Below are 115,343 nucleotides of genomic sequence, written 5' to 3' on the forward strand. Positions count from 1 at the left end.
GACTTTTATGCCATTTTCTGCTTTCTACTCCCATACTTCCGCATAGAAGGCGGCAAGCTCCGGCACTTTGATGAAGTAGCGGAAACGCTCCTTCTGCACCACGTTGTTCGTCACGTTGAACTCGAAGTCGGTCGTCTTCTTGGCAAAGATAGCCGCCCAAGCGTCAAAGCAACGAATATCCTGCCGTTCCAGTTCCTTAGGGCGAAGGTACTTGAAGAGCAGGTACAGCTCCGTCAGCGAGTTGCTGATGGTCGTACCGGACAGGAACGTAGCCCCCAAGTCCTTGCCCGTGCGTTCCTGTATGGTACGTATGGCAAAGAGCATGTTCAGGGCTTTCTGGCTTCCTTCCGAGTTTCCCAATCCCGCCACACGGTCGTGCCGCGTGTTGAAAGTCAGGTTCTTGAATTGATGGCTCTCGTCAATGAAGATATGGTCGATGCCCATCTGCTTGAAGTCCACCACATCATCCGTGCGCGATTGGATGGCATGTTCCACCTTCTCCAACTTCGCTTCAAGGTTGTGCTTGCGCTTTTCCAGCCCTTTCAGCATCGCCCTCGACACGTTCTTGCCCTGTTGCCGCAGGACTTCGAGATTTTCCTCCACCGTGTCAAGCTCCGCTTGCAGGATGCGCTGCTGCAACTCCGGCGACTGCGGAATCTTGCCGAACTGGTCGTGCGACATGATGACGCAATCGTAGTCGTTGTTCTTGATGTTGTTGAAGAAACGCACGCGGTTGGCGGTCGAGAAGTCCTTCTCCGAGGCATAGAGAATCCGCGCGTTGGGATATGCCGCCTGATAGGTGGCGGCAATCTCCGCGACATTGGCTTTCAGCCCGATAATCATCGGTTTGTGCGCCAAGTTCAGGCGCTTCATCTCATGCGCTGCAATACACATTATCAGCGTTTTACCGGTTCCCACCTCGTGGTCACAAATGCCACCGCCATTCTGTTTGAGCATCCAGACGCAATCCATCTGTGACGGATAGACGCTCTTGATACCCCGGCTTGCCAGCCCTTTGAGGTTGAGGTCGGGAAATGTCTGGTGAGAGCCGTCATACTTTGGGCGCACGAAACAGTTGAACTTGCGGTTGTACATCGTCGTCAGCCGTTCCTTGAACTGCGGCGACTGCTCTTCCAGCCATTCCGAGAACCCGTTGCGGATTTCATCAATCTTGGCGTTGGCGAGCTGTATGCCCTCGCTGTCACGCACCTTGATGTCATTGCCATGCTCGTCCTTACCGATGGATTTCATCATGTCCGGGCAGGTGTTGTGCAGGGCGTGTTTCAACAGGTGCATGCCGTCATAGTTCCGGTAATAGCCCTTCACTAAAAACTCGTCCGTGATTTTCATGGTGCGGCAGCCGCACGCCACCGAAAACTCATCCATGCTTGCGGAGTAGGCGATTTTCACGTCCGTGTCGAAAAGATGGCTCATATAGGCGGCATACACGCCCGTCGGAATCCAGCGTTCCCCGAAATTGAAGTCGAGGTCCTCAAAGGCGATGCGCGGCGGCTCGGCTTCTTTCAGAGCCTCCAACGCCTGCTTCACTTCCGGCATACGTCCGTTTTCGGGGTTGTCGCCCATCCATGCCTCGATGCGCTCCGCCTTTTCTATCACATTCCCGGCGATGAACCTGTCCTTTATCTCGTAACCGGTTACGAGCGGGTTGTAGAAGATGCGTCCTTTGAGGGCGTCAAGCAATCCCTCCTCCGTGCTGTCGGTTATCTCCCGCATATAGTCGAGATTGACCGTGCCGAACTTGTTGAGCGACGCGGAGAGTGCCTCTTCGGGAGAGCTTACGTTGGCATGGCTCTCCACAGAGAAGGAAACGGGACGCTCGAAAATGTCCGCCTTGACGAACCTGCCGTCCTCCGCCCGTTCCAGCGAAAGGATGTCGCGTCCGGCGACATCCATCATCAACAGTTTCACGTTATGCTTGGCATTGAGGTTGCCGTAGCGCATGACAAACTCATCGTAGCAGGTGTTCAACGCTCCGCGTTGCGCAGACCCTTCATCGTGATACTCCGCCTCGTAGCGGTAAAGCCGCTCGTATGCGTCACGGAGTGACACATACAACATCGCTTTCTCCTTCTGGTAGCCGGTCAGGTCAAGCGGTTGGAATGTCGCGCCGTAAGGCGTGAGGCCCTTCAAATAACCGAGATTGCGTGAAGCATCCAGTACCATAGAGCCGTCACGGTAGTGCGGCTCCAGCATACCGTTGAACGGACGGGGAGAAAGGTCGAGAGGTTCCTCCTTCGGCTTTTCCGTTTCAAATTCAGGGAAAAGGGAAGTTGTTGTCTCACTTGCGTTATTGTCCGTAACGGGAACGGTTGCGACTTCCGTCTGTGCTTCGGGGCGTTTTGTCGCTTCCTTTTCCGGCATGTCAATGGCGGGAGCGGCTTTCACCGCCGTCCCGTCCACCCGTTGCTTCTCCTGATGCTGTGCCGCCAGCCTGCGAAGTTCCTTGCGTCGCTCCGGCGTGAGGTCCATCATCATTTCATAGAAACCGTTGATGGGCGGATTGGTGTCCCAATCCAAAGAGGCGTAAATATCATCCAGATCGCCTTTGGCTGCGAAACTCACCGGCTTTGTTTCATGGCTGTCCCTCTTCTCCGTCAGTGGTGCAACAGACGGCTGTGGCGGTGCAGTCGTAACCTTCGGCGTAACCTGCGCCTGCGGTTTGGGAGGCATACGCCTTGCCGGGCTTTCCTTTTTCGCCGTCTTTTTCTTCTTGGCGGGGGCTTCCTGCTTGCGTACTTCCTCGGTCATGCCCCAGAGGTCGAGCAGGGAGAGCTGCACGCCCTCCGAATAATCGGGGCGGCGCGGCTCTATCTCCGACTTTTCTTCCTCCGGCTGCGGTGTTGCCGCTTCGGGCTTCGCTGCCATTTCATGACGTGGCTGTATCTCAGGAGTGACAACCGGTGTGGAAATGGTTTCTGTTACCGTGCTTTTCCCCTGTGCCGGATGCAGGCTGTGCATTTCATACAGCTTTTTGTCCAACTTATACAGCTCAATATCCATATGTTCCCGCAAATCCTCCGCCATTTGCCCGATGCCGTCCCGGTGCATGACTTTATAGGCTGGTTTCCCGTAAGGGTCTGTGCCGCTTATCAGATCCGAGTGGGGAATCATGCCGATGCTGCCGACATACCCGTTCTGGAAACTGCCTATCGGTGTCTTTTCCGTCTGCACGAACAACTCTTCATAATCGTACAGCTCCCGTTTCTTGCCGCTGTTCTTTTGCAGGATAATCAGGTCGCTGCCCACTTCCGTACCCGCGTTGTCCGTGAAGAGGTTGTTCGGCAGGCGTGCGACTCCCACCAGATTGGCATTACGCATCATATACTCGCGTATGGGCGCGTTGGACGGTGCGTCCAGTACCCCTTGAGAGGTGATGAACGCCACGATGCCGCCCTCACGCACCGCGTCAAGGCTTTTCAGGAAAAAGTAGTTGTGTATTGCCTTCGGTGCGGAACGCCTTGCCGGGTCTTGGCTTCCTGTAAATTCCGGGTCGAACACAGCCACGTCGCCGAACGGGATGTTCGAGATGGCAAGGTCGAAATAGTCCGTGCAGGGCTTCTCTATCTTCTCGAATCCCTGCACCCTTACCTTTTGGTCGGGATGCAGGTGTCCCAATATCTTGCCCGTCATCAGGTCTTTCTCGAAAGCCATGATGTCCGCGTCCGGCTTGTTTTCCAGCACGGCATCCACGAATGCGCCCACGCCCGCCGACGGCTCCAGCACACGGTCGGGACGTATGCCGTGTTCATGCAGAGCCTCCGCAATCGTGCCGGTTATCTCCGGCGGGGTGTAGAAAGCGGTCAGCACGGACTGCTTCATGGCATCCACGTACCGCTTGTACTCCGTATCGTCCTTGCTGTTTTCACGCACCAGCCTGTGCAGTTCTACCGTAGGGGTAAACAGTTCGAGGTCCGATTTCGCCCAATGCACGGCATCCGTCAGTTCCTTTGCAGGATTCAGTATGCACTTCAACCCGCCGAAACCGCAATACTTCCGAAGTATGGCTTGTTCCTCGGCGGTTGCCGTCCTCCGTTCCCTGTCAAGGATGAATGCCGTCCGTATCGCCTCGATGTTGTCCCGCAGCCGTTGTTTGCGGTTAAACGCCATATTCCCCGATATAAAGGACGGCGGCTCCCGTCAGCTCCGTGTAGAGCAGGTCGTATTCGGGCGACAGGGCGAAATTGTCGTCCGAAAGGTCATAGGCGGAGAATACGTTGCCGACCGGCGGCAGCAACTTTCGGATGAAGGCTTCGCGTTTCTTTCCCGGCACTTCGTCGGCAAACTCGTTTTCCACGACTTCGCGGAGGATGGCGTACTTGGAATAGCGAAGCCCCCGCAGGAGCGTGTCCATCGCCAACTCCTGCGCCCCTTCGGGCGGATAGCCTTCGAGCCGCGCACGCTCATACGTTTCGGCGGCACGGTCGGCACGCTCCCGGATGAAGGCATCGTCGGAAGCCTGTTCAAACCTGTTCGTGCGGAGGTAGTCCAGCAGGTACAGACCGTAATAGGAAAAGTCGGTCTGACCCTCGTTTTTCTTCTTGTTGTTCATTACTTTGGAATTTAGTGGATTGATAATGACGGGGATAGTCGTCTGAAAAGGAGAAAGAAAAGGCACTCGGTATCCCTCCGAGTGCCACCACTAAATCCAAAGTATGAGTGTAATCCGGTATCGAAGAACAATTCATTACTCTGAACAAGTGGCAAAGGTAGTGCAAATCGAAGACAATACGAAATAAACCCGTTTATTTCTATTGTTGAGGTGCAGCCTACTTTCTCAAAAGTTAATACTATTTCTTCCGTCCTGAAAATTTCCTGCTCGTGTTCCTTTCGGGGAACACGAAAGTCGTGTTATAGTCCCCGTCAAAGGCGACTATGGCGTCGAAGCTCTTGCCCTGCTTGCTCTTGAAGCCTTTGAGCAGCTTCGTATGCCCGTCGGTGAGCAGGTCTTTGATCTCGTCATCGGAAAGGGTGCGGTTCGCTTTCAGGCGGAACACGGGCAGCCCGCACTCCGCGTTGTCGCAGCGTACCACCTTGCCGTAGAACTGCATGCTGCCCGTCCCGCACTTGGGACACTTGCAGCCGGAATCCCTGCGGGCGAACAGTTTGTCGCACGAGAGCAGTTCGGAGGTGATTTCGCGTGTGTACGCCTCTATCTCCCTGCGGAAGGTTTCGGCGGGCATTTCCCCGCGCTCGATGCGTGCCAGATTCTTCTCCCATTCGCCCGTCATGGTTACGTCGGCGATGCGCATCGTCTTCACGACCGAATAGAGGGCAAGCCCTTTTTCAGTCGGCACAAGCGATTTCTTGCAGCGTTCCATGTAGCCGCGCTTGAAGAGCGTTTCGATAATCGCCGCACGGGTGGCGGGCGTGCCGATGCCGCAGTCCTTCAACGCCTGACGGAGTGCATCGTCCTCTATGTCCTTGCCCGCCGTTTCCATTGCCGACAACAGTGTCGCTTCTGTATGCAGCGGCTTGGGTTTGGTCTTTCCCTCCGTGATGGAGCAGCCTTTCAGCGTCAGCGTGTCGCCTTCCCGCCAATCGGGGATGGAGGTTTCTTCCTTGTCCTCCACGCTATAGACGGCACGCCATCCGGCTTGCCTGATGACGCTGCCTTTCACCGTGAACTCCACTCCGGCACACTCCGCCGTGACGGTGGCGGTGTCCTTGACGCATTTTTCGGAGAAAGCCTCGATCATGCGTCCGGCAACCATCTGATAGACGGTGCTGTCCTCTTTGGAGAGGAATAGTGGCTTCTCGCCCGTGACGAGCAGGGCGTGGTGGTCCGTCACCTTGCCGCCGTCCACGCTTCTGCGTGTCGGGACGCATTTCGGCTGCACCTTGCCTTTCCATTCGGGCAAAGCCCCGATGAAGGCGAGCAGCTTGGGGATTTCGGCGAACACGTCTTCGGGTATGTAGCGGCTTCCGGTTCGCGGATAGGTGATGAGCTTCTTCTCGTAAAGCTTCTGCGCGATTTCAAGCGTCTGTTCCGCCGTGAAGCCGTGCTTGGCGTTGGCTTCCTTCTGGAGCGTCGTCAGGTCGTACAGCAGCGGTGTTTCCTCCGTCTTCTCCTTGCGTTCGGCTTTCGTGACGGTGGCTGTGCCTGCCGACTTCACCTTATTATATAGTTCCGTCGCAGGCTCTTTCTCTTTCCACTTTTCGGAAGAGGAAAACTTCACCGTTCCTTCATCGCAGCCGTCCGTTGCGATATGGAGCTGCCAGAAGGCTTCGGGCGTGAAGCGGCGGTTCTCCCAATAGCGTGCGCACACCATCGCCAACGTGGGTGTCTGCACCCGCCCGATGGAGTACGTGCCGTGTCCGGCGGCGATGGAGAGTGCCTGCGTGCCGTTGATGCCCACGAGCCAGTCTGATTCGCTCCGCGCTTTGGCGGCAAGATAGAGGTTGTCGTATTTGCCGCCCGCTTCGAGGTTGCGCAGTCCCTCGCGGATAGCCTTGTCGGTAAGCGAGCTTATCCAGAGGCGGACGAACGGGGTGGTGCATCCGGTATAATGGTAGAGGTAGCGGAAGATAAGCTCACCCTCGCGCCCTGCATCGGTCGCCACGATGATCTGTTCGCTTTCCTTGAATAGCCGGGCAACGGTCTTGATCTGCGCCACCACGCCGCTGTCGGGCTTGTAGCCCTTCTCCGTCTTTACCTGACGGGGGACGAGCGTGAAGGTGTCGGGAATGACGGGCAGATTGTCACGGACGAAACCGCGTATGCCGTAGCCGTCGGGCATGGCAAGCTGCACAAGGTGTCCGAACGCCCAAGTCACGGCGTAGCCGCCTCCCTCGAAATATCCTTCCTCTCTCTTTGTCGCGCCCACGATACGGGCGATCTCACGTGCCACAGACGGCTTTTCTGCAATGATTGTCTTCATATTCTTCTGTCGTTTTGAATTTTACAAATGTTACTTCGGATTTAGTGGCGGACACGGGATTACATCTTCATGCCCTTGTTGTTTCTTTTCTGCTGCTGTTGCTGTGCGGTGTCCTTCGGGGCGGTCTGTCCCTTCCGCAACGGCTCTTTCAGGTTCTTGGTAGCCTCGTTGGTCTTGCCCTCGCTGTTCACCGCCACCTGCGTGCGGCTCTCGTTGGAAGGGGCGACCTTCTGCGCGTTGTCGGGGTTGGTGTCGTAGCGGTACGGGCGTCCCTTCTCCGGGTTGAACTTGATGTACATCGTGGCGTGGAAGCCCTGCTTGTCGGTCACGTTCTCTAATTTCACGGCTTTGCCAGCCACGTAGTCGGCTTTCTGCTGTTCGGTGAAGTCCACGCCGCTCCATTTGCTGATGGGGCGGATGCTGCCGTCGGCGTTCGTCCACGTGTTGCGGCGTTGCTCCTTGTTCGTGCCTCCGGCATTCTCCGTACCCTGCGCCTGTCCCTGTGCGGGGGTGTTCTTCGTTTCCTGCGTCCGGGCGGTACGGGGCGACCTGCCGGTTCCCGGCACGAACTCCACGCCGCGCTGCTCCACGTTCACTTGCAGGGTGGTGACGAACTTCCTGCCGTCCTTGCGCTCGATGAGCTTGTCGCGCACGGGCAGCCCGGCACGCAGCATGTCCTGCTCCTGCTTGGTGATTTCCGTCTTGCCGATGCGTTCCGGTATGCGCACCTTGTTCGTCGGGACATCCGTGATTTCGTTCGTCTTGCGGTCAATACTGACGAACGAGGGGATGATCTCGCCCGTTTCCCTGTCCACGAGGTCCACGACCCTGCCGAGGTTGCCTGTTTCGCGCAGGTTCTTCCGGTCGTCGTCGGAGAACTTGTGTTCCTTGTACTCGTCGAGCTTCTGCTCCTTGCGGATGAAGTGCGGCACAAGGCTGACATTGCCCTCGCCGTCCTTCTTGAAGGAGAGGCGGGCGTCCAGCTCGAAAGCCTCTCCGCCGAAATTGGGCGACACCCTCACCAAGTCGGACTTGCCGTAGTTGAGCATTCTGTTAAGGTCGCCCGACTTTTCAAGGTCGTCGCGCTTCACGCCCCATTTCTCCTCCAACTCCTGCCAGTTGATCTTGCTCTCGTCGATGGGCTGGTAGCCCCGGTTGCCCTGCGTCTGCTGCGGGCTTTCCTGATTCTGTTCGTTTTTCTGTTCCATCTCTTCCTGTTTTTTAGGTTCGTCATCTTGTTTCTGTTCCGGTTGTTCCTGCTTTTCGGCGGACTGCTCCTCCTGTACTTTCTTTTCGTAGCCGGAGGTGTCCACCTTGTGGGGCGCAAGCAGTTCCTTGTTGCCGTCGGGGTCTTTCAGCAAGTCCTTGATAACCTCCAGCAGCTTGTCGGCTTGGTCCGCCGCGACACGGTAGAAACCGAAGCGGCTGGGTTCCTTGCACTGCCGGAAGAAGTTCTTGAAGAAGTTGTCCAGCACGTCGCCGTGCCGGTCGAATTGCAGGAAACTCTGCGCGTTCTCCGCTTTCGCGGGGATGCGCTTGGGGGAGCCGTCGGCGTTCAGCCCGGCTACCACGCTGATTTCGCCCGTCTTCTCGTCACGGACAACCAGCACGTCCTTTTCGTCTTTTTTCTTTGCCATCTGAAAAATGTTTTAATGGTTATTTTTGAAAGAAATTATGGATACGGGCCTTGTAGAAGGCTATATCTTCCTTGCGGAAGTCCTTTACATGTTCGGAGAGGAACGTCAGCACGTCCGCCTCGCTGTAATAGGTCTTTTTGCCGAGCGTCTTGTAAGGCAGCGCGCCGATGCTGCGGTAGCGTTGCAGGGTGCGCTTGCTGATTTGGAGCAGCATGCACAGGTCTTGGTTGTCGAAAAGCCTGATCCCGTTCATCGGGTTCGGGGCTTTGCCGGACGGCTGCATGGAGAGCAGCATCTCGTCCTGACGGTCGAGCCGTTCCATCACCTTCTGCATCCAGTTCTCGAAATTGTTGCGGGTAAGCAGTTCCATGTCCTACGTCCTCCTTCCTTTGGGTCTGCCGCCCGTGCGCAGCGTGTGGTTGCGTTTCAGCTGTTCCGGTGTCGCGGCTTCGCCCGTGACGGTGCTGTCTTCGAGCAGGCGGTCTATTTCAGACTGCCGGTAGCGGCACTTGCCGCGCAGCACGACATAGGCGATGCGCTGTTCGCTGCGCATGCGCTGGAGGGTGCGGCAACTCACGTTCAGCAGGTGCGCCGCCTCGCGGGTGGTGAGCAGCCTGTCGGGGGATTCTTCCTTCCTACCGCCGGAAACGGCACGCACGTGTGCCGCTATCTCGGCTATCTGTTCCGTCAATGCGGTGAAGGCGGAACTTTCCATCGTTATCACTTTCATATTCAGTCCTTTCTTTTGGTTTATTTGCATGAACATAGGCTGCGCCTCGGCATACCGTTCAAGCGAGCTTGACGTGCTGCGCTCGGCTTGCGCTATGTTTCTGCGACAAAATTCGGCAATAAACCAAAGGGGCTTTAACAGCTCACTACGTGGCTCACGTAAGATTTTTACGGATAATGGCTCCGTAACCCGGACAGACGACGCAACAAGCTGCCTTTTAGTGGGAAACGGCACGTGTTCAAGGCGGCTTCGTTACCTTTGCGGCAAACTCTGAAATGTTTTGCTTATGGAAATAGTATCTATCGAGAAAAAGACCTTCGAGATGATGGTGGCGTCCTTCAACGCCCTCGCGGAGAAGGTAGCCGCCCTGAGGCGCAGGAGCGACGGCGGGCGGATGGAAAGGTGGCTCACGGGCGAGGAGGTCTGCGGGCAGTTGAGGATCAGCCCGCGCACGTTGCAGACCTTGCGTGACAGGCGGCTTATCGGCTACTCGCAGATTAACCGCAGGTTCTATTACAAGCCGGAGGAGGTCAAAAAGCTCATTCCGCTTGTCGGCACGCTCTATCCCTGCGGGAAATGATTTGATTTTTATTATTCACAACCCACTGAATCCGAAATGATGATGAACGAGAACAATGAAGTGTTTACAATGGAGGACGAGCCGCTTGCCTCCGTCGTGCAGAACATGCGCAAAGGCTCGAAATGGCTCTCCGCCTTTCTGGAAAGTTACCGCCCGCCGTTGGACGGGGAACGTTACCTGACGGACAGGGAGGTGGCGGAACTGCTCCGTGTCAGCCGCCGCACCTTGCAGGAGTACCGCAACAACAGGGTGCTGCCCTTTATCCTTTTGGGAGGGAAGGTGCTTTACCCCGAATCGGGGTTGCGTGAGCTGCTGGAGGCGAACTACCGCAAGCCGATGGAATAAGGCGGCTGCATGAAAAAAAAGGAAACGGGCAACTCCTTCACGGGGCTGTCCGTTTCCTTTTTATTCTTATTATTATATGTCTTCTGCGTTTTCAGCAATACCCGGCTTTTCCGTTCTGTATGAACATCACGTATGCCTGCCGCTTTTCCTTCGAGAGTGCTTTCTCTACCAGCCACGTGCGGAACACGTGTGCATGGTAGGTGTTCAGCCGGAAGGCAACGGGGATGATGATTTCAAGCGAGTAAACATCCGCGTGCAGCCCGTTTTCAAGCCGCATGTAGCGGCACACCTCGTAGTCGTTCAGCACGTCCGGCTTGCGGACGGCTCTGATGGCGGCGTTCACAGCCGGGACGCCCGTGTGGAACAGTCCGGCGATTTCTGTGGCGGTCATCCATATCTCGTTACCGGTTACGCTGACCGTGTTGTCCTCTATGATGATGGTTCCTCGTGTCATGGCTTCTCTGTTTTTAGATGGTGCAACATGAAAATTCCTCGATGCCGTTCAACCTTGCGGCAAGGTTCTCCATGTCTTGGTTGAGCTTCTCTTTGGTGATTTTCGCGTATATCTGCGTCGTCTTTATGCTCTTGTGTCCCAGCATGGAACTCACCGTTTCGATGGGTACGCCGTTGGAGAGGAACACCGTCGTGGCTGCCGTGTGGCGGCTCTGATGCCACGTGATATGCTTGGTGATACCGCAACGCTTGGCGACGGAACGGATTCCGGCAAGGCACGTGTTGTAGTGGGGAACGGGGAAAATCCTGCCGTTCCCGCACAGACCCCGGTATTTGTCGATGATGCGCTTTGCGATGTCGAGCAGGCGGATATTGGACACCACGCCCGTCTTCTGGCGGTTGATGTTTATCCACTCGTGTTCGTCGAAGTAGGTATGGATGTTCTCTTCCGTCAGGTTGCGCATGTCGGCGAACGACAAGCCCGTGAAGGCGCAGAACAGGTAGAGGTCGCGGTAAAGCTCCTGCTTGGCGTTTTTCAGCCTGCCCTCCATCAGCAGCCGGATTTCCTCTTTCGTCAGGAAACTGCGTGTCGTTTCCTCCTTCTTGATTTCATACTCCCGGAACGGGTCGCGTGTGAGCCACTCGTTGTTGATGGCGATGAACACCATCGTCCGCAAGGGGCAGACATACAGCCACACGGTATTGGTGCAGCAGTGCTTGTCCGTGCGTAGGAACATCTCGAAGTCGGAGATGAAAGCGGGCGTAAGCTCTTTCAGCGCGATGTCCTTCACGCGGTAGCGGATGGTGAGGAATTCTTGCAGGTGCTTGTAAACGGTCTTGTACTTCAGGAGCGTGCCTTTGGCTTTCATGCCAGCCTCCACCTGTTTCTCGTAGTCCTCGTTGTGCTGGCGGAACACCTGCATCAGCGTGTGGTAGCGGTGTTCCAGTCCGAGAAAGGCGTTCTTGACCTTCTCCGCCGTGACGAAATTGTCACGCTCCATGATTTCCTGATAATGTCTGTTGATGCGCACACGCATCTTGTCGAGCATGCGGTTCGTTTCGAGTGCCGCCGTGCTTCTGCCCGTGACACGTCCCCCTTTGGTGTCCCACAGCTTGGGATCGACGGTCAGTTTGCAACTGAACTGCGTCTGGCTGCCGTCCACCGTGATGCGTCCCATGACGGGTACTGTCCCGTCCTTTTTCACTACCTGACGTTTGAGGTAGTAGATTACTGAAAATGTACTCTTCATCGTCCTTAATTTTTTTAGGTTCAAAATTAGTCGGTGAAGAGTCCGTCGCCGGTACGCAAAACGGGGAGGAACGGCGCAATCTTTTTCCGTAACCGGATTTGTTGCGTGGGTTGTCAATAACTCACTAATCCTTAACGCCTTGTTTCGTTATCCGTGTCCGTTTGTCGCCTTTTCGGGCATGGTTACGGACAAGTAACGTAGCGGCGTCCTGATTTGGCTTTAGGGGTGATTGCGATGGCTTCACGAATAATCGGAAGCACAACTGAAACCCTTGTAACTCAATTCTATCACTATATCTTTCCGCATTTCACTTTTTTGTAGTAACTTTGTCTTCATAACTTAATTCTTTAAACCGTATAGATAAAATGAAAAGACTAGCATTACTCGCGTCTCTCTTACTGCCGCTATCCATGGCTTTCGCCCAACAGAACGTAGGATTCAAGACCGATAAGGTAGAACCTCTCGTGATCAACCCAGACAATAGCGTCACTTTCTATGTAGAAGCCCCAAAGGCGAAGTCTGTTTCCGTAAAAGGCGACTGGGAAGCCAGCGAGGGCAATGGCCAGATGACGAAAGGGAAAAACGGTACATGGAGCTATACGACTCCCCCACTGCCATCCGAAATGTACACCTATCGTTTAAATATAGATGGTATTTACAACATCGCCCCAAACAACCCATTCTCTTGCCGTGACGTAGGCACCTTGTTCAGCCTGTTCTATATCAACGGGGGAAATGGGGATTATTATCAAGTACGTGACGTACCTCATGGTAATGTTACAACCACTTGGTATCACTCGGATATCCTCGGGAGCGAACGAAGACTTAGCGTTTATACGCCTCCTTTTTACGATAAGAACATCCAGTCTTATCCCGTTCTGTACCTGTTACATGGCAGTGGCGGCGACGAGAACGCTTGGCTGGAGCTTGGCCGTACCGCCCGTATCATGGATAACTTGATTGCCGAAGGCAAGATACAGCCAATGCTTGTCGTTATGCCAAACGGTAATCCCAGCAAGCAGGCCGCTCCCGGCGAGACGCCCGATAACCTGAATTACAAGCCAGCCATGAGCAACAGCTTCCCCGGTTATAAGGATGGCTCGTACGAGAAGAGTTTCACCGAGATCATTCATTTCATCGATAACCGTTACCGTACGATCCCGGATAAGCGACACCGGGCCATAGCCGGACTTTCGATGGGTGGTTTCCATACATTATATATATCATTGAATTATCCGGACTATTTTAACTATATAGGACTTTTCTCCGCCGGACTCAGCGCCAATGGTGTAGACCCCAATAGCCCGATGTACACGAATCTCGACGAGAAGTTAGGAAACCTCAAGAGATCCGGTTATCAATTGTTCTGGATCGGTATCGGAAAGGACGATTTCCTGTACGACGCAAACCAGCAATTCCGCCAGCGAATGGATAGCCTAGGTATGAAATACCAGTACGTAGAATCCACCCGAGGGCATATCTGGGCCAATTGGCGGGCTTATCTCCTCCAATTCGCTCCTATGCTTTTCAAATAAAAAACATGAGCAGATGAATCATAATATACCGCAATACGACTTCTATAAACACAAATACGGCGATGAGCTACTTATCGACGTCGTTCCCTTGAACACGATCAAGAAGTATCTCAAGGAACAACCCGTACATATATTGACGTATTACGATATAACATTGATCACTAGCGGGGAGGGAGAATTCCTTATCGATCATCAAGCGAACCGGGTAAAGCCTCAAGATATTATCTTTACCCGGCCCGGCGAAATACGTAAATGGGACGATAAAACGATACAAGACGGATTCGCTCTTATCTTTGAGGAAGAGTTCCTGCTCTCTTTTTTCAATGATCCGGCATTTCTCCGGAACCTCTCTTATTTCCATACGGAAAGACGGTCTTCCAAGCTCAGTCTCGACAAGAAAGCCTATGGCCGCATCTCCGAGTTGATCTCGGAGATCGATAAAGAGATCAAGGACTATCAGTCGAAAGACAAACACTTGCTCCGGGCCTTGTTGTACGAGACATTAATGTTGCTCAACAGGCTATACGCTAGCTCGAACGCTTTACCTCCAGACACAAACGCCCGATCTAAAAGCATCTATGTAGACCGATTTATCGAGTTAGTAAACCATTCCTTCAAGCAAGATCATTCCATCCGGAGCTATGCCGATCGGCTTTGCATCACCCCGAACTATCTGAATGAGATCGTGAAAAACGCTACGGGTATCAGCGCAAAACAATATATCTTAAATAAAATACTGATCGAGAGTAAACGGCTATTGACTTATACAGACTTGCCTATATCCGCCATAACGGAAGCTCTAGGTTACGAGGATCCATCCTATTTCATCCGTCTATTTCGTTCCCAAACAAACATGACCCCGCTAAACTATCGCAGGAATACAAAACCGTAAAAAGTACTATTTCCTCCTTTATACGTATTATACGAACTCCATTCGGTATGTCTAATTTTGCCTCTATCAATAAATAAAGCATCATGAGACAATACAAATCATGGATAGCGGCTCTCATATTAGGAAGCACGTTATCCGCTAACGCACAACAAAAGAATATGGAGAACAAAACATTAAACGAGAACATCCCGGAGATAATCATCTCCCTTGAAAAAGAGGCCCTAGCCTCGACCGACCCGATGGCATTCGTAGAGCTTTCAGACACCGACGTGATTTACTTCGATCCTTCCCTAGAGACGAAAATAGAGGGATTGGAACAACTGCGCACTTATTATAAAGGTATGAAACTTCCTCCGGCGGATCATTTCGACATGATCCGCCCGATCGTACAAGTCACACAAAACATAGCGGTCCTCACGTTCAACCTTGATAGCTACTTATCCGACAAGGTAATAAAATGGAACTGCACCGAGGTTTACAGACGCAATCCCGACAACCAATGGAAGATCATACAAACCCACTGGTCTTACGTGAAACCGCTAGATTAAAGTTAAAACATTTGCCGCTTTCTGAACCAAAACGGTTCGCAAAATGTATTATATAGACTATTCACTAAACACAAATTATATGATACGGAATTTACTGAAAGCGGCAAATGCGCTTACATTTAGCACGATGTTCCTGTTACTCCTCGCCGGATGCAACAAGAACACGATTATTTTTGAGGATGGAACAACCCCAAACGGCTCTTCGGGAAACGAGGACCCGGGAAACAGTACGTTGGTGACCTTCAACGCCTCCGTGGAGGGCCGGAACCTATTACGCTCCATGTCTCCCATGAATAAAGGGATACAAAGCAGGGTTTATGTCTTCGACAGCAACGCCGGAACCAAGGGAAGCCCCGAGGCGTCAGGTCTTTACATAACCTCATCTCCCGGGGTGTTAACAGGAAGTGACGGATATAAAATGTTTCTCTCCAATGGCACTTATAATTTCTACGCCGTATCCGACAATTTCTCCACGATCCCCCCGACATTCACGAGTGGCGTATCCGAACCCCTCTTCAACGGTATCGATTATCTTTGGTGGAGCGCCATACAACAGGATGTAAATAGCTCCCAAATCAATATACCGATTGTTTATGGGCATGTGGCTACCCAAGTCGTAGTAGAATTAACCGGCGGTGAAGGCATCACGATCAACCAACTGGTCTCCGCCATGATCACTCCTCCTGTGGTTGGGGCTACCATGGATCTGGGCACAGGTGTCATCACTCCTGCTACCGCCTTCGGAAAAGCGGATAAGATGGGCATAAACGGATTAACCGCCCAATATATCATGTTGCCGATAAGACATACGGCTCCTATGACTCTCACGCTGGAAATATCCGCCGACAATGAAAACAGTACCCGCACCTATACCACCCAGATCCCTCTTCCGGATGGCGAGTTGAAAGCGGGAAACTCTTATTTATTTAAAGCGGTAATCAACGGTAATTCGGTCACTTTGGCCAGTGTCAACGTAAAAGACTGGACAGATGTGGACGAGACAGGAAAGCCCCTTTATCCGACCCAGAATTAAAGTCCGGTTCCTATTTTCCGTATCAATGAATATTGGTACGGAAAATATGCCTATATTTACCCCGTCACCTCTAAAAACAATACGAATATGATTGAGATTCCCGAATCCGCCACCATTGGCAAACAGGCTAGCGAAACGCTAAAGGGTAAACGGATAGCGCATGTTATCGAGTCGAACAGTCCTCACCGTTTCACGTTCTATAATGGCGATCCGGCGGAATACTCCAATAGGCTGGTAGGACGAACGGTCCTAGGCGCCCAAGGCTATGGCGCATTCGTGGACATCCTTATGGACGCAGATACCCACCTCTTGATCGGAGACGGAACCAATATGCGTTATTATACCTCCGCGGAAAAGGCCCCGAAGAAATATCAGCTTATGATCGTATTCGAGGACGACTCGTTCCTAGCTTTCACGGTTTCGATGTATGGTTCCATCTACGCTTTCAAAGGCGAGTTTGACAATCCCTATTACCAAGGTAGCATCCATAAGCTATGTCCGTTGGACGAGAGATTCGATAAAGCCTATTTTATCAGTCTCATCCGGAATCTCAAGAAAGATATATCCGCGAAGGCGTTACTCGCCACCGAGCAACGTATTCCGGGCCTAGGCAACGGAGTCTGCCAAGATATCTTGTTCAATGCCCGGATCTCCCCGAAACGAAAAATATCGACTTTATCAGAAGAGGATATAGACCGCCTCTTCAACACCGTGAAATCCACGCTGGAAGAGATGACTTGCCGAGGAGGCCGGGATACGGAGAAGGATCTATACGGCGCCTTAGGCAATTACCGCACGATCCTATCGAAGAACACCTACCATGACCCTTGCCCCATCTGCGGCGAACGGATACAGAAAGAGGCTTACCTCGGAGGCAGCATTTACTATTGCCCGCATTGCCAGCGAGAAAGATAAGTAATACGCTCAAATTGACAATATGACAATATGTAATCTGAAGCCCCGGAGAATCGTTTTTTCCGGGCAAAGGTACATACTGTTACCAAATACGAGAAAAAATATCAGCAATCAATTGTATTATAACACTTTGCTTAAATATACACTTTCATTCTAGCGAGATTAATTCATCCTATCTCATATTTATGCAGGAGAAAGGCGCTTTTCATACGGATGCGTCGCCCATTTCTATAGGTTGCGTACCCTATTCCTACCGTATGTATCGCCAAACACATACGGTAGCGTTGCCTAACACTGGCTTTCGCGTTACCTAATCCCATTACTTCCGTCTCCTAATAGAGATATTCATACAAAAAAACAGGATAAAATGGATAATTTGACCATAAAACACTCCCTATTTCTTCTATTAGCAAAAAGGCCCTGTCATCATAATCCCGGATTTTCAAACAAAACGTCAAGGTTATCGCATTTTCGCTTACAACATCATTGAAGCCAACCGCAAAACAGATTGCCGCCCCCTGCTTTTGCGAGTGTTTTACAAACATAGAGTTTTGCAGGTGAGCCGTCATTCTTGATAAGTAAGAAAAAAGAAAAAGCCCTGTAATCTTTAAATTACAGAGCTTTACTTTATTTTGCTTTCTTTGAAGCGGTCCGGACGGGACTCGAACCCGCGACCCCATGCGTGACAGGCATGTATTCTAACCAGCTGAACTACCGAACCATTTTATAATCAATAATAATTTTGAAAAAGAGGCGGTCCGGACGGGACTCGAACCCGCGACCCCATGCGTGACAGGCATGTATTCTAACCAGCTGAACTACCGAACCTCTTTTCTTTTATCGCTATCTCTCTCGATTGCGGTGCAAAGGTAAGTATTATTTTTAAACCTGCAATAGCTGACGCAAAAAAATATCATATTTGATAGCAAAAATATCTGGAGAGACCTCAGAAACCACATAATTATGCCGCCCCTATCCCCTTCCCGATCACACCAGTTTATCACAAATACATTTCATTTTGGAACTTTTCAATCGCCATTCATAATTATGTAATGATAATTTGTTACTTTTGCGACTCAATATAAATGCTTAACAACAATGGACGTTGCCATTATTAAATATAATGCCGGAAACATCTACTCGGTAGATTACGCTTTGAAGCGGTTGGGCGTTACCCCGATCATCACGGCTGATCCGGAATTATTAAATAAAGCGGATAAGGTTATCTTTCCCGGAGTAGGTGAAGCTTTCACGACCATGGAGTATTTAAGGGAGCATAAATTGGATCAGGTGATCTTGAACCTAAAGCAACCGGTACTCGGGATATGCCTCGGCATGCAATTGATGTGCATGCGTTCAGAGGAGGGAAACGCGGATTGCTTGGGGATCTTCCCTACGGAAGTAAAACGTTTCATTCCGCAAAAGCATGAGGACAAGGTTCCTCACATGGGTTGGAATACCTTGACAAACGTTAAAAGCGGCCTATTCAATGAGCGATTGGAGAACAAATTTGTTTACTTCGTACATAGTTATTATGTACCTGTAAATGAATATACGGCGGCTACGACCGATTACATCCTTCCGTTCAGCGCCGCTTTACATAAGGACAACTTCTACGCGACACAGTTCCATCCGGAAAAAAGTGGATCGGTAGGAGAGGTTATATTGAAAAACTTTTTAAAGATATGATTGAGCTTATTCCCGCTATAGATATAATAGATGGCAAATGCGTCCGGTTGACGCAAGGAGATTACGCGACCAAGAAGGTTTACAACGAAGATCCTCTGGAGGTGGCCAAGATGTTCGAGGGTAACGGCATCCGGCGTTTGCATGTGGTAGATTTGGATGGAGCCCGTGAAGGACGCATCATCAACTACCGTATCCTTGAGCGGATAGCGACCCGGACTTCCTTGATCATTGATTTCGGAGGGGGCTTGAAACAAGAGGATGATCTGGAGATCGCCTTCGAAAGCGGCGCCCAGATGGTAACCGGGGGTAGTATCGCCGTGAAGAACCCGGAAATGTTCACCTCTTGGATCAGCAAGTTCGGTAGCGAGAAGATCCTATTAGGGGCCGATGCCAAGGAAAAGAAGATCGCCATCAGCGGTTGGGAGGAAACAACCAGCCAAGAGTTGATTCCTTTTATCAAAGGATATTACGACAAGGGGATTACCAAGGTGATCTGCACGGATATCGCACGGGATGGTATGCTGCAAGGCCCGGCTATCGATTTATATAAAGAGATACGGGACGAGATCCCCTTCCTTTATATCATAGCGAGTGGTGGCGTAAGCTCGATCGAGGATATTGAGAAATTATCTGAGGCTGGGATTCCCGCTGTCATTTTCGGTAAGGCCATTTATGAGGGGAAGATCCAGTTGAAAGATTTACTTCGTTTTACTTGAAATAATAAAATAGATATATGCTAGCCAAGAGAATTGTTCCCTGTCTGGATATAAAGGATGGAAAGACCGTAAAAGGCATCAACTTCGTGAACTTTCGCGACGCTGGAGACCCCGTGGAGTTGGGCGCCCAGTACAGCCGTGAAGGGGCCGACGAATTAGTGTACTTGGATATTACCGCCTCACACGAGGGGCGAAAGACTTTCACCGAGTTGGTAAAACAAGTGGCGGCCCATATCAGCATCCCTTTTACCGTGGGTGGAGGTATCAACGAATTGAAGGACGTGGATCGTTTGCTTAGCGCTGGCGCCGATAAGGTCTCGATCAACTCGGCGGCTTTACGTAACCCGGCATTAATCGAGGAGATCGCCAAGAACTTTGGTAGTCAGGTATGCGTAGTCGCTATCGACGCTAATTTTGAGAACAATGACTGGCTATGCTATCTAAACGGAGGGCGTGTCCCGACGGATAAGTATTTGTTTCAATGGGCCTCGGAAGCGGAAAGCCGTGGCGCCGGCGAGATCCTTTTCACCAGTATGACGCACGATGGCGTAAAAGACGGATACGCGAACGACGCTCTGGCTACCTTGGCCGATACGTTGCATATCCCGGTTATCGCCTCCGGTGGAGCGGGAAAGATGGAACATTTCCGGGATACGTTTTCCAACGGGAAAGCGGACGCGGCTTTAGCGGCCAGCGTTTTCCATTTCGGCGAGATACGGATAGGTGACTTGAAGCAATACCTCAAGGACGAGGGGATCAATGTAAGGATATAACACATTATATATAAAGATGAAATTAGATTTCGAGAAAATGGGCGGATTAATTCCCGCTATCGTACAAGACAACAACACTAGTAAGGTATTAATGTTGGGCTTCATGAATCAAGAAGCTTATGATGAGACAGTAAGTACGGGTAAGGTTACATTCTTTAGCCGCACGAAAAACCGTTTGTGGATGAAGGGAGAGAGTAGCGGAAATACGTTGCAAGTGGTTAGCATCACGGCGGATTGCGACAACGATACATTATTGATCAAGGCGATTCCAGCCGGACCGGTTTGTCATACGGGAGCGGATACTTGTTTCGGCGAGAAGAACGTAGAGGATATCATGTTCTTGAAATACTTGCAGAACTTCATCGAGCGTCGCCGTCAAGAAATGCCGGAAGGTTCCTATACGACTACCTTATTCCAGAAAGGCGTGAATCGTATGGCCCAGAAAGTCGGCGAAGAAGCGGTAGAGACCGTTATCGAGGCGACCAACGGAACCGAAGACGGCTTCATCTATGAGGCATCCGACTTGGTTTACCACTTAATCGTATTATTGACAAGCAAGGGACTTCGTCTGGAAGACCTCGCCCGTGAATTAAAGAAAAGACATAAAGGTTGATAAATTCTATGGAAGAAGATATTCTACTCAAATTAGAGAACGTGGAGATATGCCGTGAGGAAAACAGGGTATTACACGACGCATGCCTCACGCTTCGTAACGGAGAGTTCGTATATGTGATCGGAAAGGTAGGCTCCGGTAAAAGCAGCCTGCTCAAGTCCTTGTATTGCGAGATACCGATCTTGCGAGGCGAGGCACGTATCATGGATTACAACCTCACCAAGATGAAGCGGAAGGATATCCCTTATTTGCGTAGGAAACTAGGTATCGTCTTCCAAGATTTTCAATTGTTGACCGACCGTTCCGTCTCCAAGAATCTGGAATTCGTGCTGAAAGCCACCGGATGGAAAAAGAAAAGCGAGATCAAGGAACGGATAGACAACGTGCTCCGTCAGGTAGGCATGCAAGACAAAGGCTATAAAATGCCGCATGAGCTATCCGGCGGGGAACAACAACGTATCGTTATTGCCCGTGCCCTTCTGAACAACCCCAAATTGATACTGGCGGATGAGCCGACCGGCAACTTGGACCCGGAGACGAGCGGACAAATCGTACAACTCTTACACGACATCTGCCAGCAGGGAACGGCGGTGATTATGACCACTCATAACTATACGATCGTGCATAATTATCCTGCCCGCATAGTAAAATGCGAGAATGCCTGTCTAAGTGATGTCAGAGAATAATTTTTTTGTAACTTTGCGGTCGCATTCGATTGAAAAAGAAAACAATTTAATATAGAACAAAAGAAGATGAAAGTTTTAAAGTTTGGCGGTACTTCTGTGGGATCTGCACAGAGAATGAAAGATGTAGCGAAACTGATCACGGGAGACCGTAAGATCGTTGTATTGTCAGCCATGTCGGGTACAACCAACTCGTTAGTCGAGATTTCCGACTACCTGTACAAAAAGAACCCAGACGGAGCGAATGAGATCATCAACAAGCTTGCCATGAAATATATGGGCCATGTTGAGGAACTATACAGCACCGAGGAATATAAACAGAAGGCCAAAGAACTGATAAAATCTCATTTCGAATATATCCGTACGTTCACGAAGGATCTGTTTACCTTGTTCGAGGAAAAGGTTGTCTTGGCACAAGGAGAGTTGATCTCTACGGGTATGATGAATCTTTATTTGAACGAATGCGGCGTGAAATCCGTATTGATCCCGGCTTTGGATTATATGCGTACGGATAAGAACGCGGAACCGGACCCTGTCTATATCAAAGAGAAATTGGTGAAATTACTCGCTGATAATAAGGATGCTGATCTATACATCACACAAGGTTATATCTGCCGCAACGCTTACGGCGAGATCGATAACCTACAACGAGGTGGTAGCGACTATAGCGCATCCTTAATCGGCGCAGCTATCGGTGCGGAAGAGATCCAGATCTGGACAGACATCGACGGTATGCACAATAACGACCCTCGTATCGTACAGGGAACGTCTCCAGTCCGTCAATTGCATTTCGAGGAAGCTGCCGAATTAGCTTATTTCGGAGCCAAGATCCTTCACCCGACTTGTATATTGCCGGCTAAATTGAACAACATCCCGGTTCGTTTGTTAAATACGATGCAGCCGGACGCTCCGGGTACATTGATCTCAAACGCTATCGAAAAAGGTAAGATCAAAGCGGTCGCCGCCAAAGACAATATTACCTCTATCAAGATCAAGAGCGGACGTATGTTGCTAGCTACAGGTTTCTTGCGTAAGGTATTCGAGACTTTCGAGAACTACCAGACTCCGATCGATATGGTTACAACCTCCGAAGTGGGTGTCTCCGTTACGATCGATAACCGCAAGCATCTGGAAGAGATCGTTGACGATTTGAAGAAGTACGGAACCGTGACCGTAGACGAGGATATGGTTATCGTTTGCGTGGTTGGCGACCTAGAATGGGATAACATCGGCTTCGAGGCTTGTATCGTACAAGCTATGAAGGATGTCCCGGTCCGTATGATCTCCTACGGAGGAAGCAACTACAACGTCTCCTTGCTGATCAAGGCCTCGGACAAGCAGAGAGCGCTGCAAGCTCTAAGCGATCATTTATTTAACAACAAATAAAAACAAACGAGGGCGGCCTTTTACAGACTGCCCTTATTTATCTTTATATAATTTCGTATAATATGCTCAAAGGAACATTTCCTGTAGAAAAGTTCAAGCAGCTTTCTACGCCTTTTTATTATTATGATGTCAAGCTATTGCAAGACACATTAGACGTAGTAAAAACCGAATCCGGGAAATATGGTTACCACGTGCATTATGCCGTGAAAGCGAATGCCAATCCCCGTATCCTTTCCATCATAGCGGCAAACGGCCTTGGCGCAGACTGCGTAAGTGGCGGCGAGGTACAGGCAGCTTTAGATGCCGGTTTTCCTGCCGATAAGATTGTCTTTGCCGGTGTTGGCAAAGCGGATTGGGAGATCAACCTAGGACTGGACAATGATATTTTCTGCTTTAACGTGGAATCTGCCGTTGAGCTGGAAATCATCAATGAGCTGGCGGCCGCTAAAAATAAAGTAGCCTCTATCGCCCTTCGTATCAACCCGGAAGTGGATGCCCATACGCATGCCAAGATCACGACGGGTATGAAAGAGAATAAATTCGGTATCAACCTTAGCCAATTAGGAGGTGTACTGGATAAATTAAAGGAGATGAAGAATGTGAAGTTGATCGGTATCCATAGCCATATCGGTTCACAGATCACGGATATGTCTAGCTTCCGCAATTTGGTAATTCGTTTCAACGAGATACAGGAAGAACTGGAAGCTCATGGGGTTACAGTGGAGAACCTAAACTTCGGAGGTGGACTAGGTATCGATTACTATCACCCGAATCATTTATCGATCCCGGCTTTCGATAACTATTTCGCAGCCATTCATAAACTGCTTCAAGTACGTCCGGGTCAACAGGTACATTTTGAGCCGGGACGTTCGATCGTCGCTCAATGCGGAACATTAATCTCTAAGGTATTATATGTCAAGGAAGGAGAGACGAAGAAATTCGCTATCCTTGATGCAGGTTTCACGGAATTGATCCGCCCGGCGATGTACGACGCTTATCACCGTATCGAGAACATCAGCAGCGATGAGGCAGTAGAGACTTACGATGTAGTGGGCCCGATCTGTGAGTCATCGGATGTATTCGGTAAGGATGTAGAGTTGAATAAGGCTCATCGTGGCGACTTGATCGCCCTTCGTTCCGCCGGCGCTTATGGCGAGGTCATGGCCTCCCAATACAACTGCCGCCATTTACCGAAAGCCTATTATTCCGATACGATAAAATAATGAGCCAATTGATCAATGTGCCAATGTAAATACCTTGAGTAGCTTATTGGCACATTGGCGTATTAATCATATTGGCTCATTAATGATATTGGCACATTGGCATATTAATCACATTGGCACATTATTATGTTTCTACTCAATAATACAGAGCTTTTCCTATTGGGAATCACCTTAATAGGGTTCGTTATCTTATCTCTTTATTATCTGATCGCTTATGCCCGCCTTTTACGTGCGTCAAGACGAACGGATGATACCTTAGAGGAAGGTAATAAACTCCCCGTATCCATCATCATATACGCTAAAAATGATTCTGAGAACCTCAAGAAACACCTTCCTGCGTTACTTACACAAGATTACCCGGAATATCAGGTAGTCGTTATCAACGATGGCTCGAGCGACGATACTGACGATACGCTAAAGTTCTTTCAAAATGAGTATAAACATTTGTATCATACTTACGTCCCCTCGGACGCTCGTTACCTAAGCCGCCGTAAACTGGCGTTTACCCTAGGCGTGAAAGCGGCCAAATACGATATTCTTCTATTCACGGAGGCGAATTGCCAACCGCTCAACGATCAATGGTTATCTGCCATGGTTGGTGGATACACACCCGAGACCAGTATTGTCTTGGGCTACTGCAAATACAGCAACTACAAGGGATTCTTTCATAAGTTGATCGCCTATGATAACTTATTGACGGGTTTACGTTATCTATCTTCCGCCCTCTCCCATCACCCATATACCGGAAACGGACGAAATTTATCTTATCGGAAAGAGTTATTCTTCAAGCATAAAGGTTACTACCAATCCTTGAACTTGCATGCGGGAGACGATGACTTATTCATCAACGAAGCCTCGACCAAGGAGAATACGAAAGTAATCTACACTCCGGACAGCCTAACGGAAATGGATCAAATCGAACGTTTTGGAATCTGGAAAGAGATGAAGGTTTCCCGTGCCGCCACTCAACGGTATTACAAAGGAAGCGCCTTGACATTCTATCATCTCGAATCCACTTGTTTCTTCCTTTTCCAAGTATCGGTTATCGCTACGGTTGTGATCGGATTACAGGGCAACTGGCTAATCTCCTTGATCGCCGTATTATTATATTTGATACGTTTTATAATCAAGGCAATCGTTTTCGGCAAATCGGCTCGAATGCTTCAACAAAGCCCTACTATCGGTTGGTTATTCCTGCTGGAGTTTATTCAACCCATATTCAATGGATATGTCCGTATTTACCGGCTTTTCAGAAGTAGGAAGGATTATACGTTCCGGTTGGAGAATTAATAATGATGAGCACTCTCATAGGATATCTCTTCTTCCGCCACTTTGGGAAGTTCTTCCTCCTCTAATAGCGGGTAGGCTGGGGTAAACTTCGCATGATAGGTAGATTCCACATACGTCTTTTCCAATAAACGGACGACATTTTCTAAAGTAGCTTGCCGTTCTTTGGGTTTAAGCTGGCATTCCCAAATCACCATCGTATTCCAGCCCATCGCTCGTAATTCCTCACGTACACGGGCATCCCGGGCTTTATTCCGGTTTAGTTTCTCGGTCCACCACTCTACCCGGGTACGGGGAGGACGAAATTCAGGGCAACCCTCGTGCCCATGCCAGAAACAGCCGTTCACGAAGATAGCGGTCTTATATTTACGCAATACGATATCAGGGGTACCGGGAAGGCGCTTTACATTCACACGAAAGCGAAAGCCACAATGGAACAGGTATTTACGGACTATAATCTCGGGCTTTGTATTCTTGCCCTTAATCATAGACATGATATAGCTACGCTTTTCTTTAGAGATAAGATCTGTCATATCAATCCGGCAAAACTAGAACGTATGCCAAAGATACGGCTTTTATTCAAAACGGATACTCTTGGCCGGATCAATCTTCGTAATCAAATAGGAAGGTCCTAACATCATCAACATGGAGGCGACCAATGTCCCTATATTCAAAAGGAACAGTGAAAATAGGCTCAGATCGATAGGCACGGCATCCAAATAATAAATAGAAGGATCTAATTGGATAATGTGGAAATGAGATTGAAGCAAACAAAGAGAGATACCGATGATATTCCCCCACAACATTCCTTTGCCGATCAAGAAGAAAGAGACATACAAGAAGATCTTGCGAATACTGTTATTATTTTGTCCCAAGGCTTTTAGGATTCCGATCATATTGGTACGCTCTAAGATTATGATCAATAATCCGGAGATCATGGTAAACCCTGCGACGGAAAGCATCAGCGCCAAGATAACCACCACATTGATGTCCAGCACATCCAGCCAATTAAAGATCATCGGGTTCAACTCCTTGATCGAGCGGGCGTAGAACGTATTGCCATTTCGGTCTTGCCGTTCCGTCAGATCGAAATAAACATCCTCGGCCACTTGGTCCAAACGATCATAGTCATCCACTTGCAACTCCAGTCCGCTTACTTGATCTTTATCCCAACCGTTCAAGCGGCGTATCTGCTTAATATCAGCGATTACGAACATCTTGTCATAATCAAGGAAACCCGTCTCATAAATCCCCGTGATCGTGAACTTACGGGCACGCACGTCATCTTGCACAAAATAAGTCAGGAAAGAATCCCCTACCTTTAGTCCTAGCAGATCTGATAAATACTTGGAAATAATAACATCTGTAGAGTTCTTATCCGGTTGGATCGTAAAGATCTCGCCTTCTTTTAAATTATCCTTGAAGAAAGTCCAGTCATAATCCGTGTCCACCCCTTTCAAGACAATTCCTTGAAAATCTTGGTCAGTCTTCAAGATGCCTAGCTTCGTCGCAAATTTCTCGACATGGCGAATACCGGGGAATGCATCGAGCGCATTCAATAAAGTATCGCTAACCGCTATCGGCTGCGACTCATAGGAAGAATTACTATCGAAATTCGTGATCTGGATATGCGAGCCGAAACCGATCACTTTGTTCCGGACCTCTTTCTTAAAGCCTATCACGATCGCCACCGAAAGAATCATCACCGCCAATCCCAAGGCGATCCCGATCATGGCAATACGAACAGCGGGAGGAGTAACCTCACGGTCCCCCTCCTTACTGAAATGTATCTTTTTGGCGATAAATAGCTCTAAATTCATTTATAACATTCTTCCCGGATAAGCTTCCAACGCCTTTGATAACACCGTCAAAGCTTTCGCCAGGTCTTCCTTTTTCAAAACATAGGCCATACGAACCTCATTCTTACCAAGTCCCGGTGTTGTGTAAAAACCCGACGCCGGTGCCATCATGACCGTCTGACCCTCGTATTCAAACTCTTCCAGACACCAAGCGCAGAACTTATCGGCATCATCCACCGGAAGTTTAGCCACCGTATAGAAAGCGCCCATCGGTATGGGAGAATAAACGCCGGGAATACGGTTCAAGCCATCGATCAAGCATTTACGCCGTTCCACATACTCGTCATAAGTCTCACGGGCATACTCCTCGGAAGCATCCAAAGAAGCCTCGGCAGCGATCTGTCCGATCAAAGGCGGGCTTAAACGAGCTTGGCAGAACTTCATGACGGCACTACGCACCTCGGCATTTTTCGTAATCAACGCACCGATACGGATACCGCATTCCGAATAGCGTTTGGAGACAGAATCGATCAATACCACGTTCTGCTCGATACCTTCCAGATGACAAGCCGAGATATACGGGGAACCGGTATAGATAAACTCCCGGTATACCTCATCCGAGAAAAGATAAAGATCATATTTCTTTACGATATCCCGGATTTGATTCATCTCACGACGCGTATACAAATAACCCGTAGGATTGTTCGGGTTACAGATCAGGATCGCTTTGGTACGCTCATTGATCAACTCCTCGAATTTTTCCACTTTCGGAAGAGAAAATCCTTCCTCTATCGTAGTCGTCACTGTCCGGATCACGGCTCCTGCCGAGATAGCGAATGCCATATAATTGGCATAAGCAGGTTCCGGTACGATAATCTCATCACCCGGATTCAAGCAACTCAAGAAGGCAAACAAAACAGCCTCCGAACCACCGGTAGTGATGATAATATCGTCAGCCGTAAGATTAATATCATACTTTTTATAATATCCAACCAACTTCTCGCGATAACTGCGATATCCCTGACTAGGGCTATATTCCAACACCGTACGATCGACATTACGGATCGCATCGAGTGCCGCTCGCGGAGTGGGAAGGTCGGGCTGACCGATATTCAGGTGATACACATGAACTCCTCTCTGTTTGGCAGCATCGGCCAATGGAGCCAGCTTCCGGATCGGGGAAGCGGGCATTTCGACTCCTCTTTGTGAGATGTTGGGCATTATTATTCTATATTTATTCGTTTTTATGATGCAAAGATAGGCATTTTAGTTGACAGTTGACACCAAATTCAAGCCGTTTATGACTTGAACCGCATCACGCTCTTTACAGTCATCGACTCATCATCGGCAGTGAGGTAAGTAACCGAATAGTCCTTGCCTCCCTCCTCGACATTGACAATCACATGACCGGCATCAAACGACGAGGGGTTAAGTATATCAAGCCACGGCTGTCCGGCATCCTCGGCACGACGCTCCGCGGGAAACACGGTAGGACACACGATGCGCTCGCCGGGATAAAGATTCCGGTTATAAAAACGCTCCATGACCGAGGGCAGCGTATGAAGCTGATCCCACACGTTGTTGACAACTACACGCGGACGCAACGCAGCCACGAGCTTATCAGTCATTGACTTGTGTCCGTGGTGATTGATTTTCGCCACACTCACCGGCTCAACCACGTCGGCTATCGCATCCTCTATCTCGAATCTCTTTCCATTAGGCAACTCCCAGCCATCAGAGAAGTCTCCCGCCGTATAGAATTTGAAATCGCCGTAGGTAAAGATCATGCCCAGGCTCATTCCGTTTTCACTGAACTTAACCGGATTGGATTTCTTGCGCTCCGCATAGAGGTCACGTATATTCCCCTCCTTATCGGCAATGCGGCCGTTGGCACAGATATTTCTTACCGAGAATCCCGGATATGCCGTAGCGTCTTTCTTCATGGCGATCTGGTTGGTTTCGCCAAGACAGAACTTCTCAATCTCCATCTTCTTATGAGCCAACATATAGTCGTAAAAATCCTTCATGTGCTCAAAAGCATCGGCTGCCTCCTGGGTCAAAGGAAGAGGATCGTTGTAGTCGGGCCAGCAACGGTCAAAAGCCTTGCCAAACGTAAGGTACTCGGCAGCCTGAGAGAATCCACTTAGGTAGTAATCCTTACCATCCCTCGTCTCCTTACGAGCGTAGAATTTATTGTTGCCACCGTGATCTGAATGATAGTGCGTCAACATCATATAATCAACATAATCCTTCTGAGGGTTCACTCTCCGGACATAGCGTGAGATCCACTCCCCGGCATGCCGATCGGGATTGGGAAGCACCGGCACAGCCAATTTACCGCGCCCAACCGCATTATGATCACCACAATCAAGCAGCATCGTTGTACCGTCGGGGAAAATCAAGAACATCGATTCCGACACCCCGGTATAAATCAGATGAATCTGGAACTGCCCCTTTTTCCATCCTTTCCATGCTTTTCCTACTTCAGCATCCTTAGCGCCCCACGCCAAAGCCTCCCTGAAATCCATCAAACAAGCAGCGCTCATAAGCGTAGCATTCTTCAAAAAACCTCTTCTATCCATCATTCAAAACCGATATTAATATTAGCCTACCCACAAATATACGGAATAATTCTTAATTCTATTAAATACCCGGCCGTGGCGAATCCTTGCTAGCGTGCATCGTAGAAACAAAGGCATTCGGATCGATCTCTTTCACCTCATCTTTCAAGCGGGGCATATCTTTTCGTTCAGCGATCGTGAATATAATCTCAGTCTCATTTCCCTGATACATTCCCTTACCGTGAATAAAAGTACCCCTCATACCCATTTTATCGACTATCAAGGTCTTCAACTCCTGTGTCTTACGAGAGACAATGAAGACGGCACGGTTCGGATTCTCCGTCTGGAACATCTCCACGATTTTTCCATATACGAAAATAGTAAACCAAGAATACAAAGGTACCGCCCAATCCTTAAATACGATCAAGCCCAACAATACGACCGCGGAATCCAATACGATGATCATATTGCTGACCTTCAAGTTGGAGTCATTAGCAATCACACGTGCCAATACATCCGTACCGGCACTCGTACTTTGCGCCCGGAAAATACAAGTCACACCCAATCCTAAAATAGCTCCACCGTAAAAGGCGGCGATAAAGGCATCGTTCTCCACCAATGGATCGGTAAGGAAATAAGATAATGAGTCGGTAAATATAGAGATCAGCAAGAAAGTAACGATCGTCTTCGGGCCGGAAGACAATCCGATCTTTTTCATCGCCAAAATCATCAACGGGATATTGAAGCAAAGCGCCGTCGCACCCATCGGCAAACCATCCGGGAAGAACGGGAACAAATCTTTCGTCACATAGTGGATTACGATAGAGATACCATACACACCTCCCGGTACGATTTTGTAAGGCGCTAGGAAAAGCACGTAACTAAGTGCCTGCAAAAATGAACCTACCACGATTAAGGAGTAGTCCATTACATTTCTCTTCAAAGTAGCATTAGAAGGGACTAAAAGTTTTTGTGTTGTCATGACTCGAATTAAGCGTTATTTGTAAAACGCCGCAAACTTACACAATCTTCTTCGATTTATACGCAAGCCTCAAAAAAAAGTATCCCCACTATTTACCTTTTGACAGGAAATAGTGGGGGACACACTCTTATATAGTATAAATTACTTACTTGCGTTATCCGCTAAGTACACTTCCGGGAACGTATTAACACCCAGCGTACGGTTGTTATTGTTCGTGATGTTCAATAAAGTAACATACTTACGATATTGATCCGGGCTCAAAGCCTTCTTCATCAACTTCAAGTTACCGTAAACCGCCTGATACATCTTCTTGTCCTGCAATTTAGCGCTAGCTTTTACGCTCGCGTTCTGCATCTCGATAAAATATTCATTGATATTAGCGACCTCGTCCAACTGGCTCGGAGTCAATTGCAAATAGTTCGCTAACTTCTCTGTACTTACCACAAACGGTTCTCTACTCAAACTCGGTTTCTGAGCGAAGCTCATTGTCGCACACATCAATAAGGCTGCGACTGCCATTCCAAAACGTTTCATAATACCTAAAAACCTTAAATTGTTAAACCTAAACAAAAACCTTAAAAACACATAGCCCAATCACATTGGCTTAATTACTTCTCAGCCAAATAGCTGTCCAAAAGCGGATTAGAAACCTTATCTTCCTGATTAGCGCGAGTCACATTAATCAACGCTACATATTTACGATATTGATCTTTAGTCAATGCACGTTTCATCAGTTTCAAATTACACAACAATGCGTTGCGAGTTTCTTCCGGTCTTGCGTTATTGCAAAGCGCTTCCGCAGACAGGGGTTGACCTAATTGATTCTCGAAGTAAGTATTAATCTCTGACACTTCAGCGATCTGGTTTGCGTCAAGCTGCAAATATCTGCTTAGCTTATCGAAACTCATACTCTTTGAATCACTAACCTTTTGAGCAAAGCTCATTGTCGCTACCATCATTAAAGCGACTACCATCATACCTAAACGTCTCATAATACCTAAAATTTAAACCTAAACTAAGACCTTAACTAATAAATGCGGCGTTTCCGCATCTTCTATCTTTCTCTTTTTGTTACTGCAAATATAACAGTATGTTTTATAACATTGTTCTTCAATACGGTTAATTTTTGCAAACAATTGACGTTATTGATATATATCAAGGCATATAGCAATCATTTTGTAACACATATTACGATAAACACTATCTATTTCATCATAGACACCGTTTATAAACAAACAAAAGCCTAGATATATTCTTATACAAGCCTAGCTGTATTCTTATACGATACCGTATCTATTCTATAATCTCCGTCGTGGATTATACAAACCACAGCGTGGTCTATAAAAACCACGACATGATCTATACAGACCACGACATGGTTTATAGAATAGATACAGTCACAAGATACTTTTTATGCAATAGCTTGATACTTTACATCTATCCTTTACTTATTTATCGGCTAGATAAACATCGGGGAAGGAAAGCCCGCTCATCATCCGGTTATTATTGTTCGTTACGTTGATCAAAGCCACGTATTTCCGATATTGATCGGTGCTTAACGCCTTTTTCATCAACTTTAAGTTGCCAAATACGGCTTGCCGCATCCGTTTATCCCGCATTTTATGACTTCCCCTCAAGCCCTCGCTTTGCTTTTCCCTAAAATAATCGTTGATCATCGCTACCTCATTAATCTGGCTGGGACGTAATTCCAGATAGCTTACCAATTGGCCCACATTGACTACAAACGGTTCTTTATGTAAGCTCGATTCCTGCGCAAAACTCATTGTCACACTTACCAACAAGGCTGACATAGCCATTACTAAACGTTTCATACTACCTATTCCTTTCATTTGTTAAACCTTAAAAACCTATTTCTCTGTGATCTTTGATACAAATATAGGGTGAGGTTTCCCGCTAGAAAAGGAAGAATCGACGAAGTACGCCATGGGGTTAGACGAAACCGGGAATCGAAATGTATGAATCAATATCTTCTGTATTTACAGTCCAAGTCAAACAATTGAAAGCTCCTCCATATTCTTCAACAATAGGTGCAATAATGATTTGATGGATTCGTCCTTTATAATCGGGATATAACCTCTCTATCTGCCCCATGGCTTCATTGTCAGAATCTGTTCCTAATCCGGGTACTATGATGAAATCTTTTGTGCGAAGCAAATTAACATAGGCCCAGTTATTCTTTTCATCATGCGTGAAAATCAATTCATGAGTATCAAATACATCATTCAAGAGTTTTCTCATTTCTTTAGCGATATTCTTAGGATAAAGAGAAAAATATGCCATGATAGAAGGTTTGGACGATAACCCATTAATAAAATTAACAATTCCATCTGTGTGTCCGCATTCATCGCTAGTATCCCATGGTAGCCATACTATTCTTGCACCCAAATCTTTTTCCAACATAGAAGTAATTTCCGCCTTTGAGAAATCAGGATTCTCTATAAGAACCTTTTCAGTCATTACGACCCAAGTCTCTTCGTTGATATTATTACATACAACTATATTCCCTCCATCAACAAGCAACTTTGACTTTGAGATCTTAGGAGTAAAATCAGTGATATGCTTTACCGTATCATTCGGATTCGTTTTATACTTCCTTAAATCAGTCAAATAATCCGGATCATATTGGAACTGCACGAACTCATTGCTTCCAACTTGAATCGGCATGAAATCTCTACACCAATAATCTTTGGTATAGGTCAATCTGCCTGCCGAATAACCATAGATTGATAGGACATTACATATCTCCTTCCATATTGGCGGATAGTTCAAGGCTAACAAATTGGAGAAATATACTTTATTCTTTTGATTCTCTGACAGTACCATATCGTAAGAGTTATCTATTCCAAGGTTTTATCGAATAAGTATTTACAACTGATTTCCTCGTGCTGGGATTATATCGTTTCAGTTCAGCATCTTCAAAGCCCCACTTTCCACTTTTGTGCATATATTTTTTGTTGTAAAAACAATATGGTGCATTCTTCATAGAACTTCCCACAGGAACATTATGCCGTATTGCTGTTTCCAACTCGACCTGAGTATCTTTTTCTTCTCCATAAGTCAATTTCGAAAACACATTTTCTGAACCTCCCATATAGTTTATGAGTGCATAACAGCAATCCCAAGGACCAGTTACTACCGACTGCTCTTTACCTTCAATTCGTAACAATGAACGAATCAATATGCCACCATAGCCATTATCGGATTTGAAGCAAAGATCCATACCGCTAGCATGTACCAAGTATTGCGCAGGCTGAGTATTATTACGTGGGTAGACAAAAGGCACTTCTTTTTTTCCCTCATTATCAAGCTTGTTATCTTTATGGGCTTCACTCCAAAAGTAAAATTCAACTTCAAGGAATTTGTACTTTACGGCTTCGCCTTGTTTGATAAAGCAATGCTCGAATAATTCAGTCGCAATATCCGCAAATATTTTTTGAGCATTATCCTCATTGACATTCCCAATTGTAAATAGACTATTAATTTTATCCATATTTTATGATTTAAGTTCCACATTTAGATCAAGAAATCAGCTTATTCCTCTCGTACGAGGCTTTTACCAAGCGGATATAGACGAATAAGGAAAGAAGGCAACAAACCGCCCCGACTCCGTAGGCGGTAGCCAGATTGGTATGGGTAGCGATAAAGCCGGCGGACAGCATCCCGATCCCCATCCCGAAATCGAAAGAGGTCAAGTAGGTAGAAGTGGCCGTACCGCGCATATGGTGCGGAGCGACATTCACGAAAAGACATTGAAAAGCCGGTACACTCACGCCAAAACCGATACCGATCGCCAAGGCGCAAGCGAAAAAGACAAATGATGTATGTACGGTAGCGAACACGGAAAACGAGATCGCTAAAGAAACCAAGGATACGATGGACACGACATGGATCTTGCCATGGTCCACCAACCGCCCGGAAATCAAACGGGCCGTCCCTACACCGATCGCCATACATATAAAGAAATAGCCTGGGTTCGGCACCTCGATCTCTTTGCCATATAATACCACGAACGAGAGCAACATCCCATAAGGTATAGCGACCAGCAAATAGGCCAAGGCCGCAGGAAGCGCTTTTACCAAGATAAAACGATCCAACGAGAAGGCCGGACGAGGCACTTTCTCCCGTTTCGGATAACGGATCAGCCCGACGGAGCCGATCCCGACCAACGCAATCACCAAAGCGACCCCTATGATCCAGAAGAAACCATGCCGATCGTACAGCCCGACCGCCACCAAAGGAGCCAAAGACATGGCGAGATTGATCGTCAATCCGTAAAAGCCCATGCCTTCTCCCCTTCGCTTGGAAGGGATTACGTCTATCGTAATCGTATTGCCGGAAACAGAGGTCAGTCCCATGAACCCGCCTTGGATGAAACGAACCGCCATGATCGTATAGACCGTCATCGCAAACCAATAACCGGCAAACAGACAGGCGAATATCGTGAAGGCGAATACATATAACGGTTTGCGGGAGAAACAATCTACCAGATATCCCGAGAACGGGCGCACGCACAGCAAGCCGATCGTATAGCTAGACAAGACCATCCCCACCTCAGACGTGCTGATGCCCAATTCCTCTACCAGATAGACCGGCATAGTAGGCATCAACATATAAAAGGCGAAATTCATCAAGAAGTAAGAGATACAACATTGGACGAAATTCCGGTTCCAAAGTACAGGTTTAGTCTCGCTCATTCCTCTTTATTACTTATGCCAGCTCGCTCAACTCCAGCCAGCGCATCGTTTTCTCATCGATCTCTTCCATGACTTGGGTGATCCGTTGAGATTTAGCCATGAGCTCGTCCGTAGACAAAGTACCACTGCTCATGGCGGTCTCCAACTCCGCCTTCTCCGCCTCCAAAGCCGGTATCTCCTCCTCTAGGGCCTCGAACTCTTTCCGCTCCTTGAAAGTGAGTTTTTTCTTTTGCTCATTGACAGGACGAGACGGTTTCTCCGGAGCCGGGTTTTGTCTCGCTTGCAAAGCAGCCTCCGCCTCTTTTTCCAGTTGGTCTTGCACATCTTTCCAATCCCGGTACTGCGTATAGTTGCCGGGGAAATCCTTGATATCGGCGTTACCCCGGAAAACCAGCAGGTGATCTACCACCTTATCCATAAAGTAACGGTCGTGGGAAACAACGATAGCGCACCCCTTGAAGTTACGAAGGTATTCCTCCAATACGTTCAAGGTCACGATATCCAGATCATTGGTCGGCTCATCGAGCACCAAGAAGTTCGGGCTACGCATCAATACCGTACATAAATAGAGACGACGCTTCTCGCCACCGCTCAATTTATAAACGTAATTATGCTGTTTCTCCGGCGTGAACAGGAAATAGTTCAAGAACTGGGACACTCCCATCTTCTGTCCGTTACCCAAATCCACGTATTCGGCGATCGCCTGCACCACGTCGATCACTTTCATTTGCTCATCGAACTTCAAGCCATCTTGACTATAATAGCCAAAGCGAACGGTCTCGCCCACATCGAAATGGCCGCTATCAGGAGCCACCTCCCCCATCAGCATCTTGATAAAGGTAGATTTGCCAGTACCGTTATTCCCGACAATACCCATCTTCTCGTAACGGGCGAAAATATAGTTGAAATCCTCCGTAATCTTCAAATCACCGAAACGTTTGCTTACATTCACCGCCTCGAAAATCTTCGAACCAATGTAAGAAGCCTTCACGTCCAAGTTCACCTTTCCAGTATCCCGTTGTTGCTTCGCTTTCTTTTCCAGCTCATAAAAGGCATCGATACGGTACTTCGCTTTCGTGCCCCGTGCCTGCGGCTGGCGGCGCATCCAATCCAGTTCCGTACGGAGAAGATTCTTCGCACGCTCCACGTCGGCGTTCATCGCCTCGACACGCTCTTGGCGTTTCTCCAGATAATAACTATAATTACCTTTATACGAATAGATTTGTTTATTATCGATCTCGATGATCTCACTACAAACACGATCCAAGAAGTAACGGTCGTGCGTCACCATCAAGATACTGATATTGGCCCGGCTCAGATAATCTTCCAGCCACTCGGTCATTTCCAGATCCAAATGGTTCGTCGGCTCATCCAAGATAATCAATTCAGGGTCCGTGATCAAGACATTCGCCAAGGCTACCCGTTTCAACTGTCCTCCAGACAATTCCCCGATCTTCTGATTGAAGTTATGAATCTTCAACTGCCCGAGGATTTGTTTCGCTTTCTGCTCATAATCCCACGCCTTGAAGCTATCCATACGGGTAAGGATGTCCTCCAGATTCGAGTGATCCTCTTTCGCCATCGCCTCCTCGTACTCAGCGATCAACCGGACAGTCTCGTTCTTCGAGTGGAAGCAAGCCTGTAGCACGGTCAGTTCTTCCGGGTAGGAAGGTGATTGCTCCAAATACCCGACCCGCAAGTCTTTCCGGAAAACCACCTCACCCGAGTCGTAATCCTCCTTACCACCGATAATATTCAATAAGGTAGTCTTACCCGTCCCGTTTTTAGCGATCAACCCGATCTTCTGTCCTTGCGCGACTCCGAACGTTATATCCTCGAAAAGAACCAAATCACCGAAGCTCTTGGTCAGCTTATCTATCTGAAGGTAACTTATCATGTTTTCTTATTTAAATTCAAATCGGAAGGCAAACTTACACAAAATCCTCGAATTTTAAGCTTTTCTCCGTACCTTTGGTGGAAGAATAAGAAAAACACCATGAATGTTAGAATAGATGAAAGTTGGAGAAAACGTCTGCAAGAAGAATTTGACAAGCCTTATTTCGAGCAATTGGTGACATTTGTCAAAAACGAATATAAGCAAGCGCACGTACTTCCTCCCGGGCCCCAGATATTCCATATATTTAACGCATGCCCGTTTGAGAAGGTAAAAGTCGTTATCTTGGGACAAGACCCCTATCCAAATCCGGGGCAATACTATGGGATCTGCTTCTCGGTACCCGATGGCGTGGCGATTCCCGGTTCCTTGATGAATATATTCAAAGAAATCTACGATGATCTTGGGAAACCGATTCCTTCCTCCGGGAATTTGGATCGTTGGGTAAGCCAAGGCGTATTTCCGATGAATTCCGTCCTCACGGTCCGTGCCCACCAAACAGGCTCGCACCGGAACAGGGGATGGGAAACGTTCACGGATGCCGTTATCAAGAAATTAAGCGACGAACGGGAAAATCTGGTATTCATGTTATGGGGAAGTTACGCCAAAGCCAAGATCTCCCTCATCAATACGAGCCGACATTTGGTCCTAACGACCGTACATCCATCTCCCCGCTCCGCCGAATATGGTTTCTTCGGTTGTAAGCATTTCAGTAAGGCTAATGATTTCTTACGGGGTAAAGGCATCCCGGAAATCGATTGGTAAGAATAAATCAACCTAAATCAATCGCATATGGATATTCAAACGTTTATCGACAACTATCAGGAGACATTCTCCGGCAAAGCGGAATTACCGATCGCTTTCTGGTATTCCGATACTCTATCGGGAGAATTAAGGAAGACGCAAGGTTGCCTGTTTAAAGCGCTTCCCGCCATAAGGAACGGGGAGATTATCAGCATGAGCGGAGAAAGCATCGGTTGCGGAGGTGGGAAATTCTATACCGGATTCACTCCCATGCCGGAACATGTACCTAATTTCGTTTCCTTGAAAGAACGATATAAGCAAACACCGGAGATGGTTCTGGAAGGCATCAAGAAGATAGATGTACAAAGGGCTACCAAGCAATATATCCATTTCGCGAGAATCGACCGGCTTACTTCCTTCGAGGATGTGGAAGGGCTTTTGTTCCTCGCTACCCCGGATATCCTGTCCGGCTTGGTCACGTGGGCATTTTTCGACAATAACTCGCCCGAGGCCATCTCCACGCCTTTTGGCTCGGGATGTAGCGCAACCATTACGCAAGCCGTCAATGAGAACCGGCGTGGCGGGCACCGTGCTTTCCTTGGCTTCTTCGATCCCTCGGCCCGCCCTTATGTGGAAAGCAACGTATTGAGTTTCACGATCCCGATGTCTCGCTTCAAGGAGATGTGCGAGACGATGCGTATGTGTAGCCTCGATACGCACGCATGGGGCAAGATAAAAGCGAGAATCGATGAAGGCTGATTTTTACACGGAAGTTTACAACATCGTAAAGGAAATACCGGAGGGAAATGTGGTTACCTACGGGCAGTTAGCCAAACTCGCCCGGAGGCCACAATGTTCCCGCATGGTAGGGCAAGCCATGTTCAACGCCCCGAGAGAGCTGAACTTGCCTTGCCACAGGGTAGTAAACAGCCAAGGGAGATTGGCTCCCAATTGGACGGAACAAAGGGAACTGCTGGAAAAAGAAGGCATCGCTTTCAAAAAGAACGGGTGCGTGGATTTAAAGAAGCATATTTGGGCGGAGATATTGCCCATTATTTAAGATACGTCACGCCATCACAAAGCTCATTATCCCCAAAAAGCATATCAACGCCATTATCAATATAGATAACAAGGTGATTATTTTCCTGTGAGCATATTTTATCGAGACATACAATATCCCGATAAACAACAACACGTATAGTATCGCCTCCGGATAACCCAGCATTTGATACATATAGGGTATTTTCGTATATATGTATCCTTCAAAGGATCCCATTGTCGGCCCAATGGTTGATAGCAAGGACAATCCTAGGATTATTACGCCTAATTTCATTAAGCCGTTCTTTTCCTCAAAAAACACCTTCCGTAAAGGCAATAACACCAAAGCCAACAGTATCCCGCGAAATATCTGCAGAACAGGCCCTAACACCACGATTGGCTCATCGACCGGCTTCATAAATGAGGATATCACATCGGTAGCGAACAAATCCCGATAGTTCATCACCAAAAGGGCAAATACCCCCGCGACAAATCTTGTCAGTTTTTCTCATAACGACAGACTAAATTATCAAAGAACAAAAATTACGGATTATAGATTAAACATTAAGATGAACAAGAACATGAAATCAATTATCAGTTTCTTTAAATTCACCCCGACCGAGGCCGCCGGGATCAAGCCTTTGGTGGAGAACCATTTCCTGCTATTCTGGTTATATAATATAATGGATCTCATCCCTTCACGATAATAAAGAAAAAGTATATGAAACATCTAATTTTATTTATAGCTTTGCTAGTATCAAACGGACTAGCAATCGCGAGAACGACAATGAGTGATCAACTTTCAAAAACAACAAGAATGAATACCCAAAGTGAAATTTATTTTGCCGGTGGATGTTTCTGGGGAACAGAACATTTCATGAAGCAAATCGATGGCGTTACGAATACCCGAGTAGGTTACGCGAACGGGAAGATGAGTATCAAAAACCCGACTTACGAACAAGTGTGTAACGATAATACCGGATTCGCCGAGACAGTGGAAGTTAGCTACGATCCGCGACAAGCCGATTTGAAGTTATTGATCGAACTATTCTTCAAGACGATAGATCCGACAAGTATCAACCGGCAAGGCAACGATATCGGATCACAGTATCGTACCGGCATCTATTATACGAATACGGACGATCTGCCGATCATCAAAGAGACCGTGGAGGCATTGGCCAAGAATTATACCAAGCCCATCGTCGTAGAGATTCAGCCATTAAGTAATTTCTATCCGGCAGAAGACTATCATCAGGATTATTTAGATAAACACCCGGACGGTTATTGCCACATAAGCCCGGATCTATTCGATTTCGCCCGAAAGGCTAATAAGGGGAAAGCCTCGAACAAGCCTGTATCGCAAAAGAAATTCCAGAAACCGGATGATCAGACATTGCGCTCTAAACTCACCGCCGAACAATATGCGGTAACACAGCAAAACGCTACGGAAAGAGCTTTCAAGAATGAATATTGGAATGAAAAGCGTGAAGGCATCTACGTAGATATCACGACTGGGGAACCTTTGTTTATCTCTACCGATAAGTTTGATTCGGGTTGCGGATGGCCTAGTTTCTCCAAGCCGATAGACAAGAGCTTGGTGATGGAAAAAACGGATCTTTCCCACGGGATGAAACGGATTGAGATACGCAGCAAAACAGGAGATGCACATCTAGGGCACGTTTTTAATGATGGCCCAGCCGACAAAGGTGGGTTACGATACTGCATCAACAGCGCGTCATTAAGATTTATCCCTAAAGCAAAGATGGAAGAAGAGGGATATGCCGACTATCTCCCACTCCTATAAAAACAAATAAAAAAACATAGTTATGATTTGTTCAACTCATAACTATGTTTTGAAAATTTCATAACTATGATTTTTTAATAGTATCTTCGCCGTATAAAACAAGCGAAAGAAGCACTATGTATCACGAATTTACCCCCTGCGCAGCCTTAGTGCCCTTTATCGACAAGTTCTGGGTGTTCAAAGGCTTTACCGACATCGGGACACGTTTTAAGATCCTCGCGGACGGATGCACCGACTTTATCTTCTCAATCGGTAACATGACCGTCCCTACGGACGAGCATTCGATGATCATGCAACCTTATCGTTCCTATTTCGTTGGTCCTATGCGGGTTTATTCGGATCTGACTGCCACGACAAATACCCTGCACATGCTGGGGGTTCGTTTTCACCCCTGTGGGCTGGCAGCTTTCACGAATGAGCCTTTGGGACAGTTTGCCGATCTTCGCATCCAGTCTTCAGATATTAACCTTTTATTCGATAATTCCTTTGCCGAGATGCTTTGCGAACAGCCGGACGATTCCGTCCGTATCCGCATTATCGAAGGCTATCTTATACGCCTTCTCACCCAATCCATTCAAGTAGACAGACAAATTATATACGCCACCTCATTTATAAAACAGTCTCGCGGACAGCTACCCGTACAAAACTTGATCGACAAGATTTGCATTTGCCAGCGGCATTTCCAACGTAAGTTCAAGGATACCACCGGATATACTCCCAAAGAATTCAGCCGGATCATAAAATTCCAATATGCCATAGAAGTACTGAGGAACGCCCCACACACGGACTTAAGCAGCATCGCCTTAGATTGCGGCTACTATGACCATTCCCACTTTATCAAAGAATTCAAGCGTTTAGCGGGAGACGTTCCCTCTTACTTCCTGACTTTACCAAATCCTACGGATGAACCGCTTACTTATATTTGATTAAAAATAAAATCGCAAGAATCTATCACATAAAAAGTCGTTTTTTTACAACCAGAAAGAATAGTCATTCCGTATGTTTGCACTATTGAACTTTTACAAATAAGAATCTTATGAATTACACTTTTGAACTAAAAGAACTACATGCTACACACATCGTGTATCTTCATCATCAAGGAGATATGAGCTTGATCCCAAGCTCTATCAGAAAGCTTATGCAATGGGCCGGGGCAAAAGGACTTATAAACGGTCCGGCAAATAAACTTATATCAGTTTACCAACACGAAGGAAAGGAGTTAAGTGTGGATATCGGTTTAACAGTGCCTCAAGAGGTAGAGGGAGAAAATGAGATCTCAAAAGGATTATTATCCGGAGGACTTTACGCGATCGGGCATTTTGAGATAGGAACGGATGAAATACCCGCCGCATGGAGCTTGATGTACACGCTTACATCCAAACACCAATGCAAACCTTGTGCGGGCAAATCATTCGAGATCTATCAAAGCATCCCCCTCGATCAACATCCACAAGATAAATGTATGATCGATTTATGTATACCCGTCCAGATGATAGACCTCAAGCTAATCGAGGAAAAAGCAATTTCCATATTAACGGAATGTGACACCGCTATGCTCGCGTCTGTTACGCAAGAGGGTTATCCCCGTCCGGTTCCTATGGGAAAAATAAAAGCGGATGGTATTTCCCAAATATGGTTCTCTACAGGCACGTTCTCTGATAAGACAATACAATTCCAACTCAACCCGAAAGCCGGAGTTTGCTTTATGAAAGGAGGAGACAGTATCGTGTTAACAGGTAAGGTCGAGATCGTTTCCGATATGGAAATCAAGAAAGCCCTTTGGTCTGACTGGATGTTCGCTCATTTCCCTGGAGGAGTAATAGATCCGAGCTATTGTATATTGAAATTCACTTCCGAAGAAGCGACTTATTGGATCGATAATGAATTTGTAAAAGCAAGTATATAAGTTATCACATCATACAATCGCGTCTAAAATATTAAAAATCTTGATTACCGCTAATTAGAGAAGACGGCAATCAAGATTAATTCATTTATTCACTTCAGAAACCTCTCTAGCTCTTATTATTCTATCGCCACATAAATCTGGGTTAATAAATCCTCCGGCTTCGTATTGCAAGGATCATTCAAGTAGATCTCGCCGCTAGGCACTTCCCGTAAGGAAAGACCCATCTCGGGGAGATATTTGCCGTAAAGCGTATCATACACAGCCCCTAATTGCTGATAAGTTCCCTTATAAAGAGCGACCATAAAACGCCCTTCCAATACCTTTTTCGTACCAATCTCCCCTTTAGGGCAAACCGAAGGAGCGACTTCCATACAAATATCGGTACGCAGCTTATCCGGTGAGGTCACTTTCGGATCATCATGGTACAAGCAGATCGGTGAAAAACTCAATGGCTGGATGTTTTGCTCCTTGGCGAATTGGAGCAAGCGCATCCAAGTTCCCAGATAATCAATTTCTTTATACCCTCCGTTTAGACGAATGTAGGCTACTTGTTTGCCGGGTAAATCTTTTACCTCGACCTTCAATTCCATATCGGGCATTATTCTATTCGGTTCCATAATTACATAATCTTTATTGTTTCTATATTCATTTGGAGAAATCCCATAAAACTGGCGAAAAACCTTAGACAAAGAAGAGGGTACGTCATATCCTACCTTATAGGCGATCTCCTTGACAGGTATTTCCGTGTAACGCAAAAGCCGAGCGGCCGTCTCGACCCGCATCCTAACGATAAACGTACCAACCGGTTCCCCTAAGAACTCCGCGAAGATCCGATGAAAATGCCAACGAGAGAATCCGGATATCTCCGCCAGCTTATTTAGATCGATATCCTCGCCTAAGTGATTATTTATGTATTCAACCAATACATTGATACGTTGTTGATACTCTGTCTTTGTCGTTGTCTTTATTCGCATGATTCTTAGGATTTCAAGGCAAAAGTAGAAGAATTATCCCGAACACACTTTTCCGATATTGCTAAAATGAACTATAAAGTAAAGATATCGTTTATTTAGCCCAAATCCGTTATCTTTACCATCTAAATTAAAATAGGAAACAATAACATGTTGAAAATAACAGCGCCTAGATTGGTAAAAAACTTACGGGAGGATGTGGACTGGATGGATTGTATATCCAGACAAGAGGATGATTTTACAGAATGTTCTTTCAATGGATTATGCGTCGAGGACGTATCTAAACAGAACCTATCCGTTAATTCCTGCTTATTCACCAATTGTGGTTTCATTGCTTGCAATTATCGTAAATCTCAGTTTAGCGATGTGGTATTTAAGAACTGTGACCTATCAAATATAAATTTATCCGGATGTGGCTTTTACCGGGTAGAGTTCATTGGGTGTAAACTTACCGGAACGAATTTCTCCGAATCAATCTTTAATCATACTACCATCCGGGATTGCAAAGGAGATTATGTAATCTTCTCCATGAGCAAACTCCGGAACGTATCTTTTAATCAATGCTTTTTACGAGGAGGCGGATTGGACAATTGCCAATTCACGAACGTAGAATTCGAACATTGTAATTTAGTAGAGGCCGAGTTTCACCGGACCTCTTTGAAAGGGATCGATCTTACTTCCTCCGAGATCGCCGGTATACGTATTGGCTCGATTCCCGGAGGAGAGTTGAAAGGTGCTACCGTAACCTCCTTACAAGCACTGGACATCGCTAGAATGTTAGGTATTACGATCAAGGATTAAAACTCCGGATGGCGTTTTAACCACACAACCGCATAGGAACAGGTAGCCAAAGGGCGCAACCCCTGTTCCTTTGCGTATTTATAAGCTGTTTCAACAAGAGTCGCCGCAATCCCACGCCCTTCCAAGTTTTTTGGGACAATGGTATGGATAATGTCCAAGGCATCTCCTCTTAAACGATATTCCACATAGGCTGTCAAGCCGTCTTCTACTACCTCGAAACGATGTTTCTCCGGATAGTGATTTACTGTATATTCCATTATTTATTCTTTTAAAGGTTCTATTTCCTTATTATTTGTATCAATCTCCTCCCGCTTATCCTTCTTTTTATCGAGACCGAAAAAGCGCTTTACCTTCGTGAAGAAACCTGCCACTTTCAAGGCCGCATCCTGTTCTTTTTTCGAGACTCCGACTGATTCCACCAAGGCTGGTCTTAGCATCTGCCATAGATAGTTAAACGTGGAATGATAGGGATCTCGCACGATTTCCATATCGACCTTACGCAATTTACTATCTTTTCGCTCCGGATGAGCCGGATTATTATCCCGTAGAACTAAGTTCGCCAATCTCGACAAGAAACCTTTTTGTGTGGTCTCTCCGTCTTTCTCTTTCAATAAAGCCACTTTCAATTTCCGGTACGGAAAGTCTAACCGTATCCGTCCTTTCCGGCTTGAGGCATCCATATGAAAGACCACATCCTGTGCCCAACCGCTCACTACTTCCGCCGGCGCCAGAGGTTTTACAATCTCATTCAAGGAAAGCAGGTCTAAGCTATCCAAACGGGCATCCAATAGAAAGCGGTCGTATAATGAATCTACCGGGAGTTGCCATGTAGCCGTAAAATGCCCCGATCCCATCAGGTTCCCGTCCGCATGCAATCTGATGAATTGCTCCGGATAGGAAACGATATTGGTCAAACCTAAAAATTGGCCGTTCATATCGGTAAAATAAAGCTTACCGGGCTTATCGCCTTTAACGGGTAATTCCTCATAAACCACGGAGAAATTGGCAACGGAAGCGGTATCTATCTTGAAACGGACCGGAGCCTTTTGTAAACCTTCATAAATCATCGGAACGATATGAGGCTCCACCGGGATCTTCCGGTTCTTTAAGTTTTGTAGTAAGACATCGTTTATCCAGAGTCCCCCCACACGTAATTCCTTGGTTGAGAAATATCCGGGAATATCCACGTCGTTCAATCTTACGTTCCCAACCTTCACGTCAAACCAATCTTGATGCTTAGGCTGTTTATAAGCGAATTCCATTTTAGAATAAGGCGAGACTAAATGTACGTGATCCAACCTCAAACCTGACTTTCTCAAATCCAGATCCCCGATCTTCAACCGGTAGAAGCCGTTATCCAACGGTATATCGATATCCTTTGTCTGTAGCTGAAGATCACCTAATTGAAACGTCTTCTTCTTCAAATCCACAAACACATTCTCCAAAGCCAATTGGATATCCTTTTGGCTCTCAGTCCGCAATATTGTCGTATCCGATCCCCAAGACATAGAAAAATCACCATCGGATAAATCAAATCGGTCAAACCCGATCTGATAGATGCTATTCTTGGGAATCCGGATTCCCGTTAATGAAATCAATGGGGTTGAAAAACGTATCGAGTCCTTTTTAGCGGCCAAGGTCACATCCTGTAGACGGAAAGAGCCGTTTACGGTGGATAGCGAACCTTTTCTTATAGTCACACGCAGATCCTTTCCCGGTAAGTAGTTATCGAAATCCCGGAAACTAAGACCAAAATGATCATACTTGAAAAACAATTGCCCACTCCGGTTCGTTTGCTCATCCACCAAGAAATTCGTGGCAAAGAAATTGAGGCTGTTGAGTCGGTACCGGGTCGTGTCATTTATCTCACGATCCTCCAATGTCACATTTGCGTTCTGAATCTGGATCTTACGGATGGAAAGATACCGAAGGAAAGGATTTAACAAACTCTCCACATCCACACGGCTATTTACAGATGTGCTTTTCCCTTTATCCGGAGATTCAACGGAGGGCGTTTTATAATAAACCAAGCGAGGCGACCGAATCATCAGTAAATCCGCACTAATACCTTTGTTGTACGCCAACCCGTCTATCCGGATCGTATCGATACTTCCCGACAAATAATCATTGCGGGAACGAACAGACAACGGACGCAGCCGCATGCTATCTATATGAAACGAGCCTGAGGCCGTATTCATCGCCAAGCGCTTGATATCGAACCGGTGATTACGAGCCCTCATGATCCCTTGTATATCATTCGCCTCAAACGCAATGGAACGAAAATAATTCAGTTCCTCGCCCGGAGCTACCAAGGAGTCGATCAGAAGACCTTCCGCATGGAAATTAAACTCAGGGATCGAGAAGTCCTCTATCTGCCCTTTCAAGGCTAAGGAATAGTGAAGGGCGGTTCGCTCTATTCGTATTTGATCCACGGATATACTATGTAGTACCGGGGAGATCACATCATATAACGATAAGGCTTGCACCAAAGAATCCGCATCGGCATTCGCCTGCTTCTTCTCCCGAGTCAAGTCATACACCTTGATATCCGAAGATTGTATCTCAAAATTACGGGCGGACAAATAGTTCAAGGCTTCTTCCCGTCTAAAGTGAATCCCTTGTATCTGTACGGTTTGCACTTTCCCTTCCAGATAATTCGTAGGTTTCCGATTGGTCTCCCCCCACAATAATTCTTGCGGAAGCAATTGGATTTTTTGGATATAGATAATGGAATCTTGGGTACTGAGGCATATACTATCCGTCTCCAACTTAAAATCATTATTTACCAACAAGGTTTGCGGCTGGTTCGTGACAAAATCGAAGTTATCGCAATACAACAGCTTCCCGCTCCGTGAAGAGGTAGAATCCAACATAAAACCATACGCATGGAAACTTACGTTATTCAACGTATAGATAATCGGCGAGACTTGGTTTTCCACATTATAAGAGATACTGGCATTTTCCAAGTTCAAGGTCTTTACGCTCAGGGCATCTATGTATGGAGAGATCACCTCATACAACGTCTTCGATTCAGCATGCTCTACCGTATCTGCCGCCAGTCCGGAAACTAACGGGTTTGATCCGGAAGAGCCGTATACACGAACCTCCGGCGAGCGGATCTCAAAGGTATTGAAATGGAGTTGCCGGTAATTCCATCGCCATACCAAATTAATCCCCTTAAAATCTATCACCTCAATCCGGGTACTTACATAGGTATCGGGTAAGCTATCCAAGGCGGCCCAATGTTCAAAGACCTTAGAGTCCGGCTCCAATGAAATACCCTCTAGCCTTAGCTCTCCCTTGAAGAAGCTAATAGAAAGCTTATCGAAAGAAAGGCGATAAAAACCATCCGTAGCATTCGCCGTACGCTCTATCAGTTCTCTTTTCAGGTACCGCTCCAAACGACCTGTCAGGAAAAGATTCAAAACTAGGAACAATACAGCCAGCGATAAAACAGCGATCACCGTATGTTTCAATATCTTCCTTATCCTAGAACTCATCCTTTCCTTGATTTTTGCGATATAAACTTCTTTTTATAAAAACAAAATAGACCCGTTTATGTTGCCTTTCATCTAATAAAAAAGCCCCGGAGTCTATTAACCCCGAGGCTTACGATCTATCGATTGTTACTTCATTTTACAAAAGGAGCCTTGATCAAATAGTCGGCGCAATCCTTCACACCCGCAAATTGAGTACGTCCGTCCGGCATCTGCTCCAACTCTACGAAATAGTCTTTGATTCCGTTCGCATACATTTGCTTGAATATCATCTCAAAGTTCATCATACCACTTTGGCCGAATACGGCACGATCCTTGATATGTAATACCTTGATACGATCCGGATGTTTCTGCATATACTCGACAGGATCGTTTTGTCCCATGACAGTCCAATAAACATCCATCTCGAAGTAAACCTTGCTCGGGTCCGTATCTTTCAGCATCAAGTCATAAATCTGGTCTCCGACTTTCATGAAAGCGGCGAAAGGATTTCCTTTCACCTTCTCCTGTTGCTCTTTCGTCGCAACACGATTGAACTCCATATTATGATTATGATAGCCAAAACCAGTGGCGATACCCTCCGCCTTGATAACATCCGAGGCCTGATTGAAAATATCGCAAACAAGTTTAGCCTCATCGTGCGTAGTAATCGTCGGCATCATCGGCTGGATCAAATATTTACAGCCTAGTTTCGCATGATCGGCAGCCGTAGCTTTCCAATACTCCATGATCTTTGGGGTAACCTCCTTCGAGTATTTGAAAATCATAGCCTTAAAAGGGTCAGAGATAGATGCGTCGACTGGATTCACGTGCGAGCTAATGATCTTCAAGCCTGCGTCTTCCGCCATTTTCTTGAAGTCCATCATAGGAACACCTCCGATAGCGCCTTTACCATAACCCGCCAACTCCAGCTTGGAGTATCCCATATCCTTCACCTTCCGAAGATTAGCGGCCACGTCGCCTTTATATAATTCTTGGGATAAAGAATAGATCTGCAAGCCAATCTCTTTGCTGGCATGGACCTCATCCACAACTCCCAACGCAGCGTTCTCCGCATTTACGGAACCGGCTTTACCAGCCAGCAATCCACCAGCGGCAAAGAGAGAGATATTTTTTAAGAAATCCCGTCTGTTACTCATAACATCATTCTATTTAAATAGGCTTATTTACAGAAATAAGGCAATGAATACGGGTTGCGATATTGATACCAGTACAAACGGTGGGAAGCCGCCTCCTTATCATTACCGAAGCTTAATGTAGCCGGGTTCCATTTAACCGGACGGCCTAGCTCACGGGCAATATTCTGTAAACAGCAAAGCGTATTCGTACTGCAACCTACCTCAACCGGAGCGATCGGGTTCTCACGTGAACGAACGCAGTCGATGAAGTTCTGCATATGCGGAGCGCTAGTCTCATAATTGCCAGCATCGTTACCCTTCTTTTTACTGTCTTTCAGCTTCTTCATATATTCCTCATACATCTTCTTACGCTCTTCCGGAGTCATCATTCTCGGGCGCTTCTCGATCAAGTTCTTCAGGTCGGAGGGGATCTTAGACTGATCAGAGCAGTTGATGTAGCCACGAGCTACCTCGATCCAACCGTTATCTCCGACAAACTTAATACCCTGCGCATCCGGATTATCCTCCAAATAAGGTTGTTCAGTCATTACGATACCATTCGCATAGCGCATAGTTGAATATTGTGTGCCATTGTATCCCTTGGGCGTAAACTCAACCGGACCAGAACCATCCATACCGATAGCAGCTTGGGCGATATCAAACATATGAGCACCCCAGTCAGCAGTATAGCCATTACCGGTCTCTTGATACCAACGCCATGCACCCCATAGTTTCTCGTTCTCTTCCGGATCCAGAGAAATAGGAGGACATAAATCGGGATGATAATGGATCTTCGGATCGTTCAACGGACCCATCCACTGATTGAAGTTCAAATTAGCGGGAACCGGCATTTCCGGCAAGCTCAGCGGCGTAGGAGGCTCACCTACACGTGCATATATTTTCTCTATATGACCGATGGCTCCATTCTGAACCATATCGATCGCAGCTTGGAACTCTTTGCTGGAACGTTGCTGGCTACCTACTTGAAGCACACGTTTGTTATTACGTACAGCCTTCACCATAGCCAAGCCTTCGGAGATCGTATAAGCCAACGGTTTCTGGCAATATACGTCTTTTCCGGATTGACAAGAATGGATGGTAGCCAAAGCATGCCAATGGTCCGGGGTAGCGACCTCGATAGCGTCGATATCCTTACGCTCCAGCAAATCCTCGTAAAACTCATATTGATCACAACGTTGGTTCATTCCCTTTGAAGCTTGCCATTCAGCGACACGTCTTCTGAAACGCTCTGTTTTCATCGTGTCCACGTCACAACATGCGGCAACCTGTACGCCCGGACATGCGGCAAATCCTTTAAAGTCTGATAATGCTTGCTGACCTAGGCCGATAAAACCTAAAACGACTCGATCGCTCGGAGCGATACGAACGCCATTCATGGCCCAACTGGGAAGAATTGTTAAACTAGCCAATCCTAGTGCGGAAAGACCCAAAAACTCTCTACGGCTTACGCCCTTCTTAGTGTTTTCTTTCATGGTAATTTTGTTAATAATATAAGATAAAATGTAACTTGGTCTGAGAATTATCGCCCCAAAGTTATAAAAAATAATTTATTTCCATAATAATCTTTTAATAAAAAAGGCTATCCTTGTCCGGGATAGCCTTATTTTGATTCATATCAATTCCTAAAACGCATATCCGAAGCCTACGTTCAGATAGATCGGATACATCCCGAAGGTAATCGTATCGAAATCCTTTTGGAAGATATCGTTCAATCCCCATGTCAAGTCAGCGTATACGATAAGGTGCTTAAACGCTTTCCATTCTGTACCGATCTGCGCTCCCCACTGAAACTTTCTTAAGTTATCCGAGAAATCATAGGAAGCACGGTTGTCACCAGAAAACTCCACCTTCGTACCGGTAGGATTGATCTCACGCAGATATCCGTCGTATACGTAGCCGGAGAAGTTCCGGTTTGTAGCGAACGAGACAAATGGTCCCGCCGAGAAACTCACCCGGTTATTCAATTGGTAAAGAGCCACGACCGGTATCGAGAAATAAGTGTTCTCCACTTTCGTCTGCACGCCGCCGGTCCAGTTTCCTTTCAGCTTCTCGCCACCGGAGCCAATGATCTCCATGCTGTAATTCTTAACCGTCGCTTTTGTCTCCATACCTTTATTCTCCAGACGGAGACCGATCATCATACCCCATTCCTTGCTCTCGCCGAACCATTTCTTGATATCGCCCTCTATGGAGACACAAAGCGTAGGGCGATAACTATCTATCGCACGAATCTCACGAGGCAATGGCACCGGAGCGGTTCCGCCGATATTGATACCAGCCTTTACCGTATATTCCAATCCCCTTAGGGAAGACCAGATTATTCCTTGGTTTCTTTCCTGCTGCGCCTTCAACGTAACGACACCCGACAAGCACAGTATACCTATTAATACTATATATCTTTTCATATCCTCTGTTTTTTTAGTTCTCACCGGACTGGATTATCTCAACCTCATCGATCCAAAGCGTGCTACCTTCCGCTCCCTCGAAGACATCACCTTTCAAACTCGAAGAGAAGACTATGGATAACTGATAACCACCTTTCGCCAGCTTATCCTTATCGATCACCTTACCGGGCTTAGCCACGAACGGGATATAGAAACGCGTCCACTCATCCGTCTCTTTCTGATCGCTGATCCGGGCAACGGATATCAGGTTCGGGCTTGTCAACCCGTTGAAACCATCCAAATATTTCACATTCTCATCCGTCTCATAGAAGATGGCGTAGATATCACATTGGTCTTTCTTACCTTTTACCTCCTCGCCATTCACTTTATACGACTCTCCCGCTTTATATTTATAATAACCACTCAAGTAAGTCGGCACATGATCGAAAGGACGTCCCAATCTCGTGCCTTTCCTTGCGTCCGGAATAGCGTTCAGCAAATCAAACGTACCGATGAAAAGGTTTCCGGCGGCGATAGGCATACCGAATCCGCTACCGAAACTACCCGTGCTGCGGGTCACCAACTTAGCGCATTTACCGACATATCCGTTATCGTCTTGCATGGTTGGGAAGTCTAAAGGCTCCAATTTATTATTGGTCAAGGCAAATCCGGCATTCCCGCTCGCCCAAGTCACGGAATCTCCATTCGATGTAAAGTCATAGAATATCTGGTAACGTCCATTCTTCGGCTCCATCGTTATATGCTCGAAATGATATTCCGTGCTTACGCCGGAGACGATACAACGCACCGTATAAGTCTTTGTCCAGTGACCATCCTCGGAAGTTACCGTATAGGTTCTCGGCGTCGTAAAATCAAAAGCGGAACCACTAGCCGGAGTGATAGTAGCGCCGGGAGTCAAGGTGAATACCGGGGCTAGGTTTGTAATATCGGCGTCACTTTTCACGGTCAGTGTCACGGATTCGTTGTCGATCTCCGGCTCGGCTTTCAATATATCGCCATCCACCGTACACGACAAGATATCCGCTTCCGCATTGGGCGCCTCCTCCCGGATACATGAAACAGAGATCATCACCATAAAAAAACAGAAAAGCAAATTTCGCAAAGTCATACTCTATACATTATATTATATACAACACATCGCCCTTTTAGGGTGAACATAATGCACAAAGTTAAACTATATTCTCCAATATCGCATCCCTATATCTTTTAATAACTTTTTTTACAAAGACGCAATGGTACATATCCTTACAATACCAACCTTACCGGACAGATATACTTCAAGTACCACAGGATATATACTTCAAGTGCCATAGGATATATACTTCATCGACTAAGTAAGTAGTTAAAAAGCTATTATCATTTGCGATTGTAAAGGATTTCGCTTAATATTGCAAATACTTTAAATCAATAGTAATACCATGACAACTCGAAGAGATTTTCTCCGGCAGACCGCTTTGCTCGGTGCCGGACTTTCCATCAGTCCTTTTTTCATTAAAGCTGGGAGTGCCGGTGTGGGCGCAAACGACAAGATAGGCGTCGGGCTTATCGGATGTAACGGCATGGGATTCGAAGACCTTAAAGCGTTCCTTCGTAATCCGGAAGTAGAGTGTATCGCCTTGTCGGATATCGATGAGAGCGTATTAAACAACCGGGCGGCAGAGACCGAGAAGATCACCGGGAAGAAAGTAAAGCATTTATATAAAGACTGGCGTAAATTGATAGACAATAAGGATATCGATCTCGTAATCGTAGGTACTCCCGATCATTGGCACTGCCTGCAAATGGTATCCGCTTGCCAAGCCGGGAAGGATGTGTATTGTGAGAAACCGCTGGGAAATAGTATCGAGGAATGTAACATTATGGTACGGGCGGCGCAGAAATACAACCGGGTCGTGCAGGTAGGCCAATGGCAACGTAGCGATCCGCATTGGCAGGACGCCATGCAATTCGTACATAGCGGACAGCTGGGTAAGATCCGCACCGTACGTGTATTCTCTTATCAAGGTTGGTGCCCCTCTATCCCCGTCAAGCCGGACGAGGCGGTGCCCGCCGGAGTGGACTATGATATGTGGCTGGGGCCGGCCCCGAAACGTCCGTTCAACCGGAACCGTTTTCATTTCACGTTCCGTTGGTTCTGGGATTACGCAGGAGGTTTGATGACGGACTGGGGCGTACATTTACTGGATTACGCATTGTATGGCATGAACGTCACCGCACCGGAGTCTATCATGGCTTCCGGAGGTAAATTTGGTTATCCGGATGACGCTTGCGAGACCCCGGACTTATTGCAAACCATTTATACATTCAAGGACTTCACCGTTATGTGGGATCATGCGATCGGCATTGACGACGGGGCCTACGGACGGAATCATGGCCTAGGATTCGTTGGCGAGAACGGTACCTTGGTGATCGATCGTGGCGGCTGGGAGGTTATTCCGGAAAAGGTAAACGGACAGGCCCGCATGGAGGCTGTTCCCTTGAAGAAGTCATACGGAGAGGGTGGCTTGAATTTGCATGCGAAGAATCATTTGGAATGTATCAAGAGCCGGAACCGGAATTGCAATGCCAGCGTAGAGATCGGGGCGCATATCGCCAAGTTCTCGCAATTGGGGAATATCGCTTATCGGACCGGGAAAAAATTATCTTGGGATGGAAAGAGTTTCCATGACGCGGAGGCGGATAAGCTGCTGTGCAAGGAATACAGGGCACCGTGGGAATTACCGAAAATATAAGGATCTAGTTGTAGAGACGGGGCGTGCCTCGTCTCTACAACTGGGTATTTATTGATGTTCGGGGCGTAACAGGTCGTTCACCGTCTTCACGGGGTTGAATGTCTCGATAGGAACTTCTACGAATACCGTGTTCCAGTCGCTCATGGCACCGTTCCACAAGCCCGGCAATTCCAGCGCTTTCAATTCGCGACCATCCTTGCTCTTATAAGAGATGAAGCCCGTATTCTTATCCACGTAATCCGGCAAGTTGTATTTCTCTCCCTTATAATTCTTAACGGCGCAAACCAAATCCACGGGATTAAAGTGAGTACCCTTTTCAAACATCGCCTTCTTAGCCGGATCGCTCATATCGATCTGGGAGCTTTCAAGCACCTGCAAGGAAACCGTACCATCCGGATTCTCCGCCAAGAACGGACCGCCACCCGGCTCGCCCACATTCTTCACCATACCGCATACACGCAACGGGCGAAGCAGTTTGCTCTTGATATACAGGATTAACTCGGCGTCTTCCAGTAATTTCGTATCCGGGTTCTTGATACATAGGTCGTCTTGCAAGAAATGAATCATCTCCTCTACCTCGGCATGGGTATATTTGCCGGTCTCGATCTGTTCCAGATATCTGAAGGCTTTCTCCTGCAATGTTACCAAGACACCGGCGATCACCTTCTTGTAGATAACCGTAGAGCATTTGAAGCTATCCGGAACCACGTTATCTATATTCTTGATAAATACCACGTCGGCATCCACATCGTTCAAATTCTCGATCAAGGCTCCATGCCCACCCGGACGGAACAATAACTTATCATTCTTATCGCGGAACGGCGTGTTATCCATAGCGGCCGCTACCGTATCAGTACTCGGTTTCTGGATACTGAAAGAGACATCGTATTTCACAGAGAACTTCTCCTCGTACTCGCCAGATTTATCGGCAACCAATTGCTCGAATAAAGCCTGATGCTCCGGAGATACCGTGAAATGGATATTCACCTCGCCGGCGTTATTCTTGGCGTACATGGCGCCTTCGGCCAAATGTTCTTCCATCGCCGTACGAACCGTATCGGCATATTTATGGAAAAGCAACAAGCCTTTCGGTAGCTGTCCGTAATTCAAGCCTTTCGGCTCCAATAAATTGGATACCACCTCCTTGTACTCGCCCAAGGCTACCAACGCAGGAATATCTTTCCCTGTATTCTCCACGCACTTCTTGTCCAAAGCCTTATAGAAAGCGAATTTCTCGATCTCGCTAAAGAATTTCTTCTCGAAAGCGTTCATCGGTTCCTTATAATCCGCAGAAAGGAACTCGTACAGATTCTTAAACATACGGCTAGCAGCGCCGGAGGCAGGTACGAATTTTACGATTTTCTTGTTTTTAGCCAGATAAGCGTCCCAAGCATCCATATAAGAAGCCTGTTCCTCTTTAGATATTACCATAATACCTTTTTCTACCGAAGCGGAGGCCGCTATCTCAAGGAAAGGGAAACCTTTTACGAAGCAAGCGAGTTGCTCTTCAATCTGTTTTTCGCTGATTCCTTTGGCTTTCAGCTGTTCTAAATCGTTTGCGTTTAACATAGTATAGTATTTAATGTGAATAATCTCATCAGTAACACCACAGGGCACTTATGCGCTATGTGTATCGCAAATGTATAAAATAACCGCAAGATACATGTTGAAATTCCATAGAAAAAAGTATTTTTACAGCATGTTTTGCGGTTTGTCCTCAACCGGGCAATAAAAATGATATAACTATGGATACAATTGGATTCTTTACGTCTGAGGAAAAGAAGCTGTTCTTCTCCAAATACAGGCTCCTGTTACGAAACCTTTACTCTTTCCTCGAGAGGGAAGATATCCGGAAGATGAAGGAGCTGATGAAGCGGGTTGTCGCCCTCGATTGCTACGGCAGGGATAAGAATGGTATCAACGGTTTATTGCGAAATATTGACACGGCCTTGATCGCCACCTTGGAGATTGGCTTGAAACGTACCTCGGTCATCGCCCTCCTATTATACCGCCCGGTATTGAAGAAGGCGATCACGATAGAGGAAGTGGAGCAGAAATTCGGAGCGGACGTGACCTTGATCATCCGTCGCCTCTTGAAGACCTCCGACCTGTATGCCCGGAACACCGCCGTCAACTCGGAGAATTTCCATCATTTGCTTTTCTCGTTTGCCGAGGACGTACGTGTGATCTTGCTTATGATCGCCGACCGCCTCTGCCTCATGCGTATGGGAAAACAGATGCAAGAGGATGATCGTATCCGGCTGGCTACCGAGGCCTCTTATTTGTACGCTCCCCTCGCCCACCGGTTGGGCTTATATACGATCAAGAGCGAGCTGGAAGACCTTTCCCTGAAATACACGGACAGGAAACAGTATGACTTCATCAAACGGAAACTGAATGAGACGAAACGCTCCCGCGACGCTTATATCGCCGAGTTCATCGCCCCGATCAAGCGGAAGCTGGCAGCGGCAGGATTCAAGTTCGATATCAAGGGGCGTACCAAATCCATACATTCCATTAATAACAAGTTGAAAAAGCAGCAGGTGGAATTCGAGGGTATCTACGATCTTTTCGCTATCCGGATCGTATTGGATACGCCGCTGGAGAAGGAACGCTCGGAATGCTGGCAAGTCTACTCCATCGTCACCGATATGTACCAGCCCAACCCGAAGCGTATGAAGGACTGGATCTCCATCCCGAAGACCAACGGTTACGAGAGCTTGCACATCACGGTGATGGGCCCGCAAAATAAATGGGTGGAGGTGCAGATCCGTACGAAGCGGATGGATGAGATCGCCGAGCGAGGCCTGGCGGCGCATTGGAAATACAAGGGCGTGAAAGCGGAGAGCGGGCTAGACGAGTTCTTGAATACCGTACGTGCCGCCTTGGAGGCCAAGGAGAATAATCCGCTCGACTTGATGCAGGATTTCAAGATGGATCTATATAAGGATGAGATCTACGTCTTCACGCCTACCGGCGAGCTTATCAAGCTGGCCAAGGGAGCGACGGTCCTCGATTTCGCCTTTGCCATCCACACGAAGCTGGGAAGCAAATGCGTATCGGCTAAAGTGAACGGGAAGAACGTACCGATCAAATACACCTTGAACAACGGCGATAGCGTATCCGTGATCACGTCGCCGGCGCAAAGCCCGAAGCGGGATTGGCTGAACTTCGTCGTCACCTCCAAGGCCCGCGTGAAGATCAAGCAGGCCTTGAAGGAGGAGACCGTGAAGGCCGTGGAGTTCGCCAAGGAGATGTTGCAGCGCCGCTTCAAGAACCGGAAGATCGACATGGACGAGCCAACCATGATGCGCTATATCAAGAAGAAAGGATTCAAGACCGTCACGGACTTCTACATCGAGATCGCCGAGGAACGCCTCGATCCCAACCAAGTAATCGACGAATATCTGGAGGCTTTCCGCAAGGAGACGGAGACGAACGAGCGCACCGAGGTGCGTAGCGCGGAGGAATTCGTGACCACGACTCCGGTGGAGGAGATATCGACGAACAAGGATGTCTTGGTGATCGACAAGAACCTGACGGGTATCGAATATAAACTCGCCAAATGCTGCAACCCGATTTATGGCGACGAGGTTTTCGGTTTCGTCTCCACGCAAGGTATCAAGATACACCGCATGGATTGCCCGAACGCCCAAGAGATGTTCAGCCGCTTCGGTTACCGGATCATCCGCGCAAAATGGAGCGGCAAGGGAGACAATGGCTATACGGTTACGTTGCGGGTGATCGGACGGGACGATATAGCGATCGTCACCAACATCACCTCCGTGATCGGAAAGGAATCGAACGTCACGCTTCGCTCCTTAAACATCAACTCGGTAGACGGATTATTCCAAGGTAACTTTACCGTATTGGTAAGAGATACGACCGCATTAAACTTGCTGACGAAAAAGATCAAGGCGGTAAACGGCGTGAAAACGGTAGAGCGATTAAATTCTTAGATAGTGTACTGTGCACGAAGTACCGTAGTACTCTGTACGAAGTACTACAGTACCCTCTAGGAAGTACCGCAGTACTTCGTACAGGGGACTGGGCCAACTGTACGGCTGGGCCTTGTGACTATACCCGGATCACAGAATCGGCTTCAGCCCCATCTTCTCCGCACGTTGTATTAGGAACTGCCGGGCCGCCTCATACTCGTTCGGGATCACGCCGTCGAGGATGGCGTTCTTGATCGCCTCTTTCAGCACGCCGACAGGCTTGGAGGGAGCCAAGCCAAACGTCTCCATGATCTCCTCGCCGGATACCGGAGGCTGGAAGTTACGGACACGGTCTTTTTCCTCTATATCGGCCAGCTTCTCACGCACCTTTCGGAAATTGTTCAAGAAACGGCGAACCTTCTCCGGGTTCTTGCTCGTGATATCGGCCTCGCACAGTTTCATCAAATCGTCGATATCATCTCCCGCATCGAACAGCAGACGGCGGATCGCCGAATCCGTCACCTCATCGTCCGACAAGGCGATCGGACGCATATGCAGGCTTACCATCTTCTGCACGTACTTCATCTTCTCGTTCATCGGGAGTTTCATCTTCCTAAAAATACCGGGGATCATCCGCTCGCCGATAAAATTATGATTATGGAACGTCCATCCCAAGCGAGGGTCGAAACGCTTCGTGGCAGGCTTGGCGATATCGTGGAAGAGGGCGCTCCAACGCAGCCATAGATTATCAGAAGTCTTGCTCAAACGATCCAGCACCATCAAGGTATGGGCGAAATTATCCTTATGCCCGATCCCCTCCTTGGTCTCCACGCCTTTCAAGGCGCAAAGCTCGGGGAAAATCAATGGCAACAGTCCGCATTTATCCAGCAAGTCGAAACCGATAGAGGGCTTTGGCGAGAGGACGATCTTGTTCAACTCGTCCACGATACGCTCCTTGGAGATGATGGAGATACGCTCCCGGTTGCGGATGATGGCGTCGAAGGTATCGGGATCGATAAAGAAACCTAATTGAGTGGCGAAACGAACCGCGCGCATCATCCGGAGCGGATCATCGCTGAAAGTAACATCCGGGTCTAAAGGCGTACGGATCGTAAGCTCGTCCATATCCTCCAACCCGCCGAAGGGATCGACCAATTCTCCGTAACGCTCCTTGTTCAGGCAAAGGGCCAAGGCGTTGATCGTGAAATCGCGGCGGTTCTGGTCATCCTCCAAGGTGCCGTCTTCCACGACAGGCTTACGGCTGTCATGGCTGTAGGATTCTTTCCTTGCCCCCACGAATTCCAGCTCCAGATCGCCGGCTTTCACCTGCGCCGTCCCGAAATTCTTGAAGACGGAAAGATAAGCGCCACGCCCGATCTTTTTGGCCACTCGTTTGGCCAACTCGATACCGCTGCCAACCGCTACCACGTCTATATCCTTGGATGGGCGGTTCAAGAAAATATCCCGCACATATCCGCCTATTACATATACCTCAACACCTAGCTCTTCCGCCGCCTCCGATATCAAATGGAAAGGCTTCGCGGATATATGATTTACTATCTCTTCCTCGTTTATATACATATTTATGTATTCCAAATCCAATAAAGAGCGCAAAGATAATCAAATTTCATGTACTTTTGCGGTATCAAATACATTGAACGAGAAAGATATGAAAAAGTTAGCGATCTGTATAACGCTCATTGCCGCTATTTTAACGGGCTGTAACGGAGACGAGAAAGCGGCTCAGGCCCGTTTGGACAAGGCCCGGGCCATGTACGAGAATAACGAGTTTTTCGGGGCGAAGAACGAGATAGACAGTATCCGGGCGCTCTATCCCAAGGAAGTAAAGGTACTGAAGCAAGGATTAACGCTTATGCGCCAAGTAGAAGTAAAGGAGGCGGAGCGCAACATCGCTTTCTGCGACAGCTTACTCCCTATCAAGCTGGAGGAAGTAGAGGGATTGAAGAAAGGCTTCGCTTTCGAGAAGGATTCCGTTTACGAGGAAATCGGCAATTATATCTGGAAACAGCAGACGATCGAGCGCAACGTGCAACGTTGTTACGTACGTTGCGGCGTGAACGAGGAGGGCGAGATGTATCTGGCCAGCGTATATTACGGCGGACGCCCCATCGAGCATACGGGAATCAAGCTGAGCCTGAAAGACGGCCAATTCGCCGAGACCGCTTCCATCCCGTACGACGGCGGACTGAATTACCGCTTCAAGGATATGGGAAGCACCACGGAGGTAGTGACCTACAAGGGGGAGCACTGCGTCGATGCCGTCAAGTTCATCTACGATAACGAGAAAGAGCGGATCAAGGTGGAATACACGGGAGGCAAGCCTTACATTATATATATGGCGGACGCCGACAAGAAAGCGATCGTCAACACCTTCAACCTCGCCACCGTATTAAGCGATATCAAGAGCATGAACACCTTGAAAGAGAAATCAGAGAAGAAAATCGCTTATCTAAAGAATAAACTGGAGGAGTAGAATCCCTCCATACAAATGGCCTACCTATAAACAAAGCACCGGGACCCCTACCATACAGTAGGAATCCCGGTGTTAGTATACAAACTGATATCCACTATCAGTTATTCATCATTTAACGACTACCTTCTGAGCGGTCTCGCCATCAACGGAAACTACCACGATACCTTTCGATGCCGGCATCACGAAGTTATCTGAAGAAGCGATAGCGGAAGCGGTGGTCTGACCTAAGATGTTAGACAATGTAACCATCTTGCCTGCCGCGTTCAAGACCGTAACGCTAGCCTCGCCAGCGATTACCGTGAAGCTGGCAACCTCTTCCAATTGTTCGTTGGAAACCGGAGTCGGAGCATTCTCGATCGTGAACGGAACGCCAACATTAGACATTACCACAACATTGTTTACCACACCTACATAAGGAGTCTTCAACTCGCCCGCAGCCACAGTGCGATTCAGCTCTTTCTGGTTCTCCAATAAGTAACCACCATCCTGAGTTGTCTTGAAGGCGAACAAAGCGTTGTTATCCAAAGACGGAACGATATTCGCTTTATCGCTGAAGCCTACACGGTAGTAAGTAGCGCCATTGCTAACGAATGTCTCGTTAGAATCCCGCAAGGATACCATATAGTAGCGAGGAGAAACAGCTTTGGTAGTTGTCTCCGGCGTATAGATCGATGTCGTGATGAAATACAACGGTTTACCAGCGATCACGGTATCGGCTTCTTGAACCCATAAAGAGAAGTTGTCAGTCTCATAAGTTGACTTCAAGATATCTTGGCCTTCGTTCTTCACTTCGGCGAAGAAATTCAGCGGATTCATCGCCAAGAACTTACCATTCGTACCGAAACGCTTGTGAGAATTGTCGATAGAAGCGTACTCCGGAGCCTCTACAGCGACAAAGTCGAAGTAGTTAACCTTATCGGAAAGGATCAGGTTCGCCGTATTCACGTTCATAAAGACATATTGGGTGGTCGCGCCTACCCTTGTAGCCATCTGGTATTTGCCACCGGTCGTAGCCGTATTGAATACGAATTCCAACGGAGCGGTATAATCAGATAATTTCAACGGTCCGCCATTCTCGCTGGCAACCAAATCATTGCTGAAACGTTCTTTCAACATATAAGTCGCATGATACAAGGTATCACCTAAAGCACGGGCACCTAAACCATCCGTTACATTCTGTACGGAATCTTGGCTAACCACGATACGAAGAGCGGCTGCGTTCGCTGCGTCACCGGATTTAATCATCAATACGGAATCTGAAGTAAACGCATACAGATCGTCTACGCCCGGAGTACCGGAGATCAAGTTCAATACATAACCATTATCGGCGAGTTCCTCCGCAGAGAAGTGACGAGTACCCAAGAATTTATCCTTTAAATCCACATTCGCTTGATATTCCACCGTAATAGAATCGGTGCTACCCCCAAATGTATAGGTATTGGCCATACCTTGAACGGCGAAGATCTCCTCGTTAGAGATAATAGTCGTATTCGTATTACGGTCTACAACCGAATACATTCCGTTGTTTTCCTTGATATACCATTGTCCCTTCGGTTGATAAATAGAAGGTTTGAAACCTGCCGCAGTTACCAATTTATCGGAAGCGGCACTCTTATCGTAAGCGACAGCGTATTGTCCGCCCTTATCGCCCTTGCTCGCGCTCTTCAAGAAGTATACGCCTGTACCTGTAGCGATCGTAGAAGGAGTTCCCTTCGTTACGGTAATAACAGGAGCGGCTCCTTGAGCAGGTTGAGTAGAACCCGACTGCAAGTCAGATACGGTCAAGGCTTTCGTCTCGATCACGCTGGCATATACGACACGTACGTTCGGAACGGAGGTCATCGGACTTGCGTTCACGGTCGGAGCGGCAGCGGCATACATAGCCAAAGCATCGTTCTTCAAGTTGATCGTGAAATAGAATTTCTGGAAATCAGCGTTACCCAGTGTATGCAAGCCACTAGCGTCATAGGTGGAGTCAGCCGTAAACTTAGCCCCATATACACCGGTAGCACCGGCGATCACATTCTTCAATGTATCGACACCTAAGTATTTTGCTTTACCATCACTAAATACTTGGTCACCTTGGATTTGCAAGGTCACATATTTAGCGTTCGCAATAGCGCCTGTAGCGGGAGCCGCCGTATTCTTCGCTATCAAGTTCTTACCCTCGAAGATATTTCCTTGATAATTTCCTCCAAACGTCAATTGAAAGACTTGGAAACCATCCCCTAGCTCACTTGCGCTCAAATACATAGCGTCGCTAGGAGCCTCTACGGTAAATTTCGTAGAAGAAGCAGAAGAACCTAAGCTCAAGTCTGTCCCAGCTACATCCAACGCCAAGATTTGATTGTCTCCGTAATAAGCCTGAATAGCGCTACCACCGGCAGCGTCAGAGAATGTCCACTGATTCACGCCCGATGTGATAACAGGCTTTGCCGTAGATGAAGCCGCAAACGACAAAACGGCCTGTGTCTTCTTGTTCTTGAATTGATACACAGGACCAGCAGGAGTCGTGCCCGCATTCGTGATTTGCCACAAGGCAGAATCAATAGCGGCTTTGGTAGCGTCTGACGCCAAAGTTTTAACAATTACTGAGTCGGCTTTCTCACCACTTAAAGACAAAACGGAAGAACCTGTCTTTAAATAATAATAGTTACCGGCTTTCCACTGAGCCTCCGGAACGGTCGTACTCGACTGAGCATTAGCCGAGAATACGCCCGCAACCATCAGGGCCGCAGCAATAAGAGTACATTTTTTGTCCATAATCAAATAGATTTTATTTATTAATCACAGTCTAAACAGGGGTTGTTTAGAAAAGGTTTTGAGGGCGTATGAGATTAACAATCGATTTAGCGTCTTATAACAAAAATCGTCCTATTCTCACGAACAGGACGACTATACTACTAAAAATGTAAACAGTGTATTTATATAGTAATATCATGAAACTATATATTTTGGAGAAAAACCGCTCCACCTTCACAGGCAAAACGGCTGGAAATCTAATCTACTCAATAAATATCTTCACAGGCTTACTCGAAATAAGCATGTTCTTTTACGACATGACCTCTGTCATCGAAATAGACCTTATATATCTTACCATTTCTGGAAAGTAATACTACCTTATACTTCACAAACGTGCTATTGTTTGACACCTCAACTGATTTCACCATACATCCCTCATAGGAAGTATTTACCGCATCACGCAATACTTGGGGCATATCAGTTACCTCGATCGGATAAAATTTATCCTGTGCCACTGTTTCCTTAGCGCTACCGGCCATCCCGGCTTGCGCTTCTACATCAGGGGCAATAAATAAGCCACATAAAGCGACAATAACCCCGTAAACAATCTTTTTCATACCTTAAAAACCTAAATACCTAAACCTTTTTTCTCTTACATCATAAATTCGCAGTATAGGGTGCAATCTCCGTGCCAAAACTCACCCTAAAAAACGACAAGAGAATAATAAGTTGTAAATCCGACAATTAACCAAAAGCGAAGAATCAATCATTCGGTTGCCAAAGTGTGGAACAAACCGTGGAATGTGGAAAATTTCCCCACGAGAGTGTGGAATCTCTACACACTACTATAAAAAACGAGGCCCACCCTTAATCTATATAAGGATGAGCCTTAAATCATTCTACTTAAATATAATCAAATAAAAATACTAAAGTAATAAAATAAAGTTCCGTAATATCGTATACACTCTGTGTCTAATCTCTAATTTGCGATTCACAAAGATAAATCTTTTTGTTCAACCATCTATAAAATAACCGCTCATCTAACGAAACTCAAAGATTTTTGAACAAAAAGATTCCTTTTAAGGACAAGTCATAGATTATCACGAACTTCAATCCTTCGCTTGGTGTACGGTAAGTTGCGGGAATGGGAAACCGATACCTACCTCATTGAAGGTCGCGTAGATATTCTTGTTAATATCGAAATACACGCCCCAATAGTCGGAACTGTTTACCCAAACACGTACTACCACGTTTACGCTGCTGTCCGCCAAGGCTGTCAAGGCGATAAACGGAGCGGCCGGCTCGGACAAGATGCGGGAATCCTTCGCCAATACAGACTCTATCACTTGCTTTACTTTCTCATAATCGCTGCCGTATTCCACGCCAAAAGTCCAGTCTACACGGCGAGTCGTCTGGTTACTGAAATTAGTCACAACGCCACTGCTCAAAGAGCCGTTCGGTATATAAATGACCTTATTATCAACCGTACCTAATACGGTATGGAACATCTGGACCTCTTTCACGGTACCGCCAACGCCCTGCGCCTCAATATAATCACCCACCTTATAAGGCTTGAAAAGAAGGATGATCAATCCACCGGCAAAGTTTGACAGGTTACCGCTCAATGCCATACCGACAGCGACACCGGCGGAAGCCAACAAGGCGGCAAACGACGTAGTTTGAACGCCTAACGCCCCTACGACTGAAATAATCAATAAAATGGTTAAACTGACATTCACCAAACTGCCGACAAAAGTCTTGACAGAAGGATCGATATCCCGTTTGCTCAATATCTTCCGAACCAGTTTATTAAGTAAGTTTATAACCAATCGTCCCACCAAAAAGACAATAAGGGCTTTAATAATCGTAAAACCCAATTGGGAGCCATGCTCAACCAAGGATCTGATAGCTTCCTCTAATTTAGAACTCGCTTCTACAGCTGCTAATAATACCATATCTCTTCTATTTTAGTTAATCTATTAATTATATAACAATCTGATCTTCCAAAAATATTATGAAATGTAGCAAAGGTATAAAGTTTTTTTAATCTGGTAAAACCATGAAATAATTACGTAGCTTTGCGATCAATCAAATAACACGTTAAATTCGACAGCATGAAAATCCTTGCGATACTCGCCGCCCTTTTCCTTTCAATAGGCTATGGCCACGCTCAGACATACGAGAAGTTTGTCGAGAAAAGTTTTGACTTCTTGGACAAGAACGACTTAGTCTCCGCCGAAGAGAGCCTACGAGCCGCCATGCGCCTTGAACCGGGCAACCCCAATAACTACGCCTTGCTCATGAATCTCGGGACGATACAGCGCAGGCAAGGGAAACTGGAAGATGCCCTTCTCTCCTATACCGCCGCCCTAAGCCGCCATCCGAATAATGAGGCCATACTGGAAAATCGTGCCGGTTTATATACGGAAATAGGTGACATCGAAAAAGCGACAAACGATTACAACGCCCTGCTAATCTTGAATCCCCATCATCAAGAGGCGTTATATTGCAGGGCAATGCTTCATTTGCAACATAAGAACTATCTTTTGGCCGAGCAGGATTTCGATAAGATACTGGAAGTAAACGAGAAATCCGTGAAAGGACGTCTGGGACACGCGATTCTCGAAAAGCTACGGGGGAATTACGATGAGAGCGAACGCATCTTTAATTACTTGATCAGCGAGATGCCCCGTGAATGGATCTTATACGAGGGCCGTGCCGATCTATATTTCATGATGGGCAAGAACGCCCGGGCTATGGCCGATATCAATCGTGTTTTCGTGGAAAGTACTCCGACAGCCGCTTTATATGTATTGCGAGGCAAAGTAAAACTCGCCCAATATGAGAAGGCATCGGCCGCCTTAGACTTCAAGAAAGCTGAGGATATGGGATATGATAAAACGACTATCGACGAGTTGATGAAGATGGCTCGTTAAGGCTGTTTTTATACGTATAGTGGCATCGGCTCACGCGAGTAGTGGTATTGGCCTACGCCACTACTCGCATGAGCCGATGCCACTATACGTGTGAGCCTGCGCCACTACTGGTGCGAAATCGGCCCATTTATACTACTTTTCCATGATATAATTGACAATCCAACTACCCACTTCTTTCGTTCCATATTTCGCTCCACCTTCCACTTGGATTTCCGGCGTACGGACATTCGCGTCGAGGGAAGCGTCTACGGCTTCACGGATCAAGGCTCCCTCTTCTTTGAGGTCGAAATACTCGAATAACATCGCTACTGAAAGAATTTGCGCCAAGGGGTTCGCAATATTCAGCCCTTTCGCCTGCGGCCAAGAGCCATGAATCGGCTCGAAAACCGGTGTGCTCTCTCCGGTTGAAGCGGAAGGCAGCAAGCCCATAGAGCCGCTGATGCAAGAACCCTCATCCGTCAAGATATCACCAAACGTATTCTCGGTTACCATCACGTCGAAGAATTTCGGCTCTTGGATCATACGCATAGCGGCGTTGTCCACATACATATAGTCTGTCGTTACTTCCGGATAGCTAGGAGCCATCTCTTGAGCGATCTGGCGCCATAGACGGGAAGAGGCAAGTACGTTCGCCTTGTCAACAACCGTCAGGTGCTTATTCCGTTTCATCGCATACTCGAAGCCCACTTTCAAGATACGCTCGATTTCCGGGCGGGTATACATATTCGTATCGTATGCCTTATCGTTGTCTTGATATTTCTCACCGAAATACATACCACCGGTCAACTCACGGATACATAAGAAATCCGCGCCATCCACCAATTCGGCACGCAACGGCGATTTATGCAATAGGCATTTGAAGGTCTGCACCGGACGGATATTAGCGAACAGGCCCAACTTCTTACGCATCGCCAAAAGACCTTGCTCCGGGCGTACTTTCGCTGTCGGATCATTATCAAACTTAGGATCGCCCACGGCCGAGAAAAGAACAGCGTCGGCATCCTTACAAATCCGATAGGTCTCCTCCGGGAAAGGATCGCCTACCTTATCGATCGCGTCAGCGCCACAAAGGGCATACTCATAGTGAACCTCATGTCCGAATTTCTCACAAACGGCACTCATTACTTCCACGCCTTGCACGGAAATCTCTGGTCCGATCCCGTCTCCGGGAAGTACTGCTATATTCAGTTTCATCGTAAATGTTTGTTATTATTCTCTGTTAAAATGTACATACTTAGGCTCCGTGGGGAAATACGTGTCATCATCCCACAGGGTACTTGTAATCATCAAGTCGGCGCTATAACGGTTACAAGCGATAGGTACGTTATGAACACGGCACTGGCGAAGCAACATCTGGATGTCGGCCTCGTGCGGTTGCGGATTCAAGTCGTCTATCAAAAAGACCGCCAAATCGATCTCCTTACGGACAACCATAGCGGCAATCTCAGCATCGCCTCCCATCGGACCGGAATGCATGCAAGCAATATCCGCGTTCACCCCTTTTTCCTCGAGAGCTTTACGAACCAAATTTCCGGTCGTACCCGTACAAACAATATGGTGGTGAGACAAGAACTCAGCGTTATGTACCGCCCATTCTACCATTTCCGCCTTACGATTGTCGTGCGCTACAAGCGCGATAGTCAACTTTTTCATACCCTTTACCTTTTTAATTATTAATCCTCTATCTTGTTCAGCATCTTCAATGTCGCCTTGATCGCCGCCTCAGTCTGATCAGCGTCCAGACCACGAGTCTTGAAATCGACCCCGGCATAATTCCAGCTGATGACCGTCTGCACGAACGCATCCGTACGTCCTCCCGGCGGGATGGATACCGAATAGTTCGTCAACATCGGGAACGGGCGGTTCAAACGGGAATAAATCCGGCGTAGGGCACGAACGAAAGCGTCGTATTGGCCATCACCGGAAGCCGATTCCTCGTAAGCCTCGCCATTGATCTCGATCTTCAAGGTAGCCACCGGTTTCAGCCCTTGGGCCAAGGATAAGGAATAGTTCAAGATCCGTATTTTCTGATCCTCCAGCGCATTATCATGATGAAGCACATCGCTGATAATATAAGGAAGATCCTCCGGGGTAACCATTTCTTTCTTATCCCCTAACTCAATGATCCGTTCCGTAACCTTACGCATCGAGCCCTCATCCATGTCGATACCGAGCGCTTCCAGATTCTTGCGGATATTCGCTTTTCCGGAGGTCTTGCCCAAGGCGTACTCGCGAACCCGTCCGAAACGCTCAGGAAGCAGGTCGTTGCAATACAGGTTGTTCTTGCTATCACCGTCCGCATGGACACCGGCGCATTGCGTAAACACATGCTCTCCGATAATCGGCTTATTGGGCGGGATATGCACCCCCGAATAGGTCTCGACCAAACGACTGGCCTTGTTTATCTTTTCCTCCCTCAAGTTCGTCTCCTCTCCCAACTGATCCTTGATGACGGCAAGGACGCTGCTCAATGGAGCATTACCCGCACGCTCTCCCAAACCGTTCACGGTCGTATGGATTCCCTTGATACCCGCACGGATGGCGGAATATACATTCGCTACGGCAAGATCATAGTCGTTATGCGCATGGAAGTCAAACCGTAAATCAGGGTAACGGTCCACCATCATCTTGCAATACTCGTAGGTATTTCCGGGATTCAAGACTCCCAAGGTATCCGGGAGCATGAAACGGCAGATCGGAAGTCCTTTCAACGCATCGATTACCAAGAATACGTAATCCGGGGAATGCTTGATACCGTTCGACCAGTCCTCCAAATAGATATTCACGTCGATCTTCCGTTTCGCCGCTTCCAATACGACCGTACGAATATCGTCAACGTGTTGCTCGGGAGTCTTTCGAAGCTGTTCGGTGACATGCTTATAAGAGCCCTTGCAAAGCAAGTTCACGACACGGCAACCTGCGGATTCAATCCAGTCGAGAGAGACCGTACCATCCACGAAACCCAAGACCTCCAATTTGTCTAGGTTTCCGGAACGGGCGGCCCAAGCGGCTACACGCTTCACGGCCTCAAACTCTCCGTCCGACACACGGGCGGAGGCGATCTCCACCCGGTTCACGCCTAAGTCGTTCAGCAGCACTTGCGCTATGCTAAGCTTCTCGTGAGCGGCGAAGGAGACGCCCGAAGTTTGCTCCCCATCTCTGAGGGTTGTATCCATTATTTCTATCATAATCAGCGTGCTGCCTCGAAGGCTTCTATCTTTGATTTATTTGCCAGTAAATAGTCGATATCGTCCAATCCGTTGATCAGGCAATCCTTTTTATAGGCGTTGATCTCGAAATGCTCGCTTTTGCCCGTAGCCTTGTTCGTGATCGTTTGCTCCGGTAGATTTACCTCGACCTCAGTTTTCGGGTCCTTGTAAATCGAATCGAACAATTCAGCGAGGAACTCTTCAGTCACAACAACCGGCAGCACGAAGTTGTTCAACTCGTTGTTTTTATGGATATCGGCGAAGAAACTGGAGACCACGACACGGAAACCGTAATCGGCGATCGCCCAAGCCGCATGCTCACGGCTGGAACCGGAACCGAAGTTCTTTCCCGCTACCAATATCTTTCCGCTATACGTAGGATCGTTCAAGACGAATGATTCGATCTTATTACCTTCCTTATCATATCGCCAATCCCGGAATAAGTTCTCGCCGAACCCTTCTTTGGTAGTCGCTTTCAGAAAGCGGGCTGGGATAATCTGGTCGGTATCCACGTTCTCTAAAGGAAGAGGTACGCAAGTGCTTGTGATTATATTGAATTTTGTTTTCATCTTATGCTACTTTATTAGATTAGTCTTTACATCAGTTCTCTCGGGTCCGTGATCTTACCTGTCACAGCGGCGGCGGCGGCCACAAGCGGCCCCGCTAAGATGGTGCGCGCACCCGGTCCTTGGCGGCCCTCGAAATTACGGTTGGAAGTGGAGACCGCATATTTACCCGCCGGAACCTTATCCTCATTCATCGCCAGACAAGCGGAACATCCCGGTTGACGAAGGACGAAGCCGGCCTCGGCCAAAACCTTGTCGATCCCCTCGGCACGAATCTCCCGCTCTACCTGCCAACTGCCGGGAACCAGCCAAACCGTTACATCATCCGCTTTCTTCTTTCCTTTCACCAAAGAGGCGAAAGCACGGAAATCCTCGATACGGCCATTCGTACAGCTACCTAAAAAGACATAATCCACTTTCTTACCCAACATAGACTCGCCTGCCTTGAAGCCCATATAATCCAAAGACTTCTTATAAGAAATACGGCCTGCCTCGGGCACGCTTTCTAAGGAGGGGATATCTTTGCTGATACTCATACCCATGCCCGGGTTCGTACCGTACGTAACCATCGGGTCGATATCCTCGGCGTGAAAAACGATCTCCTTATCGAACTTAGCGTCCGGATCACTATATAGCTGACGCCACTCGCTCACCTTCCGCTCCCATTCCTCGCCTCTTGGGGCAAACTCACGGTCTTTCAAATAATCGAAAGTAACATCATCCGGAGCGATCATACCGCCACGGGCACCCATCTCGATAGAAAGGTTACAGATCGTCAGACGTTCCTCCATGGTCGTATTACGAATCGCCTCGCCAGCGTACTCTACGAAATAGCCCGTAGCACCGCTGGTACTCATCTTACTAATAATGTATAAAGCAAAGTCCTTCGCCGTAACGCCCGGTTTGCGTACACCATCGATCGTGATACGCATCGTTTTCGGCTTACGCTGCATGATACATTGGGTAGCCAAGGTCATCTCCACCTCGCTCGTACCGATACCGAAGGCGATAGCGCCCATGGCACCGTGCGTAGAAGTATGGGAGTCGCCACAAACGATCGTCATACCCGGCTGCGTCAAGCCTGTCTCCGGACCTACCACATGGATGATACCATTCTTCGGATGTTGAAGACCGTAATACGTCAAGCCGAAATACTTCGCGTTCTCTTCCAAGGTATCCACTTGATTCTTGGATATAGGGTCCTCGATAGGCTTATCTTGGTTCAATGTCGGGATATTGTGGTCCGGCATACAAGTGATTTGCGCGGGACGGAAGGGCTTCAATCCACGTACACGTAATCCGGCGAAAGCCTGCGGGCTAGTCACCTCATGACAATACAGACGGTCGATATACAATTGTATGGTTCCGTCGGGCAACGTGTCCACCACGTGTTTGTCCCAGATTTTCTCAAATAATGTCTTGCTCATTGTCTTGTCTATTTTTAGTCTACTATAAACTTATTGATGGCGTCCACGAAAGCCTCCACGGAAGCAGCGATAATATCGGTATTCGCAGAGAACCCATAATAGGTAGCCCCGTTATACTCTACCTGCATATGCACCTTGCCCGTATCATCGCTACCTTTATTAATGGCTTGGATCAAGAATTCCTGAATCGTCATGTCACTATTACTAATGGCTTTTTTCACCGCCTTGATACCCGCGTCAACCGGACCGTTACCAGCTGCGGCCTCATATCTTCTTACTCCCGACAAATTTAAACAAATACTTGCGACTGATTGTACTCCAACACCACTAGTTACCTGTAAATATTCCAATTTAATACGGTGGGTGGCCGTACGATCCTTCCCGACCAACATCAAAACATCATCATCATTAATATCTTTCTTACGATCGGCCAGTTTCAAGAACTCATCGTACACCTTGTCCAATTTCTCCTGCTCCAGATCCACACCTAAAACATGCAGGCGATGCTTCAACGCCGCACGACCGCTACGAGCAGTCAATACGATCGCATTATCATCAATACCCACATCCTTCGGATCGATGATCTCGTAGGTTTGCGCATTCTTCAAAACGCCATCTTGATGGATACCGGAGGAGTGAGCGAACGCATTACGTCCGACAATAGCCTTATTCGGTTGTACCGGCATATTCATCAAGCTAGAAACCATACGGCTCGTACTATAGATCTTATTCGTCGTGATATTGGTGATGATATCACGTTCTTTATGGCTCTTGAAAACCATGGCAACTTCTTCCAATGACGTGTTACCCGCACGCTCACCGATGCCGTTTATGGTTACCTCCACCTGACGGGCTCCGTTCAACACGCCTTGTACGGTATTCGCGGTAGCCATGCCCAAGTCATTATGGCAATGGGTGGACAAGATCGCGTTATGTACGCCATCCACATGTTCCATCAGATACTTAATCTTCGCCCCGTACTCATCCGGCAAGCAATATCCTGTCGTATCCGGGATATTCACTACGGTAGCCCCGGCCTTGATCACGGCCTCCACGACACGGGCCAGATATTCATTATCCGTACGCCCGGCATCCTCACAGTAGAATTCTACGTCCTCCACGTACTTTTTAGCGTATTTCGTGGCGGCGATCGCACGCTCTATAATCTCCTCTCTCGTGGAGTTAAACTTGTATTTGATATGAGAATCAGAAGTACCGATACCCGTATGAATACGTCCTCGCTTAGCGAATTTCAACGCCTCGGCTGCCACGTCGATATCTTTCTCCACCGCACGGGTCAAGGCACAGATGGTCGGCCAAGTCACGGCCTTTGAGATCTCAACCACACTCTTAAAATCCCCGGGACTGGAGACAGGGAAACCAGCCTCGATCACATCAACACCTAGCTGTTCCAATGCCTTAGCTACTTGAATCTTTTCCACTGTATTCAACTGGCATCCCGGAACCTGTTCACCATCACGTAAGGTGGTGTCGAAAATAAATAATCTGTCTGACATAATCTTATATTCTTAATTTACTAATATCCTATACTAACTAAAAAAGCCTCTCTCACAAGGAAGTGAGAAAGGCTCTTTCATCTATCGTAATGCTCGCAAAGCATACAGTCTCACTTCCTATCCCGTTCCCAGAGTAGAATAATGTTTAGAGAAATAATGAGACTATTTTGCAAGTTGCGTGTCATTGTTCTTGTCTTTATTGTTTTTGTTTGAACGTTGCAAAGATACGGCCTTTTTCGAGACCAGCAAATATAATCCGAAGTTTTTTACTTATTATTTATTATAAACCGTAAGCCAAACGATCGTATACCTTACGAAATAACACTGCCCATCGTAGGGTTGTTACGATGGGCAGTATAAGGTGTTTACAATGCCCATCATAAGCACCTTACGATGGGCATTGGCAGAATCAGCGAACCACGACTTTCCGTACGAACGAATCGCCGAAGGCCTCGCAGCGGACGAAGTAGACTCCGGCATGCCCTACCGGGATCTCAGCCTTGCCAAGAATCGAACCTTCGTAAAGAACGATGCCGGACACATCGACTACCTTCAAGGCTACCTGCTGAGGCATATTCACGAAGATAGATTGATTGGCCGTATACAGGCTCATGCCTTCCTCGATGGACTCGATGCCGGTTGGCGTATCCGGTTGGCCCGGATTCTCCGGATCTACAGGATCTACAGGGGTGACCGGTGTTTCCGGATCCGTGGAAGAAGAGGAAGTAGCGGAAACAACCTTCACCTCTATCTTGCTACTAACCGGCTTATAATTCGGATCGGTCGGCGTAAAAGTAACCTCTTGCTGATCGGTGGACGTAGGCGCTGTTTCCGGCTTGTTCCAAGCGAATGTTCCGGCAACGATACCCGCATGCCCGCCTTGTAAAACAGACTCGGATAGTTTTTGGCCAGACAAGATATCGGAAGCCGCAGGCCATGTAACCTTCGATTCTGCTAGTTCAGCTTGCTCTATCGTATAACGCAATCCTTTTTCCGTCTTATATTCATTATACTCCGCATCAGCCGGACGGTAAATACGTACATAATAATCACCCGCATTCTTCAAGACAGCCGGTTGCGTGCAGGCCTCGTCAAAGAAGAACGTGATCTGGCAAGCCTCGTTGCCCGTGCCTGTCACGGATACGGTTTGCGCCGTACCATTATATACGGAAGAGGTTTTGGCTAACTTGAACTCTAGATTTGTCTTGCCGACAAATACAGGAGTAACCCCCGTAGAGCCTTCCGCTACCACATATTCCCGAGGGTTCTTCTTTGCGTCAACAGGGTTAGACTCAATATCAGACCAATGAGAGAACTTAGCGCCTTCCACAGGCACTGCCTCCAGCGTCACCGTTATACCGGCGGGGATAGAAACCTTACCATCCGTTTCGCCGTATGGCATACCGCCATTAGTGACACGCACGTAGCCCATCGGTGCCGGTTCCCCTCCCGCACGTAAGATGGAAGCGCCAAAGGATAAGTTTACCGGATCTTTCGTAGAATGATAATAAACCGTACCTTCGTAATTCTTCTTAGCCGCGTCACTTTTTGGCTCAATCACGTATTTTGTCACACCGGAAACATTATAAGTATCATCGACATCAATGCTCACCTCAGTTCCCTCCGCAGGATGGGTTTTCGGTTTTCCATTCCCATCACTTGGTTGTTCCGTTACTGCGATCTTAGACCTCTTAATTGTCAAGCCTACTTTTCCTTCATTCGGATGATACACTAGATCCGGATACTCCTCATGAAACGCCTCATATAAATCATCTGAATCACGCCTCAACACGACCGTATAATCGCCAGCATCAATAGCTTTCTTAACTTCTTTTTTATCTTTATCATCCGAGGCTATATACGATACATTAAATGAGAAGCCCGCATAGGTTTGCGAGGCAAATGGTATGAAGGGGCGGGATACGCCACTATAGTAGTATTCTTGATACGGACAAAAGATGTATTCCCTCTTGATCGGCACCAGATGGTCGTACACGGCAGTCACGGTCAAGTTGCCGGTTACGGTGAAGATCGCATCTAAGGATACTTCCTTGCCGCCTGCTAAGATGGTAAGCAATCTCGCTCCATCTTTTAGCCCTTTGATATCTTCTACACGTACTCTCGTTCCATACGCCAATTTCTCATTTTCAGCCAGTGCAACCCAATTACCGTTTTCTTCTTTGTTCAAGATAATCGTTGCTCCGGTAATAGCGGCTCCATCGGTGCTTGCGACAGAGGTCTTCACGTCATAGGTCACCGCAGTGAAGGTGGCATTCGCCGTAACATCGCCTGTCACAGTCCACAAGTTCGTCGTAGTAGGACCGGTCACGCCTGATAAGGTGACACCACTGTCATTCAAGCGATATCCGGCATCCGGAAGATCAACTACACGCACCTTATCACCAATTGGGACTGTTGAGCCGGAAGCGATCAAACTGCCATTTTCCTTATATAATAAGATAGAGCCGTTCGCCACATCTTTGATGGTGACAAGTGCCCCCGCTTTTTGCCCAAATTCGGCTTTGACCGTCAAATCCCCTGTTAGCGTCACCTTATTACCCTTTAGCGAGTCTCCGTTTATAGTCAATGATTTCAACTGGGAGTTCACGTCCGGGGTAGCCACGATTTGCAAGACCGTACCTTGTCGCAAGGAAGCTCCAGACGCGACCTCCGCATCTTCCGCCTTAACCGAGAGACCGCCGTTGCCTGCCGTCTCGATCGATACCGTATGCATGATCGGGGAGAAATTCGCCGTATAGGTCTTATTATTATCCGCCTTAACGGGGATGGAATCATTCGCCGGCAAGGTCTCGCTCACACCCGTAACCGACCAACTATCGAATTTATAATTGGGCAGAGGCAGGGCTACCAAAGAGATCTTTTGACCCTCCACGTACACGTCATCCTCGGTCTTGCCCAGCACGTTTACGGAACCACCGGTCATGGCTACAGCGGTAACTAGATACGTAGGAGTTACCTCAACCTCCACGAATACCTCCGCCGTATTGTAATAAGAGGAGTTATCCGGATAGAAAGTGACGGAACAGCTTTGCTTCCCGGCCGGCATCACCGCATTCCCGTTCGTCCAAACGAAGGTACCGGCAATCGTATATCCATCCTTATCCGTCACGCTACCGCCGGACAGCAAAGAAGTTGAAAGCAATTGACCAGCCTTGATCTTTGTCGCTTGCGGCTTCGTGATTTTACTTGCGTCAATAGCGATCTTGCTCGTCAGACTCATGACATAGACCTCCTCGAACTCAGCGTAGTCAGTGTCACCCGCATAGGATAGCTTGACATACAGGATACCCTCTTTCTTGCGATCCGCATCGGTAGCGGGTTTCGTACAATCCTCATCCGTAAAGTAACCTATCGTAAGCGTCTTACCCTCCGGGATGGTCGTATAGCTCAATCCAGCAGCTTTAGCCGGGTTAGCCACTTGCTCCAAGCCCGACACGTTCACCACCAGATGTTTCAGTTCCTTATGCACCGTAAGGGCCGCCCCACTCAAGTCCGTCACCGACTGCCCATTGGAGGCCTTGTTAGACAAGAGTCCGTTCTTCGCCGTGAACTTTCCTCCCTCAAAAGAGGCCGCCAGCACTACCGGGATACGGAGCACGGTGCCTTCCGGGGCCTTCATCACGGTATTCTTCGGGCTGTATACCACGCAACGGAAGCTGCCGTCATCTTGCGCGCTCCACGTAAGCGCATGATCAACAGCCAACTCGCCGAGGATCGGAGTCCCATCTAGCAAGATACCCTCGGACAAGGTGAAATCCACCTGGAAGGAGGAGAAACTAAAGGAGTTATTACCAGATACCTTCAGCGTAAGCGTATCCTTACTGCCGGCGGCGTTCAGGTTTGTCTTCGCCAATTTCCACTGGGCGGCGGTAGCCGTTCCCGCCGATAACAGCAGGAAGAGGGCTACGAATAATTGTTTTATATGATTCACTTTCATAATTTACTTACAGATAAAGATGTTAGTATTACTTGCCTTCACACCATGGCCTGTCTTTGCCGTCAAACGGTAGTAGTAAACGCCCGCCGGTAAGGTTAGCGTGGCCGAATATTGGTTATCGCCCACCTCGCCGGGCAGACCGTTCAACACCGCGGCCAAAGCGCCATTCGCGGAGAATACGTGGATCGTCACGGATTCGGCCGCCTCCGTCAACTGATAACGGAAGGTCGTGCTGCCACGGAACGGGTTCGGATAGTTGGACACGGCTGCCAATTGGCTGATCGCCTCGATCGGGGCGTTGGAAGTCACGATCGCGTCGCCACCGGACCTCAAGCTGTTGGCCTTCGCGTCGGAGAAGGAGGCTCCTACCAAGGTAACACCCGCCGGCATACGCAGGATACGGCTCTTGCCCGAAGGAATCGTGCGGCCATCCAAGCTATAACCGATCACACGCAAGGTATCCCCGTTCAAGCTGGAAGCCTGCAGGAACTTAGCGGCGTCGCCCAGCAACGGGATCTCGTCGATGGCTCCCACCAACTCCAGATAGATACCGGCTACCGGTACTTGGCTATTCATCGTCAAGAAGTTATCAGCGTCAAGCTCCATTTGTACGGGAACCTCGGCCTCAGAACGCAGTGCACTGGCCTTGGTAACTGGCTTGCCGTGGATGAGGTTGACGATACCGATTACGTCGGCGATCTCTACATTATTATTATAGTTCACATCCGCCTCGGCAAAACCGAAGTTGGGGATCATGTTATCCTTGTCCTTCAAGATGTAGCTTACGGTAGCGGTCACGTCTTGTACGTTCACGCTCTTATCTAGGTTCGCATCGCCGTCGCAGGTGTAAACGATCGTATTGAAGATCATCGTCCAGCCCGGGAACATCGGATTGGTTACATGAGCCTCTACCCAGTCATCCGGGTTCAAGGCATCGGCGATCTCGTATTTAGAGTCCGTATATTCAATCGTATCACCATTCAATGTCCAGACGAAACGAGAAGGGGTACCCATTACCGCAGCCTGCTCCGAGAGGTCGATACGCTCTCCATAAACGCTGTAGCCACCGGCATGGGCATTGCCTACCACGTGAGTAGCTTCGCAGATAACCTCCTCTAGTTGTCTCGGATTTCGTACCCCGCTAAACAGCACAGGTGATCCGCTCATATCCAATCTCTTCAAAGCCGGGAACTTATTCAGATCTATCTCCGATATCCCATGTGGAGGACCGTAGATCTCCAACTGGGCGGCGATCTCCGGATATTTATTCTCCACGGATGGAATCATCGTCCCATTGAAGAATAACGATGTCAATCGCTTATTGTAAGAAAGGTCGCAAGCCTTCAAGCCGGTATAGCCCAGATCCAAGCGCTCCAAGGACGGATATTCGGAAAGGATCAGGGACGAGAGCGTCCAGTTGTCGTACAACATCAACTCACGCAACACATGGTTACCCTTCGGCAAGGTAAGTTCCTCTATCCGGTTTCCATTCAGCGATAGCATCTCTAGCTTATCCAAGGCTGAGAGATCCACCTTTTTCGTGAAGCTTTCGCCCATATAATACAGATATAGCTCAGTCAAACGGCGCGGGTTCTCGTCATTCCATTTCGCATACGCTTTCGGCGTGAAATTACCTGTCTGCCATTCGCCACTGCTCCACCACTCGCTCAGCTCCTTGTTGTTGGAAGCATCTACGATACGTGCCAAGGTAGCCACGTCACTCTCGGCGAATACTTGGGGGACGGTGGTTTCCACATGGATGCGTGAGGTCTCGATCTGCCAGCCGTCACGTACATTGATCTCCGAGATCTTACAGAACTTCGGGTTCATCAGCTTACAATAGTAGTCTCCATACTTTTCCTCCTTGCTGTCCAGCACGAATACGCCCGGACGGTTTGGCACCGGCTTCAATGCTTCTTTCTCCTCTGTCCTATATTTGGCGTTTACCCATAGGAATACGGTCTCTATGCCATCGATCACGGCCTCCGAGGAGAGATCGATCGTATCGCCGTTCTCGAACCAGTATGGATCTCCCGGATGAGAGGGGGAAGTTAGCGTTATGTGCCCCAAACCGTTATAATTTATCGGCCGGTAGTTCTTCACCGTAGAATATCTCAAAAGAGATCCATCCGCATTCAAGTTACTCAAGTTCGGGTACTGAGCCAGATCGAGACTCTCCACGTATCCCGGCAATCCCAACGACTCCAGATTCTTTCCCACTTGCGCGGAAGGAAGCTCATACTCCGTATTTTGCAAATATAGATGACGGATAAACGCCGGCAGGTTCTTTACCAGATCAGCGAACTGGGTCGTATGCGGCAAGGCCAAATAGGTCAAGCTCGTAGCCTTGTCGAAGCCTTGCAACTTCAAGTTCGGGCAGTACTCGATCTCCAGACGGCTCAATTGCTTGAAGGATGAGATATCCAGCGAAGCCAAGGGCGAATGCTCAAGGTAAAGTTCCGTCAGCTTCGAACAACCGGTAAGATTCAGTGTCGCCAGCTTCGTGTTCTGGTAACGTCCCTCTCCTATGCTTCGTGTTCCAAATCTAAAATATTGCAATTCCGGGCATTTGGACAGGTCGAGTGAAGCTAAATTCCTGCTATATATGTGCAAGTGCTCCAGTTTCGTGTTCTTCGATACGTCCAGCTTCTCTATATTCATATAACGCTCGCACTCGAAATACTTCAACTCGGTGAAAGCACTCAAGTCTAATTGAGAGATCGTATCCTTAGAGTTCCAATCCAACTGAATCAGCAGATGTGTCAAGCGGCCTACATCGTCCGTATTCCAGTCCGTGCTGATCACGTCTTGATAGGAGTTCCAGTTCTCGCGCTCCCAGCCCTTGCTATCTACAAACTCCTGCAATTGGGTGATATTCGGGTTATCGGCTGCCAGCTTCTTCAATCCGGCGATGTCCGCAGGGGAGTAGCTGTCCGAGTTACGGGCTACCTTGATCTGAACCGTACTCATCCTCCAATTTCCGTAATTCGGATTGGTAATCTCGCACACATAATATTCACCCGGCTTTCCACTAAACACGAAAGCACCTTCCTTGCCGGATACCGCCGACATGGTTACTTCCGTAGATTTATAAGGATCCCGTTCGATACGATACCATTGATATACCGATTTCACGCCACCCACCGAAGCGTAAGCGGATAGATCGATCTCCTCGCCCTTCGCGGCATAAGCGTTATAATTGTCTACCGGCGTACCGGCCATGATCATGGTGGAGCCATTCATCCAAAAATTCTCCGGTAACGGGCTCGGGAGCTTCACCGTAAACCAAGTAAGCGAATCATTACCAAACAAACCCAAGTCCCGAAGCTTTGTCAAAGTGGACAAATCCAAGGATTTCAACCGGGTATTCTGCAAGTTCAACTGCTCTAACCCGGACAACGCCGATACATCCATGGAAGTGACCGTCCGTGTCCTGCCATCAATAATAAAGAAGCTTTTCACACGGCTCGGGGACTCGGCGTTCCACGTCACGCCCACGTTGTAGCCATCGCTCTGCGTCCGGTCTTTCAAGTAATCCTTGCTGGAGATGAAGTTCTGCAAGTCCGAGTTCAGCGGGTTGGCCTCGGCGATCGCTTTCAAGGCGGCGATATCGTCCTGCGAGTTATCGGCCGGGAAAGCGAACGATGCTCGGCCGCCATATGCAACCTCATTGCCGTCCGCATCACAAATATCCACTTGAACCATTCCGCTCCATTCCTCCGTGGCATGAGCCATCAACGTGAATTGCGTAGCGGAGAAGGAAGGGATATCTAATACGTATATGGACTCATTATATGGACTTGTCCCTTTACTTAGGTTCTGCCCGGAAAGGGTCAAGCCTTCAGAAGGGCCATTCAGATAAATCTTCATCTTAGCGTGTTGCCCCTGCAGGAAACCCGCCTTCGTCACGTTGATCGCAAAAGGGATATCCTCGTTCAGATCGCCGGATGTACGCGACAACTCTCCCATAGCAGGAGCCTTATCACCCAGCATAAATCGTATCGTTTGCCCGGTGGAGGCTAAAGCAGCCGTGCTCATGTCTCGCGAGCTGTACACTTTTACGGTATAGTCCACCGAACACTCCTTCGAGCTATTCATTTGCAGACGAAGCCCAACGCTATATCCATAGTCCGTCAACTTCTCGTCCGGTATCCAAAAGCCGCCATTGTCTAACGTTTGCGCCGGCTCTGAATCCTCAAAGCGGAACTCTACCCCGTCCGGATTAGCGGTGTTCGCCAACTGTACACGTACAGCCATGCCCTTCGTGAAGTTCACGATATCGAAATTCAAGCTCCAAGTAGCCACCGGATTCCACTTGTAGATAAAGCAATAAGCTACAGGATCCAGAGTATAGCTAAACCGTACCTCCCCTTCCGCCTGGCTCTGCGGAGCCCCGGGCGTCATCCCCGCCGGACTCGCCGACCCGGCCATACCCCAAGCCAGTCCATGCCCCGGCCATGCGGCGCATAAACACAAGACCATCGCAATGAGCGACAACCTCATACTAATTCCTCGTAAAATTGTTTTCATAAGCAATAAATTTATAAATAGGTGTTTTGTATTCATAATACGTATCGGTATCTCTCACCATTCCCGACTTAGCGTGTCGTATTCGTAGGATGGCCTTTTTCCCATGCGCCAAGCGCAAACACGCCGGGCCGGTATGCGGAGGAAATCCTCCGCATACCGGCCCGGCGTATACATATAATAGATCTGGGTTAGCTTGCTTGCTTGCTTGCTTGCTTGCTTGCTTGCTTGCTTGCTTGCTTGCTTGCTTGCTTGCTTGCTAGACAATTATTCCGATTTACCAAGCGCATACTGATAAAAAAGGTTAACATCATATATCTATCACACATCATCATATGATTTTCATATACTCTTTTAATGTATAAGACGTAGTAAATATAAGAAATAAAAAAATATGTAATAAAGACCTGCACGCCCCACCCCCCAAAATTCATGCTTATTGTGCGTATATAGCGGATAAGCGATTAAAAATAGCGGTTATGTGACATAAATAAATTTGAATACCATTTTGAGGGGATGGAGACGGGGCACGCCCCGTCTCTACAACTGGGTAATGAGTTAATCCTATAGACCTACTTTTTTCCTTATCAAATATCTTATTACATGGAAATTATTCCATACATTTGCCACTGTACTAATAAATAACAGTTACGACTATGACAAAATTAAGCAACATCCCCGCCAAGGAAACCACGGCCAAGACCGCAAGAACACGTAAGGCCAAGACCGAACCCGCAAAGCCCAAGTGGGATCCCACCAAGCCGGTGCAATTCACACAAGAGGAGATCTGGGAACATATCCATGAGATCGAGAAGGGGCCGTTCTATCCTATTGAAGAAGTACATCAAAGAATAAGATCATGGATGGACAACTATCAAGGAAAAAAGTAATCGGTTCTCCCATTTACGAGGAAAGCCTTGAGAGGATTTTCGTGGAAGGTATAGAACGATTCGGCATATTCCAAGCCCGGAAATATCTTGAGCACATATTGAATACAGTCGAGAAACTGGAAAACGACTATCCTTATTATCCCGAATGCCGACACCTAGCCACGAAAAGCCGCATGTACCGGAACATCATCCTAGATTCACACCTTATCATCTACCGCATCACCGAGGAGCGTATCGAAGTGCTAGACATCGTCCATTCCGCATCCAGCATGCGAAAGATCAAACAGGCTAGGAATATCCACATCGAATGATGCAGAGAAACAGAAAAAGGCGAGCCACCCGTAAGTGACCCGCCTCTTTTTGCTGATATATAAGGATTAAGATTGGATTAGTTGTTCTCCGGACGAAGCTTGCGTACAGTAACAGCTGTCTGCCACATCTCGCTCTCGCGCAATGCCTTCAATTCAGCCTCCAATTTCTCACGATAATCCGGCTTAGAGTTTGAGTCGATAGAGATCTGAGCCTCGTTACCGCATTTTACGTTCGCATACAATTTCTCGACAACCGGCTTGATTGCGTCGTGGAACGGACCCATCCAGTCCAAAGCGCCACGCTGGGCAGTCGTAGAGCAGTTAGCGTACATCCAGTCCATACCATTCTTGGCGAATAAAGGCATCAAGGATTGAGTCAACTCCTCGACCGTCTCGTTGAAAGCCTCAGAAGGAGTGTGTCCATTCTCGCGCAATACCTCATACTGGGCCAACAACAAACCTTGGATAGCGCCCATCAAAGAACCACGCTCACCAGTCAAATCGGAAGTAGCCTCACGGATGAAAGTCGTCTCGAACAAGTAGCCGGAACCGATACCGATACCCAACGCCAACGTACGATCCATCGCCTTGCCAGTAGCGTCTTGATAGATAGCGAAAGAAGAGTTCAAGCCACGACCCTCAAGGAACATGGAACGCAAAGACGTACCAGATCCCTTCGGAGCGACCATGATCACGTCAATATCCGCGGGAGGAACAACGCCCGTACGATCGTTCCAAGTGATCGCGAAACCATGAGAGAAATACAGGGCCTTGCCAGCTGTCAAATAAGGCTTCATCGTAGGCCATACAGACATTACGGCAGCGTCGGACAATAAGCACATGATGATCGTGGCCTTGTCGCAAGCCTCCTCGATACCGAACAGAGTCTCACCCGGAACCCATCCGTCCTCAACCGCTTTATCGTAAGTCTTACCTTGGCGCTGGCCAACGATTACGTTGAAACCATTGTCACGAAGGTTCAATGACTGTCCCGGTCCCTGTACGCCATAGCCGATCACAGCGATTGTCTCATCTTTTAAGATCTCTCTTGCCTTTTCCAACGGAAATTCCTCGCGGGTCATTACATTCTCTACAACACCGCCAAAATTCATTTGTGCCATTTTCTTTTTAACTATTAATGTTTAAAAACCTATTTATGTATCTCTTTTATTATCTCCAAGTAACCGCCGCACGACAGATCGCCTTTCCCTCATGGCAAATAGCCATGTCTTGCTTATCGGGAGCGGACTCCGCCTTATGAAGCGTAAGCGGCATACCTTGTTTGCCCTCGGATTGGTAGGCGATCTCCAGACGGCCGATCTCACGGGTCTTGAACTGGTCGATATCGAACAAATCCAGCAGGTGCTCGATATACTTCACGCTATTAAAGTGACCGTTGATATCCAAGTCGCTGTATTTGATCGAATACGGGATTCCCTCCGCCTTATTCTCCGCCGGCATGATCTTGCCCGGCTTCTCGATCGGGCACGGACGCTCGTCGATATATTTGCCCAATGCCTCTATATCCAATAAGGTAGGACGGCGGGTCTCCACATCGATAGCCGCCCAGATAGAACGGGCGAATCCAAAGGTTTTCCCATTCTCATCCGCCAGCTCAAAACAACGACTGGTGAAGAGGCGTCCGACCTCATCGATCCAAGTGTATAAATTAATCTTATCGAAGGCGGTAGGATATTCCTTCATCTCGATAGCCAGACGGGACAACACCCAAGCCGTATGACGCTCCGACATATCATTGAAACCGAACCCACGCTCTCCGGCATGGCTGGAAGCGGCGTGAATCAAATAGTTACCAATCATAGGGAGCGTTACACGTCCCCTAAAATCCATCAAATATGGCTCCGCCACGAAATGAAATAATCCTACTTTCTCCATATCTTATTATTGTTGCTTTTCCTGTAACTTTCGCTCCATATCGGCCAACATATCGCTCAAGCGCTCCACCTTGCTCTTCGTGATAGCCACACGTCCGGAGCGGATGAATTGCAGGACACCGATCGTCTCGCTCAACTCATTGAACAAGGCCTGTGTCTCGTCATAGTGGCCACTCTTCTCCAATACCACGCAGGTCTCGTTCATCTCCAAGATACGGGCGTTGTATTTACGGATCAATCCCTCCACGGTTCCCATCTTGATGAAAAGCTCGGTACTTAGCTTATAAAGAGCGATCTCTTGATAAACCAGATCCTCATCCGTATTATAATAAGCCTTCAAAATATCCACACGTTTATCGATCTGTTTCACCACCTTATCGATCATATCCTCATCGGCGAATGTCGTGATCGTAAACTTATGGATGCCCTTGATAGCGGACGGAGAGACGGACAGAGTCTCGATGTTCAGCTGTCGGCGTGTAAAGATAATCGTTATCTGGTTCAAAAGACCTACGATATTCTCTGAAAAGATAATAACGGTATATAATTTCTTTGTTGTCATAGCTTCATCTCCTCCTTATTTCTCGTCTCCCATAATCATGTTTGTCACGCTTCCCCCGGCAGGAACCATCGGATATACCATTCCGCAAGTCTCCACGTTAGCGACCAACACGTAAGCGCCGTCGTGGTTTAGCATCTCAGCGATAGCGTCGTCCAATTCCTCCCGCTTTTCAACGGCACGACCGGCGATACCATAGGCTTTAGCGATCGCCACGAAATCCGGATTCTCCATGATGGTGTTTGAATAACGCTCGTGGAAGAACAATTCTTGCCACTGACGTACCATACCTAAGAAGTTATTATTAAGAATGATAATCTTCACGTTCAGTTTCTCCTGCATGATAGTGCCCAATTCCTGAATCGTCATCTGCATACCCCCATCACCGGTAAAGAAGCAGACCGTACGGTCCGGAGCCCCGAACTTAGCGCCCATAGCGGCCGGCAGACCAAATCCCATCGTACCTAAACCACCGGAAGTCACCACGCTACGGGTTTGTTTATATTTGAAATAGCGGACGCCCATCATCTGGTTCTGCCCAACGTCGGTCACCAATACAGCGTCGTTACCGGTCGCCTCGGAAACCTTACGGACTACCTCGCCCATTTTCAGTTGGCCCTCGGTCGGATACAATTCCTTCTCGATTACCTTATCGTATTCCTCTTTCTCGTCCCGATCGAACTCGGCATTCCATTCCGGACGTTTACGTTCTTCTAACAACGCCGTGATCATCGGTATCGTGTGCTTGGCATTCCCCAGCACCTTTACGTCCACGGCAACATTCTTGCCGATTTCCGAGTTGTCGATATCCAGATGGATAATCTTGGCTTGCTTAGCGTATGTCTTTAAATCGCCAGTCACACGGTCGTCGAAACGCATACCGATAGCGATCAATACATCACACTCATTCGTTTTCCGGTTCGGCCCTACGTTTCCATGCATGCCGAGCATTCCCTTGTTCAATGGGAAATCGGTTGGCAACGCAGATAAGCCCAATACCGTAGATCCGGCAGGTATATCATTCTTTTGGAGAAACGCTTTCAATTCCTCTTCCGCACCGCCTAACAATACTCCCTGCCCGACCAGACAGAAGGGTTTCTTCGCCTCATTGATTAAATCGGCGGCGGCCTTGATACGATCCTTATTGATATCCGGCTCCGGTTGATAACTACGTACGTAATCGACCTTCTTATATTCATATTCCACCAACCCTACTTGCGCATCCTTCGCTAAATCCAGCACAACTGGACCCGGACGGCCTGTAGAAGCGATATAAAAAGCACGAGAAACAGCCCATGCGATCTCCTCCGGCTTGCGGATTTGATAAGCCCATTTCGTGATCGGTTGCGTGATGCCAATCACGTCGACTTCCTGAAAAGCATCGGTTCCCAACAACGGCGAGGGTACTTGACCGGCGATTACGACCATTGGCGTACTATCCATCAGCGCATCAGCGATACCCGTGATGGTATTCGTAGCGCCCGGGCCGGAAGTAACCAACGTCACTCCTACCTTGCCAGATACACGGGCATATCCTTGAGCCGCATGGGTAGCGCCTTGCTCGTGGCGCACCAATACATGCCTCAACTGGTCCCTATAATCATATAAACTGTCGTAAATAGGTATCGCCTGTCCGCCGGGATAACCGAAGATAGTATCTACTCCTTCAGCAATCAACGCTTTCAGCAAAGCTTCCGAACCGGTTATCTTTTGTTTCTCCATAAAAAATAACGTGTTTAATGTATATTATTGGCTTTAATCTTCAACAATCCTTACACCTCCCTTATCGGCGGAGCTAACCATCTTCCCGTACGCTCTCAACGCTTTCGAGACCTCACGCTGACGCGTCGGCGGCGTAAAGGCTTTCTTTCCACGTGCCTCTTCCGCCTTACGGCGCTCGGCCAACTCCTCGTCGCTCAACCGCACGTTGATGGAACGTTCCGGGATATTGATCTCGATGATATCCCCGTCTCTCACCAGTCCGATAGCGCCACCGGAAGCGGCCTCGGGAGAGATATGCCCGATAGAAAGACCGGACGTACCGCCACTGAAACGACCATCCGTGATCAAGGCGCACTCCTTACCTAAGTGACGGCTCTTTATATAAGAGGTAGGATATAACATCTCTTGCATTCCCGGCCCCCCTTTCGGACCCTCATACGTGATGACGACCACATCGCCTGAAACGACCTTGCCTCCTAAAATGCCCTCGCAAGCGGCATCCTGTGAATCGAAGACTTTCGCCGGGCCGGAGAATTTCCAAATACTCTCATCCACACCGGCGGTTTTTACGACACATCCGTCCAAGGCGATATTCCCTCTCAAAACAGCCAAGCCGCCATCCTTGGAATAAGCGTGCTCCACGTCACGGATACAACCTTCGGCACGATCCGTATCTAATTCTTTATAATAAGATTCTTGGGAACCCATCTGGATACTGAACCGATGAGCGGGAGCGCTCTTGTATTTACGAATCGCCTCCTCCGTTACGTTCGGGGAAGTGACGGCGTATTTATCAACAGCCTCGGCCAAGGTCAGGCCGTCCGCACGTCTCGTGCTGCCATCCACAAGCCCGGCTTTCATCAACTCGTTCATGATACCGAGGATTCCACCGGCACGGTTTACGTCTTGTACATGATAAGTGTGCGTATTCGGGGCTACCTTACACAGGCAAGGAGTCTTGCGGGATAACATATCGATATCCTCCATATGGAAATCGGCGCCGGCTTCTTGTGCCACGGCCAATAAGTGAAGCACCGTATTGGTAGACCCCCCCATGGCGATATCCAGCGACATGGCGTTCAAGAAAGCCTGACGGGTAGCGATGTTGCGAGGTAACACGGAATCATCCCCGTCACGATAGTATTTGTAAGCGTTCTCAACGATTTGCTTAGCCGCGTCACGGAAAAGTTGGATACGGTTCTTATGGGTAGCCACGATCGTCCCGTTACCCGGAAGCGCCAGACCGATCGCCTCGTTCAAGCAGTTCATAGAGTTAGCGGTAAACATACCGGAACAACAACCGCAACCCGGACACGCATGGCGTTCCACCTGCTCGATACGCTCATCGCTTACCGATGTATCGGCAGACTCAATCATCGCGTCGATCAAATCAAGATGGCGGCCATCCAGCTCACCTGCCTCCATCGGGCCACCGGACACGAACACCGTCGGGATATTTAATCGCATGGAAGCCATAAGCATACCCGGCGTGATCTTATCGCAATTGCTGATGCAAACCATAGCGTCCGCCTTATGGGCATTTACCATATATTCCACGCTGTCCGCGATAATGTCGCGTGAAGGAAGCGAGTAAAGCATCCCATCGTGCCCCATAGCGATACCGTCGTCGATAGCGATCGTATTAAATTCAGCGGCGAAACAACCTTGTTTCTCGATCTCGGCCTTGACCAATTGCCCGATCTCATGCAAATGCGTATGCCCCGGCACGAACTGGGTAAATGAATTTACGATAGCGATAATAGGCTTGCCGAACTGTTCCTCTTTCATCCCGTTGGCACGCCATAGCGCACGGGCTCCGGCCATCCTACGACCTTCGGTGCTAAATGAGCTTCTTAACGGATTCTTCATCTCTTTCCTATTTTTTGTTCGTAGAGCGCTTTATCCACGCCTCTACCTTGATTTATTTATAATAAAAAAGCCTTTCCCTATATGGAGAAAGGCTTAAGAAATATCTCTACGACTTCACAACTTCTTACACACCTTTCTCCTTACCTACTAATGACTAGAAGGACCACCACGAGAATAATATGCAATACGTTGTTCATCATCTTTTCTTATTGTCTTTGTTTGTTTGACGCTGCAAATGTAGAACAATAATTGATATGCGCAAAGGATTTAAAAGAAAATTCTTCATTTTTCTTTCAATTCTCAAGCAAATACCATTTTAGGATTGCATTTTAACAGGAGCAAGAGTGTATTACTTAGGAATCGGAAGGTATAGAAGGGAAAAAACTTCGATTTCCAAACAGAAACAGTAAAAAGACAAATGTTATCTAAAACAGATTCCAGATAACATTTTTATCAGATAACACGACTTACGATAACACGTATCTCATAAGAAAATCCTATTCTAGCGATAAAAAAGATACATATAAACTCTAAATCACATATTTATTAACACTTGTAGACTATAAATAGCCTTGAAAAAATTCATAATAGTGTTCTAGAAAAAACATAAGGAAGTTTTCTGAAGAACATAAGGAAGAAATTTCATCTAGTATCGGACTAAATTTTGTTAACATTTGAATGAAAATCACCTAAAATCAAGACTAAATCCGGCATAACCCACGCTAGAAGCAGCTCAAGCAAAGACATTTTCAAAATGACTTTCAGACAGAGAAAGCCTTAAATACTCAACCGATAGACAGCTATTCAAACATCAATCATAAAAAAGACCAACAACACCTGCATTCAAACATCATTCTGATTTACACAACCATCAAATGCTTGCGCTTTTGCCGTGCGACCAAGCCCCCGCCCCATAATTCATCACCCACAGAGAGCAATAATAACACTTTGACATTTCGTCAACAAGGTTCACATAGAAAAGTCTATCCCCACCAAATTTCATAAAAAAGCCCCAATAGCGAAACAGGAAATTTATATAGTTCCAAGCTAGTTCTTAAATAAAATTTGCCCTCCTCAAGAAAATTAGCTAATATCGCGACTATTCATAAAGTTGTTGATGGATTAATCCATGGGAGAGAGGAACAAGCATATTGAGAACCTTAGAAAGGGTAATCGTTCATCTTTTGAATATCTTTACACGGTTTGGAGTGGCAAATTATATAATTTTGTCATGAAAATTTCTCATGGGGATTCCTACTTGGCAGAGGAAATGGTACAAACTGTATTTCTTAAAGTATGGAAAAATCGAGAACAATTAGACCCAAAACTGTCTTTTGGAGCCTATTTATGTACGATAGCAAAAAACTTATTAACTAACCATTACCAACATAAAATGATGGAGATTCTCTATATAGAACAACAAATCGACCACCCCGGAACTCCTTATGCCAGAGGTACGGACGAGATCGTAGAATATCATCTCCTAGAAGAATTCGTTGATTCTTTAATACAACAAATGCCCGAAGGAAGGCAAAGAATTTATAAACTAAGCAGACAATCCCACCTATCCAACCGGGAGATAGCAGACCAATTGCAGATATCAGAGAATACCGTGGAATCCCAACTGACCAAAGCCATCTCCTTTCTACGCAAAAGGTTAAAAGACCAATACGACCTAGGACTTTTAGCTTTAAGTTGCCTCCTTAATAGTTAATGAATACTAAATCCACAGGATGCGATAACGGAAACTTCCCTGTCATTTGTATACTGAATAAAGACAGAGGAAAATGGAAAGAAACGATTACATACATATATTTAACAAGTTCCTAGAGAATAAGGCAACTCCATCGGAAATAAAGCTATTGATAGAATGGCTAAAAGAACGAAAAGCTTTTGACACATGGGCTGATGATATATGGATGCAATCCCCGATGGAAATGGATCCTTCAGTAAAACAACATTTACTAGACGAACTCCGTAAACAAATCTTTTTTAAAGAAACAGGGAAAAGGACATTCATGAGTCTTTCTCTCCCTTCACTTTTCCATTATGCGCTACGTATCACAGCAATTATCCTATTGCTCATAACAACAAGTATTGTCACCTATCATTATGCAATGGATAAACAGCGAGAACCGATGGACATGATTGTCGCTGTCGAGAAAGGACAAAAAGCGAATATAACATTGCCTGATGGTTCAAAAGGATGGATAAATTCAGATTCAAAGTTATCTTATGGAAGCCGTTTTAATGCAGATGAACGAGTTCTGAATCTAGAAGGCGAAGCTTATTTTGAAGTCAAGCCCGATGCTAAACGTCCTTTTATCGTTCAATCGGGAAAAGTATCCGTAAAAGCTTTAGGAACCAGTTTTAACGTAAAGAACTATAACACGGAAGAGCACATATCCGTTGTATTAATGACCGGGAAAGTAGAAGTAACCGCAAACGATAACCATGTAGACCTGTTGCCTAATGAACAAGCTATTTTCAATAAACACTCTAGCATACTGGGGAAAAACAAGGTTGACAATAGTCTAGATTACTCCAGTTGGATGTACAATACATTGAATTTTGAGTCAACACCATTCAGCGAGATTGCTCATACGCTGGAACGTTATTACAATACCCAGATCGTATTTAAATCTGAGGCCTTAAAGAGTTATCGTTTTACAGGTAAGCCCGGGAATACCAGTCTAGCGAGCATCTTACATTTATTGTCTCTTACCTCACCATTAGCCTACGAGATAAAAGACAGTGTGGTTATTTTGTATGAGAACAACGACAAAAAAGAGTTATATAACAGAGTATTAAAACAGTAAATAGCAATTTCATGAAAAGCCCGTAAAAAATCGGGGTAGAAATGCTAGGCATTTCCCCCCGAAAAAGAAATCAGTTAACCGCGCTTAGGTATCTCGCAAATAGCAAGCGCAAGTACTAATATCCATAGAATACAAAAGTATGAAAAAAAAACTTGTCCGTGTATCACAATACATAAAAATACGGTCAATCAAAACAGTCGGTCTGGCACTATTCAGTAGTTTAATCTTGGCTCCTTCACTTTATGCCCAAATTTCACTGGATGTACAAGACCAATCCATCCGTCACATATTAAAAGAGATAGAAAAGGCGGGGGAATACAAATTCTTCTATAACAGTGATCTAAGTAACCTAGATCACAAAACGTCAATATCCGTACAGGATAAAAACATTGATGAAGTCATGAGCCTATTATTAGCCAATACGGAAATATCCTATAAAAAAGAGGCCAATAATATGATTGTATTAACAGTTAAATCATCTTCTTCATCGCAAGCTCCGAGAAAGACAAGAAAAATAACAGGAACAGTTGTAGACCCTGACGGTTTACCAATCATCGGAGCAAATGTAATCGAGCAGGGTACAACAAACGGTTCCATTACGGATTTGGATGGAAAATTTGAATTAATAATTACCGAAAATGCCATCTTAAATATCTCTTATATCGGTTTTTCCGACAAACAAATAACAGTCAAGGAAGAAACCTCCTTACAGGTTACAATGACGGAAGACACCCAGAAGTTAGATGAGATAGTAGTTGTTGGATACGGTGTACAGAAAAAGGTAAACCTTACTGGATCTGTTTCTGCCGTAAAAGGCGAAGAACTCAGCCAACGCCCAGTAGCTAACGCAACTCAAAGTTTACAAGGATTAGTACCCGGATTAACCGTATCCAACTCCAACTCAGGTCGCCCGGGAGCTAGTGGAGCATTGAGTTTACGAGGACAAGGAAATTTAGCGAACACAGCGAATCCTTATGTATTAGTTGACGGTGTAGAGATGGATTTGGCAGATGTAAACCCCAATGATATTGAATCGATTTCCGTCTTAAAAGATGCCGCTTCCGCAGCTATTTATGGCGCCCGTGCCGCTTATGGCGTAATTTTAGTTACGACGAAAAAAGGTGAAGAAGGTAAGATGCGCATCAGTTATCAAGGTACCGTAGGATGGAGTTCCCCTACTGTAATGCCGGAAATGGCTAATGCTTATGACTATGCGACTTTTTTCAATCAAGCTTGTACCAATGCTAACGTAATCAAGCAATATAACCCGGAAAAATTACAGCAACTTCAGCAGTACATGAAAGATCCTGCTAGCGTAAATCCTTGGGCAGAGCTTAATGGAGAAAATAATCTAATAGGGGCATTCGAAAACACACCAAAGGGTTTGGGCAATGTGGATTACTTTGATTTACATTATAAGAACTCCGCATTCAAACAAAACCATAATTTGAGTCTCAGTGGAGGTGGCAAAAAAGCGCAATATTATATCTCTACCGGAATGTATACGGAAGATGGTATTTTAAGATATGCGGACATAAAATATAAACGCTTAAATTTCAATGCAAATATCGCCTCTCAAATTACGGACTGGCTAAATTTGAAAGTTAATACTAAATTCATGAACTCGGATAATGACACACCTTTTGGTAAAGGGGCCTTATCTGAAGGCTTTTATCATTCATTAGCTCGCTTCCGTCCTACCATAAGCCCAATCGATCCTAATGGTCATTTTACGGAGCTTACAATGATTCCCTATTTACAAAGTGGCACGTATACAAATACACAGAAAAATAATCTGACACTGACTGGTGGTCTCGAAGCACAACCAATCAAGAACTGGAGAATATTCTTCGACTATACGTACCGGCAAAATAATGAGAATTATGAGGCGCTCAACGTAGCCCCGATGATCCCGGGAGCGGATAACGAGACCTTATACAAAGGGACAAGGCAAGAATTAGGCGTGATGGAGAATGGGCAATTCACCCGTTCATCCGCCTTAAGCCAATATCAATCAATTAATCTATACTCAAACTATATGTTCTCTTTGGCCGATAAGCATAATTTCACCGTTATGGCTGGTTACCAAGAAGAAAATTACGCATATAGCTATTTATATGAGTCTGTAACCGACATGATCTCCACCAATAATCCAGGCCTCAATCTTGGCACAGGAGAAAAATCCACGACAGATACTCGAAACGGATGGGCTACCCGAGGATTTTTCGGACGTATTAACTATGATTATGACGGACGCTATTTATTAGAAGTGAATGGACGCTACGATGGTTCTTCTCGTTTTGCCTCAGATCATAGATGGGGATTTTTCCCTTCGGTCTCTTTAGGATGGAATATTACACGTGAGTCTTTCATGGAAAAATCTTTAGAGGTATTATCTAATCTAAAGTTACGAGCCTCTTGGGGACTATTAGGGAATCAAAGCGGAGCCGGACTTTATACTTTTACCTCAATCATGGGAATCCAGCCGTTAGGTAATTGGTATTTTCAAGATGGAAGAGATATGTACATAAACGCCCCTGGAGTTATTGATCCTTTTACAACTTGGGAAAAAGTGGAAAGTAAGAATCTTGGCCTTGACTTCGGGTTCTTTAACAACGCTCTCACCGGCACCTTCGATGTATTCCAGCGGGATACAAAAGATATGTTAGGACCAAGTGCCGACCTTGCAGATTTCTTTGGAGCAGAGGCTCCCAATACGAATAACGCAAGGATGAGAAACCGGGGATGGGAACTTAGCCTGCAATACCGAGGAAAAATCGGGAAGGATATTCATTATTCAATAGGAGGCTCTTTAGCTGACGCGACATCCGAAGTTACAGCTTATGAAAATCCGACAGGGACCAATCCTCAAGATAATTGGTATGTAGGGAAGAAAGTCGGTGAGATTTGGGGATACAAAGCCTCTGGGCTACTCCAGACCCAAGAAGAAGCTGACACATATAATAACACATACGATTTATCTTTCTTATCCGGTCAAAAATGGATGCCGGGAGATGTTAAATATATGGATTTAAATAACGACAAAAAGATCAACAATGGAAATAACACATTGGAAGATATGGGTGATATGTGTGTTATCGGGAATACGACTCCTCGATATCAATATACGCTTAATGGTTCCATTTCATGGAAAGGAATTTCCCTTAGCATGATGTTCCAAGGCATAGGAAAACGTAATTGGTCTCCAGATCTAGGAACCGTTTACTTTTGGGGATCGGGAGCTTATGCACAAGTCACGGTATTCAACGATCATCTAGATTATTGGACTCCAGAGAATCCAGACGCCTATTATCCCAATCCTTATACAGGAGCAGCAGGAAGTATCAATCAGTTTCGAAATAAGACCTCACAAAAAAGTGACAGATACATGCAAAGTGCCGCTTATTGCCGTTTGAAAAATCTGACAATTAGTTATGATCTGCCTAATTCATGGAGCCAGAAAATTGGGTTGAGCAAAGCACAAGTGTTTTTCTCTGGAGAGAATCTTCTAACATTTACCAAGCTTCCTTCCATGTTTGACCCGGAAGCTATTTTTACAGGAAATGACTATACCAGTGAGGCCGGAAAGAATTATCCAATGAATAAAGTGTTATCTATCGGAGTTATTGTTAATCTATAAAGCGTAATTTATTTATGAAAAGAATATATCTATCAATGGTTTCCCTATGTCTATTAGGGCTAAGTAGCTGTTTCGACATGGATAAATATCCGGAAGGAGAATTGTCTTCTGTCAATTCTTTCACCAGTACAACAGAAATCACCAAGTATCTGAATCAGTTTTATGAATCAACTCTTAAAATTAATGACAAAGATGTGGCAAACTCTGCCATAAAGGTACAATCTAACAGCATTGGAAATCCAACGGGTATCGCCTTTGGAGACTTGAATAGCGATAATATGCAGAGTAATGTAATAGACACACGTCTTGCGGGAGAAACCACATTAAGTTCCGCTGTCGAATTAACAGAGTATAAACATATCAGAAGTCTAAACTTCTTAATCAACAACCTCGATAATTGCGAGGAGATCGGTCCGGAAATGGAGCAATGCATCGGAGAAGCTTATTTCTTCAGAGCCTGCTATTATTATAGGTTATTCGTTAATTATGGAGAAGTCACTTGGTTAACGAAAGTATTAGATCCGATTCAAGAACAGATGGAACGTCCCCGAAACAGTAGGCTTGAGGTCGCTGATAGTATATTGGCGGATTTAGATATAGCGATCGAGCATCTAAACACTCAAACCAATAGCTCGACAATGCGTGTACACAAAGATGTAGCAAGAGCGCTTAAGAGTGAGGTCGCTTTATTTGAAGGTACTTGGGAGAAATACCATCGTGCGAAAAACACGCCATTCTATGATAAAAAAGTAACTGATGAGAAAATCAGCTCTTATCTACGGCAAGCCGCAGATGCCGCTAAAGATGTAATAGACGAAGGGGTATGGAGCATCTCAAAAGGGGATCCCAATACCGCTTATCGAGACTTGTTCATCACTTTGGATCTCTCACATAATCCAGAAGTTTTATGGTGGAAGAAATATGATGCCGCCAATAACATCGGCCATTCCGTAACACGTTATTTAAATAAAGGAGGTGGCACTTGTGGGGCATCCGCTTCTCTTGTTGATGATTATTTAACAAAAGAAGGAAAACCTTTTGTCGGTTCCGAACGAGACAAAGCAAAGGTAATGTACGGGGACGAATTGAGTCCGGACTTACGAGACCCACGATTATCCCAGACCATTTGCATGCCAGGACAAGATTTACGTCCAAATGGAGAATTCGTATTCAAACTTCCTCCTTTGAATGAGGAAAGCCGGAATCAAAATACGACAGGTTATTCTATCCTAAAATACGTAGAATATAATACGACTTATATTCCTACTATAGATGGGGAAGGCAAAAGCCAAGCGCCAGCTATACAATTCCGTTACGCCGATATTTTATTAAACTACGCTGAGGCTCTGGCAGAATTAGATGGCGCGGCTAACGCTAGCAAAATAAAAGAAGCCTTAAGGCCACTTCGAGAGCGTGTGGGCATGCCCGAGATGGATTTCGACAGAGAGTTCAATACCGATCCCGATTATCCGTTTAATAAATTGGATAAATATATACAAGCAGTACGAAGAGAACGACGCATAGAAAAAGCTTTAGAGGGAAGCCGACTTCAAGATATCTTGCGCTGGGCCGCCGCAGACATCCTCATTATTGGAAAAACTCCAACAGGTGCATTATTCAAAGGGAGCTCTTTGGAAACCGCTTATGGAGAAAGCCTGCAAGAAGGTGAAAATCTTTTCTTAACAGGTACGCCCTCCGACTCCAAACGCTATATCATACCGTTCAATAATAAGCATTATCCTAACGGATGGCAATTCAATCCGGAACGAGATTATTTATTGCCCATACAACCTCGTATGCTATCGCTTACAGGTAACCAATGGGTCCAAAACCCCGGTTGGTAATTTACTTGATTACAGGATTTAGCCTAATAAAAGAGAAAGTCTTTCCTCACAAATTTTAGGCTAAAACCCTGTAACAAACAAATTCCTTAATCACGAACACAATAAAAGTCTAAATAATGAAAAAAGAATTATTATTCACATTCTCTGCTTTAATAGCTACGACTTCCTGCAACATCAAAAAAACAGATTCAGAGCAGATAGCAGGAAAAAAGCCGATGAATATCATCTATATCATGTCTGACGATCATTCTTACCAGACAATCAGTGCTTATGATAAACGCTTCATACAAACTCCCAATATAGACCGACTGGCAAACGAGGGAGTACGTTTCACCAATAGCTTTGTTGCCAATTCCATCAGTGGACCTAGTCGAGCCTGTATATTAACCGGTAAACATAGTCATGCTAATGGTTTCACCGATAACAGTTCCACATTTGATGGTTCCCAGCAAACATACCCCAAACTTTTACAAAAAGCCGGATATGAAACAGCAATAATCGGAAAGTGGCATCTAACTTCCGCTCCTACCGGATTTGATTATTCGGAAATTTTAATAGGCCAAGGCATTTATTACAACGCTCCATTTATCAAAAACGGGAAACAGGTCCCATCAAAAGGCTATGTTACCAACGTCATCACAGAAAAAGCAATCGACTGGATGGAGAATATACATGATAAAAATAAGCCTTTCTGCTTGTTACTCCATCACAAAGCTCCTCATCGTACATGGATGCCCGATACTTGTGATTTACAACTTTTCAGCGATACGACATTCGAGTTACCAGCCAATTTTTATGATGACTACAACGGTCGTCAAGCCGCTCATGAGCAAAAGATGAGTATCATAAAAGATATGGATTTAGTCTATGATTTAAAAATGGCTGATAAAGAAAATGAAATCCATACAACTACAGGGTTAGAGAATGCCGGACGCAGCATGTATAACAGTATGACACCCGAAGAGAAAGCAGCTTGGGATGCTCATTATGATCCAATCATTCAGAAATTCAAGAAAGACAAACTTTCTGGTAAGCAACTATCTGAATGGAAATATCAACAATATATGCGAGACTATTTACGTGTCATCCATTCCATAGACAGAAATATTGGAGTATTATTGAATTATTTAGAAAAGACAGGATTATTAGAGAACACAATGATTGTCTACACTTCCGACCAAGGATTCTATATGGGAGAACACGGATGGTTCGATAAACGTTTCATGTATGAGGAATCTTTCCGGACTCCTTTATTAATTCGTTTGCCGGGAGGAAAGAAAGGAGATATCGATGAGTTTGTCCAAAACATTGATTACGGACCGACCATCCTAGATTTAGCAGGAATCCAAATCCCATCCGATATGCATGGTATTTCCTTTTTGCCTTTGTTACGTGGAGAAAAAGTTGAGAACTGGCGTAAATCACTCTATTACCACTTTTATGAGTACCCTGCGGAGCATTCTGTTAAACGTCATTATGGCGTACGCACAGAACGTTATAAATTAATTCATTTTTATAACGATATCGATAAATGGGAATTATTTGATCTACAAGAAGATCCTATGGAGATGAACAACTTGTATGGAAAAACAGGATATGAGAATATCACTCATCAACTGGAAAAGGAGCTTATACGTTTACAAAAACAATATCAAGACACGAATGCCATGTCGTTTAATAAACAATTAATCCATGAATAAAATTAAATATATACTGTACATTACAGGAGTTTTAGCCTCGTATGACGGGCATAGTCAACCGACAAAGCCCAATATCATAGTTATCAATTGTGATGATATGGGATATGGAGACTTATCTTGTTTCGGAAGTCCTACGATAAAAACCCCGAATATCGACCGAATGGCTATAGAAGGACAAAAATGGAGTAGTTTTTACGTTTCAGCATCAGTCTCTTCTCCTAGCCGTGCCGGATTATTAACAGGCCGCCTAGGAGTCCGTACCGGAATGTATGGAGATCAACGCAGAGTCCTGTTTCCTGATTCCAAAGGGGGATTGCCTTCTGAGGAACTAACGAGCGCTGAACTGCTGAAACAAGCCGGATATCATACGGCTTGCATAGGTAAATGGCATTTAGGACATTTACCAGAATACATGCCATTACGTCACGGCTTTGACTATTTTTACGGTTATCCTTATTCCAATGATATGAGTCGGAAGGAACAAATTAAATTAGGCAACACAAAATATCCTTATGAATATATTATTTATGAACAAGAAAAAGAACTGGAAAGAGAGCCCCAACAATATAATTTAACGCAACAAGTGACGGAAGCTGCTATCCGCTACATTAAATCAAATGAGAATTCTCCTTTTTTCTTGTATTTAGCACACCCTATGCCTCATATGCCTGTATATGCCTCTACTGACTTTCAAGGTAAATCAGCCAGAGGCAAATATGGTGACACCGTGGAGGAACTGGATTGGAGTGTAGGACAAATCTTGCAAACATTAAAATCTGAAGGATTAGATAAAAACACATTGGTTATTTTCACATCTGATAATGGGCCATGGCTTTTATGTAAACAAGAAGGAGGATCACCGGGTCCGTTAAAGGATGGCAAAGCTTCCATGTTCGAAGGAGGGTTCCGCGTTCCATGTATTATGTGGGGAGCAATGGTTAAACCGGGATATATAACGGATATGGCTAGTACATTAGACTTACTACCTACATTTTGTGAGATAGCAGGAATTCCATTGCCTTCAGATCGGCATTATGATGGAATCAGCTTGCTAAATGTATTAAAAGATAAGTCTACTTGTAAACGCGATGTGTTTTACTTTTACAGAGGCAGTGAATTATATGCGATTCGAAAAGGTAAATATAAAGCCCATTTCTCTTATAGACCAGCTTATGGAGCAACGGATAAAATCGTATATGATAAACCTGTTTTATATGATTTAGGTACTGACCCTGGAGAATTATACAATATAGCAGAAGAACATCCGGATATTGTACAGGAATTAACCATGTTGGCCAATGCACATAAAGCTTCATTAAAGATTGCTAAGAGTATCTTCGACCAAAAGTAAACTATATGTCTTATACTATTCGGTGAATTTGTTTCTCTTATTTTTCAAGAAGCAAATTCACTGATTTTATTTTTAGAGAGAAAAGTCTTTTATAAAGTTTCCTACTATACAAAAACATCATCTTTATACATATTTTGCTTTAAAATCGCAGTTTTTTATGTAAGTTTGACCCCTAAAACAATTAAGAAACTGATCGTTAATAAAAATATGAAACACTACAACTTCGACGAAGTTATCGAACGACATGGGACGAGTTGCGTGAAATTCGACCGTTTGAAAGAGATGTTCGGTGACGAGAATCTGATACCACTATGGGTGGCGGATATGGATTTCCGCACACCGGACTTTATTGTAGAGGCCCTGAAGAAACGTTGTGAGCACGAGATATTCGGCTATACATTCGGCTCCGACGAGTATTACGAGAGTATCATCAATTGGGTACACTACAAACATAACTGGAAAATACAACGGGAATGGATCAGCTATATCCCGGGAATCGTAAAGGGAATCGCTTTCGCTATCCAATGCTTTACGCAAAAAGGAGATAAGGTCATCATCCAGCCCCCTGTTTATCACCCGTTCCGCATCGTTCCGGAGAAAATGAAGCGCGAGGTCGTTTATAATCCGCTAAAGATGGTAGACGGCATCTATGAGATGGATTTTGATCATCTTGAATCTATTATAGATGATGAATGCAAGGTATTGATCCTCTGCAACCCTCACAATCCGGGTGGGATCGTCTGGAAAAAGGAAACCTTGGTCCGCTTGGCCGATATTTGCGCCAAGCACAATATTTTGGTTATCTCCGATGAGATTCATGCGGAAATGGCCTATCCTCAGTACACGCATTACCCGTTCGCCTCCGTATCGGATACCGCCGCTTCCTGCAGCGTGACTTTCATGGCACCGAGCAAGACGTTCAATATCGCCGGTATCGTGACTTCCTACGCAATCGTACCCAATGATCGCATCCGGGAAGAATTTTACTCTTTCCTTGAGGCCGGAGAGTTTGGCGATGGCACGATCTTCGCTTATACAGCGACGACCGCCGCTTATACCTATGGCGCCGAATGGTTGCAACAAATGCGAATGTATATCATGGAGAATGTACGTTTCGTGGAAGAGTTTATGAAACAGCATCTCCCCAAGATAAAAGTCTACCAACCCCAAGCCTCCTTCCTCGTTTGGTTGGATTGCAGGGAACTGAAATTAAGTCAAGATGAACTAGTACACCTGTTCAAAGACAAAGCCGGACTAGCGTTGAACGACGGAAGTATCTTCGGCCCCGGGGGAGAAGGCCATATGCGTTTGAACATTGGCTGCCCCCGCTCTGTTTTAGATAAAGCGATGAACGCTCTTAAAAAGGCGGTGGATAAGAAATAAAATCGTATCTTTGCGAGCATTTCTATACATATTTAAAATACAAGACAAATGAAAATTACAGCAAACAAATACGTTGCGGTTACATACGACCTGAACGTTGGCGAAGGTGAAGAACGTGAGTTAATGGAAAAAGCGACGGTCGAGGCTCCTTTGAAATTCATCTACGGAACAGGCATGATGCTTCCGGCATTCGAGAAAGCCTTGAACGGGCTGGAAGTAGGTGGCACGTTCAACTTCTCCATCGAGCCAGCCGAGGCTTATGGCGAATATAACGAGGAGCACGTATTGGATCTTCCGAAGAATATCTTCGAGGTAGACGGTAAATTCGACGCCGAGATGATCAAGGAAGGTAATACCGTCCCAATGATGGATTCTAATGGCAACCGTATGAACGGCTCTGTATTGGAAGTGAAGGATGATATCGTGGTAATGGACTTCAACCATCCGTTGGCTGGCGAGACTTTGCATTTCAGCGGCGAGGTAATCGACGTACACGAACCGACAGCGGAAGAGATCGCAGCCTTCTCCGCTCCCGCAGGTGGATGTAGTTGCGGTTGCGACGATTGCGGTAGCGATTGTGGCGATAACCACGAGGGTGGTTGTGGTTGTGGTGGATGCCACTAAATAATGGGAAATTGAGAATTGAAAATTGAAAATTAGGAGAAACGCCTAATCATCGGCTTTTGATTCTCAATTTTCAGTTTTCAATTTTCAATTAGACAAAGCGGTGAATACTTTTGGTAATATTTATAGATTAACATCGTTCGGCGAATCGCACGGCCCCGGTATCGGCGGCGTGATCGACGGATGCCCAGCCGGGATCGAATTAGATACGGCATTCATCCAGCAAGAGCTGAACCGTCGTAAACCGGGACAATCCCGTATCACGACCCCCCGTAAAGAGGATGATGAGGTACAATTTCTTTCCGGCATCTACGAGGGAAAGACAACCGGTACGCCGATAGGTTTCATCATCTGGAACAAAAACCAACATTCCTCGGACTATGACAATATGAAGACGGTTTACCGTCCTTCCCATGCCGATTATACCTATCAAACGAAATATGGAATCCGTGATCCCCGTGGAGGTGGACGTTCGTCCGCTCGGGAAACGATCGCTCGTTGCGTGGCTGGGGCTATCGCTAAACTCGCCCTTAAACAATACGGCATACAGATCCAAGCTTATACCTCGCAGGTCGGCCCGATCCAATTAGCGGGTAGTTACCAAGATTATGATCTAAGCTTGACGGAGGAGAGCGATGTACGTTGCCCGGACCCGAAGATCGCCTCGGAGATGGAAACCTTGATCGCCGAGGTCAAATCAAAAGGAGATACGATCGGCGGTGTTATTACCTGTGTGGCGAAAGGGGTTCCCGTCGGATTGGGAGAGCCTGTGTTCGGCAAGTTACATGCCGCGTTGGGACATGCGATGCTTACGATCAACGCCGTGAAGGGCTTCGAGTATGGAGACGGATTCAACGCCGCCTTCTTCCGCGGATCGGAAAGGAACGATCGCTTTTTCAATGATAACGGGCATATCAATACTCGTACCAATAATTCCGGCGGTATCCAAGGAGGGATCTCCAACGGACAAGATATTTATTTCCGGGTAGCCTTTAAATCGGTCGCTACGATCTTGATGGAACAAGAAACGGTTAACATGGAGGGAGAGGATACGATATTAAAGGCACGCGGACGTCATGATCCATGCGTATTGCCTCGTGCGGTACCTATCGTCGAGTCTATGACCGCCATGACTTTATTGGATTATTTATTGATCCAGAAGACACGGGAAAACTTTTAAGACTAATTCTATATGGCTTGGATTCTGTTAATTATAGCCGGATTATTCGAGATCGGCTGGCCGCTGGGCTTTAAATTAGCAAGTATGCATTCCAAATATTTTATTTGGTTTATAGGTTTATCGATCTTATCCATGGGCTTAAGCGGTTATTTCTTATATCTCGCCCAGAAAAGCATCCCGATCGGTACGGCTTATGTAATCTGGACCGGGATCGGGGCTATAGGGACTGTTCTTCTTGGAATCTTGTTTTTCCATGATTCCGCGAATATATTCAGGTTATTGTTCTTATCTTTGATATTGATAGGGATCGTCGGCCTGAAATTAGTCCATTAATCCGGGAGAAAAACACCAGTATTCGCATAGCCTCACGGCAGTATCGGTGTGAACTTACGCCAGTATAGGCGTAGGGCTATGCGGATACCGGCGTTAAACGATGCGGTTATTCATGATGGTAAGGCTCGTTATTCAAGATCGTCATCGCCCGGTAAATCTGCTCGATAAAGATCAATCGGATCATCTGGTGGGAAAAAGTCATCTTGCTCAACGAGATCTTTTCCGATGCCGCCTTATACACGGCCTCACTAAAACCGTAAGGACCGCCCACCACAAATACCAAGCGTTTCGGGACCGTATGCATTTTCTTTTCCAGATAAGTAGAAAATTGTATGGAGGTGAACTCCTTCCCTTTCTCGTCCAGCAACACCAAATAATCGCCGGGCTGCAAAGCCTTTAAAATCAATTCGCCCTCTTTCTCCTTTTGCTGCGCCTCTGAGAGGTTCTTCACGTTCTTTATATCCGGTATGACTTCCATTTCAAAGGGTATATAATGTGTCAAGCGATTTTTATACTCATTGATAGCCTCCACAAAATAACCGGCATCCGTCTTACCAATCACAATCAGTCCAATCTTCATCTACTTACATTTACATGTTTAGAAAGGCTAAGTTACAAGAAAAATACATACCTTTGCCACTAATTACTCAATAAAATAAAGAAAGCTTATGAAACGACTCTTACTTACATTCGCCTTGATATTCGCGTTCGTATGTGCGCAGGCGGCGGATATTACCAGTATATCAAATGCTTTCAAGGCAGGAAATGCCTCCTCTCTATCCGGTGCTATGGATAAGGTGGTGGATGTAGCCTTGCCCGGTTCCTCTAAGAAATGTAACGGAAGTGAGGCCGTCTCTATGTTGTCCTCATTTTTCAGTTCGAATAAGCCTTCCGGATTCTCGGTCGTACATCATGCGGATAAAAAGGAAAGCGGTTTCCTTGTCGGAAAGCTTCCGACGTCTTCCGGTGAGTACCGTGTAAACATCACGTACCGTGCCGAAGGGAATACAGCGATCATACAATCAATCAGAATAGAATAAAAGATGGACAAACTTATTGACGACTTAATCAAATTAGCGTTTGCCGAGGATATTGGCGATGGTGATCATACCACCTTATGTTGCATCCCCGAGACAGCGATGGGGAAAAGCCAGCTGATCATCAAGGAAGATGGCGTATTGGCCGGCGTGGAAATGGCTAAACGTATCTTCCACGACTTCGATCCGGAACTGAAAATGACGGTCTTTATACAAGACGGAGCCGAAGTGAAAAAAGGGGATATAGCGTTCGTGGTGGAAGGTAAGATCCAATCCTTATTGCAGACCGAGCGGTTGATGCTGAACGTTATGCAACGCATGAGCGGTATCGCTACTACGACTCGTAAATACGCCAAGGCGTTAGAAGGCACCAAGACACACGTTCTAGATACTCGCAAGACAACTCCCGGTATGCGTATGATCGAGAAAGAGGCCGTACGTATCGGTGGCGGCATGAACCATCGCATCGGTTTGTTCGATATGATCTTATTGAAAGATAATCATGTGGATTTCGCCGGCGGCATCGAGCAAGCGATCACACGTGCGCAAAACTATCTGAAAGAGAAAGGAAAGAGCCTAAAGATCGAGATCGAGGTTCGTAACTTCGACGAGTTGGAACAAGCCATGAAAGTAGGCGGTATCGATCGTATCATGTTGGATAATTTCAATATCGAGAATACAAAAGAAGCGGTTCGCCGCATCAACGGACGTTTCGAGGTAGAGTCTTCCGGCGGTATCACGTTCGCCACATTACGTGATTACGCGGAATGTGGCGTAGACTTCATCTCCGTAGGAGCTTTGACTCACTCCGTGAAGAGCTTGGATATGAGCTTCAAAGCCTGCTAAAACGAAAAACGATCATTCTATAAAAAAACAGCCTTGAGAAGATCAACTTCTTGAGGCTGTTTTTCCTATATCTACCCTATTATCTTGATTCACTATCATTTCTGATAGAACTATTATCATTTTTAAAACATTGCCATTCCTTCCTTTCCCGTACTTTTAAGAACAAATTATTCAACCTAAAAATAGTATCATGAAAGAATTGAAAATGTTTATAGATGGCAGATTCATTGAGAATGAGTCTGGGAAATGGATCAAGGTATTGAATCCTTCTACCGAAGAGGTTATTTCACTGATGCCCGACGGGACGGTTGAAGATGCCAGAAAAGCGATCGATGCCGCAGAGAAAGCGCAGAATCAATGGGAAAGAACGCCATCCATAGAAAGGGCTGCTTATCTGACAAAGATAGCGGCAGGCATCCGTAAGAGAGAGAAGGAACTGACCGACATCATCGTCCGTGAAGGAGGCAAAACCCAAGGACTCGCCAATGTTGAAGTCCTTTTTACCGCGGATTATATGGATTACATGGCAGGCTGGGCCCGCCGGTATGAAGGGGAAATCATTCCCAGTGACCGCCCTCATGAAAGCATTTTCTTATTTAAGAGACCGATTGGAGTAACGACAGGTATCCTACCTTGGAATTTCCCATTCTTTCTAGTCGCTCGTAAAGCCGCTCCAGCCTTGATCACCGGAAATACGATCGTGATAAAACCTAGCCAGCTTACGCCAGAGAACGCATATGTATTCGCACAGATCGTGGAGGAGGCAGGTTTACCTGCCGGTGTTTTCAATCTGATAAATGGACGGGGTAGCGTGATTGGTCATGAACTTGCGGCGAATCCGAAAGTAGGCATGGTTAGTCTGACAGGAAGCGTGGGAGCCGGACAACAAACCATGGCAGCTGCCGCTCCTAATATCACGAAAGTTTCTCTGGAGTTAGGAGGTAAAGCCCCGGCTATCGTGATGAAGGACGCAGATATCGATCTTGCTGTTAAGTCTATTATTGCCTCTCGTGTGATCAATACCGGACAGGTATGTAATTGTGCCGAACGGGTTTATGTAGACAAAGCGATAAAAGAGACCTTCATGGAAAAACTAGTCGCCGGCATGAAGCAGGTAAAAGTAGGAAACCCCAATGAGGTCGCGGATCTGGATATGGGACCGCTTATTGAAGCCAGTGCGTTGGAGTCTATGGAGAAAAAAGTAGAGAGAGCGATCCAGCAAGGCGCTAAGTTACTTTGCGGTGGTCATAGGATCGGTACAAAAGGATATTTCTTCGAACCAACCGTTTTGGATTGTGTTACACAGAAAATGGATATCATACAAGAAGAGACTTTTGGCCCCGTGCTACCGGTTGTCGAATATTCGGATATCAACGACGCTATCGCATGGGCGAATGATTGCGAATATGGATTGACATCTTCCGTATATACACAAAACTTGGATAACGCATTCAAGGTAATGCGTTCCTTAAAATTCGGGGAGACTTATATTAACCGTGAGAATTTTGAGGCTATGCAAGGCTTCCATGCGGGATGGCGTAAATCCGGAATCGGTGGCGCGGATGGAAAACATGGACTTGAGGAGTATTTGCAAACCCAAGTGGTTTATCTTGAGACAAAGGAATAAAAATAAGACTAAAGATCCCTCTTCTTGGGATCTTTAGCATATCTACTTAATCTAACGTCAAATTAAACTCATCCCTCAAACGACCCAAGGTAGGATTTATCTTCATCAGCAACTCTAACTTCTCCGTGGATGTATAAGCCAAGTGCTTCTCATTTCCCTCTACGATCCGGACACGCATCTGGATACGGCTGTTATTAAGATGCTGGCGGAGAAATGGCAGGATATGGATCGCATTATTGATCAATTCCTCTTGCTGCCCCGGGTTATGTACAGCTACCTCAAAATAGTAATTCTCTTGCAAGGTAGGCTTGCAATTGATCATCGTATTCTTAAGATACACTTTCTTGTCAATCGTTGCGGCGTAATTATCCCATTCACGAACCAAGGAATCATTGTCAAAGGGAGTTACTACCTCCTTTACGTTCGTTGTCGCTTGTTGAACGGTTTGTTGCTTAGGCTTCTCCACTCCGATCTCCTTCATGGAGATTCCCATCGGACGAGCCGTTCTACGAACCGGATTAGGCGCTGTAGACGGAGGTGGCGCAGGAACCGAGCTCGGCATGTGCGTACTCATAACTTGTGGAGCACCGGCCGCTGCCGTAACTGAAGGAGCTTGAGGCGGCTGTTGAGGCTTCCCGCTATTCACCGCCTGAGAAGACGGATTCGTCCCAGCAATCGGCTCAATCAGCGCTTTTTTTTTATCGTCGGCGGCTACCTGTATTAATTGACAGAGCTGAATCAACGTCAATTCCAATAAAAGACGCTTATTGCGGCTGGCACGGTAATTCAAATCGCACGTATTCGCTAGCTCTATCGCCTTGAACAGAAGTTGATCCGGACAATGTTTCGCCATCTCCTTATATCGTTCCCGTATAGAAGCTCCCACCTCGAATAGCACCAAGGTGGACTCATCCCGGCATACCAATAAGTCCCGGAAATGCCCAGCCAAACCGGTTATGATATTCTGCCCGTCGAATCCTTTGCCTAATATCTCATTCAAGATCAATAAAGAAGCCCGCACATTGCCGGATAAGATCGCATCCGTCAGACGAAAATAATACTCATAATCCAACACGTTCAAGTTATCGATAACCGCTTGATACGTGATATTGCCATTCGTGAAACTTACCACTTGGTCAAAGATAGATAAAGCGTCGCGCATACCTCCATCCGCTTTCTGGGCGATCACGTTCAAGGCTTCCGGCTCCGCTGTTACCCCCTCTTGCGAAGAGACATATTGCAAATGCTCCACCATGTCGGCGATGGATATACGGGAGAAATCATAGATCTGACAACGGGAAAGGATCGTGGGAAGCACCTTGTGCTTCTCGGTCGTAGCCAAGATGAAGAGAGCATGATGCGGAGGTTCCTCCAATGTCTTCAAGAACGCGTTGAAAGCGGCGGTTGTCAACATATGGACCTCGTCAATAATGAAGACTTTGTATTTACCGATTGGAGGCGGGATACGCACTTGGTCGATCAAGGTACGGATATCGTCCACCGAGTTATTCGAGGCGGCATCCAGTTCATGGATATTGTAAGAACGCTGCTCATTGAAAGCCCGGCACGACTCGCACGCATTGCAAGCCTCGCCATCCGCCGTCGGATTCAAGCAATTGATCGTCTTCGCAAAGATACGGGCACACGAGGTCTTTCCTACTCCACGAGGACCGCAAAACAGGTAGGCATGCGCCAGTTTGTTACTTTGTATCGCGTTTTTCAGCGTAGTGGTAAGAGACTTCTGCCCTACTACACTCCGGAAAGTGGACGGGCGATATTTTCTTGCCGATACAATATAATTATCCATTCTCTGCTTTTTATTGATAAGACAAAGATAAACAAAATAATTCATTATCTTCGCGAAAACGATGTTCCGATGTCACGCATAAAAGAGTTTTACATAAAGTATCTATCGTGGATCAACGCTTATTGGTTGGTTACCATCGTGTTCCTTATCGTCACCTTTACGGTGGGCGATAGCAGCCTGTATAAACGCTATACGTACGACGAGAAAATACGCGGCTTGGAGAAAGAGATCAAACATTACCAAAAGGAGATCGAAATCAACAGCAAGAAATTAAACGACCTTCATACGGACAAGGAGGGACTGGAACGTTTCGCCCGTGAAGAGTATTTTATGAAAAGGTCGAACGAGGATGTTTTTATTATCAAGGACAAATAAATGAATCAACAAATCAGATCGATTATTTTCGGCGTAGCGGGATTACTCGTATTAGCCGGTGCCGTATTGTTTCTTACTCATTGGGCTGTCGCCCCTTATTTATTCGCTGTCGGTGCGGCGGGTATAGCCGTTTGCTATCTGACCCTTCCGGTTAAGGACTTGGACTTTCGTCGCCGTCGGCTCCACCGTTTCAACGTATTCGCCGGACTTCTAATGATCGTATCTTCCGGCTTTATGTTCAACAACCGTACCGAGTGGATCCTTTGCTTGAGCGTAGCCGCTATCTTACAAGTATATACCGCTTTCGTTACTCCTAAAGAGTAATTGGCCGCAAAACGCAGTCTCGACCGATGAATATATACTGACCAGGCCAACGCAGTATATATTACTTTGCAGATACAGTATATCTTCTATAAAATCCCCGGTAAGTACCGTTAAAAAAGGGTGTATCAAACGTTCCTTTGATACACCCTTTCTTTTATAAATTCTATTAATAGCTTACTTGGCCGGAGAGGAATAATTCTTATTCAAGTATTCCAGCAATTCGCCTGTGATATCATAGGAATCGCCAGCCAAAAGGATATTATCTCCTACCGTATTGCTGAATACCACTTGATAGCCCCTACCCAGATTGAAAGCCTTCAATTGAGAAACAACCGTATCGCGTAATTGCTCGTTCAACTTCTGCTGCTCTTGCATCAACTCTTGAGCCAATTGGTTATCTAAGTTCTGCAACTCTTGTTGCTTATTCAATAAACGTTGTTGCTCTTGCTCCGCCCTCTCACGGGTAAGGAAAGCGTTATTTTCTACCTTACGCTGGAAATCTTGCATCTCGCCTTGTAAACTACGGGCTTTCTGGGTGATGTTAGCACGGGAATTCTCTTGTTTCTTCAAGATGATCTCGTTCAGATCCTTGGAATAATTGTAATTAAGTAACAGGGAATCCACATTTACATAAGCGATCGGAAGTAAGGCCGTTGTGTCTCCCGCTGACGCAAATGTTCTTGTTACGCTTGATTCTTTCTTGCCGGAAAATTGCATAATATACAAGATTACGACAGCCACCGCTAGCACACCGTTAATAACGTAGTTAATGTTCTTCATAAAGTGCAATTTAAATCTTATTTTTTTATTCTTTTATTTCGTTCATGATGTCATAGAGCCCCTTTTGCTTAACCGCCATACGATCCATGGTCTTCGCGCAAAATATACCTTTCTTACCCAACGCCCTGTTTCCTTCGATATGCGTATTCGGGAACCTTCCTCCCTTTTTCAACAGCACTTTTATCGATAGCAACACGACACTGATAACAAGAATTATGACCGTAAATAATAACGTTGTAAGCATTTTCTCTATATTTGTGGACGCAAATATAAGAGTTTAAGTGATTACTAAGTGTCTTTTTGGCATTTTATTCTACTTTTTTTCGAACTAAGCTCTTTCAGTTGCGGTTTTATTAACTTTAGAGTAACATCTATAATACATTGTAACATTATGAAGATTACTGATTTAAAGCCTACTATCGTATGGAAGTTCTTCCATCAAGTAACCCAAGTGCCTCGCCCCTCAAAAAAGGAAGGCAAAATGATTGAATTCCTAGAATCATTTGCGAAAGAGTACAAAATAGCTATCAAGAAAGATGAAGCCGGCAACCTTTTAATGTCAAAGCCTGCCACTCCGGGAATGGAGGATCGTCCGGTAGTCGTATTGCAGTCTCACATGGATATGGTTTGCGAGAAAAATAACGGTACGAAGCACGATTTCGACAATGATCCGATCGAGACGATCGTCGACGGCGAATGGCTGCGTGCCAACGGCACTACTTTGGGAGCCGATAATGGTATCGGTGTAGCGGCCGAGTTGGCTTTGCTTGCCTCAGATGATATCCAACACGGTCCGATCGAATGTTTGTTCACGGTAGACGAAGAAACAGGTTTGACCGGAGCGAAAGCCTTGAAAGAAGGTTTCATGACCGGAGATATCTTGTTAAATCTCGATAGCGAGGACGAGGGAGAGATCTTTATGGGTTGCGCCGGAGGTAAAGACACGCAAGCGACTTTCCATTACGAGCCAGTTCCTACGTCCGATAAGATGCAGTATTTCCGTATCGACGTGAAAGGGCTGAATGGCGGTCACTCCGGTGGCGAGATCCACAAAGGATTAGGCAATGCCAACAAGATCTTGGTTCGTTTCTTATTCTTATTGAAAAAGAAATATGATTTCGTTCTTTGCTCTATCGATGGAGGAAACTTACGTAACGCAATCGCTCGCGAGGCACACGCCGTGATCGGCTTGCATCCGGAAAATAAGGAGGATGTACGTATCTTGCTGAACCATTTCGCCGCCGACGTTGAAAATGAGTTGAAACATGTAGACCCGAGCGTTCAGTTAGCGATGGAGTCCACGGATCGTCCGGAGTATCATATCGACAATGCCACCGCCGAGAAATTAATCTACGCCTTGCACGCTTGTCCGCACGGCGTAATCGGTATGAGCCACGATATAGAAGGCTTGGTAGAGACTTCTACCAACCTTGCTTCCGTAAAGATGAAAGAAGGCAATACGATCTTGGTCGGTACCAGCCAACGTAGCTCTATCGAATCATGCAAGATCGCTATCGCCAATACGGTAGCCTCCACGTTCCTATTGGCTGGAGCAGATGTAAAACATGGCGACGGCTATCCGGGATGGGCCCCGAACCCCGACTCTAAGATCTTGAAGATCGCACAGGAGACTTACAAACGCCTATTCAACAAAGACGCCAAGATCATGGCCATCCACGCCGGATTAGAGTGCGGTTTGTTCTTGGAAAAATATCCGAAACTGGATATGATCTCTTTCGGGCCTACTTTGCGTGACGTACATTCACCCAACGAGCGTATCGAGATCGCTACGGTCGGTTTATGGTGGAGCCACCTTCTTGAATTATTAAAGAGCATCCCCGCAAAATAAACCAACGTTTTTTGCGTTATAAGAAGAGGAAAGACACGATAACCGTGTCTATCCTCTTTTTTTATGTTAATGTCTTGCAACTTTTTTATGATAATTTTGTTTATCTATTGAAACAAGAACACAAGATATTTACAGTTAACATTTACGAAAATGAAAAGATTAACGATAACGCTATTTATACTCGCGACGCTTCTGTTGAACATGCTTCCGGCATGCGACGGTTTGGATGATCATTATTCCACCAACCCGACTTACCGGCTAAGCTTCTCGACAGACACGCTCGCTTTTGACACGATCTTCAGTACGATCGGTTCTACCACTCGTCAATTTATGATCTACAATAAAAATAGTGAACCTCTGAGCATTGAGTCCATCATGCTGGCCAGTGGAGAGTCTACCGGCTTCCGCATGAATGTGGATGGACGCAAAGGTAGCTCATTTAATAATGTAGGGATACTCGCCAACGACAGCATGTATGTATTCGTGGAAGTAACGGTCGATCCGAATGGGGGCAATCAACCTCTGTTGATACAGGATTCCGTACTTTTCACCGTGAATGGCATCCGTCAATCCGTATTATTGGAAGCCTATGGGCAGGATGTTAATCTTTACAAAGGCGGTGTTACGATTACAAAAGATTCTATCCTCACGGCTAATCGTCCTTATTTGATCTACGATAGTTTGGTTATCGCTAAAGGGGTTTCATTGAATATCGAGAAGGGGGCTACTTTCTATATGCATGATAAAGCGAGCCTGATCGTTCACGGCTCCATGAACGCTTTAGGCACCTTGGATGAGCCTATCACTTTCCGAGGCGACCGTTTGGATTATATACTAAATGATATATTACCGTATGACCGGACTCCCGGACAATGGGGAGGCATTACCTTTAAGGCGGATAGCTACGGGAATGTCTGGGATAATGTAATCGTACGTAATGGTACCTCCGGTGTATATTGCGAGCCTTCCACCCCGGACCGGCCAAAGATCAAGATAAACAACTCACAGATCACGAATATGGGGAGCGATCTATTCTTCGCCATCAATTGTGATGTTATCGCTACAAATACGGAATTCAGCAATGCCGGAGGAAGTGTACTCACTTTAGTCGGTGGTAAATATTACTTCGCTCACTGTACGATGGCTAATTACATGAGTTTAACCAAAAGGGAAATGGCCAGCGAGACTGTTCCTTTGGATAGTAAATGCCTGTACTTGCTCAATAACGTAACAGTAGACGGAAATGGCCCGTATCCTATCACGCAAGCTTATTTTGACAATTGCACTATCGATGGAAGTTACGATGTCGAATTAAAAGCAGATGGCAGTACAGATTTCGATTATCGGTTCAATCACTGTGCGCTTAAAGCCAAAGAATCCTCCAGCGATCACTTCAAGGAGGTCTTGTTTATCAAAAAGACTCCTTCCTATCGGAAAGTAGGAGGCAAGCAAAATAAATACACCTATGATTTCCGGCCAGATTCCGTATCGACTACCGGAGTCGGAAAAGCAGATCCCGAGATAACGAAGAATTATCCGATCGATCGTTACGGTGTCAACCGGCTAACCAGTTCGAACGGCCCGACCATAGGAGCCTACGAGTTTGTTCAGGAAGAGACCGAAGATTCAAACGAATAAGAATACATTACATATTAACAATTAATCAAAGCTTTAACTATGAAGATTTTTATGTTTTTTCTTTTATTCTTTGCCTCCCCTCCGTTATTTGCCCAAGCTACGTTCAAAGTCATGACCTATAATGTGGAGAACTTTTTCGACACAAGGGATAATCCAACCAAGAATGACCATGAATTTCTACCTTCCGGCAACCGGTACTGGACACAAAGCCGCTACTATCATAAGCTACAACAAATAGCGAAAGTAATAAGCGCTGCCGGGGAATGGAGCACACCGGCCTTAATAGCTCTTTGCGAAGTCGAGAATGACTCCGTCCTGTCTCATCTTACCCGTCGCACACCGCTCCGCTGGCAGGATTACCGATATATTATCACTCAAAGCCCCGATCCCAGAGGTATTAATGTCGCTCTTCTTTATCAACGAGATCAATTCTTTTATTTACGACATGAATCCATTCCAATTCGTTTTTCCGGGAACAAACACAAATTAACCCGAGATATCCTACACGTATATGGAAAGATCATAACAGGCGATACCTTAGATGTTTTCGTGTGTCATTTCCCCTCCCGCTACGGAGGAGAAAAAGAAAGTGAAAAGGATCGTTTTGACGCGGCCCGCACTTTACGGGGATCTAGCGATTCCCTGTTACTGATACGAGAAAAGCCGCAGATACTCATTATGGGAGACTTCAATGATACCCCTCAAGACAGAAGTATTTCCGAGATATTCGCTGCCCAAGCCTTTCCTGAAAATACGCAGATCACAGATTCCACATCTTGTACCTATTATAATTTGTTCGCAAGCCCCCATATAACTCAATTCCCGGGTAGTCATAAATACCAAGGCGAATGGAGCCAACTCGATCAAATAATCGTAAACCGGGATCTCATCACGCAAGAGTCTTCCATGCATATCATTCCGGAAAGCATCCACATATTCGCTCCTGATTTTTTATTGACTAAGGATAAAACATGGCGGGGGGTACGTCCTTTTCGAACCTATTACGGCTTTAAATATGAGGGCGGTTTTAGTGACCATTTACCATTAACAGTCGATTTCCTAATACGTTCTCAGATCAAACGCTGAAAGGAAAACATTGAAACCTTTTTTCCGATCTCTTGTTATCCTATTAAAGAAGAAAAGCTATGTAGTCAACAAGCAAACAGAACACATATGGAAATAAATCTCGTCTCAATCCGGCAAGAATACACAAAAGGAGGATTAAGGGAAAGCGAACTTCCGGATAACCCATTCTTGCTTTTCAGTCAATGGTTACAAGAGACTATAGACAGCAAAGTAGATGAACCCACGGCCATGCTAGTAGGGACCGTATCTCCAGAAGGCAAACCTTCCACCCGTACCGTCTTATTAAAGGACCTGCATGATGATAAGTTTATTTTCTACTCCAACTACGAAAGCCGAAAAGGCAGGCAACTGGCACAAAACCCGGC

97 protein-coding genes, 2 tRNA genes and 2 pseudogenes (1 of these 101 running past the window's edge) are annotated in these 115,343 nt (G+C 46.6%); 49 read left to right on the forward strand and 52 right to left on the reverse strand.

The features are described from left to right. Nucleotides 1-33: 33 nt before the first annotated feature. The 6 genes and pseudogenes from NBH07_RS06845 to NBH07_RS06870 form a co-directional block, all read right to left on the reverse strand. A pseudogene (locus tag NBH07_RS06845) lies at nucleotides 34-4,128 on the reverse strand (helicase-like domain-containing protein); the annotation flags it as partial. Next, nucleotides 4,118-4,570 carry a DUF1896 domain-containing protein gene (locus NBH07_RS06850; RefSeq protein WP_007366531.1) on the reverse strand — a complete coding sequence of 151 codons (453 nt, stop codon included), beginning with the start codon at nucleotides 4,568-4,570 and terminating at the stop codon, nucleotides 4,118-4,120. The gene NBH07_RS06850 and the pseudogene NBH07_RS06845, both read right to left, overlap by 11 nt. Before the next feature lie 238 nt (nucleotides 4,571-4,808). After that, the gene (locus tag NBH07_RS06855) at nucleotides 4,809-6,899 is read right to left on the reverse strand and encodes a type IA DNA topoisomerase (RefSeq protein WP_007366532.1); all 2,091 of its coding nucleotides are present in this window, start codon (nucleotides 6,897-6,899) and stop codon (nucleotides 4,809-4,811) included. A gap of 59 nt (nucleotides 6,900-6,958) precedes the next feature. Continuing rightward, complete coding sequence (locus NBH07_RS06860) at nucleotides 6,959-8,536, reverse strand: DUF3945 domain-containing protein (RefSeq protein ID WP_007366533.1); 1,578 nt, start codon at nucleotides 8,534-8,536, stop codon at nucleotides 6,959-6,961. Nucleotides 8,537-8,555: 19 nt separating this feature from the next. Continuing rightward, the gene (locus NBH07_RS06865) at nucleotides 8,556-8,906 is read right to left on the reverse strand and encodes a helix-turn-helix domain-containing protein (RefSeq protein ID WP_007366534.1); all 351 of its coding nucleotides are present in this window, start codon (nucleotides 8,904-8,906) and stop codon (nucleotides 8,556-8,558) included. Between the two features lie 3 nt (nucleotides 8,907-8,909). After that, nucleotides 8,910-9,302 (reverse strand): helix-turn-helix domain-containing protein, encoded by a 393-nt coding sequence (locus NBH07_RS06870; RefSeq protein ID WP_014224631.1) that lies wholly within the window; start codon nucleotides 9,300-9,302, stop codon nucleotides 8,910-8,912. Nucleotides 9,303-9,552: 250 nt separating this feature from the next. Between NBH07_RS06870 and NBH07_RS06875 the strand changes: the two genes are divergently transcribed. Together NBH07_RS06875 and NBH07_RS06880 are read left to right on the forward strand one after the other, a co-directional pair. Then, nucleotides 9,553-9,846, forward strand: coding sequence for a helix-turn-helix domain-containing protein (locus NBH07_RS06875; RefSeq protein ID WP_007366536.1), 294 nt, complete (start codon nucleotides 9,553-9,555; stop codon nucleotides 9,844-9,846). Nucleotides 9,847-9,885: 39 nt separating this feature from the next. Then, nucleotides 9,886-10,191 carry a helix-turn-helix domain-containing protein gene (locus NBH07_RS06880; protein ID WP_014224629.1) on the forward strand — a complete coding sequence of 102 codons (306 nt, stop codon included), beginning with the start codon at nucleotides 9,886-9,888 and terminating at the stop codon, nucleotides 10,189-10,191. Nucleotides 10,192-10,282: 91 nt separating this feature from the next. Here NBH07_RS06880 and NBH07_RS06885 read toward each other — a convergent pair whose 3' ends face one another. Together NBH07_RS06885 and NBH07_RS06890 are read right to left on the reverse strand one after the other, a co-directional pair. Next, entirely contained in the window at nucleotides 10,283-10,645 is a 363-nt protein-coding gene (locus NBH07_RS06885; RefSeq protein ID WP_007366538.1) for a virulence RhuM family protein, read from the reverse strand. 13 nt (nucleotides 10,646-10,658) lie between these two features. Then, entirely contained in the window at nucleotides 10,659-11,894 is a 1,236-nt protein-coding gene (locus NBH07_RS06890) for a site-specific integrase (RefSeq protein WP_007366539.1), read from the reverse strand. 365 nt (nucleotides 11,895-12,259) lie between these two features. Between NBH07_RS06890 and NBH07_RS06895 the strand changes: the two genes are divergently transcribed. The 5 genes from NBH07_RS06895 (at nucleotide 12,260) to NBH07_RS06915 (ending at nucleotide 16,817) form a co-directional block, all read left to right on the forward strand. Continuing rightward, a complete protein-coding gene (locus tag NBH07_RS06895; protein WP_156682428.1) occupies nucleotides 12,260-13,429 on the forward strand; it encodes an esterase in 1,170 nt (389 codons plus the stop codon). A gap of 13 nt (nucleotides 13,430-13,442) precedes the next feature. Beyond that, complete coding sequence (locus NBH07_RS06900) at nucleotides 13,443-14,321, forward strand: AraC family transcriptional regulator (RefSeq protein WP_009018144.1); 879 nt, start codon at nucleotides 13,443-13,445, stop codon at nucleotides 14,319-14,321. Nucleotides 14,322-14,404: 83 nt separating this feature from the next. Further along, the gene (locus tag NBH07_RS06905) at nucleotides 14,405-14,869 is read left to right on the forward strand and encodes a YybH family protein (protein WP_009018143.1); all 465 of its coding nucleotides are present in this window, start codon (nucleotides 14,405-14,407) and stop codon (nucleotides 14,867-14,869) included. Nucleotides 14,870-14,912: 43 nt separating this feature from the next. Further along, entirely contained in the window at nucleotides 14,913-15,902 is a 990-nt protein-coding gene (locus NBH07_RS06910; protein WP_009018142.1) for a fimbrillin family protein, read from the forward strand. A gap of 87 nt (nucleotides 15,903-15,989) precedes the next feature. Then, nucleotides 15,990-16,817: a DNA-formamidopyrimidine glycosylase family protein gene (locus NBH07_RS06915; protein ID WP_009018141.1), complete on the forward strand. Its 828-nt coding sequence runs from the start codon at nucleotides 15,990-15,992 to the stop codon at nucleotides 16,815-16,817. A gap of 647 nt (nucleotides 16,818-17,464) precedes the next feature. Here the strand turns inward: NBH07_RS06915 and NBH07_RS06920 are convergent. After that, nucleotides 17,465-17,538: transfer RNA gene (locus NBH07_RS06920), tRNA-Asp, on the reverse strand. 33 nt (nucleotides 17,539-17,571) lie between these two features. Next, nucleotides 17,572-17,645: transfer RNA gene (locus NBH07_RS06925), tRNA-Asp, on the reverse strand. 270 nt (nucleotides 17,646-17,915) lie between these two features. Between NBH07_RS06925 and hisH the strand changes: the two genes are divergently transcribed. From hisH to NBH07_RS06965, 8 genes are all read left to right on the forward strand, one after another. Beyond that, nucleotides 17,916-18,506 (forward strand): imidazole glycerol phosphate synthase subunit HisH, encoded by a 591-nt coding sequence (gene hisH / locus NBH07_RS06930; protein WP_008780097.1) that lies wholly within the window; start codon nucleotides 17,916-17,918, stop codon nucleotides 18,504-18,506. Next, nucleotides 18,503-19,222, forward strand: coding sequence for a 1-(5-phosphoribosyl)-5-[(5-phosphoribosylamino)methylideneamino]imidazole-4-carboxamide isomerase (hisA, locus tag NBH07_RS06935; RefSeq protein ID WP_009018139.1), 720 nt, complete (start codon nucleotides 18,503-18,505; stop codon nucleotides 19,220-19,222). Before hisH ends, hisA begins: the two co-directional genes overlap by 4 nt. Nucleotides 19,223-19,239: 17 nt before the next feature. Continuing rightward, nucleotides 19,240-19,995: an imidazole glycerol phosphate synthase subunit HisF gene (gene hisF / locus NBH07_RS06940; protein WP_005854556.1), complete on the forward strand. Its 756-nt coding sequence runs from the start codon at nucleotides 19,240-19,242 to the stop codon at nucleotides 19,993-19,995. Between the two features lie 16 nt (nucleotides 19,996-20,011). Beyond that, nucleotides 20,012-20,608, forward strand: coding sequence for a bifunctional phosphoribosyl-AMP cyclohydrolase/phosphoribosyl-ATP diphosphatase HisIE (gene hisIE / locus NBH07_RS06945; RefSeq protein ID WP_005854554.1), 597 nt, complete (start codon nucleotides 20,012-20,014; stop codon nucleotides 20,606-20,608). A gap of 8 nt (nucleotides 20,609-20,616) precedes the next feature. After that, nucleotides 20,617-21,294 (forward strand): cell division ATP-binding protein FtsE, encoded by a 678-nt coding sequence (locus tag NBH07_RS06950; protein WP_005854551.1) that lies wholly within the window; start codon nucleotides 20,617-20,619, stop codon nucleotides 21,292-21,294. A 66-nt stretch (nucleotides 21,295-21,360) separates the two neighbouring features. After that, nucleotides 21,361-22,677 carry an aspartate kinase gene (locus NBH07_RS06955; protein WP_009018138.1) on the forward strand — a complete coding sequence of 439 codons (1,317 nt, stop codon included), beginning with the start codon at nucleotides 21,361-21,363 and terminating at the stop codon, nucleotides 22,675-22,677. Nucleotides 22,678-22,739: 62 nt separating this feature from the next. Then, nucleotides 22,740-23,900 carry a diaminopimelate decarboxylase gene (gene lysA, locus NBH07_RS06960; RefSeq protein WP_009018137.1) on the forward strand — a complete coding sequence of 387 codons (1,161 nt, stop codon included), beginning with the start codon at nucleotides 22,740-22,742 and terminating at the stop codon, nucleotides 23,898-23,900. Nucleotides 23,901-24,026: 126 nt separating this feature from the next. Then, nucleotides 24,027-25,190, forward strand: a complete 1,164-nt coding sequence (locus NBH07_RS06965; RefSeq protein WP_009018136.1) for a glycosyltransferase — start codon at nucleotides 24,027-24,029, stop codon at nucleotides 25,188-25,190. Here the strand turns inward: NBH07_RS06965 and NBH07_RS06970 are convergent. The 12 genes from NBH07_RS06970 to NBH07_RS07025 form a co-directional block, all read right to left on the reverse strand. Next, nucleotides 25,187-25,720, reverse strand: coding sequence for a very short patch repair endonuclease (locus tag NBH07_RS06970; protein ID WP_008780092.1), 534 nt, complete (start codon nucleotides 25,718-25,720; stop codon nucleotides 25,187-25,189). The genes NBH07_RS06965 and NBH07_RS06970 overlap by 4 nt on opposite strands. Before the next feature lie 42 nt (nucleotides 25,721-25,762). Next, on the reverse strand, nucleotides 25,763-27,007 hold the full coding sequence (locus NBH07_RS06975) for an ABC transporter permease (protein ID WP_009018135.1): 1,245 nt from the start codon (nucleotides 27,005-27,007) through the stop codon (nucleotides 25,763-25,765). After that, the gene (locus NBH07_RS06980; RefSeq protein WP_005854538.1) at nucleotides 27,008-28,207 is read right to left on the reverse strand and encodes a pyridoxal phosphate-dependent aminotransferase; all 1,200 of its coding nucleotides are present in this window, start codon (nucleotides 28,205-28,207) and stop codon (nucleotides 27,008-27,010) included. 77 nt (nucleotides 28,208-28,284) lie between these two features. Continuing rightward, nucleotides 28,285-29,571, reverse strand: coding sequence for an MBL fold metallo-hydrolase (locus tag NBH07_RS06985; RefSeq protein ID WP_250833491.1), 1,287 nt, complete (start codon nucleotides 29,569-29,571; stop codon nucleotides 28,285-28,287). Nucleotides 29,572-29,629: 58 nt separating this feature from the next. Further along, nucleotides 29,630-30,529 carry a YitT family protein gene (locus NBH07_RS06990; RefSeq protein ID WP_008780090.1) on the reverse strand — a complete coding sequence of 300 codons (900 nt, stop codon included), beginning with the start codon at nucleotides 30,527-30,529 and terminating at the stop codon, nucleotides 29,630-29,632. A 141-nt stretch (nucleotides 30,530-30,670) separates the two neighbouring features. After that, the gene (locus NBH07_RS06995; RefSeq protein ID WP_005854532.1) at nucleotides 30,671-31,063 is read right to left on the reverse strand and encodes a hypothetical protein; all 393 of its coding nucleotides are present in this window, start codon (nucleotides 31,061-31,063) and stop codon (nucleotides 30,671-30,673) included. Nucleotides 31,064-31,137: 74 nt separating this feature from the next. Next, on the reverse strand, nucleotides 31,138-31,521 hold the full coding sequence (locus tag NBH07_RS07000) for a hypothetical protein (RefSeq protein WP_005854530.1): 384 nt from the start codon (nucleotides 31,519-31,521) through the stop codon (nucleotides 31,138-31,140). Nucleotides 31,522-31,977: 456 nt separating this feature from the next. Beyond that, nucleotides 31,978-32,361: a hypothetical protein gene (locus NBH07_RS07005; protein ID WP_036631086.1), complete on the reverse strand. Its 384-nt coding sequence runs from the start codon at nucleotides 32,359-32,361 to the stop codon at nucleotides 31,978-31,980. Nucleotides 32,362-32,479: 118 nt separating this feature from the next. After that, entirely contained in the window at nucleotides 32,480-33,373 is an 894-nt protein-coding gene (locus NBH07_RS07010) for an agmatine deiminase family protein (RefSeq protein WP_036631028.1), read from the reverse strand. Between the two features lie 10 nt (nucleotides 33,374-33,383). Continuing rightward, nucleotides 33,384-34,040 (reverse strand): hypothetical protein, encoded by a 657-nt coding sequence (locus NBH07_RS07015; RefSeq protein WP_036613185.1) that lies wholly within the window; start codon nucleotides 34,038-34,040, stop codon nucleotides 33,384-33,386. A 28-nt stretch (nucleotides 34,041-34,068) separates the two neighbouring features. Further along, complete coding sequence (locus NBH07_RS07020) at nucleotides 34,069-35,244, reverse strand: MFS transporter (RefSeq protein ID WP_005854524.1); 1,176 nt, start codon at nucleotides 35,242-35,244, stop codon at nucleotides 34,069-34,071. A gap of 13 nt (nucleotides 35,245-35,257) precedes the next feature. Next, entirely contained in the window at nucleotides 35,258-37,141 is a 1,884-nt protein-coding gene (locus NBH07_RS07025; RefSeq protein ID WP_121956323.1) for an ABC-F family ATP-binding cassette domain-containing protein, read from the reverse strand. Nucleotides 37,142-37,240: 99 nt separating this feature from the next. Between NBH07_RS07025 and ung the strand changes: the two genes are divergently transcribed. From ung to NBH07_RS07065, 8 genes and pseudogenes are all read left to right on the forward strand, one after another. Continuing rightward, nucleotides 37,241-37,903, forward strand: a complete 663-nt coding sequence (ung, locus tag NBH07_RS07030) for a uracil-DNA glycosylase (RefSeq protein WP_009018129.1) — start codon at nucleotides 37,241-37,243, stop codon at nucleotides 37,901-37,903. 27 nt (nucleotides 37,904-37,930) lie between these two features. Continuing rightward, a complete protein-coding gene (locus tag NBH07_RS07035; protein ID WP_005854517.1) occupies nucleotides 37,931-38,641 on the forward strand; it encodes a DUF169 domain-containing protein in 711 nt (236 codons plus the stop codon). Then, nucleotides 38,631-38,942 carry an MGMT family protein gene (locus NBH07_RS07040; RefSeq protein ID WP_005854515.1) on the forward strand — a complete coding sequence of 104 codons (312 nt, stop codon included), beginning with the start codon at nucleotides 38,631-38,633 and terminating at the stop codon, nucleotides 38,940-38,942. Before NBH07_RS07035 ends, NBH07_RS07040 begins: the two co-directional genes overlap by 11 nt. 559 nt (nucleotides 38,943-39,501) lie before the next feature. Further along, nucleotides 39,502-39,627, forward strand: coding sequence for a DUF417 family protein (locus tag NBH07_RS07045; protein WP_197730312.1), 126 nt, complete (start codon nucleotides 39,502-39,504; stop codon nucleotides 39,625-39,627). A gap of 14 nt (nucleotides 39,628-39,641) precedes the next feature. Continuing rightward, nucleotides 39,642-40,724 carry a peptide-methionine (R)-S-oxide reductase MsrB gene (msrB, locus tag NBH07_RS07050; RefSeq protein ID WP_009018127.1) on the forward strand — a complete coding sequence of 361 codons (1,083 nt, stop codon included), beginning with the start codon at nucleotides 39,642-39,644 and terminating at the stop codon, nucleotides 40,722-40,724. A 116-nt stretch (nucleotides 40,725-40,840) separates the two neighbouring features. Further along, nucleotides 40,841-41,650, forward strand: coding sequence for a helix-turn-helix domain-containing protein (locus NBH07_RS07055; protein ID WP_009018125.1), 810 nt, complete (start codon nucleotides 40,841-40,843; stop codon nucleotides 41,648-41,650). 110 nt (nucleotides 41,651-41,760) lie between these two features. After that, a pseudogene (locus NBH07_RS07060) lies at nucleotides 41,761-42,198 on the forward strand (AraC family transcriptional regulator); the annotation flags it as partial. Between the two features lie 15 nt (nucleotides 42,199-42,213). Continuing rightward, nucleotides 42,214-42,630 carry a pyridoxamine 5'-phosphate oxidase family protein gene (locus tag NBH07_RS07065; RefSeq protein ID WP_229038695.1) on the forward strand — a complete coding sequence of 139 codons (417 nt, stop codon included), beginning with the start codon at nucleotides 42,214-42,216 and terminating at the stop codon, nucleotides 42,628-42,630. A gap of 116 nt (nucleotides 42,631-42,746) precedes the next feature. Here NBH07_RS07065 and NBH07_RS07070 read toward each other — a convergent pair whose 3' ends face one another. Continuing rightward, a complete protein-coding gene (locus NBH07_RS07070) occupies nucleotides 42,747-43,604 on the reverse strand; it encodes an AraC family transcriptional regulator (RefSeq protein ID WP_009018123.1) in 858 nt (285 codons plus the stop codon). A 147-nt stretch (nucleotides 43,605-43,751) separates the two neighbouring features. Between NBH07_RS07070 and NBH07_RS07075 the strand changes: the two genes are divergently transcribed. After that, nucleotides 43,752-44,402, forward strand: coding sequence for a pentapeptide repeat-containing protein (locus tag NBH07_RS07075; protein ID WP_005854501.1), 651 nt, complete (start codon nucleotides 43,752-43,754; stop codon nucleotides 44,400-44,402). Here NBH07_RS07075 and NBH07_RS07080 read toward each other — a convergent pair. The 6 genes from NBH07_RS07080 to NBH07_RS07105 all read right to left on the reverse strand — a co-directional run bounded on the left by NBH07_RS07080 (nucleotide 44,399) and on the right by NBH07_RS07105 (nucleotide 52,551). Next, a complete protein-coding gene (locus tag NBH07_RS07080) occupies nucleotides 44,399-44,659 on the reverse strand; it encodes a GNAT family N-acetyltransferase (RefSeq protein WP_005864416.1) in 261 nt (86 codons plus the stop codon). The two genes, NBH07_RS07075 and NBH07_RS07080, sit on opposite strands and share 4 nt — an antisense overlap. A 3-nt stretch (nucleotides 44,660-44,662) precedes the next feature. Beyond that, nucleotides 44,663-47,902 (reverse strand): AsmA family protein, encoded by a 3,240-nt coding sequence (locus tag NBH07_RS07085; protein ID WP_009018122.1) that lies wholly within the window; start codon nucleotides 47,900-47,902, stop codon nucleotides 44,663-44,665. A 131-nt stretch (nucleotides 47,903-48,033) separates the two neighbouring features. Then, entirely contained in the window at nucleotides 48,034-49,038 is a 1,005-nt protein-coding gene (locus tag NBH07_RS07090; protein ID WP_009018121.1) for a sugar phosphate isomerase/epimerase family protein, read from the reverse strand. Nucleotides 49,039-49,061: 23 nt separating this feature from the next. After that, nucleotides 49,062-50,510: a Gfo/Idh/MocA family protein gene (locus NBH07_RS07095; RefSeq protein ID WP_005864413.1), complete on the reverse strand. Its 1,449-nt coding sequence runs from the start codon at nucleotides 50,508-50,510 to the stop codon at nucleotides 49,062-49,064. A gap of 150 nt (nucleotides 50,511-50,660) precedes the next feature. Further along, nucleotides 50,661-51,443, reverse strand: coding sequence for a porin family protein (locus tag NBH07_RS07100; RefSeq protein ID WP_005864412.1), 783 nt, complete (start codon nucleotides 51,441-51,443; stop codon nucleotides 50,661-50,663). A gap of 13 nt (nucleotides 51,444-51,456) precedes the next feature. Further along, a complete protein-coding gene (locus NBH07_RS07105; protein WP_005854489.1) occupies nucleotides 51,457-52,551 on the reverse strand; it encodes a PCMD domain-containing protein in 1,095 nt (364 codons plus the stop codon). Between the two features lie 310 nt (nucleotides 52,552-52,861). Between NBH07_RS07105 and NBH07_RS07110 the strand changes: the two genes are divergently transcribed. Continuing rightward, on the forward strand, nucleotides 52,862-54,175 hold the full coding sequence (locus NBH07_RS07110; protein ID WP_009018120.1) for a Gfo/Idh/MocA family protein: 1,314 nt from the start codon (nucleotides 52,862-52,864) through the stop codon (nucleotides 54,173-54,175). Between the two features lie 48 nt (nucleotides 54,176-54,223). On the opposite strand, the gene NBH07_RS07115 is transcribed toward NBH07_RS07110, so the two are convergent. After that, nucleotides 54,224-55,744 (reverse strand): DUF4301 family protein, encoded by a 1,521-nt coding sequence (locus NBH07_RS07115; protein ID WP_009018119.1) that lies wholly within the window; start codon nucleotides 55,742-55,744, stop codon nucleotides 54,224-54,226. A 176-nt stretch (nucleotides 55,745-55,920) separates the two neighbouring features. Here NBH07_RS07115 and NBH07_RS07120 point away from each other — a divergent pair, with 176 nt between their 5' ends. Beyond that, complete coding sequence (locus NBH07_RS07120) at nucleotides 55,921-58,134, forward strand: RelA/SpoT family protein (protein WP_009018118.1); 2,214 nt, start codon at nucleotides 55,921-55,923, stop codon at nucleotides 58,132-58,134. A 129-nt stretch (nucleotides 58,135-58,263) separates the two neighbouring features. On the opposite strand, the gene NBH07_RS07125 is transcribed toward NBH07_RS07120, so the two are convergent. Continuing rightward, complete coding sequence (locus tag NBH07_RS07125) at nucleotides 58,264-59,694, reverse strand: CCA tRNA nucleotidyltransferase (RefSeq protein WP_005854484.1); 1,431 nt, start codon at nucleotides 59,692-59,694, stop codon at nucleotides 58,264-58,266. A gap of 88 nt (nucleotides 59,695-59,782) precedes the next feature. Here NBH07_RS07125 and NBH07_RS07130 point away from each other — a divergent pair, with 88 nt between their 5' ends. Next, nucleotides 59,783-60,607, forward strand: a complete 825-nt coding sequence (locus NBH07_RS07130) for a hypothetical protein (protein WP_011966674.1) — start codon at nucleotides 59,783-59,785, stop codon at nucleotides 60,605-60,607. A 108-nt stretch (nucleotides 60,608-60,715) separates the two neighbouring features. On the opposite strand, the gene NBH07_RS07135 is transcribed toward NBH07_RS07130, so the two are convergent. From NBH07_RS07135 to NBH07_RS07145, 3 genes are all read right to left on the reverse strand, one after another. Beyond that, complete coding sequence (locus NBH07_RS07135; protein WP_156682429.1) at nucleotides 60,716-63,370, reverse strand: DUF6383 domain-containing protein; 2,655 nt, start codon at nucleotides 63,368-63,370, stop codon at nucleotides 60,716-60,718. 266 nt (nucleotides 63,371-63,636) lie between these two features. Next, a complete protein-coding gene (locus NBH07_RS07140; protein ID WP_005854481.1) occupies nucleotides 63,637-63,966 on the reverse strand; it encodes a hypothetical protein in 330 nt (109 codons plus the stop codon). 492 nt (nucleotides 63,967-64,458) lie between these two features. Beyond that, entirely contained in the window at nucleotides 64,459-65,304 is an 846-nt protein-coding gene (locus NBH07_RS07145) for a mechanosensitive ion channel family protein (RefSeq protein WP_005854480.1), read from the reverse strand. A gap of 159 nt (nucleotides 65,305-65,463) precedes the next feature. Here NBH07_RS07145 and NBH07_RS07150 point away from each other — a divergent pair, with 159 nt between their 5' ends. Beyond that, nucleotides 65,464-66,285 (forward strand): tetratricopeptide repeat protein, encoded by an 822-nt coding sequence (locus tag NBH07_RS07150; RefSeq protein WP_122246813.1) that lies wholly within the window; start codon nucleotides 65,464-65,466, stop codon nucleotides 66,283-66,285. A gap of 132 nt (nucleotides 66,286-66,417) precedes the next feature. Here the strand turns inward: NBH07_RS07150 and leuB are convergent, their stop codons facing one another. From leuB to NBH07_RS07195, 9 genes are all read right to left on the reverse strand, one after another. Beyond that, a complete protein-coding gene (gene leuB, locus NBH07_RS07155) occupies nucleotides 66,418-67,479 on the reverse strand; it encodes a 3-isopropylmalate dehydrogenase (protein WP_122246814.1) in 1,062 nt (353 codons plus the stop codon). Between the two features lie 15 nt (nucleotides 67,480-67,494). Further along, nucleotides 67,495-67,938 (reverse strand): methylglyoxal synthase, encoded by a 444-nt coding sequence (locus tag NBH07_RS07160; protein WP_005854477.1) that lies wholly within the window; start codon nucleotides 67,936-67,938, stop codon nucleotides 67,495-67,497. Nucleotides 67,939-67,958: 20 nt separating this feature from the next. Further along, nucleotides 67,959-69,473 (reverse strand): hydroxymethylglutaryl-CoA lyase-like TIM-barrel protein, encoded by a 1,515-nt coding sequence (locus NBH07_RS07165; protein WP_009018114.1) that lies wholly within the window; start codon nucleotides 69,471-69,473, stop codon nucleotides 67,959-67,961. Nucleotides 69,474-69,475: 2 nt separating this feature from the next. Continuing rightward, the gene (leuD, locus tag NBH07_RS07170) at nucleotides 69,476-70,063 is read right to left on the reverse strand and encodes a 3-isopropylmalate dehydratase small subunit (protein WP_005854475.1); all 588 of its coding nucleotides are present in this window, start codon (nucleotides 70,061-70,063) and stop codon (nucleotides 69,476-69,478) included. Between the two features lie 26 nt (nucleotides 70,064-70,089). Continuing rightward, nucleotides 70,090-71,487: a 3-isopropylmalate dehydratase large subunit gene (gene leuC / locus NBH07_RS07175; protein ID WP_005854474.1), complete on the reverse strand. Its 1,398-nt coding sequence runs from the start codon at nucleotides 71,485-71,487 to the stop codon at nucleotides 70,090-70,092. Nucleotides 71,488-71,501: 14 nt separating this feature from the next. After that, nucleotides 71,502-73,004: a 2-isopropylmalate synthase gene (locus NBH07_RS07180; protein ID WP_005854473.1), complete on the reverse strand. Its 1,503-nt coding sequence runs from the start codon at nucleotides 73,002-73,004 to the stop codon at nucleotides 71,502-71,504. A 409-nt stretch (nucleotides 73,005-73,413) separates the two neighbouring features. Continuing rightward, nucleotides 73,414-76,962, reverse strand: coding sequence for an InlB B-repeat-containing protein (locus tag NBH07_RS07185; protein ID WP_156682430.1), 3,549 nt, complete (start codon nucleotides 76,960-76,962; stop codon nucleotides 73,414-73,416). A gap of 3 nt (nucleotides 76,963-76,965) precedes the next feature. Next, complete coding sequence (locus tag NBH07_RS07190) at nucleotides 76,966-81,492, reverse strand: T9SS type A sorting domain-containing protein (protein ID WP_156682431.1); 4,527 nt, start codon at nucleotides 81,490-81,492, stop codon at nucleotides 76,966-76,968. Between the two features lie 54 nt (nucleotides 81,493-81,546). Next, nucleotides 81,547-81,756, reverse strand: coding sequence for a hypothetical protein (locus NBH07_RS07195; RefSeq protein WP_250833495.1), 210 nt, complete (start codon nucleotides 81,754-81,756; stop codon nucleotides 81,547-81,549). A gap of 389 nt (nucleotides 81,757-82,145) precedes the next feature. On the opposite strand from NBH07_RS07195, the gene NBH07_RS07200 reads away from it, so the two are divergent. Together NBH07_RS07200 and NBH07_RS07205 are read left to right on the forward strand one after the other, a co-directional pair. Then, nucleotides 82,146-82,379: a hypothetical protein gene (locus NBH07_RS07200; RefSeq protein WP_057317705.1), complete on the forward strand. Its 234-nt coding sequence runs from the start codon at nucleotides 82,146-82,148 to the stop codon at nucleotides 82,377-82,379. Next, nucleotides 82,349-82,690, forward strand: coding sequence for a type II toxin-antitoxin system RelE/ParE family toxin (locus NBH07_RS07205; protein ID WP_009275741.1), 342 nt, complete (start codon nucleotides 82,349-82,351; stop codon nucleotides 82,688-82,690). The genes NBH07_RS07200 and NBH07_RS07205 overlap by 31 nt, the downstream gene beginning before the upstream one ends. A 77-nt stretch (nucleotides 82,691-82,767) precedes the next feature. On the opposite strand, the gene ilvC is transcribed toward NBH07_RS07205, so the two are convergent. Genes ilvC through ilvD form a run of 5 tightly spaced genes read right to left on the reverse strand, consistent with a single transcriptional unit; the run spans nucleotide 82,768 to nucleotide 88,735 of the window. Continuing rightward, complete coding sequence (gene ilvC, locus NBH07_RS07210; protein WP_005864389.1) at nucleotides 82,768-83,811, reverse strand: ketol-acid reductoisomerase; 1,044 nt, start codon at nucleotides 83,809-83,811, stop codon at nucleotides 82,768-82,770. Nucleotides 83,812-83,860: 49 nt separating this feature from the next. Continuing rightward, nucleotides 83,861-84,586 (reverse strand): acyl-[acyl-carrier-protein] thioesterase, encoded by a 726-nt coding sequence (locus tag NBH07_RS07215; RefSeq protein WP_005864388.1) that lies wholly within the window; start codon nucleotides 84,584-84,586, stop codon nucleotides 83,861-83,863. Nucleotides 84,587-84,592: 6 nt separating this feature from the next. Next, nucleotides 84,593-85,147, reverse strand: a complete 555-nt coding sequence (gene ilvN / locus NBH07_RS07220) for an acetolactate synthase small subunit (RefSeq protein ID WP_005854462.1) — start codon at nucleotides 85,145-85,147, stop codon at nucleotides 84,593-84,595. A 15-nt stretch (nucleotides 85,148-85,162) separates the two neighbouring features. Continuing rightward, complete coding sequence (ilvB, locus tag NBH07_RS07225; RefSeq protein ID WP_048927571.1) at nucleotides 85,163-86,866, reverse strand: biosynthetic-type acetolactate synthase large subunit; 1,704 nt, start codon at nucleotides 86,864-86,866, stop codon at nucleotides 85,163-85,165. Nucleotides 86,867-86,899: 33 nt separating this feature from the next. Further along, a complete protein-coding gene (ilvD, locus tag NBH07_RS07230) occupies nucleotides 86,900-88,735 on the reverse strand; it encodes a dihydroxy-acid dehydratase (protein ID WP_005864376.1) in 1,836 nt (611 codons plus the stop codon). Nucleotides 88,736-89,864: 1,129 nt separating this feature from the next. Here ilvD and NBH07_RS07235 point away from each other — a divergent pair. The 10 genes from NBH07_RS07235 (at nucleotide 89,865) to NBH07_RS07280 (ending at nucleotide 103,609) form a co-directional block, all read left to right on the forward strand. Further along, the gene (locus tag NBH07_RS07235; RefSeq protein ID WP_008773531.1) at nucleotides 89,865-90,449 is read left to right on the forward strand and encodes an RNA polymerase sigma-70 factor; all 585 of its coding nucleotides are present in this window, start codon (nucleotides 89,865-89,867) and stop codon (nucleotides 90,447-90,449) included. 73 nt (nucleotides 90,450-90,522) lie between these two features. Beyond that, nucleotides 90,523-91,554: a FecR family protein gene (locus NBH07_RS07240; protein ID WP_005854448.1), complete on the forward strand. Its 1,032-nt coding sequence runs from the start codon at nucleotides 90,523-90,525 to the stop codon at nucleotides 91,552-91,554. 139 nt (nucleotides 91,555-91,693) lie between these two features. Next, nucleotides 91,694-95,194: a TonB-dependent receptor gene (locus tag NBH07_RS07245; RefSeq protein WP_156682433.1), complete on the forward strand. Its 3,501-nt coding sequence runs from the start codon at nucleotides 91,694-91,696 to the stop codon at nucleotides 95,192-95,194. A 14-nt stretch (nucleotides 95,195-95,208) separates the two neighbouring features. After that, nucleotides 95,209-97,038, forward strand: a complete 1,830-nt coding sequence (locus tag NBH07_RS07250) for a RagB/SusD family nutrient uptake outer membrane protein (protein WP_121772267.1) — start codon at nucleotides 95,209-95,211, stop codon at nucleotides 97,036-97,038. A 116-nt stretch (nucleotides 97,039-97,154) separates the two neighbouring features. Further along, the gene (locus NBH07_RS07255; protein WP_011966683.1) at nucleotides 97,155-98,738 is read left to right on the forward strand and encodes a sulfatase family protein; all 1,584 of its coding nucleotides are present in this window, start codon (nucleotides 97,155-97,157) and stop codon (nucleotides 98,736-98,738) included. Continuing rightward, nucleotides 98,731-100,089: a sulfatase family protein gene (locus NBH07_RS07260; protein WP_156682434.1), complete on the forward strand. Its 1,359-nt coding sequence runs from the start codon at nucleotides 98,731-98,733 to the stop codon at nucleotides 100,087-100,089. The genes NBH07_RS07255 and NBH07_RS07260 overlap by 8 nt, the downstream gene beginning before the upstream one ends. A gap of 207 nt (nucleotides 100,090-100,296) precedes the next feature. Beyond that, a complete protein-coding gene (locus NBH07_RS07265; protein ID WP_005854438.1) occupies nucleotides 100,297-101,472 on the forward strand; it encodes a MalY/PatB family protein in 1,176 nt (391 codons plus the stop codon). 48 nt (nucleotides 101,473-101,520) lie between these two features. Next, nucleotides 101,521-102,096, forward strand: coding sequence for an FKBP-type peptidyl-prolyl cis-trans isomerase (locus NBH07_RS07270; RefSeq protein WP_005854436.1), 576 nt, complete (start codon nucleotides 101,521-101,523; stop codon nucleotides 102,094-102,096). Nucleotides 102,097-102,199: 103 nt separating this feature from the next. Beyond that, complete coding sequence (gene aroC / locus NBH07_RS07275; RefSeq protein WP_156682435.1) at nucleotides 102,200-103,276, forward strand: chorismate synthase; 1,077 nt, start codon at nucleotides 102,200-102,202, stop codon at nucleotides 103,274-103,276. A 12-nt stretch (nucleotides 103,277-103,288) separates the two neighbouring features. Further along, nucleotides 103,289-103,609: a DMT family transporter gene (locus NBH07_RS07280; protein WP_005854432.1), complete on the forward strand. Its 321-nt coding sequence runs from the start codon at nucleotides 103,289-103,291 to the stop codon at nucleotides 103,607-103,609. A gap of 106 nt (nucleotides 103,610-103,715) precedes the next feature. On the opposite strand, the gene rlmH is transcribed toward NBH07_RS07280, so the two are convergent. Continuing rightward, nucleotides 103,716-104,189, reverse strand: coding sequence for a 23S rRNA (pseudouridine(1915)-N(3))-methyltransferase RlmH (gene rlmH / locus NBH07_RS07285; RefSeq protein WP_156682436.1), 474 nt, complete (start codon nucleotides 104,187-104,189; stop codon nucleotides 103,716-103,718). Between the two features lie 88 nt (nucleotides 104,190-104,277). On the opposite strand from rlmH, the gene NBH07_RS07290 reads away from it, so the two are divergent. From NBH07_RS07290 to aldA, 3 genes are all read left to right on the forward strand, one after another. Then, nucleotides 104,278-104,649 carry a DUF4783 domain-containing protein gene (locus NBH07_RS07290; RefSeq protein ID WP_008780051.1) on the forward strand — a complete coding sequence of 124 codons (372 nt, stop codon included), beginning with the start codon at nucleotides 104,278-104,280 and terminating at the stop codon, nucleotides 104,647-104,649. 3 nt (nucleotides 104,650-104,652) lie between these two features. Then, on the forward strand, nucleotides 104,653-105,492 hold the full coding sequence (nadC, locus tag NBH07_RS07295) for a carboxylating nicotinate-nucleotide diphosphorylase (RefSeq protein ID WP_122370007.1): 840 nt from the start codon (nucleotides 104,653-104,655) through the stop codon (nucleotides 105,490-105,492). 190 nt (nucleotides 105,493-105,682) lie between these two features. Further along, nucleotides 105,683-107,119, forward strand: a complete 1,437-nt coding sequence (gene aldA, locus NBH07_RS07300; RefSeq protein ID WP_156682437.1) for an aldehyde dehydrogenase — start codon at nucleotides 105,683-105,685, stop codon at nucleotides 107,117-107,119. A 46-nt stretch (nucleotides 107,120-107,165) separates the two neighbouring features. Here the strand turns inward: aldA and NBH07_RS07305 are convergent, their stop codons facing one another. Then, nucleotides 107,166-108,926, reverse strand: coding sequence for a DNA polymerase III subunit gamma/tau (locus tag NBH07_RS07305; RefSeq protein WP_156682438.1), 1,761 nt, complete (start codon nucleotides 108,924-108,926; stop codon nucleotides 107,166-107,168). A 69-nt stretch (nucleotides 108,927-108,995) separates the two neighbouring features. Between NBH07_RS07305 and NBH07_RS07310 the strand changes: the two genes are divergently transcribed. Together NBH07_RS07310 and NBH07_RS07315 are read left to right on the forward strand one after the other, a co-directional pair. Further along, nucleotides 108,996-109,301: an FtsB family cell division protein gene (locus NBH07_RS07310; protein WP_005854418.1), complete on the forward strand. Its 306-nt coding sequence runs from the start codon at nucleotides 108,996-108,998 to the stop codon at nucleotides 109,299-109,301. After that, nucleotides 109,302-109,625: a hypothetical protein gene (locus NBH07_RS07315; protein ID WP_036613279.1), complete on the forward strand. Its 324-nt coding sequence runs from the start codon at nucleotides 109,302-109,304 to the stop codon at nucleotides 109,623-109,625. Between the two features lie 174 nt (nucleotides 109,626-109,799). On the opposite strand, the gene NBH07_RS07320 is transcribed toward NBH07_RS07315, so the two are convergent. Together NBH07_RS07320 and NBH07_RS07325 are read right to left on the reverse strand one after the other, a co-directional pair. Continuing rightward, nucleotides 109,800-110,405 carry an OmpH/Skp family outer membrane protein gene (locus NBH07_RS07320; protein ID WP_005854413.1) on the reverse strand — a complete coding sequence of 202 codons (606 nt, stop codon included), beginning with the start codon at nucleotides 110,403-110,405 and terminating at the stop codon, nucleotides 109,800-109,802. Nucleotides 110,406-110,430: 25 nt separating this feature from the next. After that, a complete protein-coding gene (locus tag NBH07_RS07325) occupies nucleotides 110,431-110,649 on the reverse strand; it encodes a hypothetical protein (protein ID WP_005854411.1) in 219 nt (72 codons plus the stop codon). A gap of 147 nt (nucleotides 110,650-110,796) precedes the next feature. Between NBH07_RS07325 and NBH07_RS07330 the strand changes: the two genes are divergently transcribed. From NBH07_RS07330 to pdxH, 4 genes are all read left to right on the forward strand, one after another. Beyond that, nucleotides 110,797-112,254 (forward strand): aminoacyl-histidine dipeptidase, encoded by a 1,458-nt coding sequence (locus NBH07_RS07330; RefSeq protein ID WP_048927567.1) that lies wholly within the window; start codon nucleotides 110,797-110,799, stop codon nucleotides 112,252-112,254. Nucleotides 112,255-112,404: 150 nt separating this feature from the next. Further along, a complete protein-coding gene (locus tag NBH07_RS07335) occupies nucleotides 112,405-113,892 on the forward strand; it encodes a hypothetical protein (RefSeq protein WP_005854408.1) in 1,488 nt (495 codons plus the stop codon). A gap of 39 nt (nucleotides 113,893-113,931) precedes the next feature. Next, a complete protein-coding gene (locus NBH07_RS07340; protein WP_156682439.1) occupies nucleotides 113,932-114,978 on the forward strand; it encodes an endonuclease/exonuclease/phosphatase family protein in 1,047 nt (348 codons plus the stop codon). Nucleotides 114,979-115,065: 87 nt separating this feature from the next. Next, nucleotides 115,066-115,343, forward strand: the beginning of a protein-coding gene (gene pdxH / locus NBH07_RS07345; protein ID WP_156682440.1) for a pyridoxamine 5'-phosphate oxidase. 367 nt of this gene lie beyond the right edge of the window; the window shows 278 of its 645 coding nt (coding positions 1-278); the start codon lies at nucleotides 115,066-115,068; its stop codon lies off the right edge, out of view.

It is taken from the genome of Parabacteroides sp. B2-S-102 (assembly GCF_023656665.1).
GTDB lineage: Bacteria > Bacteroidota > Bacteroidia > Bacteroidales > Tannerellaceae > Parabacteroides > Parabacteroides distasonis.

Bases quoted from the DNA above. Each gene is read 5' to 3' on its own strand.
- NBH07_RS06850 (WP_007366531.1), bottom strand. From the start codon at position 4,570: ATGAACAACAAGAAGAAAAACGAGGGTCAGACCGACTTTTCCTATTAC.
- NBH07_RS06855 (WP_007366532.1), bottom strand. From the start codon at position 6,899: ATGAAGACAATCATTGCAGAAAAGCCGTCTGTGGCACGTGAGATCGCC.
- NBH07_RS06860 (WP_007366533.1), bottom strand. From the start codon at position 8,536: ATGGCAAAGAAAAAAGACGAAAAGGACGTGCTGGTTGTCCGTGACGAG.
- NBH07_RS06865 (WP_007366534.1), bottom strand. From the start codon at position 8,906: ATGGAACTGCTTACCCGCAACAATTTCGAGAACTGGATGCAGAAGGTG.
- NBH07_RS06870 (WP_014224631.1), bottom strand. From the start codon at position 9,302: ATGTTCATGCAAATAAACCAAAAGAAAGGACTGAATATGAAAGTGATA.
- NBH07_RS06875 (WP_007366536.1), top strand. From the start codon at position 9,553: ATGGAAATAGTATCTATCGAGAAAAAGACCTTCGAGATGATGGTGGCG.
- NBH07_RS06880 (WP_014224629.1), top strand. From the start codon at position 9,886: ATGATGAACGAGAACAATGAAGTGTTTACAATGGAGGACGAGCCGCTT.
- NBH07_RS06885 (WP_007366538.1), bottom strand. From the start codon at position 10,645: ATGACACGAGGAACCATCATCATAGAGGACAACACGGTCAGCGTAACC.
- NBH07_RS06890 (WP_007366539.1), bottom strand. From the start codon at position 11,894: ATGAAGAGTACATTTTCAGTAATCTACTACCTCAAACGTCAGGTAGTG.
- NBH07_RS06895 (WP_156682428.1), top strand. From the start codon at position 12,260: ATGAAAAGACTAGCATTACTCGCGTCTCTCTTACTGCCGCTATCCATG.
- NBH07_RS06900 (WP_009018144.1), top strand. From the start codon at position 13,443: ATGAATCATAATATACCGCAATACGACTTCTATAAACACAAATACGGC.
- NBH07_RS06905 (WP_009018143.1), top strand. From the start codon at position 14,405: ATGAGACAATACAAATCATGGATAGCGGCTCTCATATTAGGAAGCACG.
- NBH07_RS06910 (WP_009018142.1), top strand. From the start codon at position 14,913: ATGTATTATATAGACTATTCACTAAACACAAATTATATGATACGGAAT.
- NBH07_RS06915 (WP_009018141.1), top strand. From the start codon at position 15,990: ATGATTGAGATTCCCGAATCCGCCACCATTGGCAAACAGGCTAGCGAA.
- hisH (WP_008780097.1), top strand. From the start codon at position 17,916: ATGGACGTTGCCATTATTAAATATAATGCCGGAAACATCTACTCGGTA.
- hisA (WP_009018139.1), top strand. From the start codon at position 18,503: ATGATTGAGCTTATTCCCGCTATAGATATAATAGATGGCAAATGCGTC.
- hisF (WP_005854556.1), top strand. From the start codon at position 19,240: ATGCTAGCCAAGAGAATTGTTCCCTGTCTGGATATAAAGGATGGAAAG.
- hisIE (WP_005854554.1), top strand. From the start codon at position 20,012: ATGAAATTAGATTTCGAGAAAATGGGCGGATTAATTCCCGCTATCGTA.
- NBH07_RS06950 (WP_005854551.1), top strand. From the start codon at position 20,617: ATGGAAGAAGATATTCTACTCAAATTAGAGAACGTGGAGATATGCCGT.
- NBH07_RS06955 (WP_009018138.1), top strand. From the start codon at position 21,361: ATGAAAGTTTTAAAGTTTGGCGGTACTTCTGTGGGATCTGCACAGAGA.
- lysA (WP_009018137.1), top strand. From the start codon at position 22,740: ATGCTCAAAGGAACATTTCCTGTAGAAAAGTTCAAGCAGCTTTCTACG.
- NBH07_RS06965 (WP_009018136.1), top strand. From the start codon at position 24,027: ATGTTTCTACTCAATAATACAGAGCTTTTCCTATTGGGAATCACCTTA.
- NBH07_RS06970 (WP_008780092.1), bottom strand. From the start codon at position 25,720: ATGACAGATCTTATCTCTAAAGAAAAGCGTAGCTATATCATGTCTATG.
- NBH07_RS06975 (WP_009018135.1), bottom strand. From the start codon at position 27,007: ATGAATTTAGAGCTATTTATCGCCAAAAAGATACATTTCAGTAAGGAG.
- NBH07_RS06980 (WP_005854538.1), bottom strand. From the start codon at position 28,207: ATGCCCAACATCTCACAAAGAGGAGTCGAAATGCCCGCTTCCCCGATC.
- NBH07_RS06985 (WP_250833491.1), bottom strand. From the start codon at position 29,571: ATGATGGATAGAAGAGGTTTTTTGAAGAATGCTACGCTTATGAGCGCT.
- NBH07_RS06990 (WP_008780090.1), bottom strand. From the start codon at position 30,529: ATGACAACACAAAAACTTTTAGTCCCTTCTAATGCTACTTTGAAGAGA.
- NBH07_RS06995 (WP_005854532.1), bottom strand. From the start codon at position 31,063: ATGAAACGTTTTGGAATGGCAGTCGCAGCCTTATTGATGTGTGCGACA.
- NBH07_RS07000 (WP_005854530.1), bottom strand. From the start codon at position 31,521: ATGAGACGTTTAGGTATGATGGTAGTCGCTTTAATGATGGTAGCGACA.
- NBH07_RS07005 (WP_036631086.1), bottom strand. From the start codon at position 32,361: ATGAAACGTTTAGTAATGGCTATGTCAGCCTTGTTGGTAAGTGTGACA.
- NBH07_RS07010 (WP_036631028.1), bottom strand. From the start codon at position 33,373: ATGGTACTGTCAGAGAATCAAAAGAATAAAGTATATTTCTCCAATTTG.
- NBH07_RS07015 (WP_036613185.1), bottom strand. From the start codon at position 34,040: ATGGATAAAATTAATAGTCTATTTACAATTGGGAATGTCAATGAGGAT.
- NBH07_RS07020 (WP_005854524.1), bottom strand. From the start codon at position 35,244: ATGAGCGAGACTAAACCTGTACTTTGGAACCGGAATTTCGTCCAATGT.
- NBH07_RS07025 (WP_121956323.1), bottom strand. From the start codon at position 37,141: ATGATAAGTTACCTTCAGATAGATAAGCTGACCAAGAGCTTCGGTGAT.
- ung (WP_009018129.1), top strand. From the start codon at position 37,241: ATGAATGTTAGAATAGATGAAAGTTGGAGAAAACGTCTGCAAGAAGAA.
- NBH07_RS07035 (WP_005854517.1), top strand. From the start codon at position 37,931: ATGGATATTCAAACGTTTATCGACAACTATCAGGAGACATTCTCCGGC.
- NBH07_RS07040 (WP_005854515.1), top strand. From the start codon at position 38,631: ATGAAGGCTGATTTTTACACGGAAGTTTACAACATCGTAAAGGAAATA.
- NBH07_RS07045 (WP_197730312.1), top strand. From the start codon at position 39,502: ATGAAATCAATTATCAGTTTCTTTAAATTCACCCCGACCGAGGCCGCC.
- msrB (WP_009018127.1), top strand. From the start codon at position 39,642: ATGAAACATCTAATTTTATTTATAGCTTTGCTAGTATCAAACGGACTA.
- NBH07_RS07055 (WP_009018125.1), top strand. From the start codon at position 40,841: ATGTATCACGAATTTACCCCCTGCGCAGCCTTAGTGCCCTTTATCGAC.
- NBH07_RS07065 (WP_229038695.1), top strand. From the start codon at position 42,214: ATGATAGACCTCAAGCTAATCGAGGAAAAAGCAATTTCCATATTAACG.
- NBH07_RS07070 (WP_009018123.1), bottom strand. From the start codon at position 43,604: ATGCGAATAAAGACAACGACAAAGACAGAGTATCAACAACGTATCAAT.
- NBH07_RS07075 (WP_005854501.1), top strand. From the start codon at position 43,752: ATGTTGAAAATAACAGCGCCTAGATTGGTAAAAAACTTACGGGAGGAT.
- NBH07_RS07080 (WP_005864416.1), bottom strand. From the start codon at position 44,659: ATGGAATATACAGTAAATCACTATCCGGAGAAACATCGTTTCGAGGTA.
- NBH07_RS07085 (WP_009018122.1), bottom strand. From the start codon at position 47,902: ATGAGTTCTAGGATAAGGAAGATATTGAAACATACGGTGATCGCTGTT.
- NBH07_RS07090 (WP_009018121.1), bottom strand. From the start codon at position 49,038: ATGAGTAACAGACGGGATTTCTTAAAAAATATCTCTCTCTTTGCCGCT.
- NBH07_RS07095 (WP_005864413.1), bottom strand. From the start codon at position 50,510: ATGAAAGAAAACACTAAGAAGGGCGTAAGCCGTAGAGAGTTTTTGGGT.
- NBH07_RS07100 (WP_005864412.1), bottom strand. From the start codon at position 51,443: ATGAAAAGATATATAGTATTAATAGGTATACTGTGCTTGTCGGGTGTC.
- NBH07_RS07105 (WP_005854489.1), bottom strand. From the start codon at position 52,551: ATGACTTTGCGAAATTTGCTTTTCTGTTTTTTTATGGTGATGATCTCT.
- NBH07_RS07110 (WP_009018120.1), top strand. From the start codon at position 52,862: ATGACAACTCGAAGAGATTTTCTCCGGCAGACCGCTTTGCTCGGTGCC.
- NBH07_RS07115 (WP_009018119.1), bottom strand. From the start codon at position 55,744: ATGTTAAACGCAAACGATTTAGAACAGCTGAAAGCCAAAGGAATCAGC.
- NBH07_RS07120 (WP_009018118.1), top strand. From the start codon at position 55,921: ATGGATACAATTGGATTCTTTACGTCTGAGGAAAAGAAGCTGTTCTTC.
- NBH07_RS07125 (WP_005854484.1), bottom strand. From the start codon at position 59,694: ATGTATATAAACGAGGAAGAGATAGTAAATCATATATCCGCGAAGCCT.
- NBH07_RS07130 (WP_011966674.1), top strand. From the start codon at position 59,783: ATGAAAAAGTTAGCGATCTGTATAACGCTCATTGCCGCTATTTTAACG.
- NBH07_RS07135 (WP_156682429.1), bottom strand. From the start codon at position 63,370: ATGGACAAAAAATGTACTCTTATTGCTGCGGCCCTGATGGTTGCGGGC.
- NBH07_RS07140 (WP_005854481.1), bottom strand. From the start codon at position 63,966: ATGAAAAAGATTGTTTACGGGGTTATTGTCGCTTTATGTGGCTTATTT.
- NBH07_RS07145 (WP_005854480.1), bottom strand. From the start codon at position 65,304: ATGGTATTATTAGCAGCTGTAGAAGCGAGTTCTAAATTAGAGGAAGCT.
- NBH07_RS07150 (WP_122246813.1), top strand. From the start codon at position 65,464: ATGAAAATCCTTGCGATACTCGCCGCCCTTTTCCTTTCAATAGGCTAT.
- leuB (WP_122246814.1), bottom strand. From the start codon at position 67,479: ATGAAACTGAATATAGCAGTACTTCCCGGAGACGGGATCGGACCAGAG.
- NBH07_RS07160 (WP_005854477.1), bottom strand. From the start codon at position 67,938: ATGAAAAAGTTGACTATCGCGCTTGTAGCGCACGACAATCGTAAGGCG.
- NBH07_RS07165 (WP_009018114.1), bottom strand. From the start codon at position 69,473: ATGATAGAAATAATGGATACAACCCTCAGAGATGGGGAGCAAACTTCG.
- leuD (WP_005854475.1), bottom strand. From the start codon at position 70,063: ATGAAAACAAAATTCAATATAATCACAAGCACTTGCGTACCTCTTCCT.
- leuC (WP_005854474.1), bottom strand. From the start codon at position 71,487: ATGAGCAAGACATTATTTGAGAAAATCTGGGACAAACACGTGGTGGAC.
- NBH07_RS07180 (WP_005854473.1), bottom strand. From the start codon at position 73,004: ATGTCAGACAGATTATTTATTTTCGACACCACCTTACGTGATGGTGAA.
- NBH07_RS07185 (WP_156682430.1), bottom strand. From the start codon at position 76,962: ATGAAAGTGAATCATATAAAACAATTATTCGTAGCCCTCTTCCTGCTG.
- NBH07_RS07190 (WP_156682431.1), bottom strand. From the start codon at position 81,492: ATGAAAACAATTTTACGAGGAATTAGTATGAGGTTGTCGCTCATTGCG.
- NBH07_RS07200 (WP_057317705.1), top strand. From the start codon at position 82,146: ATGACAAAATTAAGCAACATCCCCGCCAAGGAAACCACGGCCAAGACC.
- NBH07_RS07205 (WP_009275741.1), top strand. From the start codon at position 82,349: ATGGATGGACAACTATCAAGGAAAAAAGTAATCGGTTCTCCCATTTAC.
- ilvC (WP_005864389.1), bottom strand. From the start codon at position 83,811: ATGGCACAAATGAATTTTGGCGGTGTTGTAGAGAATGTAATGACCCGC.
- NBH07_RS07215 (WP_005864388.1), bottom strand. From the start codon at position 84,586: ATGGAGAAAGTAGGATTATTTCATTTCGTGGCGGAGCCATATTTGATG.
- ilvN (WP_005854462.1), bottom strand. From the start codon at position 85,147: ATGACAACAAAGAAATTATATACCGTTATTATCTTTTCAGAGAATATC.
- ilvB (WP_048927571.1), bottom strand. From the start codon at position 86,866: ATGGAGAAACAAAAGATAACCGGTTCGGAAGCTTTGCTGAAAGCGTTG.
- ilvD (WP_005864376.1), bottom strand. From the start codon at position 88,735: ATGAAGAATCCGTTAAGAAGCTCATTTAGCACCGAAGGTCGTAGGATG.
- NBH07_RS07235 (WP_008773531.1), top strand. From the start codon at position 89,865: ATGGGAGAGAGGAACAAGCATATTGAGAACCTTAGAAAGGGTAATCGT.
- NBH07_RS07240 (WP_005854448.1), top strand. From the start codon at position 90,523: ATGGAAAGAAACGATTACATACATATATTTAACAAGTTCCTAGAGAAT.
- NBH07_RS07245 (WP_156682433.1), top strand. From the start codon at position 91,694: ATGAAAAAAAAACTTGTCCGTGTATCACAATACATAAAAATACGGTCA.
- NBH07_RS07250 (WP_121772267.1), top strand. From the start codon at position 95,209: ATGAAAAGAATATATCTATCAATGGTTTCCCTATGTCTATTAGGGCTA.
- NBH07_RS07255 (WP_011966683.1), top strand. From the start codon at position 97,155: ATGAAAAAAGAATTATTATTCACATTCTCTGCTTTAATAGCTACGACT.
- NBH07_RS07260 (WP_156682434.1), top strand. From the start codon at position 98,731: ATGAATAAAATTAAATATATACTGTACATTACAGGAGTTTTAGCCTCG.
- NBH07_RS07265 (WP_005854438.1), top strand. From the start codon at position 100,297: ATGAAACACTACAACTTCGACGAAGTTATCGAACGACATGGGACGAGT.
- NBH07_RS07270 (WP_005854436.1), top strand. From the start codon at position 101,521: ATGAAAATTACAGCAAACAAATACGTTGCGGTTACATACGACCTGAAC.
- NBH07_RS07280 (WP_005854432.1), top strand. From the start codon at position 103,289: ATGGCTTGGATTCTGTTAATTATAGCCGGATTATTCGAGATCGGCTGG.
- rlmH (WP_156682436.1), bottom strand. From the start codon at position 104,189: ATGAAGATTGGACTGATTGTGATTGGTAAGACGGATGCCGGTTATTTT.
- NBH07_RS07290 (WP_008780051.1), top strand. From the start codon at position 104,278: ATGAAACGACTCTTACTTACATTCGCCTTGATATTCGCGTTCGTATGT.
- nadC (WP_122370007.1), top strand. From the start codon at position 104,653: ATGGACAAACTTATTGACGACTTAATCAAATTAGCGTTTGCCGAGGAT.
- aldA (WP_156682437.1), top strand. From the start codon at position 105,683: ATGAAAGAATTGAAAATGTTTATAGATGGCAGATTCATTGAGAATGAG.
- NBH07_RS07305 (WP_156682438.1), bottom strand. From the start codon at position 108,926: ATGGATAATTATATTGTATCGGCAAGAAAATATCGCCCGTCCACTTTC.
- NBH07_RS07310 (WP_005854418.1), top strand. From the start codon at position 108,996: ATGTCACGCATAAAAGAGTTTTACATAAAGTATCTATCGTGGATCAAC.
- NBH07_RS07315 (WP_036613279.1), top strand. From the start codon at position 109,302: ATGAATCAACAAATCAGATCGATTATTTTCGGCGTAGCGGGATTACTC.
- NBH07_RS07320 (WP_005854413.1), bottom strand. From the start codon at position 110,405: ATGAAGAACATTAACTACGTTATTAACGGTGTGCTAGCGGTGGCTGTC.
- NBH07_RS07325 (WP_005854411.1), bottom strand. From the start codon at position 110,649: ATGCTTACAACGTTATTATTTACGGTCATAATTCTTGTTATCAGTGTC.
- NBH07_RS07330 (WP_048927567.1), top strand. From the start codon at position 110,797: ATGAAGATTACTGATTTAAAGCCTACTATCGTATGGAAGTTCTTCCAT.
- NBH07_RS07335 (WP_005854408.1), top strand. From the start codon at position 112,405: ATGAAAAGATTAACGATAACGCTATTTATACTCGCGACGCTTCTGTTG.
- NBH07_RS07340 (WP_156682439.1), top strand. From the start codon at position 113,932: ATGAAGATTTTTATGTTTTTTCTTTTATTCTTTGCCTCCCCTCCGTTA.